Source organism: Mycolicibacterium hodleri (genome assembly GCF_025822245.1).
Classification (GTDB): Bacteria; Actinomycetota; Actinomycetes; order Mycobacteriales; family Mycobacteriaceae; genus Mycobacterium; species Mycobacterium hodleri.
Genome location: NZ_JACKTL010000068.1, coordinates 1 through 90,413, shown reverse-complemented (window position 1 = coordinate 90,413; position 90,413 = coordinate 1). Strand labels below are relative to the sequence as shown.

Here is a 90,413-nt window from a genome sequence, read left to right as displayed (position 1 = left end):
CACCAGGTTGTCGAGGTCGGTCGGCCCGCCGTCCTCCCAATGCCGGATGTGGTGGGCGTGCAATCCGCGGGTCGCCCCGCACCCGGGGACCACACAGCAGCGGTCCCGGTGCTCAAGGGCCCGGCGCAGGCGGGGCTGATGGTGCGGGTGACCCGCCCGGACCCGATGACCTGGCCGTGACGTTCCAGCCACAGCTCGCAGGTGGCGTCACACAGCAGCAGGCGGCGCTCGCCGTCGGACAGTACCGGACCCACATGCCATGCAGCCTGTCGCTTCTCGACGTCCAGGTGCACCACCACGGTGGTGTGCTGACCATGCGGACGGCGCGCCACGTCGGCGTCCCACCCGGCCTCCACCAGGCTGGTGAACGCGTCCACGGTGGTGGGGAACGGCGGTACCCGAACCGAGGCTTCCTCGGCATTCTCGCCGTGCCGGGCACCGCCGTACACGTCGCCGACGTAGTCATCGGCATCAGTCTCGGAGTCGTCGGTACCGGAGTCGGCGGTATCGGAGTCACCGCCGTGGTCGCGTCGCCACTGGGCGATCAACGCGTCACGATGCGAGGCCAACCCCGCCTCGAACTTCGCCGCCTCCACCTTCGGCAACGTGATCCGGTAGGTGGTGGACGTTTCGCCGACGGTCCTGCGGAACGACCGCTCCGGCTCCGGCCTACGGTCGGGTGTGGGACGGGGCTCGAGCGTGATCGCAACACGCAGCTGGGTCACCGTGGCCACCGACGCCAGCTGGGCGTAATGCTCGTCCGAGCCCTCACCGGCCCGCTCGGCGATCACCCCGATCTGATCCAAGGAGAGTTGACCCTCGCGCATCATCGCCGCACACCGCGGGAACTCCTCGAGCCGCCGCGCCACGCTCACCATCGTCTCCGCGTTGTGCGGAGAAATCCCCAGCTTCCAGGCCACCAACGCCGGCACCGACCGCACCCCGGTCGCACCCCAAATCCCGTCACCCTCGATCTCGGCGGCGATCTCCACCAACCGACTGTCGATCGCATTGCGCTGCCCAGCCAACTCCTCCATCTCCCCGAACAACAACTCCATGCGCTCCTGAGAGCTCAAAGACGTTGTCGCCGTGGCCATGCCACCATTCTAGAAGCGGGGTCCGACACGTCCGGTCCATGCGTTGTCGGCCTCCCTACACCCGCGTCACCCGGTTCGCCGTCGCGACGGCGTAGGCATGCATCGGCAACGCGAGCCCCGACGCCAAACCGGCCACGACGAGCGCGGCGACCGCCCCGTCCGAGGCCAGCGCCGTCAGCAGATCGGGTGTCGGCGCGTACGCGAACCTCACCAGCCCACTGAGCATCCGGAACACGTAGACCCCTGGGACCAGGGCGACCACGGACGCGAAGCCGATGGCGGCGAACGGGATTCGCAAGTGATGCGAGATCGGCACCAGGAGGGCGCCCGCGATGAGGGCGGACACGAACGCCGCGGCTGCGAGGTCGACGTGCCACGCCACGAGGGCCCACCAGTGGGCGGCGTGCACCAGCATGCCCACTACCACCGGCCAGACAATCATCCGGTAGGGCATCGAGAAGAAGATCGGATAGGAGCCCGCCGCGACACCCGCCGCCAGGACGTCCACGCCAAAGGGGACGGGAGCGCCCGACTGTCCCACCGCGATGCCCAGGCCGCCCGCGGCCAGCCCAAGAATGAGCCCACCGGCGACCGCCGTCAGGACCAGCGCCGCGTAGCCCAGCCGCGCGACGCCCAGCGACACCCGCAGGGACAGCAGATCCAACGCGCCGTTGAGGATGTGCGGCCCCGGCACCAAGACCATCGCCGGGCAGAGCACCACCAGGCCCGTGGCGTCGTCGACGTGCAGGCGGTCGGCGACGACGCCGACGAGACCCGCGATCAGTGCCGCGACGAACGCCTGGGTGAGGGCCTCGCCGTGCAGCCTTCCGACACCCCGCCGGGCGAGCCCGCCCAGCGCCGCACTGAGAGCGGCGACCAGCACCACGGCCGGATGCTGCGCCCCGAAGATCACCGCGAGGGCACCCGCCCCGGTGGCGCAAGCGCCGCTGAACACCAGCGTGTTCGAGATGGGCAGCGCTCTGGCCGAGGCCAATTCGCCACGCACCTGGTCGGGGTCGAGCGGGCCGTCCTGGGCGCGGTCGACGACCGCCATCGTCGCGGCCACCCGTCTCATGTTGACGCCGGTCGGCGAACCGGCCGCGACGCGGACGGCGCCGGCCGGGCCGACGAGCTGAAGCGACGCCCACGTGGGGACCAGCGTGCCGGTGCTGCCGAGTCCACCGTTCATCCGGTCGACGGCGGCCAGCGTCATGCCGGTGGACTGACCGCTGACGTGCAGCACCGCCGCGGCGTCGAGCACGAGGTCGGGCACCGGATCGGTCGCGTCGGCCCCATCGGTCTGCATCAAGCGCCGCCCACCCCGTCACCGACCATGCTCGCCGGATCCACGACCGAGTCGAACTGTTCGGCGGTCACGTGCCCGGACGCCACCGCGGCCTCGCGCAGGGTGGTGCCCTTGGCCAACGCGTCCTCGGCGATGTGCGCGGCGTTCTGGTATCCGATGACGGGGCTGAGCGCAGTGACCAACATCAGGCTCTCGTCGACGTACTTGCTGATCCGATCGGTGTTGAGAGTCGTTCCCTTGACCGAGAATTCGAGGAACTTGGCGCAGCCGTCGCCCAGGATGCGGGCGGAGTGCAGGAAGTTGTTGATGATCACCGGGCGCATCGCGTTCAGTTCGAAGTTGCCCTGTGAGCCGGCGAGCGCCACCGCGGTGTCGTTGCCGACGACCTGGATGGAGATCATCACCAGGGCCTCGCACTGGGTGGGGTTGATCTTGCCCGGCATGATCGACGACCCGGGTTCGTTGGCGGGGAGTTGCAGTTCGCCGAGTCCGCAGCGGGGGCCGGACGCGAGCCACCGCATGTCATTGGCGATCTTCATCAGTGCGACGGCGAGACCACGCAGCGCGGCGTGTGCCCGGACCATCGCGTCCAACGATCCCAGGGCGACGAACTTGTTTGGCGCCGTGACGTATTCGGCACCCGTCAGGCTGGCCAATTCGGCCGCGACGTCGACGCTGAACCCCACCGGGGCGTTGAGTCCGGTTCCCACGGCCGTGCCGCCGACCGCCAACTCGAGCAGACCCTGCCTGGCGTGGCGCAGTTCGGCGATGCAGGCCTCGAGCTGCGCCGCGTATCCCGACCATTCCTGGCCGACGGTCAGCGGCACCGCGTCCTCGAGATGGGTGCGGCCGATCTTGACCACGTCGGACCATTGCGTTGCCTTGTCGGCGATTTCGCGCTGAAGCGCCTCGACGCTGGGGATCAGCCGGTCGTCCAGTTCGGTGACGGCCGCGACGTGCATCGCGGTGGGGAACGTGTCGTTGCTGCTCTGCCCCATGTTGACGTGGTCGTTTGGCCCGACGGGTTGCTGGCTGCCGAGCGTACCGCCCAGGAGTTGAATTGCCCTGTTGGACAACACTTCGTTGACGTTCATGTTGCTTTGGGTCCCCGAGCCGGTCTGCCAGACGAACAACGGAAACTCGTCGTCGAGCTTGCCGGCGATGGCCTCGTCGGCGGCCTGCACGATGACCTTGGCGCGCCAGTCCTCCAGTCGACCGGCCCGTTCGTTGACCAGAGCGCACGCCTTCTTCACCAGACCGTAGGCGCGGTACACCTCGATCGGCATGTGGTCGTTGCCGATGGAGAAGTGCACCAGGGAACGCTGCGTCTGGGCGCCCCAATAGCGGTCGGCCGGGACGTCGACTGGCCCGAGGCTGTCGAACTCGCTGCGCATGCCGGTGGCATCGATGCCGACCGGTACCTGGGTGTAGGTCGGGACGACCTCTGGGGTGGGGTTCTGCATGACGTTCTCCCTTCGACGGTTCATTGTGAAACGTGGTGGGCGGCGTAGCGGTGACGCCACTCCGCGATGACGACGACGATGACGACGGAGAGCAGGCACCAGACGGGTGCGACGAGCGGTGCGGTCGCGAGGGTCAGCCCACCGCAGGCGGCGCCGGCAACCGCGGCGATCAGCGCCGCCAGCCCCGCGGCGTCGGCTCGCGCCGGCTTCGACAGCGTGCGGTTGGCGATCAACCCGGTCAGGGTTCCGGTGAGGTACGTGGTGGCCAGGGTGACGCCGAGACCGCGCACCGCCGCCCCCTGCAGACCCATGCTCGCTGCCGCCGTGGCCAGCAAGGCCATTTGAACCCCGCCGACGGCAGCACCGCCGGTGAGAGCCCAGCCCACGGCCAGCGCGCACTGTAGGGCCAGTTGGACGGCCAGGGCGGCGGTGACGCGGCGGGGCCACACCGGGTGTTCCGGCTCTCGTGGCCCGGTGACCGCGCTGCCGACGGCGACTCCGACCACGTAGCTGGCCACGGCGACGAGGGTGTGGACGATCGTGGCGACGTCGGCGCGGGCCAGGCCCAGCCCCATCAGCGCCAGGTTTCCCGTCATGACGCTGGCGAACACGCCTCCGAGGCGCGCCAGCACGAGCACGTCGAGCACGCCCGTCCCGAAGGTCAGCACGGCGGCGACGACGACCGCCATGCGCTGGTCCCGATGCATGGTTCGAGTCTGGGTTGCCGAACCGGTGGTGTCGTCCCCGGAGGCGCAACCGTCCGGTGGGGGCTATCCGGTAGTGCGCACCCGCTGGGCGGCCAACCGCACGGGCGCGTTGTCGGTGCCGTAGCCGTCGTAATCGTCGACGCGCTGCACGAATTCGAAGAACACCGACCCGACGGTGCGGGTGTAGAAGTGCACGAAGGCCCCGTCGGCGCTGCGGTCGTAGAGCAGGTCGAGCTCCCGCAGTTCGGCGACCGTGTCCGCGTCGACGCCGAAGCGGCCCGCCACGTAGTCGTAGTAGTTGTCCGGGACGGCCAGGAAGCGCAGGCCCCGCGACCGCGCCGCCCGGGCGACGGCGACGACGTCGGTGCAGGCGAACGCGACGTGCTGCGGCATGTCGGCGGCCTCGAGGACCTGGGGTGCGACGTTGAGCGGCAATCGAATCGAACCGTCGTCGGTGCGCATGACCTGACTGCGCACCAGCCCGCTCGGGCCGGCCACTTCGGTGGGGGCGTCGGCGGCGAGCCCGAAGACACTGGTCAGGAAGAGGACGGCTTCGTCGGAGGTCTGCCACGGCACGGCGAGGTTGACGTGGTCGACATGGCGCAGGGCCGAGCCCAGATCCGGCGGGAGACCGTTCTCGAACTCGGCGACCCATGGCGGCGGCGATCCCGCAGGCGGCGCGGTGACCCAGAAGAACTCGGTGCCGTCGGGGGCGACCGCGCCACCCAACGCCTGCTCGGCGGCGTAGGTCCGGCGGTAGGCCGCGGGCGCCATCAGGTCGGCGGCCCGGCGCGAGGTGGCGCCGGCGTCGGGTACCTGCAGGCCGACGGCGGCCACGTGCGGGGCCTGGTCGCGGGCCTGATGCTCGTTCAGCACGATGCGGACGTCGCCGGAGGTCCACAGTGACACCGGCTTGGTGCGGTGGCGACCGCTCGGCACGAACCCCAGCTGTTCGAGCAGGATCTCGACGTCGCTGGTGTCCTCCGCCTTGAGCTCGACGAAGTCGAAGCCCACGGGCGGCTTGGCGTCGGCCACCGGGGTCAGGCTCGCGCCGCGGCCCACCCCGGGAAGCGCGGCGACCTTGTCCTGCAACCACACCAGCGAGCGAAGGGCGTGCACGGCGGTCCGATCCGGGTCGGTCTGCCGAAACGTGTCATTGAAGACCTCCAGCGACAGAGGCCCGTCGAAACCGGTCTTCAGCACGTGCGCGACGAACGTCGCGAGGTCGAAGGCGCCCTCACCGGGGAACAACCGGTGGTGCCGGCTCCACGACAGCACGTCCATGGAGAGTGCGGGGGCGTCGGCGAGTTGGAGGTAGAAGATCTTCTCGGCGGGGATGTCCTCGATGGCGGCCGGGTCGTGTCCGCGGGAGAGCACGTGGAAGCTGTCCAGGCAGACCCCGACCGCCGGGTGGTCGGCCAGTTCGACGATGCGCCAGGCGCGCCGGTAGTCGTCGACGAAGCGGCCCCAGGCCAGCGCCTCGAACGCGATCCTGACGTCGTATGTGGCGGCGACGTCGCCGAGCCGGCGCAGCTGGTCGGCGGAGTGCTCGATCGAGTCGACGGTCGCGGTGGCCACGTTGCTGCAGACCAGCACGGTGCCGATGCCGAGCCGCTGGGCGGTGGCGAAGGTGGCCCCGGCGCGGCGCAGGTTCTCGGCGAAGGTGGTGTCGTCGACGCCCTCGATGTCGCGCAGCGGTTGATACAGGTCCAGGGACAACCCGAGCCGACGGGCCAGGCCACGGATTTCCTCGGGGCTGTGATCGCTGGCGATCAGGTCAGGCTCGAAGATCTCGACACCGTCGAAACCCGCGTCGGCGCAGGCGTGCAATTTCTCGACCAGGGACCCGCTGATCGACACGGTGGCGATGGACGTCTTCATGGTGTGCCTCCAATCACACTTCAATGTACTAAACGGTTCATACATTCGGAAGGGGCGAGCCGAAGGACGCCACCGCGGGCGCAGTAGGCTGCCGATCGTGGCGCACCCGGAGTCGAGGCCCGAGCCGAAGCGGGAACTGCAGCGCGACGCCGAGCGCACGCGGGCCGAGGTGCTCGCCGTCGCCACCGAGGTCTTCGCCGAATCGGGCTATTCGGGCGCCCGGGTGGACGAGATCGCACAGCGCACCCGGACCACCAAGCGGATGATCTACTACTACTTCGGCGGCAAGGAGGGCCTGTACCTGGCCGTCCTGGAGAACGCCTACCGCGGCATCCGCGAGGCGGAGCAGAAGCTGCAGGTCGACCACGTCGACCCGGTGGTGGCGATGCGCCGGCTGGCCGAGCTGACGTTCGACCATCACCTCGACCACCAGGCCTTCATCAGGCTGGTGTCCATCGAGAACATCCACCGCGGCGAGTTCATCGGCCGGCTCGACTCCCTGCGCACCATCTCCCAGCCGGCCACCTCGCTGCTCGAGGAGATCCTCGCCCGCGGCCGCGAACAGGGCGCCTTCCGCGGTGACGTCGACGCGCTCGACGTCCACATCGTGATCAGCTCCTACTGCGTCTTCCAGGTCGCCAACCGCCACACCTTCGGCTTCCTCTTCGGCGTCGACTTCACCGAGCTCTCGCAACGCGCGCACATGCGCAGGATGATCGGCGACGTCGTCGTCGGCTGGCTCACCACCCACTGACGCGAGACCCCGCTCACGAATCAAGGGTTGACGAGACCCACGCCACACTGTTCTACTTTTCGTGTACGTACCAGTTAGTACATTAGAGAGAGCGGTGTGCCATGACGACCGAACCGTCCGCCAGACCCTTCCTCGTCGGTCTCGTCGGCGTCGGCGTCGGCCCGTCCCTCACCCCGGCACTGCACATGGCCGAGGCCAAGGCGCACGGCCTCGACTACCTCTACCGCACCGTCGACCTACGCGAGATCGGCGTCGCACCCGAGCGCATCGGCGAGGTGCTGACCTGGGCCCGCGCCCTCGGTTTCGACGCGCTCAACGTCACCCATCCGTGCAAGCAACTCGTCATTCCCCACCTCGACGACGTCGACGCCGCGGCCGCCACCCTCGGGGCCGTGAACACGGTCGTCTTCGACGGACCCAGGACCGTCGGCTACAACACCGACGCGCCGGGCTTCGCCACCGGCTTCGCCGAGGGCCTGCCCGGCGCTGCGACCGCCGACGTCGTCATGCTCGGCGCGGGCGGCGCGGGTACGGCCGTCGGCCACGCCCTGCTCGGCCTCGGCGCCGGCCACCTCACCGTCGTCGACGTGGACGTCGACCGGGCCACGGCACTGGCCGGCGAACTGTCCGCCCGGCACCCCGAGGCGCGGGTCGACGCGGCGGACTTCGACAAGCTGGCCGTGCTGCTCTCCCACGCCGACGGCGTGGTGCACTGCACGCCCACCGGGATGGCCGACCACCCCGGCCTGCCGTTCGAGGAGACGCTCCTGCACCCGGGGCTCTGGGTCGCCGACATCGTCTACCGGCCGCTGGACACCGCGCTCCTCATCGCCGCCCGGCGCGCCGGCTGCCGCACGCTCGACGGCGGACACATGGCCGTACATCAGGCCACCACCGCATTCCACCTCATCACCGGATTCGCGCCAGACGCGGCCAGGATGTCGCGGCACTTTCGGGACCTCGTCTCGTGATTCGCCCCCAAAGACCGTCAACTGCAGGGAACCTAGGAGGATTCCAATGACCGCAATCCACCAGAACACACCCGGCGGTACGCCGCCGGGTGGACCGGCGCGCACTCCCAAGCGGGCCGCCCTGGCCAGCTTCATGGGCAGCGCCGTCGAGTACTACGACTTCTTCCTCTTCGGTCAGGCCGCGGCGCTGATCTTCCCCCGGGTGTTCTTCCCCGAGGGTGGCGGACAGGCCGCCCTGCTGATGTCGTTCGCCACCTTCGGCGTGGCCTACTTCGCCCGGCCGGTCGGCGCCTTCGTGCTCGGCCACTTCGGCGACCGCATCGGCCGTCAGAAGGTGCTGATGTTCACCATCGTGCTGATGGGCGTCTCCACGTTCGCGATCGGTTGCCTGCCCACCTACGGCACGGCGGGCTACCTGGGGCTCAGCCTCCTGGTGCTCTGCCGTCTGCTGCAAGGCTTCTCGGCTGCCGGCGAGCAGGCCGGGGCCAGCTCGCTGACCCTCGAGCACGCCCCCGACGACAAGCGTGCGTTCTACACGTCCTGGACGCTGACCGGAACCCAGGGCGGCCTCATCCTCGCCTCGCTGGTGCTGATTCCGTTCGTCTCGCTGTCCGACGAGGACGAGCTGTCCTGGGGCTGGCGCGTCCCGTTCTGGCTGAGCGCGGTCGTGGTCCTGGTCGCCTACTTCATCCGCCGCAAGCTCCACGAGACGCCCGAGTTCGAAGAGGCCAAGGCCGCGGGCAACATCGCCAAGATGCCGCTGAAGCCGCTGGTGAAGGATCACTGGCGCGACGTGCTGCGAGTCTTCTTCTGCGCCTTCATCGCCGCGGTGTCGACGGTCTTCGGCACCCTGGCCATCGCCTACGGCAAGAAGGTCGGGCTGCCGGCTGACATCACCCTGTGGCTGGTGGTCGTGGCCAACGTCGTCGCGCTCGGCACCCAGCCGCTGTTCGGCATGCTGGCCGACAAGATTGGCCGCAAGCCGGTATTCGTCTACGGCGCACTGTCTTCCGCGGCGCTGATGCCCTTCTACATGCTCTCGATGAGCAACGCCGACCACACCCTGACCTTCGTGCTCGCCGTCGCGACGTTCGCGTTCGGCTACGGCGCGGCCAACGCCGTGTGGCCGTCGTTCTACAACGAGATGTTCAGCACCAAGGTGCGCTTCTCCGGCGTGGCGATCGGCACCCAGCTCGGCTTCCTGGTGGCCGGCTTCGCGCCGACCATCGTCACCGCACTCGGCGGCATCCGCGAAGGCGGCTGGATCGTCATCGGTGCCTTCACCGCCGTCGTCTGCGTCATCGCAGCGGCGTCGGCCCTGACCGCCCGCGAGACCAAGTCCGTGCCGACCCCGCTGCTGGGCATCCACCCAGACGCGGAGGCGCGCAGACTGGTCACCCAGTAACCCGGAGGTCGACGCAATGTCAAGTACGACAACGAGTTCGGACCGCGCAGCCACCAGCCAGGCCGAGGTCAGCGCCGAGATCGAGGCGATCGAGTCGGCGTATCAGCGGGCCGGGGTCGAGGAGACCCAACCGCGTCTGGATTACGCACCGTACCGCAGCAGCGTGCTGCGGCACCCGACCAAGGACCTGCACCACGCCGATCCCGAGGGGGTCGAACTGTGGACCCCGTGCTTCGGGCCGCGCGACGTCGGCGCGTTGGAGGCCGACCTGACCGTCGGCCAGCGCGGGGAGCCGATCGGCGAGCGGATGGTGGTCACCGGCCGCATCGTCGACGGCGACGGCCGACCGGTGCGCCGCCAGCTGGTCGAGATCTGGCAGGCCAACGCCGCGGGCCGCTACATCCATCAGCGCGACCAGCACCCCGCGCCGGTCGACCCGAACTTCACCGGGACCGGCCGCTGCCTGACCGACGACGACGGGTACTACCGGTTCACCACCGTCAAACCCGGCCCGTACCCGTGGAAGAACCACCGAAACGCGTGGCGGCCGGCGCACATTCACTTCTCGCTGTTCGGCACCGAGTTCACCCAGCGGATGATCACCCAGATGTACTTTCCCGGCGATCCGCTGTTCGGTCTGGACCCGATCTACCAGGCGATCACCGACCGCAAGGCCCGCGACCGCCTGGTCGCCACCTACGACCACGACGTCACCACCCACGAATGGGCCACCGGATACCGCTGGGACATCGTGCTGACCGGTGCGACGCGCACCCCCGTCGAGACCGCAGAGGACGACCACCGATGACCACCCTGCTGACCGCCACCCCCGGGCAGACCGTCGGCCCGTTCTTCGGCTACGCACTGCCCTTCGACCGCGGAGCCGAATTGGTGCCGCCCGGCTCCCCCGGGTCGATCCGGTTCCACGGGGTGGTCACCGACGGCGAGGGCACCCCGGTGCCCGACGCGCTGCTGGAGATCTGGCAGGCCGACGCCGACGGCAACGTGCCCACCGCGAGCGGCGCCCTTCACCGCGACGGGTGGACGTTCACCGGCTGGGGCCGCGCCGCCACCGACGACGAAGGCCGCTACTGCTTCTCGACGGTGACACCCGGGGTGACGAATCCCGGTGCGGCACCGTTCATCATGGTGACGATCTTCGCCCGCGGCCTGCTCAACCGACTGTTCACGCGGGCGTACCTGCCCGGGGAGCACCTGGCCGAGGACCCGCTGCTGGCCTCGCTGCCCGCCGAGCGGCGCGACACTCTGATCGCCACCCGGGAACCGAGCGGGTTCCGCTTCGACGTGAGCCTGCAGGGGCCCGAGGAAACGGTTTTCCTGCGCTACCCGGGCCACCGGGGGTGACCGACCTGTTCTGGCCGGGAGACCATCTCGCCGCGGACGCGATGAGCGACGCCGCCTTTCTGCACGCCATGATCGCCGTCGAGCAGGCCTGGCTCGACGGCCTCGTCGACGCCGAGATCGCCCCTGAGGCCGCGGCATTCACGGTGGACACGAACGTCGACGTCGAGCTGGTCGCCCGCCGCGCCGACGCCGACGGCAACCCCGTCTCCGCACTGGTGGCCCTGCTGCGCGAACGCACCCCCGAGCCGACGTCACGGTGGCTGCATCGCGGGCTCACCAGCCAGGACGTCGTCGACACCGCGGTGATGCTGTGCCTGCGCGACGTGCTGGACCGCCTCACCGGGGAGGTCGACGCACAGATCCAGGCCCTCGTCACGCTGGCCGACACACACCGCCGCACACCGATGGTGGCGCGGACCCTGACCCAGGCCGCGCTGCCCAGCACCGTCGGTGCGAAGGTCGTCGCCTGGCTCAGCGGCCTGCTCGACGCCGCCGACCCGCTCGCCGCGCTGCGGGCCGGCCTGCCCGCCCAGTTCGGCGGCGCGGTCGGGACCCTGGCCGCGGTCGTCGAGTTGACCGGCTCGGTCGACGGCGCGCTCGACCTGACCGAGCGGGTGGCGGATCGGCTCGGGTTGGCGGCCGCCCCGCCGTGGCACACCACCCGAGCCCCCCTGACCCGCATCGGGGACGCACTCGCCGGGCTCTGCGACGCGTGGGGGCACCTCGCCGCCGACGTCGCCACCGGAAGTCGCACGGAGATAGGCGAATTCGCCGAAGGACACGGCGGCGGCTCCTCGACCATGCCGCACAAGAACAACCCGGTGCGCTCGGTGCTGATCCGCCGCGCCGCCCTGACCGCCGGTCCGCTGGCCGGGACGCTGCACACCGCGGCGGCCGCCAGCGTCGACGAACGCGCCGACGGCGGCTGGCACGCCGAGTGGGCCACCATCGCGACCCTGGCGCGCCGCACCGTGGTCGCCGCGGCGCACACCACCGAGCTGGTCACCGGGCTGCGGGTCCACCCGGACCGGGCCGCCGCCAACCTCGCGGCCGCGGGCGACCTCGGCAGTGAACAGGCTACGATGGCGAAACTCGTTGACCGCCAACCCAACCAGACCTACCTCGGGGCCACCGACAGACTGATCGACGCGGCGCTGGACCGCGCCGCCCACTACCGCAAGGATGCGCCATGACCGTGCCCCGCCTCGTCGGCACCGACGTCGGCGGACCCACCGACGCGCCCGTCCTGCTGCTCGGACCGTCGCTGGGCACCTCCGCCGACACGTTGTGGGCACCGGCCGCCCGTCACCTGCGGGCTCATCTGCGCGTAGTCGCCTGGGATCTCCCGGGCCACGGTCGCAGCCCAGCCGCCGAACCGTTCACGATCGCCGAGCTGGCGGCGGGGGTGAGCGCCCTGGCCGACCGGCTCGGCGCCGACACGTTCCACTACGCGGGCGACTCCGTCGGCGGCGCCGTCGGACTGCAGTTGCTCCTGGACGCGCCGCAGCGGGTCACCTCGGCCACGCTGCTGTGCACGGGCGCGAAGATCGGCACCGCCGACGGTTGGCACGACCGCGCCACGACCGTCCGCGACGGCGGGACCGCCGCGGTGGTGGCCGGCTCCGCCGAACGCTGGTTCGGCCCCGGGTTCGCCGACCGCCAGCCCGACCGGGCCGCCGCCCTGCTCGGTGCCCTGCGCGACACCGATGCCGAGAGCTACGCCCTGACGTGTGAGGCGTTGGCGGCGTTCGACGTCACCGATCGACTCGCCGAGATCGAGACGCCCGTCCTCGCCGTCGCCGGTTCCCACGACGTGCCCACACCCCCGGAGTCGTTGCAGCGCATCGCCTCGGGCGTGCGCGACGGCCGACTGGAGGTACTCGACGGGATCGGGCACCTGGCGCCCGCCGAGTCCCCGGCGACGGTGGCCGACCTGATCGCCGCGCACTGCGGCGTCGACGCCACCCGCGCCGAGACCACCGCCGGGGTGCACGCCGCGGGCATGGCCGTCCGTCGCGCCGTGCTCGGGGACGCCCACGTCGACCGCGCCGTCGCGGCCACCACCGACTTCACCGCGGACTTCCAGCAGATGATCACCGAATACGCCTGGGGCACCATCTGGACCCGCCCCGGTCTGGACCGGCGCAGCCGCTCGATGATCACCCTGACCGCGCTGGTCGCCCGCGGCCACCACGAAGAGCTGGCGATGCACGTGCGCGCCGCCCGCCGCAACGGCCTGACCGAGGACGAGATCAAGGAACTGCTCATGCAGACCGCGATCTACTGCGGGGTGCCCGACGCCAACACCGCATTCCGCATCGCGTCGGCCGTGCTCGCCGAACCCTAGTGCGCGATTTATGGAGTCCGAGGAGCGCTCACCGCTCCTCAGACTCCACAAATTACTCGGTGAAGACGGGGAGGGGGCGCACCGCGCGCAGCATCACCACGGGGATGTGGCGCGTGGTCGCCGTCTGGTAGCCCAGGTACGGCGGATACAGGTGCGTCATGTACGCCCACACCTGGTGGCGTTCCTCGTATTCGGGTTCGCGCCAGGTGGCCTCGAACGCCTGTGTGGCGATCTGCACGCCGATCGTCTCGCTCTCGCGAATGTTGAGGTACCACTCGGGATCGGTGTCGGCGCCGCCCTTGGACGCGACGATCACGATCTCACCGCCGACGTTGCCATAGATGAGCGGCCTGACGTACGGCGTGCCGGACTTGCGCCCGGCCACCTTGATCAGGCAGTGGGTCGTGACGACGTGCCCGCCGACGGAGCTCAGGTCCAGGATGTGGCCCTCTGCGCCGCCCGAGGCGAGGTACGCCTTGAGGTGCTCGTCCATGAAGCTCATGGGTGGTCCCTTCCGACTCGGTCGGTCAACCCGCCTCGGCCGTGCGCGGCAGCGCTCGGATGGCGGTCCGGATGGCCAAGTAGATCAGGGTCGAGGTGACGATCCAGATGGGCCACCCCATCACGACGCGCGCCGCGGCCAGAAGTTCGGCCTGATCGGTGTGGTACAGGTAGTACTGCACGCCGAATCGCGCCCAGGACGCCGCCGCCATCACGACGGTGACCAGGTCGAAGGCGCGGCGGACACGGCGCACCCGCCGCCAGGTGTCGTCCCGGCCGGTGATCCACGCCCAGCCGACGCCGATGAGCGGTCTGCGGACGAGCACCGACACCGTGAACAGGGTGCCGAGCAGGACGTAGGTGACGATGCCCGGAAGATAGAAGTCCTTGGCGCGACCCGTGGCGAAGGCTGCGCCCGCGCCGACGGCGACGGCGGCGAAGCCGAAGAGCGCCGGCCGGACGGATTCCCGTCGCACCAGTTGCCAGAACAGGATCAGCGCGGCGATGCCCAGCGCGATCCCCAGGGCCCACTGCAGCGACACCACGACGTTGGCCGCGCCGAACGCGGTGACCGGAAGCGACGTGTAGATCAGCCCCCGGACGCCGCCCGCCCGCACCAGCAGGGAGCTCAGGGGTGTCGGGGCATCCACTTCCCCGAGGGTACTGACGCCCCGAGCCAGCCCCTAGACTCCTCGGGTGCCCGCCATCCCCGTCATCGCCCTGACCGGGTACCTCGGTGCCGGCAAGACCAGCCTGCTCAACCACGTGCTCCGCGCACCGGGGGCGCGAATCGGCGTCGTCATCAACGACTTCGGCGACGTCAACATCGACGCCGCGCTGGTGACGGGGCAGGTCGACGAGCCCGTCTCGATCGCCGGCGGCTGCGTCTGCTGCCTCGACGACGACAACGGGTTGGACGAGGCGCTGGAGAAGCTGTCGGATCCGCGGCTGGCCCTCGACGCGATCGTGGTGGAGGCCAGCGGTCTGGCCGACCCGGTGGCGGTGTCGCGGCTGATCCGCTTCAGCGGCGTCGAGCGGATCCGGCCGGGCGGGGTCGTCGACGTCATCGACGCCGTCACCCACTTCGACGTCGTCGACCGCGGGGGAGCCCCGCTTGCCAGGTACGGCGCGGCGTCGCTGATCGTGGTGAACAAGCTCGACCAGCTTTCCGAGGACAGCCGCGACGCCGAGGTGGCCCGCATCGAGGCGCGGATCCGCGAGCGCAATCCCGACGCCCACGTCGTCGGTGCGGTCGGCGCGAGGATCGACCCGTCGCTGCTCTACGACACGGGTGACGCCGACGACGGTTCCGGCCAGATGTCGATCCGCGAGCTGCTCATCGATGCCCACGCCGATCAGCCCGATCACGTCCACGCCGCCTCGGTCACCGCGACCAGCGACGGGTGCGTCGACCCCGGTGTCCTGCTCGACCTGCTCGAGGATCCGCCCGCGGGTGTGTACCGGCTCAAGGGCACCGTGGCGGTCCGCGCCCGCGAGCGAGTGCGCAGCTACGTCGTCAACGTGGTCGGCTCGTCTGTCCACGTCGCGACGGCGCCGCCGCGGGCCCGCACCAACTGCCTGGTGGCGATCGGGACCCACTTCGACGTCGACGAGGTGCGCACCCGGGTCGACGCCGCGCTTCGCCCGCACGAGGGCACCGTCTCCGCGGTGGGCATGCGACGGTTGCAGCGGTATCGCCGGCTCAGTGTCTGAAAGCTCAGCGGCGCCAGAAGCGTTGCGGGCGAACGTCTTCGGCGGGCAGGGGCTGGGCGGCCAGGCGGCACGCCACGCCGAAGTGGTCGGAGGGGAAGACCCGCGGCAGCGCGGGTGAGATCGGGTCCGTGCCCAGCAGTTCGATGTCGGTCGCCCGCCACCCGCCACCCTTGAGGAGCACCCTGTCGAACCTCACGTGGCGTTGCTTGTTCTTGCTGTCGAGCCGCATCAGGTTGACCGTCGTGTCCTCGGTGAAGCCGTCGTCGTGCGGTCGCAGGACCGGCCAGAGGTCGCGATACGGCTCGCCGATCCGGTCGTTCTCCGAGTCGCGCATGTTGAAGTCGCCGAGCACGACGGCGTTGTCGGTCCTGCGCAGCGTGCGGAACACCCGGCCCAGTTGGCGGGATCGCAACCCGGCGGCTGCCTTTCCGCTCTCGAGGTGAAGCGCCACCACGGTCAGGGGCTGGCCGCCGGTGTCGAGTTCGGCGGTCAGGAATCCGCGGGCCAGGTTGGTGGGCAGCCGGGTGTAGGTGACGTTGGCGATCGGGAGGCGCGACAGCATCAGCATGCCGTAGTTGCCGAGGTCGCCACCGGTGACCTCGGCCCGCCGGTACCGCACCCGGATCCAGGGTTGGGCCAGGAAGATGGCCAGTGCCGCCGGCGTGACCTCTTGAAAGACCATGACGTCGGGCATCTTTCGCGACAGCACGTCGGCGATCGCCTGGAAGCGTTCCTCGGCGTGGAAGTCGCTGAACCACACATTGAAGGTCGCCACCACCAGCTCGTCGCGGGCCACCGGTGCGGCGCCGACGCCGTCGACCCACCGCTTCGACGCCACGTCGAACGAGCCGACGCGCACCCTGCGTCGCCGCGGCCTCACGCTCGGCGCAGCGTCAGCACCGTGATCTCACTCGGTGCGAAGACGCGGAACGGCGGACCCCAGAACCCGGTGCCCCGACCGGCGTAGAGCTGGGTGCGCTCGCCGTGGCGGCTGAGCCCGTGGACGACCGGCTGGTCGAGCCTGACGAAGAAGTTGAACGGCCAGATCTGGCCGCCGTGGGTGTGCCCGGAGATCTGCAGGTCCACCCCCGCGGCGACGGCGTCGGGGATCTGCTTGGGTTGATGCGCCAGCAGCAGCACCGGGAGGTTCGGGTCCGCGCCCGCCAGCGCGGCCGGCAGGTCCGCCCCGTGGCCGGCCACGCCGGAGCCCCCGGCGGTCGCGTCGTCGACGCCTGCGACCACCAACCGGTCACCCCCGCGCTCGAGCACGACGTGCCGGTTGTGCAGGACGTCCCACCCGATGTCCTCCATGTAGCGGATCCACCCCAGCGCCTCTCCGTAGTACTCGTGGTTGCCGGTGACGTAGACGCGGGCGAGCTTGCCGCGCATCGCCTTCAGAGGGGCGGCTTGCGGCTCCCGCGTGGCGACGGTGCCGTCGGCGATGTCGCCGACGTGGCAGACGAGGTCGGCGTCGAGTTCGTTGACGCGCTCGGTCACCCCGGCCGACCATCGGCTCCGGTCGATCGGACCGTAGTGGGTGTCGGTGATCATGGCGACGCGCAAGCCGTCGAATCCGGCTCCCAGTCGCGGCACGACGACGTCGACCGCCCTGACGCGCGGCACGCGCATGGCCTCGTAGTGCCCCCAGGCGAGGACGACGACGGTCACCACGACCACGGCGCCTGCGACGACGCGCGACCGCGTCGGATCATCGACGCCGGCGACCGCCAGTGCGAGGCGCAGGACCAACCCGAGCAGCGAGATGGTGAACAGCACCCACACCGAGCCGAGCAGCGTGTCGGCGGTGACCGCGGCCCAGTCCGGGCGGCGACCGCCGTGCCCGAGGATCATCAGGGCGGGCAGTGCGACGAAGGCGGCCACGAACACCGTCGTGCCGACGACCACGACGACCGTCGGCCAGTGCGTCTGCGCCGCCAGCAGCGTCCACCACGGCACCCCGACCAGGATCAGGGAGATGACGACGGGGACGAGGCTCAGCCACCACCTACGCCGTCGGCGGGCGCGCGGCGCCGGCTCGGTCTGGGTCGACTGGGGGTCTGACATGGCGGAGCGCCTCGATCCGGGTCGTGGGTTACCGCCGAGGCTACCCAAACCGCCGCGTGTGGACCGCTCAGCGGATGGTGACCTCGTCCGGAGCGTCGGGATCCTTCTCGACCGCGATCACGAAGTCGTCGCCGTGTTCGACGACGCCGGCGATCACCGCGTCGTCGATCGCCTCGGCGGCGTACCGCTGGCGAATCATCATGGGGTCCGTGCGGAGATCCTTCACCAGGGCGACCGCCAGGCCAACCATCACCAACACGAACGGCAGCGCCGCCAAGATGGTGAGCGACTGCAGGCCGGTCAGGGCGTCGTCACCGCCGACGAGCAGCATGACCGCCGCCACGGCTCCCGTTGCGGCGCCCCAGAACACGACCGTGGCGCGCGACGGCTCGATGGTCCCGCGTTCGGACAGCGACCCCATCACGATGGACGCCGCGTCGGCACCCGAGACGAAGAAGATGGCGACCAAGACGATCACCACGATGCTGGCGACGGTGGCGAAGGGGAACTGATCCAGCAGCGTGAACAACTGGCCTTCGGTGGTGCCCTCGCCGGCGAGGTCGACGCCGCCCTGCTGGATGCTGATGGCGGCTCCGCCGAAGATCGCGAACCAGATCAGCGACACCACGCTGGGCACCAGCAGCACACCGGTCACGAACTGCCGGATGGTGCGGCCGCGGGAGATGCGCGCGATGAACATGCCGACGAATGGCGTCCACGACAGCCACCACGCCCAGTAGAAGACCGTCCAACTCTGCAGCCAGGTGTCCACGGCGGGTCCCTCGGCGCCGCTGCGGGCCGACATCATCGCCATGTCCTGCAGGTAGCTGCCCAGCGCCGTCGGAATCACGTTGAGGATGAACACCGTTGGGCCGACGATGAATACGAAAACCGCGAGGCTCAGGGCCAGCACCATGTTGACGTTGGAGAGCCACTGAATGCCCTTGGCGACGCCCGACACGGCGGAGAAGATGAAGGCGACGGTCAGGACGGCGATGATGACGACCAGCACCGCGTTGCCCGTCGCGCTGATGCCCGCCACGATGTTGAGACCACTGCGAATCTGCAACGCGCCCAAGCCAAGTGACGCGGCCGAGCCGAACAGCGTCGCGAAGATGGCGAGCATGTCGATGACCTTGCCCAGTGGCCCGTTGGCCCGGTCGCCGATCAGGGGCGCGAAGGCGGCGCTGATCAACTGCAGGCGCCCCTTGCGGTACACGCCGTAGGCGATCGCCAGACCCACCACGGCGTAGATGGCCCACGGGTGCAGGGTCCAGTGGAACAGCGTGGTGGCCATCGCGGTCTGCATGGCCTCCGGATTGCCCGCCTCGCCGGTGCCCGGCGGGGGCGTGACCAGGTGCGAGAGTGGCTCGGCGACACCGTAGAACATCAGCCCGATGCCCATGCCTGCGCTGAACATCATCGCGATCCACGAGATGGTCTTGAACTCGGGTTCCTCGTCGTCACGGCCGAGGGGGATGGCGCCGAAGCGGCTGACGGCCAGCCACAGCACGAAGAGCACGAACGCCGACGAGGTCACGACGAACAGCCAGCCGGTGTTCTCCATCGTCCAGGTCAACGCCGAACCGGACACGCTCTTCAGCGACGGCGTGCTGAGGAAGCCCCAGACCAGGAAGCCCAGCGCGATGAGCGCGGTCACGCCGAACACCACCCAGTCGACGCCGCGACTGCGCGCCTGATGTTCCTCGTCGACCGGGACGTCCAACGCGGGATGCGGGATCACGCCGCCGGAACCGGTCTGCAGGACCGACACGACGCGGCGGCGTTTGCGGTGTTCGTCGGGCTGGTTGGGGCGTTCGAGGTCGGGTTTCGCGTCAGTCGTCACGTGAGCTGCCTTCGGTTAACGGTCGGCATACTGGCGAGGAACACACAACTCCCTCACAGGTGGCCCGTCAACCTGGGGAACCAGATCGCACCGCGCAGCGGCGACGTCGATCTTGATTCCTGCGAGGTCAGTCCGGCGGCGAGTCCAGCGAGAGGTGTTCGTGAACACCCAGCCAGCGACCGTCGGCGCCGCGCCGCAGCACGATGGTCTCCCGCTCGCGTTGTTCCTCGTCGACCCCCGCCAGTCGGGTGCGCACCGCGTGCGTGAAGACGGCGACGTCGTCGGTGACCAGATCCAGCCGCGGATGCAGCGAGGTGCAGGAGAGCACCCGGAAGCCGTCGCGCTCCCACGCCGCCCAGGCGGCCTCGTAGGCCGCCCGAGAGGGAAGGATCGCCGGCTCGGCGTGGAACAGGAACGTCGCCTCCGGCGCGAAGCCGTCGAAGTACCGCGCGGTGTCGTGGGAGCCGAACGCCGCGATGACGTCGAGGGCCGCCTGCATCGCCGCGGCGGAGAGTTCGTCCTTGGTCGGCATTCCTGGAAGCCTAGGCCGCCCGGGGCAGCCGGGCCTCAGCGGACGACGGTGACGAACTCCATCGTCGGATCGGACGCGCTGATCGGGTTTCCCCGGTCGCGCAGCGCGGTCAACAGCCCCAGCACGTCGGCGTCGAGCCGCTCCCCCGGCATCACCAGCGGGATGCCCGGCGGGTACGGCGTGATCGCCTCGGCGGCGACGCGGCCGGCGGCCTCGGTCAGCCGGACCGATTCCGCACCGGCGAAGTACGCCTCGCGCGGCGTCAGCACCGTCGTCGGCCGCAGTGCCAGCACGTCGGCGACCAACGCGCCGTGCGCACCCGCCGGCCGCGTCCCGGCGTGCCGGGCCACCTCCGCGAAACCGTCGACCAGCCGGTCCACGTCCCTCTCGGTGTTGCCGATCGTGGTGATGCACAAGACGTGCCCGGAGCCGCTCAACTCCGGCTGGACGCCGTGCACCGCGTTGAGCCGGGCGACGACGTCGCGGGCGTCCATGTCCAGGCCCCGCGTCCCGACGAGCAGCTTGGTCTCGTCGAGTTGATGCAGTCCGGTGCCGGGCCCCGCCAGATGCTCGGGCCGCAACACCGTCAGACCGGGGACGGCGGCCAGCCGGGCCGCGGTGCGGCGAGCGCGGTCGAGCGCTTCGGTGAGCAGCTCGCGGCCGTGCTCCGCCATCTGACGGCGGGCCAGGTCGATCGACGCCATGATCGCGAAGTGCGGGCTGGTGGTCTGGATCAGTTGCAGCCCGCGCCGCACCGTCGCCAGGTCGAGCTGCGACGGGTCGACGTGCAGCACGGCGGCCTGGCTCAGGCCGGACAGGATCTTGTGCACCGACTGGACGGTGGCCGCCGCCCCGGCCCGTTCCCCCGGCGTGGGAAGGTCGGGGTGGAAGGCGAAGTGCGGCGAGTGGGCGCCGTCGACGAGGAGTTTCGCGTCGTGCCTGCCGCACAGGTCGGCCAGTGCCACGACGTCGCCGGTGGTGCCGTAGTACGTCGGGTGCAGCACCCACAGCGCCCTGGCCGAGGTCTCGGCGAACGCCCGCTCGACCACCCGGGCGTCGAGACCGTGTGCGACGCCGAACGTCTCGTCCCAGCGCGGTTCCAGCCAGACGGGCCTGGCCCCGACCTGGACCAGGCCGGCGAGCACCGACTTGTGGGCGTTGCGCGCCACCAGCACCGGTTCGCCGGGCCGCAACGCCGACAGCGCCACCGCGACGTTCCCGCTCGTCGACCCCTGCACCAGGATGAAGCTCTTGCCAACGCCCCAGGCGTCGGCGACGAGCGCCTCGGCCTCGGCGATCGGACCCTCGGGGCAGTGCAGGGTGTCGGTGTCGGGCAGGTTGTTCAGGTCGACCTCGGCCAGGTGGGCGCGGAACCACGGGTCCAGGGTGCGGCCGCCCTTGTGGCCGGGACTGTAGAACGGCGCCTGGTCGCGTTCGACGAACCGCTTCAGCGCGTCGAACAGCGGTGCCGCGTGATGGTCACACCCCATAGACCCGTTGGGCGTTGGTGACGCCGATCAGGTCGACGACGTGGATCGCGTCGTCCTCGGTGCAGTCGCCGGCGCGCACCCACTCGCCGAGCACCACGCCCATGGCGCGGCGCCACAGCACCGACCCGAGGACGTGCAGCTCGGGTGGCCCGAACGCGTCCGAGGAGTAGAGCTGCTTGGCGAACGGCGCCGTCTCCATCGCCTCGGCGACCAGACCCGTCGACCGCACCCCCAGGTAGTTGACCGCGAGGCCCACGTCGAAATTGACGTGGTCGAACGCCTGCGCGAGATAGCCGGCCTGACGCTGAAAGGGGTAGCAGTGCAACAGCATCACGGGGACGGGCGTCATCGTGCGCAGCAGCGGCAGCAGCAGCATCGGGTCGCTGCGGTGCAGGTCCATGTCGCGGTCGCCGAAGCCGACGTGTACCTGGATCGGCAGCCCGTGCTCGGCGGCCTCGTGCACGCCGAACGCGATCAGCAGGGCGTCGTCGACGCGCAGCGGGCGGGCGCCGGCCAGGAAGTCCCTGGCGTGGGCGACGACCTCGGCGTCCGACGGGCGGGTCCAGTCGACGTCGAAGCCGACGCGGTAGGCCGCAATGGTCTTGGTGCCGACCACTTCTGGGTCGTCGAGCGCGGCCCGCAGCGCCGCCCGGAAGGCGTCGGGGAAGTCCTCGGCCGACGTCCCGCCCTCGAGCAGGTCCTCGGTCAAGCGCTCCAACCGCAGGATCTCCGAGGACGGCACGCCGCTGAGTGCGGTGAGACGTTCGGGCGTGGTGATCAGGTCACCCTTGAACCCGGTGTCGACGACCCACCGTCCGACGCGCGCCGCGGGCAGCATGATGCGCGACAGGTCGTCTGCGGAGAACTCACTGCGCCGCGCCCAGTAGTCGTCGGCGCTGGCCAGCGGCTCCAGTCCCAGCAGCGGCGCACACCACCGCCGGATGGAAAGGCCCAGCGGAGAGTCGAATTGGGTCATGAAGCTCGGGACGGGGTCGGTCGACCCCTCGTTGATCGACGCCTCGAAGTCGGCCCGGTCCACGGGTTGACTGAAGGTGCCGTGCACGTGGTGGTCGACCAGCTCGACGTGCTGCAGGTGGGCGGCCAGCGGTTCCGGCACGTCGCCCCGGACCCCGGCGAAGACGTCCGGCAATTCACCAGCCTGCATATCGAGCCACCTCCTCGGCGTTCACGCGTCCCGCGGCCGCGTCGGCGATGGCCGCGCCCAGGATCTCGACCGCCCGTCCCGCCTCGGCTTCGGTGAGCACCAGCGGTGGCGTGATCTCCAGGACGTTGCCGCCGACGTAGTAGACGACCGCTCCCAACTCCCACGCACGGTAGACCACCTGCGCCGCCAGCCGGGGGTCACGTTCCCCGGTGCCCGGGTCGACGAGCTCGAGACCGATCGCCAGCCCCCGGCCGCGGACGTCGCCGATGCGGTCGGCGCCCGGTGAGCCGGCCAGCGCGCGCAGCCCGTCGGCGAGCAGCGCGCCGACGGTGGCCGCCCGTTCGGGCAGGTTCTCTCCGACGATGGTGGCCAGCACCGCCCGACCCGCCGCGGTGCACACCGGGTTGCCCGCCGTGGTGAGAAGCGCTGCCGCCGGCGGATTGTCGAGGATGTCGGCCGGACCCACCGCGGCCGAGAGTGGCAGACCACCGCCGAGCACCTTGCCGAAGGTGACGATGTCCGGCTCGACGCCGTCGTGGGTGAAGGCGTGCAGGGTGCCCGGTCTGCCGAGACCCATCTTGACCTCGTCGCAGATCATCGGCACGCGAAAGCGGCGGCACAGCTCGTGTAGCTGGGCGAGGAAGCCGTCGGGCGGCACGACCAGGCCACCGTCGGACAGGATCGGCTCGACGATCAGGCACGCGATGGACCCGCTGCTCAGGTGCTCCTCGGCCAGCGCCAGACAGGCGGTGACGTCGGCGTGGACTCCCTCGGGCCCGGGCCGAAAGGGGTTGGGGTAGGGCAGGAACACCGCATCGGGGTCGGCGGGCGCACCGGCGTCCACGTGCACGCCGGAGACGCCCATCGCGATCCCGACCCCGCCGTGATAGCTGTGCTCGAAGGCGATGACGGTCCGCTTGCCGCTGGCGTGCCGGCAGGCGCGCAGCGCGACGTCGTTGGCGTCGGAGCCGGCGTGCCCCAGGTAGACCCGCCGGTCGCCGCTGCCGGGCACCAACGCCAGCAGGTCCTCGGCCAGCCCCACCGAGTCGGGATGCACCGCCGACAGTCCCCCGGATCCCGGGGCGTCGCGGACCGCGCGGCTGACGGCCTCGACGACGGCCGGGTGCCCGTGTCCGAGCCCGCTCGCCGTCCACGTGGCGGACAGGTCCAGCAGCTCGCGACCCTCGGGGGTCACCAACGTCGAGCCGTGCCCCGACACCACCTCCAGCGGGAAGAAGCGAAGCTTCTCGATGCCGGCGACCGCGGCCTCGTCCCGGGCGTAGAGGGAGGTCATTCCGTCGCGGCCAACTCGGCGCTCAGCGACTCCCCGACCCGTTTGGCGATTCCGGACGCAGCGATGGCGATCACCAAACCGACCACACACCAATACAATCCGAGCATCGGCGCGGCCGCCCAGTCGGTGGCGTCCTTGACGTTGAACCACAGGACCACCGCGATCACGACCGCACCGAGCAGCGGCAGCGCCAGCCCGAGGACCTTGCCCCCGCCACCGTGTACGCGGACGAACTTGGGGGCGCCGACGAACCACGCGGCGGCGAGCTCGACCAGCAGATAGCAGACCATCAGGCACACCGAGCCCGCGACGGCGAACAGGAAGTAGGTGTCGATGGCGGGGTTGCCCGTGCCCATGTCCGGCCACCGGAACGCGCCGCAGAGCAGGTCGACCACCAGCGCCGCGCCGACCACCAACCAGGTGGCGAAGCGGGGACCGCCGGTGCCCTCGTGGATCTGGGCCAGCGCCTTGGGGCCGAAGCCGTCGCGACCGAACGCGTAGAGCATCCGGCCCGACGTCGCCGAGCAGGCCAGGTGGCAGCCGAACGCCGACACGATCGCCGTGAAGATGATCAGCAGGCTGAACCACTGCCCGATGTAGGTGTTGCCCAAGTCGCCCAACGTGTTTCCCGAGCTACCAAACGCCTCGAGTCCCGCGGCGTCGGTACCGAAACCGACGACCTGGGCGAACATCACCACGACGAAGAGCACGCCGGTCAGGATGAGCGTGCCGGCGAGGGCCCTCGGAATGTTGCGGCCGGGGTCGTCGGTCTCCTCGCCCATCGACGCGCACGCCTCGAAGCCGGCCCACGACAGGAACGCCGCGACCACGCCGCTGATCACCGCGGAACTCGACACACCCTCGAAGGTGAAGGCGCTGAAGTCGATTCCGGTCGAGGGCGCGCCGCCGCGGGCGAAGATGACCACCACCAACACGATCATCGACACGATGCCGACACCCTCGATGGCGAGCAGGATCTTGCCGAGCAGCCGAACGTCGCGTCCGGAGAGCAGAAACGAGATCACCGCACCCACCGCGACGACGGCCAGCCAGGGCAGTTGATACGGCGTGTCGTCACCGGGCTGGAGCTTCGCCACGAAGGCGTTGACGAACGCGGCGGTCAACGCCAGGGTGCCGATCGCGAAGCCGGCGTAGGCGCCGAGCATCGCGAAGCCGGAGAAGAATCCCGCCCGCGGTCCGATGGTCCCGCCGACCAACCCGTACGCCGAGCCGGCGTGGTTGAGGTGCCGGGTGAGACGGACGAAGCTGTACCCGACCAGCGACACCCCGACCAGGCCGATGACGAAGACCAGCGGGATGGCCTTGCCCACCGTGGCGATCAGCCCCTGACCGTTGCCGGACATGGCCAGCGTCGGCCCGACCAGGGCGACGGACATGGCCAGCGCCACCCAGAACGGGAGGCGCCGGTGTGGAAGCTGACCGGCTTCCTCCGACGGGCTGGCCGGTGACGTATTGGTGCTCATCGATGTCTCCTCGGGTTCCTCGTGGGTCCTGCGCCGTGGGTCAACAGCTCCACGCGAGGCGCAGGGCCTGCGTGGTCTCGGCGGCTGGTCGACCGCCGAAGGTCGCGATTTCGTACCGCCGCACGGCGACGACGGCTTCGATCACCTCACTGGTGAGCAGCTCCGCCGCGACGTCGGACCGCTCCAGGGCGTCGACGGCGGAGAGTTGGTCGGTGGCCAGCGGCGGCGGCGCGGTGTCCGACTGCGCGGGGTTCTCGGGGACCTCGGCGGGCAGGGCGAGCCCGCGGTCGACGCCTCGCAGGGCGCTGCCCAGGAACGCCGCGGCGGCCAGGTAGGGGTTGGCGCTGGGGTCGATCAGCTTCAGTTCGGCGTTGGCGCCGTGCGGACTGCCGGGGGTGGCCGCGACGAACCGCACGGCAGCTTCGCGGTTCTCCAGACCCCAGCACGCCACGGCGCCCGCCCAGTTGCCCGGCTTGAGGCGCAGCGCCGACAGTGCGGAGCCCGCGTAGACCCCGACGAGGCCGGGAAGCGCGTCGACGACGCCGGCGATCGCGGACCCGCCGGCCGGCCGGATTCCGTACGGCCCGTCGCCGCCGGAGAACAGCGGGCCCTGCTCGTCGGCCAGGGACAGGTGCAGGTGTGCCCCGTTGCCGGCGGCACCCTCGAAGGGCACGGGCGCGAACGAGATTCGCAGCCCGTGCCGCGCCGCGGCCCGGCCGAGGACGATGCGCGTGAGGATGACGGCGTCGGCGGCCGCGACCGGCGTGGTGGGTGCCAGCGACACCTCGAGTTGGTCGTGGCCGTATTCGGTGTGGATCTGTTCGATGCTCAGGCCCGCGCGTTCGGCGGTGGTGGCCAGGTCGACGAGGAACGCCGAATGGTCCAGCGACGTGCGGATCCCGTATGGCGACCAGGGCCCGGTGGACGCCGGCCCGCCGTCGGGGGCGAGCATCGTGGCTTCCAGTTCGGCGCCGACCAGGGCGGTCAGGCCACGGTCGGCGGCGGCGCGTTCGGCGCGTGCCAGGGCGTCGCGCGTGCACAGCGGTGCCGGGTCGCCGGCCTGGTCGGTGAGGTTGCCCGGCGCCCAGGCGATCCCGTCGTCGACGACTCGGACGTCGGCCGGGTCGAGGCGGATGCGCAGGTCGCCGGCGACGCCGATGGTCGGGGTGAAGGCGATGCCGCTGTCGACGCAGAAGACACTCCACGACGGCGACACGCCCATTCCCGAGCGCTGAAAGTCACCGAGCCGGCGCAGTGGAACGTATTTGGCCCTGGTGACGCCGGCCGGATCGGTCACCGAACCCGCCACCAGTTCAACGCCTTTGGCGCGCAATTCGGCGATGCGGTCGTCGGTCGACACTGATTCCTTCTCCCGTCGCTTCGCTCGGTACCGGGCAGCCCCGGTGCCGGGGTGCCCAGTGAGTCTGCGAGAAATCTATGTCATGAATGTTTCAGATTCTTTAATTTCGTCGGTTTATGGTTGATTCGTAAGATCACGGATCGGAGGATGCCTTCATGTGTCGGCTCTTGGGTGTCGTCTCGCCAACCCCGGTGTCCATCGCCGCGGCGGTCGGGGACGCGGTCATGGCGGACTTCGTCGCGCTGACGAAGATCCACGGCGACGGCTGGGGCGTCGCGGGCGTCGACCGCGTCGGGGACGACCCGCACGTCACCGTGTCCGCGGGCAGCGCGCTCGACGATCCCGACTTCGCGGCGGCCACCCACGACCCCCGCCCTGCCGCGTCGCTGCTTCACCTGCGCTGGGCGACCAACGGCCTGGCGGTCGAGCCACGCAACTCCCACCCGTTCCTCACCGACGGACTCGCCATGGCCCACAACGGGTCGATCAAGCCCATGGACACGTTGGACGGTCTCCTCGAACCCGCGGTCGCGGCGTCCGTGCGCGGCACCACCGACAGCGAGCGCTACTTCGGGCTGATCCGCCAACACCGTTCCACCGCACCAACTCTCGCCGAGGCGGTGCGACGGGCCGTCGCCCAGCTCCGGCACAGCCACCCGGACGCCAGCCTCAACGCCCTCGTCCTCGGCGAGGATCAGTTGGTCGTCGTCCACGCGCACGCCCACAGTCGCCTGCTCGCCGAGGACGTCGAGGAGATCAGCGCGACCGACCTGCCCTCGGAACACCTCGAGGACTACTTCGCCCTGCGGATCGCCCGCCTCGGCCGGGACGGCGACGCCGGAATCGTGGTCGGCTCGACCGGGTTCGGTGACCTGCCGTGGGAACCACTGCCGCCCGAGTCCGTCGTCGCCATCTCGATGCATGATCTGTCGGTGACGACGCACCCCCTCGGCGCGCCAGAGGCGACGAGACCGACGTGACCGACGAGACCGTGGCCGCGCGCGCCGGCGCCGCCCTACCGTCGCTGAGCAAGGCCGAGCGCCGGGTCGGCCGGGCGCTGCTCGCGGACTATCCGAGCGCCGGGCTGGCCAGCGCGGCCCGACTGGCCGAACGCGCCGAGGTGAGCCCGCCGACCGTGCTCCGATTCGCGCAAACCCTTGGCTACGAAGGGTTCACCGACCTGCAGGTCGCCCTGCGCGCCGAGCTGACGGCCCTGTCCAACGGACCGATCACCCGGCTGCCCACGACCCCCGCCGGTGCGGACGCCGACGCAGGCCCCCTGGACCGCCTGCTGCACCAGGCCCACGCACAGAACGAACGGGCCGAGGAGACGCTGGCGCAGATGCCGGCGCCCGCGGTCGAGGCGGCGGTCGCACTGCTGGCCGACACCAGCCGGCCGTTACACCTGCACGGCGGGCGGTTCTCGCATCTGCTGGCCATGCATCTCGCCGCACATCTGGAGCAGTTGCGGCCGGGCGTGCGGTTGCTCGCCGACCCCAGCGGACGCGACCTGGGCACCATGATCGAGCTGACCCGCCGCGACGTCGTCATGCTGTTCGACTATCACCGGTATCAGCGCAGCGCCGCCGAGCTGGCCGCTCGGGTGCACCGGGCGGGTGCGACGGTACTGCTCGTCACCGACGATCTGGCCTGCCCGGTCGCCCCCGAGGCCGAGGTCGTGCTGACGGCGTCGAGCACGGTGGGCACCACCTACCAGAGCATGGCGGCGGGCTTCCTGCTCACCGAGCTCCTCATCCCGCTGGTGATGGACGCGGTCGGGGAGCCGGCGCGCACGCGAATGGCGCTGTGGGAGGAGCAACGTCGCAGCGAACTGCTGCCGTGAGCCCGTACCCCGTGCAGCAGTGACCATCGCGGGTGCGCCCGTCGTGAATCCTTTGCGGAAGATCAGCCGCGAAACCGCAGAGGTTTCACGAGCGAGGGACAACGGCCGCTAGTCGGACGTCATGGCCAGCGCCTTGCGTGCGTTGGCCCTACGCTCCTCGATGGCTCGACCGAACTCCTGCAGCAACAACGGGTTTCGCTGCACCATCATCTCCACCGACCCCCGCTCGACCTGGACGACGGTGACCTCGTCGACGGCGTGGGCGCTCCCGATCACGGGCTGTCGGGTCAGCGTGCTCTGACCGAGGAAGCCACCTTCGTCGAGGGTTCCGATCGAGATCTCCGCGCCGTCGTCGGCCTTGCCCGTGAGCCGCACGCGTCCCGAGACGATGAACGACATCCGGTCCGGCACCTCACCGGAGCGCTGGATCACCTCACCGGCGCCGTACCGCTCGAGCGTGGCGTTCGGGATGAGCTCGGTCTGATCGTCCCCGGAGAGCCGGAGCGTGGGGGCCACCACCCGGTGCACGGCGTCGGCGACCCGGCCGGGGGTCGAGTACTCCTCGCCGGCCTCGTCGAGGTGTAGGCCCTCGCGCCGGGCGGCGTACCAGATCCATTCCAGGAACAGCTTCTTCGCGGCACCGTCGTCGGCGGGTGAGACCAGCGGAATGGTGGTGCGGTACTCCAGGCCGCCGGCCGGCGCCGCGGACACCGTTGCGTCGGGGCGCCGCTGCGGCAGATCGGCGGCCACCCGCGCCAGCATGGCGCACACCCGGTTGGGCGGGTCGTCGAGCGAGAAGACCGTCGTCACCGCCAGCTTGTGCTTGCTGGTGGGCCGACTCAGGTTCGTGAACGACGCTCCCGCCAGGACCGAGTTCGGCGTGATCTGCAGACCCGTGCTGGTCTCGAGATGCACTGCGCGCCAGTTGACTTCGACGACGCGCCCACGCGCCGCCGGGGTTTCCAGCCAGTCCCCCAGCTGAAACGGCTGCTCGAAGAGCATCAGCAGACCCGAGATGATCTGACCGACCGAGTTCTGCAGCGTGAGGCCGATGACGATGGACGTGACGCCCAGCGCGGTGAACAGACCCCTGACGTTGGCACCCCAGATGAGGGAGAAGATCATCGCCAGGCCGACGGCGATGACCAGGAACCGCCCGACGTCGATGAAGATCGTCGGAACCCGCTTTCGCCACGTCCCCGCGGGCGCACCCTGGAACAGGGTGGCGTTGACCCCCGACAGCAGCAGGATGAGGACGACGAACGCGAACAGGGTGGCGACCATGCGCACCGGCGTGGTGCCGGCGGGCACCTGCTTGGCCTCGGTGAGCAGGAGCAGCAGCGCGCCAAGCGGAAGCAGGTAGTTGCGCAGCAGCGTGACCGGCCGGACCAGGAAGCTCTCCTTCCTGACCAACGCGTGCTGCCATTCGGTGAGTGCCACCAGCCCGACGGGCAGTCCGATGGCGATCCCCACCGCCCAGTAGAACCACGACGAACCAAAGACGTTGGCCATCAACGATTCTCCAGACGCCAGATGGGTTGTTCCCGCCCGTCGACGACGACGGTCCCGGCGGGGCTGAAGTTGATCGTGTCCCGCACCGCCTCGTAGACGGGGTTGGTGACGTCGATGCCGGGTTGTTTGGAACCGCTCTTGACCTGGTACGCGATGTTGACCGCCGCACCCCACATGTCGTAGACGACGGACATCCGGCCGCTGAGCCCGCTGCTGACCGTGCCGGTGTCGATACCCGCACGCAGGCCGAGGCCGCTACCGGTCTCGCCGTTGAACCGGTCGACGATCCGCTGACACTCCACGGCGAATTCCACCGTGCGACGCACGTTGTCCAGCCGCGGCACGTTCAGACCGCAGCTGCCCAGGTAGCCGTTGCGGATACCGCGAATCCGCTCGATACCGAGACTGTCTGCCGCCGCGTCGAATTGGCGTTCGATCTCGTCGACGATGGCCAGCGACCGTTCCGACGTCAGCTCGGCCTGAAGTCGGTCCAGGCCCATCACGTCGGCGAAGATCACCGAGACGTCCTGATGCTCCTCGGGAGGAATCTCCTCACCCTGGCGGTAGCGCTCGACGACGGGTTCTGGCATCAGCAACGCCAGCAGCTGGTCGTTCTCCTTGCGCTGCGCGTTCAGGAGCTCTTCCTTGACGGTGAGGCTCCTGCTCATCTCGTTGAATGCCTTGGTCAGATCGCCGATCTCGTCTCGAGTCTCCACCGGGATGCTCACGCTGTAGTCACCCCCGCCGATCCGTCTCGCCCCGGTCTCCAGCCGGCGGATCGGCCGCACGAACAGCTGCGCCAGGAACACCGAGGCCACGCAGACCACGAAGATGATCCCGACCGTCGCCAACACCATCGTCTTGGTGAACGTCGCCTCCCTCGCGAACGCCTCGGCGGTGTCGACCTTTGCCACGATGGCCCAGTGAATCTCGGAGTCGGGGATCACCACCGGGGCATAGGCCTGCAGGGTCTCGTTTCCCAGGTAGTCGGTGGTGATCAACGTCCCCGACTCGCCTCGCTCGGCGTCGGTGGTGGCCTCCGACGGGACGGGCTGCACCAGAGTGGTTCCGCCCAGTCGGATGGCTCGGTCGGCCACGTCGGCCGGGGTTCCCGCCGCGACGACCTCGCTGCGGTAGGTCTGCGGATCTTCGACGAAGATTCTGGAGTCCGAGCGCATCAGGTCATCCGGACCGACCAGGAACGTCTCCCCCGTGTCACCGAGACCCGATGCCGCCCAATGCTTGTCGAACGTCATGAGCCGGTTGATCTTGGTGGCGGGGAACTGCAGCGCCAGCACGCCCTGAACACGTCCGTTGGCCACCACCGGGGTGACCATCCACGCGGTCGGAACATTCTCCGCCGGCTGGTAGATCTCGAAGTCGGTGAAGCCGACGTAGTCGAGCGCGTTCGACGACATGGCCTTCTCGTAGGCTCCGCGGAGCTTGGATCCGCTGTAGGGCCCGGTCAAGATGTTGGTGCCGAGGTCGACGTCCTTGTAGGCGGTGTAGACCATGTTCCCCTGCGTGTCGAGCAACATCGCGTCCTCGAACTCGAAGCGGTTGACGATCTCGCGGAAGAAGTCCTGGTACTCGGCATTGGCGGCCGACCAGGCGCTGCCGTCGTGAGCGTCGTCGATCGTGACGGCCACGTCGTCGGACTTGCGTTGCGCCGTGTAGTTGGCCTGAAGGTAGCGCTGCGCGTTGCTCGTCGGGATCAACTGTTCGGCGTTGAGCTTGGTGCCGCTGTACTGCTCGACCTGCTTGATGAAGACGTCGTCGTAGTAGTCGGTGATCGACTGCGATTGCGCCGGGCTGATCGGCTGGTTCTGCAGTTGGTCGAAGCCGGCGGTGAAGGCGGCAAGCGCGTTGCGGGTGGTCGCGCCGCGGGTGTAGACGATCATCGAGTTCTTCAGGTCCGTCAGCTCGTTTTGCAGAGAGCGGGACTGCGACTCGCGTACTTCGGTGAGCCGGTTGAACACCGAGTCCCGCAGCGAGCTTCGACCCGCCTGGAACCCGATGATGCCGACCACGGCCGCCGCCACGATGGTGCACATCACCATCATCACGACGAGTTTGGACTGAATGCTGACCTTGGCCAGCAGACGCCGACGCTGAAATCGCTCGAACCTCTGCGGCTTTGGCTCGTCGGGAACGTCTACCTCGGAAGCATCCGGCTCGGCTAGTTCTAACATGGGCATCCCTTCGCCGGTCGCATTCTCGCGGCGGTCTCGCGGCGGACACTACTACCGCGCCGATTGCCCGGACCGCCGACGTCGGTGGGTTTACCAAATTGACGCCAAAGCAGGCGTCACGCCCGACGGGCCACCCTCGCCGAGGGACGACCGGACGGAATCCTGTGAGTCGCCTGCGATTTCACTGCGAGCGCGCTACGCCACCGCAAGTGGCCGCTCGGCGTCACGGGGAGGCCGCTAGCCGGCGGTCACCTCGGTGGCCGCATCCCGCGGCAACCGGAAGGACTCGACCACGGTGACCGCCATCAGCGCACCGAGGACCAGGAAGGTCCACGCGTAGGCGGTGTGCGGGGTCGCCGCCAGCGGAGTCAACGTGCTCAGCAGCAGTGCCGCGACGGCGATTCCAAGACCTGAGGCAAGTTCCTGCACCGCCGCGTTGAGGGTGTTCGCGTGGGTCAGACGGTCACCGCCGACGTCGGAGAAGGCGAGCGTGACGTAGGCGGTGAAGCCGACCGATCGCAGCATGCCGCTGACGAACAGGACCACCGCGATGACGGCGATCGGCATCGTGGGGCCCAGGCTCGCGAGCAGCCCGTAGCAGCCCACCGAGAGCACGCCGTTGACGATGAGCACCCGACGAATCCCGAAGTGCCGCATCAACGGCGTCGTCGCCGGCTTGATCGCGATGTTCCCGGCGAACAGCACCGCGACCAACAGACCCGAGACGAACGGCGTCCAGCCGAAGACCAGTTGGAACTGCAGCGGCAACAGGAACGGCACCGCGGTGATCACCAGGCGGTACAGCGATCCGGCGGTCACCGTGATGCGCAGGGTCGGCACCCGCAGCACCCGCAGTTCGATCAGTGGATGACGGGTGCGCAGCAGATGCCAGCCCGCGGCGGTCAGCAGCACGGCGGCCGCCCCACCGCCAACGGCAACGACCAGCCAGTCGGTGCCGGCGACCCGGATGCTCTCCAGCGCCATCAGGGCCGCCGCGATGCCCGACCCGAGAACGACGAGCCCCCGCCAGTCCAACGGCCGCGGCACCGCATCCCGCTCGCCACGAATCAGCTTGAGCGACAACAGGAAGCCGACGACGCCGATCGGGATGTTGACGAAGAAGATCCAGCGCCAGGAGCCAAGGGTGGCGATCGCGCCGCCGAGGACCGGGGCGAGCACCGGCGCCGCCAGCGCGGGCCACGTCAACAGTGCGATCGTCCTTACCAGGTTGGCCTTGCCGCTGACGCGTAGCACCGCGAGTCGGCCGACGGGCACCATCATAGCGCCGCCGACGCCCTGCAGGATGCGCATCCCGACGAGCATCGGCAGGCTGACGCTGAGCGCGCACCCGATCGACGCCAGGGTGAAGATCGCGATGGCGGCGGCGAAGACCGGCCGGGCACCGAAGCGGCCGGCGACCCATCCGCAGGCCGGGATGAGCACCGCGAGCGTGACGAGGTAGGCCGAGATCGCGAGGTTCACGTCCACCGGGTCGACCCCGAACGACGACGCGATCAGCGGTATCGCCGGGGTGATGATCGTGGCGTCGACGATCTCCATGAAGAACGCGCCGGCCACCAGCAGCGCCATCCCCCGCGGGAACGGCGCCGGTTCTTCGGACGATTCGGGTGACGACACGGCTGTCACCGTAGTCAGGTGTCACCCGACGCGGTGCACCACCGCGTCCGGATAGTCGGGCAGGCGCAGGTCGTCGGCCGCCACGCGGACCAATCGCTTGCCGGCCAGCTTCATCGCACCCCGACCGACGGGGCCCGCCGCGACCCGCGCACCGGCGTGCAAGGCCCGGATGCCGGCCTCGGTGCGCGGGTTGGCACGCCGGATGGTCTTCATGATCGCCTGTGGTGCAGCGGATTCGACGTGTGGACGCATCAGCTGCTCGTAGCGCGCCAGGGCGGCCCGGTCGTCGTCGCCACGGGAGAGTTCACCGGCGAGCACGTAGGCGCCGATCAACCCCAGGCTGGTGCCGCCCCCGCCGAAGGTCGCGTTGGTGTACGCGGCGTCGCCGAGAAGCGCGACGCGCCCCTTGGTCCACTGCGACGAGCTCACCTGACCGAGGGCGTCGAAGTACAGCGGCGCGTCGTCGAGGGCGGCCAGGACGCGCGGCGCGACGCCGCCGACGTCGGCGAAGGTGCGGCGCAGGATGGCGACCTGGTCGGCGCGGTCGAGGTCCTCGAGGCCCCGCACGTCCGTGATGAACGTCAGTACGGCCCTTGACGTTCCGAGGTTGTCGGGCCGGACGTGCACGGCCAGCGAGCCGGGGGCGTGCTGCCAGTTCCACCACTGGTCGTCGGAGGCCAGGCGCGGGACGGTGACGTAGGCGAAGTACATGCCGAGGTCGTTGACCTGGGTCGGGGTGACGAAGCGTCGCGAGGTCGAGCGCAGCCCCTCGGCGATCACGACGACGTCGGCGTCGACGCTCGTCCCGTCGTCGAGCGCAACCGAGACGTGGTCGCCGCGATCGGTGAGGTCGGCGATCCGCGTGCCGAAGCGGTAGTCGCTGCTCCCGCGGGTGTGCTCGATCAGAATCCGGGACAGCTCGCCCCGCAAGATCTCCAATTCGGCGGTGGGACCGTCGGATTCACCGGGTCCGCTCATCGGGTACGACGCCACCGGTGAGCCGTCGGCATCGACGAAGCGCATGCCGACCTCACCGGTGTTCGCGGCCCGCACGTCGGCCTCGATGCCCATGCGGCGCACCACCTCACGGGCGGTGCCCCGCACGTCGACGTTCTGGCCCTCGCTACGGGCCGCGGCGAAGCGCTCGAGGACGGTGGTCCGCCAACCCCTGGCGGCCAGTTGGTGGGCCAGGGCGGGTCCGGCGATACCCGAACCGGAGATGACGGCGTGGCGAGTCACGAGATGGATGTCCAATCTGAGAGGATTACCTAGAATACCGTAATACACGTTCTGTGAAGTATCTGCCCACGGGAGGGCTGCGTGAAACCGAAGGGCGACGTGAAACACGAGCGCGACGCGACCGGCCACTGGCTGGCCAACCTGAGCGGGCCGACGATCGCCATGCGCGGCTTCCTGGAAGCCCACGACGAACTTCAGCGGCGGCAGGCGCGGCGGATGGGTCTCAACGCGACCGACATGCAAGCCCTGCGACTGCTCGACGTCCACGGCCCGATGGGACCCACCGAGTTGGGCCGACGACTCGACCTGCGGTCGGCCTCGGTGACGGTGCTGCTGGACCGCCTCGAGTCCGACGGGTTGCTCGAACGCGTCCGCGACGTCGACGACCGCCGGCGGGTCACCGTGCGGGTGTTGCCCCACGCGGTCGACCTGCTCTTCGACACGTGGGCACCGATCGTGCGCGCGCTGGACGACGTCGGACACGCGCTGCCCTCCGCGCAGCAGAAGGCCGTCTGCTCCTTCTTCGATCAACTCGTCGGCGTCATGACCGAAGGCGAGCCGGTGCCAGACGCGTGACGTCGAGCCCACGGGCGGCCAGGTCCGCCGGAACCGGTTCACCGAGCACCAGGGCCGCGGCCAGCCGGGCGGTCGCCGGAGCCGTCTGGATCCCGTAGCCGCCCTGCCCCGCGAGCCAGAAGAAGCCCGGGGCGTCGGCGTCCTCGCCGACGACGAAGTCGCGGTCCGGCGCGAACGTGCGCAGACCGGCCCAGGACGCACCGATGCCGCGCACCCCGATCGTCGTCGTGGCGTTGATCGCCTCGATGGCCCTTGCGATTTCGAGCTCGTCTGGTTTGGCGTCACTCGGCGGGCATGGCGTCTCGTCGGCGGGTGAGCACAAGAACTGCGTCCCTGCCGTCTTGACGTAGAAGGACTGGTCGACGTCGCTGCAGTTGGGCAGCTCGCGGCTCCTCTCACCCAGCGGGGAGTGGACCATGAAGATCGTGCGCCGCAGTGGCGCCAACCCGACGGGCCGCACCCCGGCCGCGGCGGCCACCACGTCGGCCCACGCGCCCGCGGCGTCGACCACCACCGGCGCCCGATGACTGCCTCCGTCGGCGGTGGTCGCGGTCCACGTGTCCCCCAGCCGCTGCAGCGACACCACCCGGGCGGTCCGGACGATCTCGGCTCCGTTGCGGCGCGCCCCGCGCACGTAGCCCTGGTGCAGGGCCGACACGTCGAGCGCCATCGCCCGCGGTTCGTACATTCCGCGTTCGACGACCTCGGGTCGCAGCAACGGGAACAGCTCGCGGCACTGGTCGCCGTCGAGCAGTTCGGCGTCGGCCACCTGTCCCAGGACGGCGGCGTGCATCCGCTCGATCACCGCGGCACGCCCCGTGGTCGCGAACTGTAGGGACGGCCGCGGCGTCATCAGCTCGGACTCGAACACCTCGGGCGGGTCGGCGAAGAACGCCCGGCTACCCGTCGTGAGGGCCCGAATCTGTTGGCCGCCATAGGTTTCCAGGAACGTGGCGGCTGACCGGCCCGTCGTGTGATACGCCAGCGTCGGCTCCATCTCGAGCACCGTGACCCGCAGCGTGCGCGAGAGTTCGTAGGCCGCCGACAGCCCGGCGATGCCGCCACCGACGACGAGGACGTCGGCGTGGGTGTCGGTCGAACTCATGACAGCAGCTTCCCAGACTCCACGTATCCTCGGGTGCCATGAGGCACACATCGTGAGCGCCGGACTGTTCGGGCTGCTCGACGACGTCGCCGCCCTGGCCCGGCTCGCCGCGGCCTCGGTCGACGACATCGGTGCCGCGGCGGGTCGCGCCACCGCGAAGGCGGCCGGCGTGGTCATCGACGACACCGCCGTGACCCCTCAGTACGTGCACGGCATCGCCGCCGACCGCGAGTTGCCGATGATCAAGCGAATCGCGCTCGGCTCGCTGCGCAACAAGCTGCTCTTCATCCTGCCCGCCGCGCTGCTGCTCAGCCAGTTCGTGCCGTGGCTGCTGACGCCGATCCTGATGCTGGGCGCCACCTATCTGTGCTTCGAGGGTGCGGAAAAGGTAGTGGGACTGCTCTTCGGAAAGGGCAAGAGCCACGCCGCGCCCACGGCCGCGGTCGGCGAGGACGCCGAGAAGCAGATGACCAGCGGGGCCATCCGCACCGACTTCATCCTGTCGGCCGAGATCATGGTGATCGCCCTCAACGAGGTGGCCGACCAGTCCTTCTGGCCGCGGCTCATCATCCTGATCGTGGTCGCGTTCGTGATCACCGCCGCGGTGTACGGCGTGGTCGCGCTCATCGTGAAGATGGACGACGTCGGCCTGGCGCTGACCCAGCGCGCGTCGGCGTTCGCGCAGAAGGTCGGCCGCGGCCTGGTGGTCGGCATGCCGAAGCTGCTGGCGGCGCTGTCGGTGATCGGCACCGTCGCCATGCTGTGGGTCGGCGGCCACATCCTGCTGGTGGGCACCGACACCCTCGGCTGGCATGCGCCGTACGGGTTCGTCCACCACCTCGAGGAGGGTCTCAACGGTGTGCTGGCCTGGCTGCTGAACACCGCGATCTCGGCGGTGATCGGGCTGGTCGTCGGCTCCGTCGTGGTGGCCGTCGTGCACGTGCTCCCGTTCGGCAAGAAGAAGCACGGGCCGGACTAGGGCCGCGCCAGGACCATCATCGCGACGTGCAGCGACGTCCTGGACTCCGCGTCGTCGAGGTCGACGCCCAGTAGCCGCTCCAGGGCGGCCAGTCGCGCGTAGAGCGTCGGCCGGGAGAGGTGCAACCGCTTGGCCAAGGCCGCCTTGTTGCCGCCCTCGTCGAGGTACGCCGCGAGCAGGTCGAACATCTCGTCGCCGTGCTTGGCCCGCCGCTCGAGCAGCCCGCGGAGCTCCGTCTCGGCGAACGCCTGCACCCGCGCCTCCGAGCGGATGAGGGCGATCAGCCCACGCAACCGCACGTCGGCGGCGCGGAAGAACGGTTTGCCGTCGGGGCGGTCCGCCATCGCCAACGCGACCTCGGCGACGTGCCCGGACTCGGCAAGACCACCGGCGGCGTCGACGAGCCGGCTCGATTCGGGCCCCACCCCGATGACGCACGTCGAGACGCCGTCGACCGCGACCACGGCGCGACGCATTGCGGTGGCCACGTCGACGAGGATGCGTTCGGTGCCGGGGTCGCCCCGGACGGCCATCGCCGTGGGTTGCGGCGCCAGCAGCAGGTCGACCTGGCCGTCGTCGCGGCTGGCGGTCAGCACGCTGTGGCCGGCGGATCGGATGGCGTGGACCAACGCGTCGAGCGTCCGGCTGCGCCGCTGCTGGATCAGCAGCTGATTGGCGCTGGCGGTCTCGGGCACCCGCACGGTCATCGGCACGTAGGTCAGCGCCGGCCGCAGTCCGAGGGCGTGCGCCCGGGCCGTCGCCTCGCCCTCGTCGCGCAGCCGGCCGCGCAGCAGATCGTCGACCAGCCCGCTCTGCGCACGCAGCTCCAGCGACGTGCGGTCCTGCTCGACCATCCGGTGCATTGCCAGCGCCTGGGCCGCCCGTTCGAGGGTGGTGGCGGTACGGTCGTCGGCCTGCCGGCCCAGCGGCGCCACCAGCCGGCCCCACTCCTGGCGGTACGGGCCGACCGGGCACGTCACCCACGCGTCGACCCCGAGCCGCGACCGCCGCTCCCAGTCGTCGAGCAGCTCGGTCAGCGGGAGCCCCCGGCGCACGAAGGCCAGGGCCTGATGGTTGAGGTCTTCCAGGACGATTGGCGTGTCGAGCATCTCGGCCGCGGCCGCGACGATCTCGTCGACCGAGGCGCGGCGCATGCTCAGATTGGTGAACGCCTCGTGCACCCGGCGGGCGTAGTCGACCTCCGCGTACTGCTCGGCCACGATCCGGCGGTGCACCTCCTCGGTGACCTCGACGAAGCGGACCGGCCGCCGCAGCGCGACGACCGGCAGGTCCAGGTGGGCGCCGGCCGCCACCACCGAGGGTGGCACGGCGTCGACGTGCACGCCCAGCTCGACGACGAGCGCGACGGCCCCCGCCCGGGCGAGCTGCGGGAGGTAGTCGTCGCGGTGCCGGACGTCGGTCAGCGCCTGGCCGGTGGTGAGCACCATCTCGCCGCCCTCGAGCAGGTTCGACAGGTCCGGCAGATCGCTGACGTGCACCCAGCGCACCGGGCGGTCCAGCACCTCGGGGCGGTCGGCGCCGCAAACCAGCACGGGGTCACCGGCCCGCAGCACGGGCAGTGCCAGGATCTCCCGCACGGTCGGCTGCATCGACACATCGTAAGTTCTTCTTCGTCATTCGTTACACATCGTCGGGTATCTGGCGCTTCCGCTGCGCCCAGAATCGAGGCATGACACTCAGCACCCGCGTCAAGACGATCGCCCACTGGGCCGACGGCAAGGCCTTCGCCGGATCCGGCGACCGCACCGCCCCGGTCACCAACCCCGCCACCGGTCAGGTCACCGGCGAGCTTGCGCTGGCCGACGTCGCCGACGCCCGCGTCGTGATCGACGCCGCCGCCGCGGCCTACCCGGCCTGGCGCGACACGTCGCTGGCCAAGCGCACCACCATCCTGTTCGCCTTCCGCGAGCTGCTCAACGCCCGCAAGGGCGAGCTGGCCGAGATCATCACCAGCGAGCACGGCAAGGTCGTCTCCGACGCCCTCGGCGAAGTCAGCCGCGGCCAGGAAGTCGTCGAATTCGCTTGCGGCATCGCCCATCTGCTCAAGGGCGGCATGACGGAGAACGCCTCGACCAACGTCGACGTCGCCTCCATCCGCCAGCCGCTGGGCGTCGTCGGCATCATCAGCCCGTTCAACTTCCCGGCCATGGTGCCGATGTGGTTCTTCCCCATCGCCATCGCCGCGGGCAACACCGTCGTGCTCAAGCCCAGCGAGAAGGACCCGTCGGCCGCCCTGTGGCTCGCCGAACTGTGGGCCGAGGCGGGCCTGCCCGCCGGCGTGTTCAACGTGCTGCAGGGCGACAAGGTCGCCGTCGACGAACTACTCACCAACCCGACGGTCAAGGCGATCAGCTTCGTCGGCTCCACCCCGATCGCGCAGTACGTCTACTCCACCGGCACGCTGCACGGCAAGCGGGTCCAGGCGCTCGGCGGCGCCAAGAACCACGCCATCGTGCTGCCCGACGCCGACCTCGACCTGGCCGCCGACGCGATGGTCAACGCCGGCTTCGGATCGGCCGGGGAACGCTGCATGGCCATCAGCGCCTGCGTCGCGGTCGGCCCGATCGCCGACGACCTGGTCGCCAAGATCGCCGACCGCGCAAAGGGACTCAAGACCGGTGACGGCACGCGTGAGTCCGACATGGGTCCCCTGGTCACCAAGGCCCACCGCGACCGGGTGGCGTCCTACGTCGACGCCGGCGAGGCCGACGGCGCGACCATCGTGGTCGACGGCCGCGGCGTGACCGTCGACGGCGAGGAGGACGGCTTCTGGCTGGGCCCGACGCTGATCGACGACGTCACCCCCGAGATGAGCGTCTACACCGACGAGATCTTCGGCCCGGTGCTGTCAGTGGTCCGAGTCAGCTCGTACGACGAGGCGCTGAACCTCATCAACGCCAACCCCTACGGCAACGGCACCGCCATCTTCACCAACGACGGCGGCGCGGCCCGGCGGTTCCAGAACGAGGTCGAGGTCGGCATGATCGGCATCAACGTGCCGATCCCCGTCCCGACCGCCTACTACAGCTTCGGTGGCTGGAAGAGCTCGCTGTTCGGCGACACCCACGCCCACGGGACCGAGGGCGTGCACTTCTTCACCCGCGGCAAGGTCGTCACGACGCGATGGCTCGACCCGAGCCATGGTGGAATCAACCTCGGCTTCCCGCAGAACGACTGAGTCAGGAAGACTGAAATCATGACGACCTTCGATACGGATCTGCTGCCCAGCGGCCAAGACCTGGCCACCGCCAAGGCCGAGGCCGCCCACGCCTACGAGCTCGACCGCAAGCACGTCTTCCACTCCTGGTCGGCGCAGGCGCAGATCACGCCGATGACCATCGTGGCGTCCGACGGCCAGTACGTGTGGGACGGCAACGGCAACAAGCTGCTCGACTTCTCCGGGCAGCTGGTGTTCACCAACATCGGCCATCAGCACCCGACGGTGGTCAAGGCCATCGCGGAGCAGGCGGCCAAGCTGTGCACCGTGGCGCCGCAGCACGTCAACGCCGCCCGGTCCGAAGCGGCCCGGCTGATCGCCGAGCGCACCCCCGGTGACCTGAACCGGGTGTTCTTCACCAACGGCGGCGCCGACGCCGTCGAGCACGCCGTCCGCATGGCGCGGCTGCACACCGGCCGCTACAAGGTGCTTTCGCGCTACCGCTCGTACCACGGCGGCACCGACACCGCGGTCAACCTGACGGGCGACCCGCGCCGCTACCCCAACGACTACGCCAGCAGCGGGGTCGTGCACTTCAACGGCCCGTTCCTCTACCGCTCGTCCTTCTACGCGGAGAACGAGCAGCAGGAGAGCGAACGCGCCCTGGAGTACCTGGAGCGGCTCATCCAGCACGAGGGTGCGACGTCGTTCGCGGCGATCATCCTGGAGTCCGTGCCGGGCACCGCGGGCATCATGGTGCCGCCGCCCGGATACATGGCGGGCGTCCGCGAGATCTGTGACAAGTACGGCATCGTGATGATCGCCGACGAGGTGATGGCCGGCTTCGGGCGGACCGGAAAGTGGTTCGCCATCCAGCACTTCGACGTGGTGCCGGATCTCATCACGTTCGCCAAGGGTGTCACCTCGGGCTACGTGCCACTGGGCGGCGTGGCGATCAACGACGCGATCTACTCGACGTTCGCCGACCGCGCCTACCCGGGCGGGCTGACCTACTCCGGTCACCCGTTGGCGTGCGCCGCCGCCGTCGCGACGCTGAACGTGATGGAGGACGAGGGCATGGTGGCCAACGCCGCCCGCATCGGCTCCGACGTGCTGGGCCCCGGCCTGGCGGACCTCGCGGCGCGGCATCCGTCGGTCGGCGAGGTGCGTGGGCTCGGCGTGTTCCAGGCGATCGAACTGGTCGCCAACCCGCAGACCCGGGAACCGTTGGCTCCCTATGGTGGTTCCAGCCCCGCGATGAACGCGGTCATCGCCGCCTGCAAGTCCGGTGGCCTGCTGCCGTTCGCGAACTTCAACCGCATCCACGCGGTGCCGGCCTGCAACATCTCCGACGCCGAGGTCGCCGAGGGGCTCAAGATCCTCGACGCAGCGCTGACGGTGGCCGACGGCTACGTGAACTGAGGTCAACCGCCGACACTACGGTTGTTGCGCGAATTCGGCCCGTTTCGCGCAACAACCGCAGTGTCGCGGCGGGGAAGGCGGGCTCAGTCGACGAGGCCCAGTTTCGCCGCATGGGCCAGCACGGCCTCGGCGCGGGCGCGGGTGGGGCCGACGCTTCCGTCGTACGGTCCGGACGGCGCGTCCAGGCGGGCGAGCGTGGCACGCGCCTCGGCGATGTCCAACGGTGACGGGCTCAGCAGCGCGTTGACCGTCTCGGCGTGCGCGGAGTCCAGGCACAGCCGCCCGGTCATCCCGGCCGCCTTCGTCACCGCGGTGTCCCTGGCCAAGTCGGCAGCCTGGTCCCGCAGCGTCGGTCCGTCGACGGGTGCGGGCAGTCCCGCCGCGCGACTGGCGATCACCAGCTGCGCGCGTGGGTAGGCCAGCGTCATCGGGTCGGCAGACATGCCGGTGTCGCGTCGAAAGTCGCCAACGCCAAAGGCAATTCGCGCGCAGCCGGGGGCCCGCGCCACGTCCGACACCGACTCGATCCCGACGGCCGACTCCACCAGCGCGACCACCGGGGTGCCCGCGGGCAAGCGGGTGCTCGTCGCGGCGACGTCGTCGGCGGATTCGGTCTTGGCCAGCATGACGCCGAGCAGTCCCGGTGCGCCGGACAGCGCGTTCAGATCGGCCGCCCAGTACGGAGAGGTCGTGGCGTTGATCCGAACCCAGCCCTGCCCACCTGCGTACAGCCACTCGGCCACCGACTGACGGCCCGCGGGCTTGCGCGCATCGGGCAGACCGTCCTCGACGTCGAGCACGACCACGTCCGCGCTGCCGGCTACGGCGGCATCGAAGGCGTCGTGGCCGTCGGGGACGCCCGGCTGCAGCAGCCACGTCCGAGCGAGCGACCAGTGCGGCCTCCGGGTGCGCACCGGCGCGTCGGATGAGAGGGTCATCCGTCCATCATCGGCGCCGGGGACGCGCACGAGAACCTTGCGCACATTTAGTTCACGACCGGTTCACGTCGTGGTGCGGGCCCGAGATATGGGTATGCCCCCTCCCATGGCGAGTGAGACTGAGTACGACCTGATCGTGATCGGCTCTGGCCCCGGTGGGCAGAAGGCGGCCCTGGCCGCGGCCAAGCTCGGCAAGAAGGTGGCCATCGTCGAGCACGGCCACATGGTGGGCGGCGTGTGCACCAACACCGGCACCATCCCGTCGAAGACGCTGCGCGAGGCGGTGTTGCACCTGACCGGGATGAACCAGCGCGAGCTCTACGGCGCCAGTTACCGGGTCAAGGAGCACATCACGCCGGCCGATCTGCACCAGCGCACGTCGCACGTGATCGACCGCGAGGTCGACGTCATCCGCAATCAGCTGATGCGCAACCACGTCGACCTGCACATCGGCAACGGCAGCTTCGTCGACGCCCACACCGTCAAGGTCGAGGGTGCGCACGAGGCCGAACACCGTACGCTCACAGGCGATTTCATCGTCATCGCCACCGGGACCACACCTCGGCGACCCGACGGCGTCGACTTCGACCAGGAACGGGTCCTCGACTCCGACGAGATCGTCAACCTCGACTTCATCCCGACCTCCATGGTCGTCGTCGGCGCGGGGGTCATCGGCATCGAGTACGCGTCGATCTTCGCCGCGCTCGGCAGCCACGTGACGGTCGTCGAGAAGCGCGACACCATGCTCGACTTCTGCGATCCCGAGGTGGTCGAGGCGTTGCGCTTCCACCTGCGCGACTCGGCCGTGACGTTCCGCTTCGGCGAGGAGGTCACCGACGTCGACGTGTCTCCCGGCGGCACCCTGACCACCCTGGCCAGCGGCAAGCAGATCGCCGCGGAGGCGGTGATGTACTCGGCCGGCCGCGTCGGACGCACCGAGGAACTGAACCTGGAGGCGGCCGGGCTGGCCACCGACGACCGCGGACGCATCGAGGTCGACGGCCACTTCCGGACCAAGGTCGACCACATCTACAGCGTCGGCGACGTGATCGGCTTCCCCGCGCTGGCGGCCACGTCGATGGACCAGGGCAGGCTGGCCGCCTACCACGCGTTCGGCGAGCCCGCGCACGACATGACGGCGCTGCAACCGATCGGCGTCTACACGATTCCGGAGTTGTCGTTCGTCGGCGCCACCGAAGTAGAGCTGACCAAGGACGCCATCCCGTACGAGTTCGGGGTCTCCCGATATCGTGAGCTCGCGCGCGGCCAGATCGCCGGTGACTCCTACGGCATGCTCAAGCTGCTGGTGTCCACCGAGGACCGAAAGCTGCTGGGCGTCCACATCTTCGGCACGGCCGCCACCGAACTGGTGCACATCGGTCAGGCGGTCATGGGTTGCGGCGGCACGGTGGACTACCTGGTCGACGCGATCCTCAACTACCCCACGTTCTCCGAGGCGTACAAGGTCGCCGCGCTCGACGTGACGAACAAGATCCGTGCCGTCCGGAAGTTCCACGAGGGACAGGAGGCCGACGCGGGTCCCCCGGAACGGGACGGCCACGACGAGCCCGCCGAGAAGGAGCTCGCCGCGGCCGCGGAGTGACGCGACCGGGTGGCATCGATCTCACTGCGGCCCGATGACGCCGCCTGGCGCCGCGGTCGATGACAAGATCTGCGGGTGGCCGAGCCCGTCAGTTTTCCCAGTAGCACCGGACCGACCCTGCGCGGAGTGGTCGACCTTCCCGACGGCGAGGTCCGCGGGTGGGGCGTCTTCTCCCACGGCTTCACCCTGGGCAAGGACAGTCCCGCGGCGAGCCGGATGTGCAAGCAGCTGGCCGCCGACGGCATCGGCATGTTGCGCTTCGACAACCTGGGCCTCGGCGACTCCGACGGCGACTGGGGCGACGGGTCCTTCTCCCACAAGGTGGCCGACACCGTGCGGGCGGTCGAGTTCATGAACGGCACGGGCCGGGAGGTCCACCTGCTCGTCGGGCATTCGTTCGGCGGCGCCGCCGCGATCGCCGGCGCCCACGAATGCGACACCGTGGCCGCGGTCGCCAGCGTCGGGGCGCCGTACGAACCCGCGCACGTCGAGCACAACTACGACGCGTTGGTCCACCTGATCGAAGCCGACGGCGAGGCGCCGTTCCTCGTCGGCGGCAAGGCCCTGACGCTCAAGCGCCACTTCATCCACGACGTCCGTGCCGCGGACCTCCGCGAGCGCATCCGCACCCTGCGCCGGGCACTGCTGGTGATGCACTCCCCCACCGACAACACCGTCGGCATCGCCAACGCCAGCGACATCTTCCGCACCGCCCGGCATCCGCGCAGCTTCGTCTCCCTCGAGGGCGCCGACCACCTGCTGACCGGGAAGAATCAGGCCGCCAGGGCCGCCCGCATCATCAGCGCGTGGGCCGACCCGTATCTGTAGCCCGGGCGGTCACTAGCGTGGGCACCGTGAAAGTGCTCGTGCCAGACGACCTCGGCCTCGAACTGCCCACCCCCACGGCGGACACGACGATGGCGTTCTATCGACCCGGCGATCCATGGCCGTCGGACCACCTCGACGCCGACGTCGTCGTGGTCGGGTTCGACAACGCCCCGGAGACCGGCGCCCGGTTCGCCGACCTGCCTGGCCTGCGCCTCGTCCAGACGCTCAACGCGGGCTACGAGCAGTGGGTGCCCCACCTCCCCGAGGGCGTGGTCCTGTCCAACGGGCGTGGGGCGCACGGCGGCTCGACGGCCGAGTGGGTGGTGGCCGTGCTGCTGTCCATCTACCGCGACCTGCCGGGGTTTCGGGCCCACCAGGCCGACGGCGTCTGGGGCTTCAAGGACACCGAGACGCTGATCGGCAAGCGTGTCGTGGTGCTCGGCGCCGGCGACCTGGCCGTCAACCTGGCGGCCCGGCTCGTGCCGTTCGAGGTCGAGGTGACGCTCGTCGGACGGCGGGCCCGCGACGGCGTCGTCGCGCTCTCCGACGTCGACGAGCTGCTCCCCGGCGCCGACGCCGTGGTCGCGATGCTGCCGGCGACCGAGGAGACCCACCACCTTCTCGACGCCCGGTTCCTGGGCCGGCTGCGCGACGGCACCGTGGTCGTCAACGCCGGTCGCGGCAGTGCCGTCGACACCGACGCGTTGCTCGCGGAGCTGATTTCGGGCCGGCTTCGCGCCGCGCTGGACGTCACCGATCCCGAGCCGCTGCCGCCGGGGCATCCGCTGTGGTCCGCACCGAACCTCATCCTCACCCCGCACGTCGCCGGGAGCACCGAGGGGGCGTGGGAACGGGCCTGGCGCGTCGCCCAGGACCAGATCGACGTCTTCGCCACGGGCGGTCGGCCGCCGAACGCGGTGGTCGGCCCGGACTAGGTTGGAGCCGTGTCCTCGCGAGTCGCAGTCATCGGTGCCGGCATATCCGGGGCCGTCTGCGCCCACGTCCTGCGCGGGCACGGCATCTCCGCGGAGCTGATCGAACGGGGCCGTGCGCCGGGCGGGCGGATGGCGTCGCCGACGCTGCACGGCCGCCGCGTCGACCTGGGCGCCGCGTACTTCACGGCCAAGGAGCCCGAATTCGTCGCTGCGGTCGAGCGATGGTCGGCCCAGAAGCTGGTGCGGGACTGGACCGACACCCTCGACGTGTACTCCGCCGACGGCCACCGTCAGACCTCCGGCCCGATGCGCTACGCCGCCCCCGACGGGCTGCGGTCGCTGGTGCGGGCGTCGCTGCCCGACGAGGCGCGCTGCGAGGCCGCGGTCGGCTCCCTCGACGAATTGGACCATGACGCAATCGTCTTGGCGATGCCGGACCCGCAGGCCGCCCGCCTGGCCCCCGACGCCGCCGAGTGGGTCGACTACGAACCGGTGATCACCGTCGCGGCGGGCTGGGAGCGGCGCTGCTGGCCTCTTCCCGACGCCGCCTTCGTCAACGACGACCCCGACGTCACCACCATCGCCGACGACGGCTCCCGACGCGGCGACGGCGCGGCCGTCCTCGTCGTCCACACCACCGCCCAACGGGCCGCGGCGCACCTGGACGACCCCGACGGCGCGGTGGCCCCCGTCCTCGACGCGCTCCGGCGACTTCTCGGCGTCACGGCGACCCCGGAGTGGACCCACGCCCACCGCTGGACGTTCGCGAAACCCGTTGCCACGCATGATGAAGACGCATACGGACTCACTACCCACGGCGGTCGTCTACTCGGCTCGTGCGGCGACTCGTGGTGTCCGTCCGGTGCGCCGCGCATCGAGTCGGCGTGGCTGTCCGGGCATCGGCTCGGCGCGGCGCTCGCCGCTCGACTGGCTCGCTGACTACAGGCAGGCCGCCAGGGCGTCGCCGAGGATGTCCAGTCCCGCGTCGAGGTCGGCGTCGGTGATCGTCAGGGGCGGGGCGATGCGGAAGATGCCGCCCATGCCGGGCAGCTGCACGATGTTCATGTGCAGCCCCCGCCGAAGGCACTCGGCGGTCACCCGCGCGCCGAGGTCGTCGGCGGGTGCCTTGCTCACCTTGTCGGTGACCAGCTCGACGCCCTGCAACAACCCCCGGCCACGCACGTCGCCGACCTGTTCGTGCCGTTCGCGAAGGGCGGCCAGCCGGGTCCCCAGGTGTCCGCCGAGGTGGGCGGCCCGCTCGGCCAGACCGTCGCGTTCGACGACGTTAAGCACCGTCAACGCGACCGACGCGGCGAGCGGATCCGACACGTGGGTGGTGAAGAACAGGAAACCCCGGTCGTGGCACACGGATTCGATCTCGTCGGTGGTGACGACCGCGGCCACCGGCAGACCGGCGCCGAGGGTCTTCGACAGCGTCAGCAGATCCGGGACGACGCCGTCGCGTTCGAAGGCATACATCGTTCCGGTGCGGCCGATGCCAGTCTGTGCCTCGTCGGCGATCAGGAGCATGCTGCGTTCGGCGCAGAGTTCGGCGAGGCGGGCCAGGTAACCCGGCGGCGGTTCGATGATGCCGCCCGAGGACAGGATCGGCTCGACCAGGCACGCGGCGAGGCTGCCCGAGGATTGGGCGTCGACTGCCGCGAACCCGTACTCCAGCTCCGTGCGCCAGTCGTAGCTGCCGTCGGGATGCCGGAACGGCGACCGGTAGGCGTTGGGGGTCGGCAGGGTCAGGTTGCCCGGCATCGGTGGGCCGTACCCACGGCGCCCGGCACTGAACGTCGCAGAGGCCGCACCCGAGGTCATGCCGTGCCAGGACCGGTCGAACGACACCACCTCGTACTTGCCGGTGTAGAGCTTCGCCATCTTGATGGCGGCTTCGTTGGACTCGGCGCCGGTGGTCAGCAGCAGCACCTTTTCCAGGGACGCGGGCAGGGTGGCCGCGAGCTTCGTCGACAGTTCGACCACCGGCTCGCTGAGCATTCCACTGTAGAGGTGGTCGAGGGTGGCCACCGCCGTCGAGACCGTGGACACGACGTCGGGATGGGAATGCCCCAGCACCGAACTCATTTGCCCCGAGGTGAAGTCGAGGATCGCCGTCCCGTTCTCGTCGTACACGTGACTTCCGTTGGCCCGCTTGATGACTCGCGGGACGAAGGCTGCCCCGTAGCGCACCACGTGGTGCCCGGCGTCGGTCCAGAACTGCGTGGTGTCCACGACACGAGTATGCCGCCCGCTGCGGGCCCCACGGGCGTGGGTCAGACTTCGTTGGTGACCGGTCCACTCGACACCGCACCCGCCTTCGACGTCGAGGCGGTCCGCGCCTGCTTTCCCGCCCTTGAGGGCGGTACCGCGTTCTTCGACGGGCCGGGTGGCTCGCAGACGCCGACCGCCGTGGCCGACGCCGTGCGCGACGCGATGCTGCGGCCGCTGGCCAACCGCGGACACGTCACGGCGGCCGCGCGCAACGCCGAGGCGATCGTCGTCGACTGTCGCGCCGCACTGGCCGATCTGCTCAACGCCGACCCCGACGAGGTGATCTTCGGCCGCAGCATGACGGCGCTGACCTTCGACCTGTCGCGCACGTTGTCGGCCGGGTGGGGCCCTGGCGACGAGGTCGTCGTGACCCGACTCGACCACGACGCCAACGTGCGGCCGTGGGTGCTCGCCGCCGCCGCGGCGGGCGCGACCGTTCGCTGGGTGGACTTCGACCCCACCAGCTCGGAGCTCCCGGTGGCCGCCGTCGCGGCGCAGCTGACCGATCGCACGCGCCTGGTGGCGGTCACCGCCGCCTCCAACCTGATCGGGACGATGCCCGACGTGCGGGCGATCGCCGACGTCACCCACGCCGCGGGGGCACTGCTCTACGTCGACGGGGTGCACTACACCGCACACGGGATCGTCGACGTCCGCGAGCTCGGCGCCGACTTCTTCGCGTGCTCGCCGTACAAGTTCCTCGGACCGCACTGCGGCGTGGTGGCCGGCACGGCCGACGTGCTCGCCGAGCTGCGCCCCGCCAAGCTGCTGCCGTCGACCGATCGCGTTCCCGAACGCTTCGAATTGGGCACGCTGCCATACGAAGTGATGGCGGGCGCGACGGCCGCCGTCGACTTCCTCGCGGGCATGACGGGTGCCGCCGGCTCGCGCCGCGAGAGGCTGGTCGCCAGCCTGGGCGCCCTCGAAGCCCACGAGGACGGGCTGCGCCAGCGCATCGAAGCGGGGTTGAGAACGCTTGCCGGAGTGCGGATCCACTCGACGGCCGCCCGACGAACCCCGACGCTGCTGGTGACCTTCGAGGGTCGCGACGCCGCCGAGGTCAGCGCGGCGCTCGCGGGACAGGACGTCAACGCACCGGCCGGGTCGTTCTACGCCTACGAGGCGGCCCGGTTACTCGGGCTGGGCGAGGCCGGCGGGCTGCGGATCGGCCTCGCGCCGTACAACACCGCCGCCGACGTCGACCGCTTGCTCGGGGCGCTCGGCGACGCGCTGGCCTGAGGTGGCGTTGGGGGAACGCCGATGCATAGGGGGCGTTATGCAGATTCCGGATGCGGTCATCCGTCGCTCCGCGGAGCCGAGGACGGATCCGAATCGTCGCGAGCGAAACCGCCCATGGCCGTGGACAGTCGGCGGTGACGAGCCCGAAAGGCGGCGGAAGTCCATTTCTGTGAACTAGCTGGTGATCACCTGTGATAGCCGCCAATTCGCCGCTACATAGGACTCATGATATATCTAGCGGGTGCCCGAGGAGCCGAGCGAACGCATCGCCAGTGAATGCGTCGGCGGACTCCTCGACCAGGCCGTGGACCTGACCGCCCGGTTCCTGACCGACAGAACCGACTTGAGCGCGTCCGCCCTGTTCGCGATCAACAGACTCTGCCGCGAAGGCCCGATTCGGCTGACCACCCTGGCCGCCAAGGAAGGCATCAGTCAGCCGTCGATGACCCAGCTGATCACGCGGCTGGAACGGCAGGGATTCGTCTGCCGAATAGCCGACCCCGAGGACGGACGGGCCACGCTCGTCGGCATCACCGAGCACGGTCAGGACGCCGTCGACGACCGCCGACGCTCACGCCGGGAACGCCTCACCGAACTGATGGACACCCTGACCCCCGAAGAGCAGAACGCGTTGCAGCTGTCGGCCCGCGTGGCTCTACCCATCCTGCGCAGGCTCGCCGCCACTGCGGATTGCCCACCCATCGACGATCAGCGGAAGGCGTTGTAGTGAAGGACAATCCGATCGGTCGCGGATTCAAGAAACTGTGGATCCCCCTGGTCCTGATCGTGGTGCTGGCGGTCTCCGGTCTGGTGGTGTTTCGCTTGCACCGCCAGTTCGCCTCCCAGGACCTCAACGCCAACGCCGGCTCGGGCATCGAGATCGTCCAGTTCAACCCGAAGATCATGGTGTACGACGTCTACGGCTCACCGGGCGACACGGCCCTCATCAGCTACTTCGACCCGGATGCCCACGTCCACACGATCACTGCGTCACTGCCGTGGTCGGTCACCCTGTCGACCACCTTGCCGACGGTCAGCGCGAACCTGATGGCGCGGGCCGACGGCGATCAGATTGGATGCCGCGTCACCGTGAATGGAACCGTCCGTGAAGAGCAGTCCGCGAGCGGAATCGAAGCTCAGACCTACTGCTTGGTGAAGTCCGCATGACGCACGCGACGCCCGGACAAGCGCCGGCCGAGAACCCGTCCGAGGACGTGCAACGGCCCAAGCGGCCCTACCTGCCGCACGCGATCCGAATCTTCTCCCTCCCGATCGTCCTGTTCTGGATCGTGGTGGCGGTTCTGGTGAACGTGATGGCGCCCCAGCTGGAGGTCGTCGGCGAGTTGCACTCGGCGCCGATGGCACCCGAGGACGCTCCGTCGATGACGTCGATGAAGTTGATGGGCGGAAACTTCAAGGAGTTCGACTCCAACAGCACCGTGATGGTCGTGATCGAAGGCCAGCAGCCGCTGGGCCCGCCGGCACACGACTACTACAACGCCATCATCAAGAAGCTGCAGACCAATCCCCAGCACATTCAGCACATCCAGGACTTCTGGGGCGACACCTTGACCGCGGCCGGCGCGCAGAGCGCCGACGGCAAGGCGTCCTACGTGATGATCAACCTGGCCGGCGAGCAGGGGCAGACGGAGGCCAACGAGGGCGTCGACTTCGTCCGACAGGTCATCGCGGAGACCAAGGCCCCACCGGGTGTGCAGGCCTACGTCGCCGGTCCGGCCGCCCTCACCGACGACCTGCACGTCATCGGCAACGCGAGCCTGGCCCAGATCACGTTGATCACGCTCGCCGCGATCGCCCTCATGCTCCTGATCGTCTACCGGTCGATTCGGACGACGCTGGTTCAGCTGTTCCTGACGTTCCTCGGGCTGCTGACCGCCCGAGGCGTGGTCTCGGTGCTCGCCACCAACGGGGCGTTCGGCTTGACGACGTTCGCGGGCAACATCTTGACGATGCTGGCGATCGCCGCGGCCACCGACTACGGCATCTTCATCTTCGGTCGCTATCGCGAAGACCGCGCCATGGGGCTGGACCGGGACGACTCCTACTACGCCACCTTCAAGTCCGTCGCTCCCGTCATCGTGGGTTCGGGCCTGACGATCGCCGGGGCCACCTACTGCCTCAGCTTCTGCCGGCTGCCCTACTTCAGCACCATGGGCGCACCCGTGGCGATCGGCATGGTCGTGGTCGTGGTCATCGCGGTGACCCTCGGCCCGGCGGTGCTCTTCCTCGGCAGCAAGGTCGGACTCTACGAATCCAAGCGACCCGCCCAGAGCCGGTTCTGGCGCAAGGTCGGGACGGCAGTAGTCCGTTGGCCCGCACCAATCTTCGTCGTCAGCCTGTTCATCGTGCTGATCGGCCTCGTGGCGATTCCCGGCTACAAGCCCGCCTACAACGACCAGTACTACCTGCCCAAGGACGCGCCCACCAACGTCGGGTTCGCCGCGGCCGACAGGCACTTCTCCCAGGCCCGGATGAACCCCGACATCCTGATGGTCAACTCCGAGCACGACATGCGCAATCCGGCCGACATGCTGGTGCTGAATGCGGTGGCGCGCAACGTCATGCACACCGACGGCATCGCGATGGTGCAGAGCATCACCCGGCCGCTCGGCATCCCGATCCAACACAGCTCGATCCCGTTCCAGACGAGCGTCTCCGGCCAGACGAGCAACATGAACCTGCCGTTCCAACGTGCTCAACTGGCCGACCAGCTGCGGACGATCGACTCGACCAACGCCTCGATCGCCATCCTGGAGCAGCAGTACCAGCTGTCGCTGCAGCAGACCGCGCTCACCCAGGACTCAGCGGAGAAGTCGCGGGAACTCCTCGGGACCACCGAGAAGCTCAGGGACAACATCGCCAACTTCGACGACACGTTCCGGCCGATGCGGGCCTACTTCTACTGGGAGCCGCACTGCTTCGACATTCCGCTGTGCGCCGCCATCCGCTCCCTGTTCGACTCGCTCGACGGCATCGACGAACTGACCGACCGGACGGGAGCGGTCCAGACCAACACCGACCAGTTGTCGGCGCTGGCACCGAAGTTGACCGCACTGCTGCCGCAGACGATCGCCACGATGAAGCAGAGCCGTGACCTGTCGCTGGCGTCGTACAACTCGCAGAAGGCGCTGCTCGACCAGATGGAGGCCTCCAACGACACCGCCCTGGCGATGGGAGCGGCGTTCGACGACGCCAAGAACGACGACCTGTTCTTCCTTCCCCCTGAGGCGTTCACCAACCCGGACTTCAAGCGTGGCCTGGCGATGTTCCTGTCCCCGGACGGCAAGTCGGCGCGCATGTTCATCACCCACGAGGGCGACCCCGCCACCGTCGACGGCATCGCGAGGGTGGACTCCGAACGCAAGGCCGCACAGGACGCGTTGAAGATGTCGTCGCTGTCCGACGCCAAGATCTACCTCGGCGGCGTGGCGGCCACCTACCGGGACATGGCCGACGGCGCCAAGTACGACCTGCTGATCGCCGTGGTGTCGGCGCTGACGCTGATCTTCATGATCATGATCATCCTGACCCGCAGCGCGGTGGCGGCCCTGGTCATCGTGACCACGGCGGGAAGTTCGATCGCCGCGTCGTTCGGCATCTCGGTTCTGTTGTGGCAGGACCTCTTTGGCAAGCCGATCCAGTGGCTGGTCATGCTGATGTCGGTGATCATCCTGTTGGCCGTGGGCTCGGACTACAACCTGCTGCTGGTCTCCCGGTTCAAGGACGAGATCCACGCCGGGCTGAAGACCGGCATCATCCGCTCGATGGCGGGTACCGGCGGGGTGGTGACCTCGGCCGGACTGGTGTTCGCCGCGACCATGGCGGCCATGATGTTCAGCAAGCTGGTGGTGCTGGCGCAGATGGGCTCCACGATCGCCATCGGTCTGCTGGTCGACACCTTCATCGTGCGATCGCTGCTGATGCCGTCGATCGCCACGCTCCTTGGCCGGTGGTTCTGGTGGCCGCTGGTGGTCTATCCGCGGGGCGACAACCACTTCCGCAAGACGCCGCCACCCGCGGCGAGCAACGAGGACGACACCGCGCCGGTCCCCGTGCCGAGCTAGGCGCCGTTCGTCGGCGGGGAGGCCGCCTCCACCACCGCGACGTCGCTGAGCCCGCTGATCGTGAGCACGCGGATCAGGAACGGGTGGACGATTAGGTGGAGCCGGTCCACCTCGTCGGCGTGGTTGAACAGGGCGTTGATGCCGGCGCTGTCGAGGTACTTGACCGCGCTCATGTCGACGGTCATGGGCCGTCGGGTGCCGGCCCGCGCTTCCGTGAGTGCCTCGGTGAACACGGCGATGTTGCTGAGGTCGATCTCCCCCTCGGCGACGACCCGCGGCGCCCCGTCGGCGTCCCGATCGGTGTTCAAGGTCAACGGTGTGGCCATTAGTCAATCCTCGCGTGCATGGAAACCGTGGTGCCGACGTCGTCGGAGTGAATGGTGAAGTCCTCCATCAAGCCTCGCATGAGCGCCATGCCACGGCCACGACTGATGTCGGCGACGGCCCGGGGCCGTTTCCAGGTGCCCGTGTCGGTGACCGTCACCCGAAGCCGGTCGACCAGGGCGGCGGCGCGCAGGGAGACGACGCCGTCGGGGCGATCCCGGTGACCGTGTTCGATGGCGTTCGACACGGCCTCGCCCGTGGCAATGAGGACGTCCTGCATCCGCTCGTCGTCCACTCCCGCCTGAGTCAGCCAGCCGCGCAACGCGTCCCGAATCGGCGCGAGCTGGGCGGAGTCGGCGACGAACGTCACGTTCAAGGGCCCCGGTCGGCGGTACAGCAACAGGGCGACGTCGTCGGGATAGCCGCCGCCGGGCTCCAGTTCGGACATGAGGTGATCGGCGACGGCGTCGAGCTCGTCCATGCGCCCGCCCCTGACGAGGTCGGCGGCGCGGACCATGCCGTCGTCCATCGAGGTGCCGCGGCGTTCCACCAGACCGTCGGTGTAGAGCACCAGCGTGGCCCTGGCGGGCAACGTCATGCGCACTTCGGGCCGGGTCCGGCCGAGCTGCAACGCCAGTGGGAGCCCACGCCCGCCCTCCAGCATGGTCGTGGTCCCGTCGGCCAGTACCAGGATCGGCGGCGGATGCCCCGCACTGGAGAAGACGAGCTCACCGCTGTCGCGGGTGAGCACCGCGCAGAAGGCCGTCGTGCAGCGCGCACCGGGAAGCCGCGCCGCGAAACGATCCATTCCGGCGAGAACGGCACTGGGAGAGGACTGTTCGAGGAACAGGGCACGACAGGCGCTGCGCAGTTGACCCATCACGGTCGCGGCACCCAGGCCGTGGCCGACGCAGTCGCCGACGATGAGCGCCACCCGCCCGTCGTCGAGGTCCACGACGTCGTACCAGTCGCCGCCGACCTGAAGCGGCCGACTGGCCGGGTGGTACCGCACGGTGAAGCCCGTCGGCAGGTTCGCCGGTCCCAGCATGGCGTGCTGCAGCGCCACCGCGGTCTCCCGCTGTTCGTCCAGCTGGTACGCGCGGTGAAGTCCTTGGCCCAGCCGCCCGGCCAGTACGGCGAGCAGGGTGTGATCCCTCGGCCCGAACGGCCGTTGCTCGGACAATTCCACCCAGACCACCAGCACCCCTCGCGGATGCTGCAGCGAGATGCCGCCAGAGCTCGTCGTCGCGGTCGAGGTGGTCAGCAGGCCCGCGTCCCGCACGTTCACGATCGACTCGCGCTGGTCTGCGGTCAGTTCGGCCCATTCGATCGGCTCGCCGACGCACAGGAGCTCGGGGGTGTCCGCGTCGGCGGCGGCACTGGGGAACGTCACGGCCAGGACGCGCCGTGCCCGCCACACGCCCTTGAGCTCGCCGATGGCGCCCAGCAGCGCATCATCGAGCGAATCAGCCTGCGCCAGTTGCTGGTTCAGGGCGGCAAGTGCCGTCTGACGTTGCACGGTGTAGTGCTCCGAGGTGACGTCGCGGAACGTGCCGACCATGACCCGTCGGGCCGTGTCGGGATCCTCGGCGTGGTTGAAGTTGACGGCGACCCACAGGCGGTGACCGTCCCGGTGCGTCACGGGGACGGTGAAGGTGCCGTGCGTTTCGTTGAGCAGACCCGCGAACGCGGCCTGGACCGATCGGTGGGCTTCCGGGTCGGTCTCGGCGTCGGGCCACCACGGATGCACTGGCGCATACGGCAGGCCCGCGGGTCCGTATCCGAGCATGTCGACGAACGCGGCGTTGATCTCGATGACGGCGCCGTGCTCGTCGCAGACGAAGAACGCCTCCTGCAGGGAGTCCACCAGCGCCGTGCGCCACCGGGCGTGGTGGTTGCGCAACCTGGCGAGCTCGACGTTGGCCCGCACGCGGGCCAGGAGTTCAGCGGCCGCAAAGGGTTTCACCAAATAGTCGTCGGCCCCTGCCCGCAGGCCCTCGATCGACGCCTCCTGGCCCGCGCGCGCCGACAACAGGAGAACGGGTAGCGCGACCGTCCGCGGATCGCCACGCAGGGTGGCGAGCAGCTCGAGCCCGTCCAGGCCCGGCATCATCACGTCGCTGACGAGGATGTCGGGTGCCCGCTCGCGGATGGCGGTGAGCGCCTCGAGGCCGTCGGTCACGGCAGTGACCACATAGCCCGAGGTGCGCAGGAGATTGGTGAGGTACTCGCGCATGTCCGCGTTGTCGTCGGCCACCAGGACCCGAACCGGATCCTCACCGCCTGCCAGGGAGGTGACGACGGCCGATGGCGCGTCGGATTCGGGTGACGCCGGATCCGACGGCAGCCAGCGCAGCGCCTCCTGCACGTAGGGCTGCGCGACGGCACCGGTCGTCGCACCGGTCCCCGACGTCGAGACACCTTCGTGGGCAACGTGTCCCGAGCCGTAGGGAACGTGGACGGTGAAGGTGGTCCCCTCGCCCTCCCGACTGTCGGCGCTGATCGTGCCGCCCTGCAGTCCGACCAGTTCGCGGACCAGCGCCAGCCCGATGCCGCTGCCCTCGGTCGACCGCGCCCGGGCGGTCTCGATGCGGTGAAACCGTTCGAACAGCCGGGGCATCTCGGCGGCGGCCACCCCGATACCGGTGTCGGTCACGGTCACCACCGCACCCGAGCCCTCCCCGCGCACCCGAACGGTGACGGATCCGTCGAACGTGAACTTCAGGGCGTTCGACAGGAGGTTCAACACGACTTTTTCCCACATGTCGCGGTCCAGGTAGACGGGTTGGTCGAGCGGCGGGCAGTCGACGACGAAGTCCAACCCCGCCCGGTCGAACGCGGACCGGAACACGCTGGCCAGTTCCGCGGTGACGGCCGAGAGGTCGACGGGCTCGAACTTGGCCTGCATCCGCCCGGCCTGAATGCGGGAGAAGTCGAGCAGGGTGTTGACGAGCTTGGCAAGCCGTAACCCGTTGCGGTGGACCAGGTCCAGCTCGTCGCGAGTGGCCTGGTCCAGACCGCTCGCCGCCGCGCGCAAGTCGTCGACCGGTCCGAGGATCAACGTCAGCGGGGTCCGGAACTCGTGGCTGATGTTGGAGAAGAAGGCCGTCTTCGCACTGTCCAGTTCCGCCAATTCCTCGGCACGCTGCTGCTGGGCCTGATAGCTGCGCGCGCTGCCCACCCCCGCGGCGATGTGTCCCGCGACGAGTTCGACGAAGCCCCGGTAGCCGTCGTCGAGCGATCGGTGGCGGTTCAGTGCCGCGACCAGGAACCCCACCGGTGCGCCGCCCTGCTGCAACAGCGGAACCACGAGCGCCGCCGTCGGCGGGCCCGCCCACGCGCCGGACGGCAGGTCGAGCATCCGACCGTCCAGCTCCACCAGCGCGGTCTCGCCGCGGGCGGCCTCGGCGACCGGCCACACCGCCGGTTCGCGCGCCGAGATGGTCTGCGGGACAGCCCGATGACCGAGGACGATGCCACTGACGCCGGCGAGGTGGGCGTCGCCGCGATCTGGTTCGTCGCCGAACAGGTAGGTCAACGTGAAGGGCAGGTCGTACGCATTGCCGGCGAGTTGACTGGCCGCGAAGTCCAACATCTGCCGCTCCGTGCGGACGACACTCGGATCGGAGCCGAGGTCGCGCAGCGTCGCCATTCGACGCTCGGCGATCACCCGGTCGGTGTCCTCGCTGACGACGCACAACATGCCGACCACGCGGGCGTCCTCGTCGCGCAACGGACTGTAGGAAAACGTGTGATAGGTCTCCTCCGAATAGCCCGACCTCTCGAGAAACAGCAACAGTGCTTCGTCCCACGTCGCCTCACCGGTCGAGAGAACCGATGCGATCCGCGGTCCGATGTCGGGCCAGATCTCCTCCCACACTTCGCTCGCGGGCCGGCCGAGTGCCCAGGGGTACTTGCTGCCGAGGGTGTCGCGGCGATAGGCGGCGTTGCAGAAGAACGTCAGATCGGGCCCCCACGCCATCCACATGGGAAACCGGGACGCCAACAGGATGCTGACCGCCGTGCGGAGGCTCTGCGGCCACAGCTCCGGCGGCCCCAGCGGGGTGGCCGTCCAGTCCACCATGGCCAGGTCACGACCGATCTCGTCGTCATCGCGGAAGACCACGGAATTGCCTCTCGTCACTCGTCATTCGCCGGTTGTCCGGTCCTGGCGCCAGTCACCCGGTACGGCGAAGTGGACGGCCAACATCGTGGCTGCCAACGGGTAGTCACGCATCGCGGCGGTGAAGATGTCCACCAGTTCACCCATCATCTGCGGGTCGGCACCTCGGGTACGCAACAGGTCGTCGATCCACCAGGCCGTCTCGGCCAGCACCCGGTGGTCACCGGTGAGCAGCACCACCTCCACCGCGTGGAGGATCTGGTGCAGCACGTCGTCGGCGACGTCGATGACGCTGTTGAGGCAGTCTGCGTCGGGAGTGGTGGCCGCGGCGACCAGCGACCACCGTTCACGCAGCCGCGCGACGAGCCGACGATGGTCGGACTCCAGCGCCGACTGCTCGGCAGTCCGCTCGGCGGCCAGGGGCTTCGCTGGTGACACCACCGCCGGCAGCCCGTCCATCGCCACGATGGCGCCGTGCGCGTCGCGCGCCCACGCGGTGGCGCCCAGGGCGACCGCCCGCACGTCGTCGCCGCCGAACGCCGGGCCGCCCACCAGGATCGGCGTCCCGCTGGCCGTCGTGGCCTCGATGAATCGTCGACAGGTCGGCAACGAGCCCAGCACCGAACAACTCACCGCGACGGCGTCGGGTCCCAGGTCGTGCAGATATTGGTTGAGCCGCAACGGATTCGTCGACGCGCCGAGCAGGGTGGTGTCCCAGCCGTTGGCGCGCAGCGCGCATTCGATCATCATCGCGGGCAGCGCGTGCCACTCGCGTTCGGCACAGGCGACCAGCACCTTGCCCCGGGTCACCGGCATCTGCCGGACGTGATGGGCGACGACCTTGGTCGCCGAGATGGCCGTCGCGGTGGCCGCGTGCTCCTGCGCCACCGTGAATTCGCCTAGCTGCCAGCGCCGGCCGACTTCCCGCTGAGCGGCGGCCACCACGTCGGTGAGCACCGACACGGGATCCGCACCCTCGCAGAGCATTTCGGCGACGAGCGACGTCACCGTCTCGGTGTCTCCGCTCGCGAGAGCCGCGTCGTACGCCTCCAACGGGTTTCGACGCTCGCCTAGTCGCCGCATGTCACCGCGAGCAACGCGATGTCGTCGTGCTGCCGACCGTCGAGGTATTCGAGGACGTCCTGCTCGATCGCCTCACAGAGCACTTCGGGGCCGGCGCCGGCATAGCGGGGCAGCAAGGCCACGAGCCGGTCGACGCCGTACATGCCGTCGGGACCCGTGGCCTCGTCGACTCCGTCGGTGAACATCAGCATGGTGTCGCCGGACTCGAGGGCGACGGTGGCCGGCCGGTACCGCACCTGGGCGATCATGCCGACCGCGGTGCCACTGACGCCGACCGTTTCGACCCGGCCGTCGCGACGCAGCACGATGGGCGGCGGATGACCTGCCGCGGCCACGTCGACCACGAATCGCCCGTCGCCGTCGCGACGCATCCTGGCGCACACCACGGTGACGAAGTCCTTCGTGTGCTCGTCGAAGAGCACCGTGTTCAGCGCCCCGAGGACGACCTCGGGACGACGATCGAAAAAGCAGGCCGTACGGATGCTTTGGCGGGTTCGACCGGTCAGCGCGGCCGCCTCCACGCCCTTGCCGGAGACGTCGCCGACCGACAGCAGCCAGTCGTCCCCTCGGCCGTGCACGTCGTAGAAGTCGCCTCCGATGTCGAGGTGTTCGGCCGCGGGCCGGTACCTGGCGGCCAACCGCGCCCCGTCGACCTCTGGCAGCGACGGCGGCCGAAGGCTGCTCTGCAGAACCGACGCGATGCGCCCGCGCTCCTCGTAGAGTCGTGCGGAATCCAAGGCCATCGCGGCGCTCGTCGCGACTCTCTCGGCGACCGTCACGTCGCGGGCCTCGAAGCCCCGCCCCTCGCACCGAATCAGCACCAGTGCACCGATGGTCGCGCCCCGCGCGTTGAGACCCACGGTGAGCAGATCCGCCGGGCGCATCGAGGCGGCCTCGGCGACAAGCCGGGGGTGCGGAATCATGCCGGCGAGATCGCCCTCGGCGTCGTCGTCCATCATGACGTGCCGCAGCTCCGTGCCACCGGTCCGCAACAGGCGACTGAGCTCGAGCTCGGCGATGGCGGCCGTGGAGATGACGGCGTGGAAGCCGGCGTCGTCGCCTCCGACCAACGTCAGCGAGCCCGGGCGGTCGCCGGGCAGGACGACCATCCCCCAGTCGGCGAGCCGCGGGCGGATCATCGTCAACAGCCGAAGTGCCGTGCGACGCAGATTCAGCGAACCGGACAGTCCCGTGCCGACGTCGTCGACCAACTGCTCGCCGGCGCGCAGATTGGCGGCGGAGTCCTGAGCCGTCGGGTGCAACGAAGCCGTCGGGTTGACCGCCATAGCCCCACCTCCCAGCGCGTCGTCGCGACGTGTCAGCTGCCATGTCGACGTCGTGAAGAACCCGCACCCAGGCGGCGTTCGACCCGCGATCAGGTGCGACGACCGGATCGACGGGTCGCGACGGCGACCGGCTGGAAGCTCAACCACCGACCAACCTACCGATCTCGTCAGGTTAAGGCGAGCTGCCGACTCCCACGACCGCAAATCTGACGCGGACGTAAGGCTGCGGAAGAACGGGTATGCCGTCCGGCATGACGGTCATCGCCTTCCCCCGCTCCAACGAGCACGTCAGTCCAGCGCAGCTGCGGCACGACGCATGAGGAGCATCGACAGCGGCGACCTGTGGTGGAAGAACGCCGTCTTCTACTGTGCGGACGTCGAGACGTTCTACGACTCCAACGGTGACGGGACCGGCGACATCCGCGGGATGGCCGATCGCGTCGAGTACCTCGCCGATCTGGGCGTGACGTGCCTGTGGTTGATGCCGTTCTATCCGACGGCCCAGAAGGACGACGGGTACGACATCGTCGACTTCTTCGGCGTCGACCCGCGGTTGGGCAACCTCGGCGACTTCGTCGAATTGGTGCGTACCGCCCGGGCGGCGGGCATCCGGGTGATCGTCGACTTCGTCATGAACCACACCTCCGACGCGCATCCCTGGTTCAAGTCCGCTCGCCGAAGCGTCGACGACCCGTACCGCGACTACTACGTGTGGAGTGCGACCGAGCCGAAGTCCGATCCCAAGGACGTGGTCTTCCCCGACCAGGAGGACAGCATCTGGGAGCTCGATCCCAAGACCAACCAGTGGTATCTACACCACTTCTACAAGCACCAGCCCGACCTCAACATCGCCAATCCCAAGGTCCAGGAGGAGATTTCGCGGACGCTGGGGTTCTGGCTCGAACTCGGCGTCTCCGGGTTCCGGATCGACGCGGTCCCCTTCCTGTTCGCCAGGGATTCCGTTCCCGGCGAGCCGGGCTCCTTCGACCCGTTCGAATACCTCGGCGACGTCCGCAACTTCGTCACCCGCCGGGTCGGCGACGCCGTGCTCCTCGGCGAGGTCAACGTCGCCTACGAGGACCAGAAGAAGTTCTTCGGTGGCCCCGACGGCGACGGACTCAACATGCAGTTCGACTTCATCGGAATGCAGAACGTCTACCTCTCACTCGCCCGCGGCGACGCGCGCCCGTTGGCCAAGGCGATGCGTCAGCGCCCCACCCTCGACATCACCAGCCAGTGGGCCAACTTCGTGCGCAATCACGACGAGCTGACCCTGGACAAGCTGAGCGACGCCGAACGCCAGGAGGTCTTCGACGCCTTTGGCCCCGACCCCGACATGCAGCTCTACGACCGCGGTCTCCGGCGACGGTTGCCGACCATGGTCGGCGGTGACGAGCGTCGGATGCGGATGGTGTACTCACTGGCCTTCTCCACGCCGGGCAGTCCCGTGCTGTTCTACGGTGAGGAGATCGGAATGGGCGAAAACCTCGACATCCCAGGGCGATTGGCAGTCCGCAGCCCCATGCAGTGGACGGGTGGCGCCAACGGCGGCTTCTCGACGGCGGCGAAGCGGCGGCTCACCAGACCCCTTCCCGACGGTCTGTTCGGCCCCGATCGCGTCAACGTCGCCGCACAACGCCGCGACCACCACTCGTTTTGGTGGTTCATCCGCGACCTCGTCTACACCTACCGCCAGCAGCCGCAGATCGGCTGGTCGACCGTCGAGGTGCTGGAACAACCCCATCGATCGGTGTTGGCCCACGTGTGCCGCGAGGAGCAGTCGGGCTGGCAGATGGTGGCACTGCACAACTTTGGCGCAGACGGCGCCCTGGTGCCGGTCGAACTCGCGGATGCGCCCTCGGGATCGGTGTTGGTGAGCCTGCTCGACGGGCTCACCGAGCATCCCCTCGACGGCTCGGGCCGTACGGAGCTCAGCCTCGATCCATACGGCTACCGGTGGTTGAGGCTCGTCCGGCCGGACGACGACCCGATCATCTGACGGGCGCGGCCAGCCCCGTTGCCGAGGACGGCTCGACGGCGGCATTCGCCACCAGCTGATACAGCGGTGCGCCCCAGGCATGTGCGCCGCTGCTCGTGGGGGCGTAGGAGGTGTGGATCGCAAGGGCGGCCGGTGACAGCGCATCGTCGGAGTCGGCATCGGGGTCGGCGTCGCAGACCGGGTCGCCGACGTCGCAGACGCTGACCGTGCGCGCACCCATCTCCGGTGGCAGCTCCGAGGTGGGAGCCGACGCCAGGAAGGAATGTTCCTGGGCGACGCCCTTGCCCACGCTGGGCACCACCGCAGTCGAACCCAGGTTGACCGTGGTGTCGGTGGGCAGCCGGTCGCCGTCGGCGATGAGCAGTGCCGCCGCCACGTGCGGGTCGTCGGCGAGGTCGTGCAGGTTGCGGTGGATCACCATGGCGCCCTGCGAGTAGCCGGCGAGCACCACCTTGGTCGTCGGGCACCGCTCGGTGAACGCCTCGAACTGCTTGGCGGCGGCGTCGGTGCCCGCCTTCACGCTGTCCATGAACCCCATCCAGCCGCCGATGCCGCCGTTGAGCGGGACGGGTGCCGCGGGGTACTGGACGGCTTCGGCGGTGATCGTCTGCCCCGAGGCGGCCAACTCGGACTGCAACTGCTGGAACGACTGGTACACCACGGGGCCCATGCCCCCGTTGGCCGTCAAGCCGGCACCGTCGCGCTGACCCGAACCCGCGGCGCCGAGCCAGTGAAAGTCACCGCACCCGGCTGCGGCGCCGGCCGTGCCGGTGGCGACTCCGGCGAACGTGGTTCCTGCGACGAGAACGGCCAATCCCACACGACGAAACATGACGACAACCCCTTAAGACCCTGGCGGCGGCGGAGGTAGCCCCGTAGCCGCGTCAGTCGGTTGATCGCTCTCCCGGCCGCCCGGTGTTACATGCGATGCCGAGAGGAGCTCCCGATCGCGGCGTGGACGCCGACTGCCGAGGCCCGTACTCTGGACCGACAAGTCCTGTTGCCAATGTGCCGCCGCCTGCCGGCTCCATCATCGGACGGTGCCCGTGAACAGAGCGTTTTGCCCGCGCGGCCGCCGCACTGCCGAGTCGGGCATCGCCTTGACGCGACACCGTTCTGGACGATAGAGTTCAGTTCACGTATCGTCAGCGATTTCCAGGTAGCAAAGATAGGATTCCCGCATGAATAGTCGTCTCACCCGTCGCGTGGCCGCGGGCCTCGGCGTTGCTGCCTTCATCTCCATGGGAGCGCTGACCGCTTGCGGCAGCGAGAAGCCCAGCCCGTCGAGCACCACGGAGACCACGACCACCGCACCGTCGGCCACGCCGACCGAGAAGAGCATCAACCCCACCGGTGGCAACCTCTTCACGCCGCCCGTCAAGGCGCCGCCGGCCCCCACGGCCATCCCCGGCACCCACAACTGATCCGTCGATCTTCAGAACCCGGATAGGACTGCCTCATGTCTAGTCGCACCACTCGCCGCGTGGCGGCCGGCCTCGGCATCGCGGCGCTCGTCTCCATGGGGGCGCTGACCGCGCAGCGAGAAGCCCAGCCCGTCGAGCACCACGGAGACCACGACCACCGCACCGTCGGCCACGCCGACCGAGAAGAGCATCAACCCCACCGGTGGCAACTCGTTCAGCCCGCCGGTCAAGGCGCCGCCCGCGCCGACCGGCGTTCCCGGCACCAACCACATCGGATAGGTAGCACGAGTCCCTTCATCAGGACGACGCGAGGCGGGCCAGTCGACGACTGGCCCGCCTCGCTCGTGTTGGACCCGCTGGTCCCAATCGTTAGTCGCGTTCTGCGCCCACGGGTTGGAACGTCCTGATGTAGGCGATCGCCGAGTCCAACGCGGTCTGCATGAGCCGCGGGTCGTGCGCGGTCTGCGACAGCAGGTAACCGCCCTCGACCGCCGCCAACAGTCCGGTGGCAAGGGTGGGCGCGTCGACGTCGGACCGCAGCGCGCCCGTGTCACGCATCCGCTCCAGCGCGGCCGCCAGCAGCCCCTGCCATTCGGCGAAGTGCGCCGCGAGGGATTCGCGTGCCTTGTCGTCGCTGTCGGACAGTTCGGCCGCGAGCGACCCGAGCTCACACCCCCACAGGCCCCGCCGCAGCGCGCAGCGCTGCACCATGGCGTCCCGCCAGTGATTCAGGCCCCGAAACGAGTCGACCTTCTCCAGTCGCAGCCGCTGCCACGACAGGATCTCGTCGGCGCGAACGCTGATGACGTCGTACACCAGATCGGTCTTGTCGTCGAAGTGTTGGTAGAACTGCGACTTGCTCGTCGCGCTGGACGCCAGGACTTCGTCGATCGTGGTCGCCGCCACCCCACGCACGTGCATCAGCTCGGCCGCCGCCTGCACGATGCGATTTCGGGTGGCGACGCCACGGGAGGTGAGCCTGGGCCGCGTCACGTCGTTCGAGGAGGGCGGCATCGTCCAACTGTAGCCCCTTGTTTGGACTCTGAAGTCCAACTCGGCCATCTCGAGAAGGTCGGGGCGACTATTGCTGGGCCGTGCCGAGCGTGACCTGTTTCGTCTGGCTGGAACCGGACGGATCCTCGTACGTCAACGTGACCTGGTCACCGGGAGCCTTCGACCGCACGGCGGCCACGAGCGCCTCGGCGCCGTCGACGACGCGACCGTCCAGCTTGGTGACCACCACGCCGTCCGGTACGCCCGCGGTCGCCGCGGGTCCGCCGTCGACCACCTGCGCGATGGCCGCGCCTGGCGCGTTCGCGTCGTTGCTCAACTGCACGCCCAGCGACGCATGGGTGGCGGTGCCGGTGGAGGCGAGCTCGGTGGCGATGCGCTTGGCCTGGTCGACCGGGATGGCGAAGCCGAGGCCGATCGAGCCGCTCTGCCCACCGGACGAACCCTGACCACCGCCGAGGGAGGCGATCGCGGAGTTCACCCCGATCAGTTCACCATTCATGTTCACCAGCGCGCCGCCCGAGTTGCCGGGGTTGATGGCCGCGTCGGTCTGAATGGCGTCGAGCACGGTGTTCTGGTTCTGTCCCTCGCCCGCGGTGGACACGGGACGGTCGAGCGCGCTGACGATGCCGGTCGTCACGGTGCCCGACAACCCCAACGGCGAACCGACCGCGACGACGTTCTGGCCGACCTTCAGGTCCTTCGACGAGCCGAGGGTGATTGGGGTCAGACCCGAAAGTCCCTGCGCGCGAACAACGGCGATGTCGCTGGACGGATCCGCACCGACCACGCTGAACGGCGCGGTGCGCCCGTCGGACAGCGTGACCGTCGCCTTCAATGCCTGCGGACCCGGAACCTCCTGCCCACTCGGAGTGACCTGGGCACCCGGACCGTCGCCCGCGCCCGCCAAGGCCGCCACCACGTGGTTGTTGGTCAGGATCAGCCCGTTCGGATCGAGGACGACGCCGGATCCCTCTTCGCTCTGCCCGCCCATGTCGATCTGCAGTTGCACGACGCTGGGCAGCACCTTCGCCGCCACCGCCTCGACGGAGCCGGTGGGCAGACCGGCCTGGGGCTGGGCCGCCGGCACCTGCTTGGGCGCGGTGGCCAGTGCCGTCGCGAGACCGCTCTCGGCGGATTCGTCGTGCTGACTGGTCATCACCACCGCACCGACACCCGCCGACACCACGGCGACGGCGGCGACGCCGGTCACCATCGCGCCGACGCGCGAGCGCTTGCGGTGCGACGACACGGCGGCCATCGGCGCCGTGTCGGCGGCGGCCTCCGGGTGGCTGGCGTAGCGCCAGTCATAGGGCTGCCGATGGTCGCCCCGTGGAGGATGGATCGGATGGGGTTGTCTCGCACCGCGTTCGGCGCCCGGTCGACGACCGGATGGCTGCATTGGGTACTGCGGGTAATTCGTCATGGAGGGTCATACCTTCGTGAGTCGGGCAAACGAGTGTTGACTCCACGGTGCCTTCGCCGTCTGAGATGGGACTGAGAGGCAGATCGGCGCAGTCCAAGACTTTCCGGGCGGGAATGTCGAGAATTCCGGTGCGGCACCGTCTCGGGAGTGAGGCGGCCAGAATGGGCCGCAACGCACCGAAGGAGACCGTCATGGCCAAGTACCTGATGCTCAAGCACTACCGCAGTTCCAGCATCCCCACCGACCGCCCCTTCGCCCCGATGGACCAGTGGACGCCCACGGAGATCGACGCCCACGTGCAGTACATGCATGACTTCGCGGACAAGCTTCGACAGTCCGGCGAGTTCGTCGACGCCCAGGGGCTGTCCCCCGAAGGGACGTTCGTCCGCTACGACGGCCCGGGGCGCCCACCCGTCACCGACGGCCCGTTCCCCGAGACCAAGGACCTGATCGCAGGTTGGATGGTGATCGACGTGGACAGCCATCAGCGGGCGCTCGACCTCGCCGGCGAATTGTCGGCCGCGCCGGGCCGCCACGGCGAGCCGCTCCACGAGTGGCTGGAGCTCAGGCCGTTCCTTCCCGCGCCTCCGCCCACGGTCACCGAGTGACCACCGGGGTCGACGACGCCGCACTGCGGGAGCTGGTGCCCGCGGTGCTGGGCATCCTCGTCCGTCGCGGAGCCGACTTCGCGACGGCCGAGGACGCCGTTCAGGAAGCGCTCGTCGCGGCGCTGGGCAGGTGGCCGTCTCATCCCCCGTCGGATCCCACGGCGTGGCTGGTCACCGTGGCGTGGCGGAAGTTCCTCGACCTCGTCCGCTCCGACGTCGCCCGCCGGAACCGGGAACACCGACTGCTCGCCGAGCCGGCGCCGGGCGCCACGGAGACCACCGACGACACCTTGGCCCTGTACTTCCTGTGTGCGCACCCGTCGTTGACCTCCGCCTCGGCGGTCGCGCTGACCCTGCGCGCGGTCGGCGGCCTGACCACCCGGCAGATCGCGGCGGCCTACCTGGTTCCGGAGGCCACGATGGCGCAGCGCATCAGCCGGGCCAAGCGCACCGTCGCCGACCTCCGCCTCAACCAGCCCGGCGACCTCCGGACGGTTCTGCTCACGCTGTACCTCGTCTTCAACGAGGGCCACTCCGGCGACGTCGACCTGGCGGCCGAGGCCATCCGACTCACCAGGCAGCTGGCCCGGGTGACCGACGACCCCGAGATCAGCGGCCTGCTGGCGCTGATGCTGCTGCACCACGCCCGGCGCGACGCCCGCCTAGGGGCCGACGGCAGCCTCATCCCGCTGGCCGCCCAGGACCGCACCCGGTGGCGGACGGATCTGATCGCCGAGGGCGTCGACCTGCTCCAGGCCGCATTGGTCCGCGACACGCTCGGGCCCTATCAGGCACAGGCGGCAATCGCGGCGTTGCACGCCGACGCCCGCACCGTCTCCGAGACCGACTGGGTGCAGATCGTCGAGTGGTACGACGAGTTGCTGGCGCTCACCGACAGCCCCGTCGTCCGGCTGAACCGTGCCGTCGCGATCGGGCAGGCGGACGGCCCGCGCGCGGGACTCGCCGCCCTCGCCGACGTCGAGGAGACCGTGCCGCGTCACGCCGCGGCGGCCGCCTTCCTGCACGAACACGACGGCGACCTCGAGACGGCGGCGCGGCTCTACGTCCAGGCCGCGGCGAACGCGCCGAACCTCGCCGAGCGCAACCACCTCACGCGCGAGGCTGCCCGGCTGCACCACCTACTACGCCGCTAGCGGCGGGCCTACTTCCACGCGAACACCGGTTGCTCCAGTTGGTCGACCGGATCGTCGCGCCCCTCCAGACACAGCCAGCGAAACTGCAGCAGCACCGCGCCGGTGGGGGCGTGGATCAGATCGTTGCCCAACGGCATCTGCACCACCGGCCGTGGGCTCTCCGGAATGTCGACGAAGCGCGGGGAGTCGGTGCGCTGCAGCTGATGCAGCCCCACCCGGTAGACGGCCACCACCTCGTCGGGCGAGGGGCGCAGGTCGCCCCGTCCGCCAGCCCAGAGGACCACCGGGGTGATCACGTAGCCCGACCGGGTCGGATAGTCGTCGAGCAGACCGAGCACCGACGCCGCCGGCAACTCGACGCCGACCTCCTCCTCCAGTTCCCGCAGGGCGGCGTCGACGACGGTCTCCCCCTCGTCGAGGCGGCCGCCGGGCAGCGCCCATTGCGCGGCGTGCGCGCGCAGCCGAGACGCCCTGCGACACAACAGAAATGCAGCGCCGCCGGACACGTCGACCATGCGGCCGTCGAGGCCGGGGTCCATCGGTCGCCCGTCGATCCAGTCGTCGACGGGCGCCGGGTCCACCCTGTCCTCGCCGAGCTCGGAATCGACGAGCACCACCGCCACGGCCGCGTGCCGCTTCGAGGGGTCGACCACCTCTCGACGGCGGTGACTCGCCAGATTGCCCCGAACTCGCTCGCGCAGCGCCTCGTCGTAGGTGATCGTCACCGTTCGACCATAGGTGCCGCTCCCGGGTCAGGCCGTGGGCACCATCCCGTGTGGGTCCAGGACGAACTTCTCGGCGACGCCGGAGTCGAATTCGGCGTACCCACGCGGCGCGTCGTCGAGGGTGATCACGGTGGCGTTCACCGCGTCGGCGATGTGCGCCTTGTCGTGCAGGATGCTCATCATCAGTCCGCGGTTGTACTTCAGCACCGGACACTGCCCGGTGGCCAGGCTGTGGCTCTTGGCCCAGCCCAGGCCGAGCCGGACCTTGAGGGTGCCCTCCTTGGCGTCGGCGTCGGCGGCGCCGGGGTCGCCGGTGACGTACAGGCCGGGGATCCCGAGCGAGCCGCCGGCCCGGGTCAGACCCATGATCGAGTTGAGGACTGCGGCGGGTTGCTCACCCGCGCCCTGCCCGTGCCCGCTGGCCTCGAATCCGACGGCGTCCACGGCGCAGTCGACCTCATTGGTGCCGAGAATCTCGGCGACCTGGTCCTCCAGCGAGGCGTCTGCGCTGACGTCAACCGTTGCGCACCCGAATGATTCGGCCTGCCTGAGCCGGTCTGCGTTCAGGTCGCCGACGATGACCACGGCAGCGCCGAGCAGTTGCGCCGAGTACGCGGCCGCCAAGCCCACGGGCCCGGCACCGGCGACGTACACCGTCGAACCGGTGGTGACGCCCGCCGTCTTCGCGCCGTGGTACCCGGTCGGGAAGATGTCCGACAGCATGGTGAGATCGCGAATCTTCGCCAACGCCGCGTCGCGGTCGGGGAACTTCAGCAGGTTGAAGTCGGCGAACGGAACCATGACGTAGTCGGCCTGGCCACCCAGCCAGCCACCCATGTCGACGTAGCCGTAGGCCGACCCGGCGCGCGCGGGGTTGACGTTGAGGCACACCCCGGTTTGCCCCTCGCGGCAGTTCCGGCACCGGCCGCAGGCGATGTTGAACGGCACCGAGCAGATGTCGCCAATCTCGAGAAACTGTACGTCGGAACCCTTTTCGACGATTTCGCCGGTGATCTCGTGGCCCAGGGTCTGGCCCACCGGGGCGGTGGTGCGGCCCCGGACCATGTGCTGATCAGAGCCGCAGATGTTGGTCGACACGCATTTGAGGATGACGGCGTGGTCGGCCTTGCGGCTCATCCCCATCGCGCTGGCTACTTCTTCGGGGACTTCGAGCTTGGGGTAGTCGATCGTCTCGACGGCCACCTGGCCGGGGCCCTTGTACACGACAATTCGGTTGCCACTCATGGCTTTCCCTACCAGAGCCGCGGTGTTGGCAGCAGGCTCTCCGTTGCGCCCGCGGTCCTCCACCCGAGCCTAGGCACCGCCGTCGACGCCGTGGGCGGTGTGGCCGAAAACCTCGCCTTTCGACTAGCCGCGGTAGTCGGCCACCTTGGCGGCGTACTCGTCGAGCAGGCGAAGCGTTTCGTCGCGCGGTACCGACGGCAGCATCAGCGCCACCTGTCCGAAGCCGAGGTCGTCCACGGCCCGCCAGTAGTCCGCGTCGACCGGCGTGCCAAACATCGCCAGCGGGACGTCGCGACCGGAGCCGTCGCGCATCTGCTGGACACGCGACGAGAGCACGTCGACCGGAAACGGATTGGAGATCCAGCCCGCGTCGTGGCGGATGACGCGCTTGACGGTGGCGTCGGAGTTGCCGCCGATGAAGATCGGCGGGTGCGGCTTCTGGACGGGCTTGGGCCGACTGAATGAGGCGTCGAAGTCGACGAACCTGCCGTGGTATTCGGCTGGCTCGTCGGTCCACAGCGCCTTGATGGCCTCGATGCGTTCGTCGAGCAAGGCGCCGCGGGTCTTCGGATCGGTGCCGTGGTCGCGAAGTTCCTCGATGTTCCAACCGGCGCCGACGCCGAACACGAAGCGGCCGCCCGAGATCAGGTCGATGCTGGCGGCTTCCTTCGCGGTGGTGATCGGATCGCGCTGGATCAGCAGGGCGATTCCGGTGAAGAGCTCGATCCGCGAGGTCACCGCCGCGGCGGCCGCGAGGGTGACGAAGGGGTCCAGCGTCTTGTAGTAGACGTCGGGCAGCTCGCCGCCGGACGGATACGCCGACTCCCGGCTGGCTGGGATGTGGGTGTGCTCGGCCACGACCAGCGCGTCGAAGCCCCTGTCCTCGATGGCCGTGGCCAGCGAGACCGGGTCGATGCCGTCGTCTGTGACGAACGTGGCAATGCCAAATTTCACGAGTTCCCTCATCTGTCGGTGTCAGGTCCCAGAACACCACCCGTGCGACGTGCTATTCCCCCCGACCCCCTCGACGAATGGCCCTCGAGCGCGAACGTTAGATAGGGTCACTATCAGGTTGAGCCGGGATCGATGGTGCTTCGGGTGCGAACAGCCGGTCGCGAGAACACCGTTGCGGCGGGAAGAAACCCCGCCGGAAAGAACTTGGAGAAGTACGTGCCTGCCTCGATTCCGTCCGATCACCGCGGACCGCGCTGATGCGCCAAGGTCCCCTCGCCGGGCGCTATCCCGCCGTGGCCGCCATGGTCATCCTCGCCCTGATCCCGTACTTGGCGCTCTCCGCCGCGATCGACCCCCTGGTGCCGATCATCACCGAGCAACTCCACATGAGCGTTCAGACGATGAGCCTGAGCTCTGGGCTGGGCAACGCCGCGTACGCCGTGGGCACGGTGCTGGCCGTGCAGTTCGCCCAGCACCTTCCGCAGCGCCGGATGCTGCTCGCCTACGCGGTGGTGCTGGCGGTCGGTTCGGTGGTGGCCGCCGCGGCGGTCAACCCCGGCATGTTCATCGGCGGGCACGTCCTGCAGGGGCTGGCCACCAGCATGCTGCTCATCGCCGCGGCGCCGCCTCTGACGATCGGCTTCCCGAAGGAGAAGCTCCGGAACACCGCCGTCATCATGAACATGTGCGTGTTCGGTGCCGTCGCGCTCGGCCCGTTCATCGGCGGCGCGCAGGCCGAGTCCCACGCGTGGCGACCGCTCTTCTGGATCATCGCCGGAATCGCGATGCTGGCCCTGGTCATGGCCGCGCTGACGTTCGAGGACGCCCCGCCGGCCGACCTCGACGCGCCGCGTGACCTTCGCGCCATCGGGCTCGCGGCCGTCGGTTGCGCCGCAGCGTTCGTCGGCGCCTCGCAGCTGACCAGCCACGGCTTCGGGGACGCCGCGGTGACCGTGCCGATGTTCGGCGGCCTCGCCCTGATCGTCGTGCTGGTGGTCTACCAATTCCGTTCGCGCCGGCCACTTCTCACCGTCCGCACCATGCTCACCAGCTCGATTCCCGTCGCCGGCGTCGGCGTCGCACTGTTCGCGGCGGCAGCCTCGGTGGCGGCGACGGCCCTGACGGCCAACGTGCTGCTGCAGACCTACAGCCCCGTCCACGTCGGATTGCTGTACCTGCCCGAACTCGGTGGCGCCGTGGTGATGGCCGTGGTCTTCGGGATCGTGATCACTCGACGCGCGATGCACTACCTGCCGCTCGTCGGGATGGTGCTCCTCGCGGCGGGCATCCTCGTCTTCCAGTTCGCCCTGCCCGCCAACCAGCCCCTGGTGCTGGTCGCCGCGGGATTGACGGGGCTGGCCCTCGGTGCCACCGTCGCGCCTGCACTGTTCGTCGCCGGCTTCTCGCTGCAGTCGAACAGCCTGCAGCGCGTCTTCGCGATCATCGAACTGTTCCGCGCGGTGGCCGCGTTCATGGTGGCCCCGATCCTGGCCCACTTCGCGCTGACGGTGTCGACCGATCTCGGAATCGGTACCCGCTACGCGCTGTGGATCGGCTTCGGCCTCGCGGTCGGCGGCGCCGTCTTCGGCGTGGCCGTCTACGCGTTGAGCGGCGCGCGACCGCAGAAACCCGACCTCGACGAGTTCCTCGACGGCGACGACCCCGCCTGGTACTCACCACCCCTGCTGGCACGCATCCGATCCGTGGAGACGATCGCGCCTCAGCGGGCCGCCACCGTCACCGCCGCGGAGCCCGACGAGGCCGCGGCCGTGGATCCGCACGGCATGGTGCTGATCGCCTACGACGGCACCGATCTGGCCGACTTCGCCATCACGCAGGCCGCGGCCCGGCTGGGAACCGGGCGGGAGGCGTTGGTCGTCTGCGTCTGGCAGCCGGTCGACGTCGGCTTCACCCCCTCCGATTCGCAGCACTTCGACGCCGACCGGGCCACCGAGGTGCGACGCGCCGCCGAGCGGACGGCCGCCCACGGTGCAGAGCTGGCACGCGAGGCCGGCTTCGCGGCGCAGAGCGTGGCGGTGGAGGCCTCCCCGACGTGGAAGGGCATCGTCGCCGCCGCCGACGATCACGACGCCAGCGTCATCGTGCTCGGGCCGCACCGCCGCAGCGGTCTTCTCGGACATCTGCAGGGCAGCGTCGCGTCCGCCGTCGTCGCCCACACCGAGCGACCGGTTCTGATCGTCCCGCAGTACCAGGACGTCAGCTAGGTGTGACGTCCAGGGAAGTCGTCCCTGGACATCAGAGCTAGGCGGCGTTGGGTTCTGGGCCGGCGGGCCGGTCCTCGGCCTCGCCGCCCGGGTCGTCCAGCTCGTCATCCGGTGGCCGGTACAGCCTTTCGGGGCGGTGGTAGTCGTTGACGCGGACTTGACCGGTGTCCAGGGCCGGGGGCGGGATCCACTCGACGTCGTGGTCGCCGTTGACCCGCGTGGTCCACCCGCCAGGCCCGACCGCCCGGTTGTCGGGCCCGCACGCGAGGGCCAGGTCGTCGACGTTGGTCTGGCCGCCGTCGGCCCAGTCGCGGGCGGCGTGGTGGACCTGGCTGCCGTAGGCCGGCACCGTGCACCCGGGCTTGGTGCACCCACCGTCGCGGGCGATCAGCATCAGCCGCTGCGCCGGCGAGGCGGTGCGGCGGGCCCGAAACAGGTTCAGCGCCGACCCCGTGGCCCCGTCGAACACCGCCAGAAAGAGGTTCGCCCGCGCGGCCAGCCCGATCACGTCCCGGATCGGCATCACCGTGCCACCACCGGTGACACCGACCCCGGCTCGACTCTCCAGATCCTGCAGGGTGGTTCGGATGATGATCGTGGCCGGCAACCCGTTGTGCTGACCCAGCTCACCGCTCTTCAGCACGCGGCGTCCCGCCGTCATCAGTGCGTCGTGCTGGCGCTGCGCCAGGGTGCGGTGGTCCTCGTCGATCTGCTCCTGCGACGGGGTGCCCGACACGCACGGCTGGTCGTCGTCGGGGTTGCACATCCCCGGCGCGGCCAGCGTGGCAAAGACGGCCTCGACGACGGCCCAGGCCTCCGGCGTCAGGTTGGCCGTCAGGCGCACCATGCCGTCGGGCTGCTGGGGCGCCTTCGTCACACCTCGGCGGCGCGCGCGTTCGGTGTAGTCGGGCTCCGGGCCGTCCTGGTCGAGCAGGAAGAGGGTGCGGTCGGCGTTGTCCTTGAGTTCCTTGGGACCGACGCTCATCGCGGTCCTGACCAGGTCGGCTTCGATCTGGCCGCGGGTGGTCGCGTCGACCGCCGCCGGGATGCGGCCCATCGCATTAGCCAGGACCTGCACGTGTTCGCGGGTGATCAACCCATGCGACTGCGCGATCGCGGTGCACGGCAACACCGGGTCCAACGGTGCACCGATCAACGTGCGGCGCGCGGCGAGCAGCGCGGCCTCCTCGAGCCGGCGACCCGCTTCGCTCGGCGAGATCCGCCACCGGACGGCCATTACGTCGCGCCACGACTTCGCACCCAACGCCTTCGGTGTCGTCTCGGCCTGCAACCGGGTCAGCAACCGGTGCCCCTGGACCGGTAGTTGGCACGTCAGCGTCTCGAGATCGTCGAGCACGCCGAGCAATTCGGCAGCGGTCAGCTGCTCGACCGACAGCGCCGCCAACGCGTCATGGGCGGCCCGCAGCGCAGCTACCGCCGCTTGCACCTCGCCCACGTCGACCATGATTAGAACATACGTTCGAAGTTTAAAGACTTCTTGACGTATTTCTTGAGACATCCCTAAGTGCGTCGGTGAAGGCGTTCATGAAGGTGGCGCGGCGAACGTCCGTCTCTCGACCCTTGGTGGCAAGGACGACGTTGTCCCGTCGGCCCTTGAGGGGCCTTTCCGACCACCGTCTCGGAGTTTCCCTGCGAGGAATCGAATACCCTCGCCGCCTACTTGGCGCGCACCAGGGGCGTCAACCGCCGGATCGCGCGGATCTCGTCGTCCCGGTAGGGACGCCCGTCCGGGCCCAGGAGATCGCTGAACCACACCTTCGGAGCCGGATCCGGGCGATCCCACGAGTCCCACGGCAGATACGTCTGCGTCTTGCCCGCCACCAGGCCCCAGTTGATCGCGCCGACGTCCAGCCGTTGCGCGATCGGCAGGATCCCCTCCACGCTGCTGCCCAGTGACCGAGCCAGGTATTCGGTGCACACGATGGGCCGTTGCAGCGGCACCAGTTCGGCGACCCGCGCCTCGAAGCCCGCCGGCTCGGCATAGGAGTGGAAGGTGATGACGTCGGAGTTGTCCAGTTGGATGCCGGCGATGATGCTGCGCTTGCCGGGGTCGGCCCAGGCGCCCTGCCACACACCGCTGGTCAGGGGTTGTGTCGGGTCGACGTCCCGCGCCCACTGGAAGACCTGCGGAAGCAGCGCCGCGACCAGGTCGTCCTTGTCGGTCCTCTCCACATTGCGGTACACGGTCGCGGGGTTGTCGGGTTCGTTCCAGAGGTCCCACCCCAGCACGCGGTCGTCGTTGCGGAACTGGCTCAACACCCCGGTGACGTACTCCTTGAGGACCCCGACGTACTGCCGGTCACCGAGGCGTTGCGCGCCAGGACTCTGCACCCACCCGGAGTTGTGCACACCCGGCACCGGCGCGCGCTGCGGGCCCAATGTGGGCCGTGGGTCCCAGCAGGAGTCGAAGAAGACGAACAGCGGTTTGATGGCATGCCGCGCCGCAATCGTCACGAATTGCATCAGCCGCCGGAGGAAGCCACGGCGATCCTGCGTCCAGAGCAGATCGTGGAGGAACACCCGCATGGTGTTGAACCCGATTCGCCGGGCCATGCCCAGCTCGGCGTCGATGCGCCGGATGTCGTAGGTCTGCGGCTGGAACATCTCCAGCTGGTTGATCGCGTTGGACGGAATGTAGTTTGCGCCGACGAGTCCGCGGTGCGTCCGGTACCACCCCTGGGCCCGCTCGATCGGCCACCGTCCCCCGCCCGCGGCGGACGCCCTCGGCGATGCGCTCAACGCCGTGCCACCAGCCAGAACCAGCGGAACCTTGAGTGCCGCGCGGCGGTGAATCACACGTGGAGGGGGTCGTCCGGGATCACCAACCAAGCTGCAGTCCTTTGATCGAAAACGCGAAAGGCATTGTCGGACAACACCTTCAGAAAGCGATCAAAGTTGCCAGCCCGTCGCCACGCACCACCGTACGTGAAGCGCGGCAACGCGGCATCCGCGCCGCTCAGCGGCGGGTCGGTACCGCCCAGGCGCTGCCCTGCTCGTGATCGAGCACCGTCATCCCCTTGTTCTTCAGCCCGAAGACGTAGACCACGAGGCTGATGCCGATCACCACGGTGACGTAGACGATGAAGGAGCCGACGCGATCGGAGGACTTTGCCGCCTGGAACAACAACGGCGCGGTACCGCCGAAGACGGAGTTCGCCAGCGCGTAGCCCAATCCCACGCCGAGCGCACGCACCTCGGCGGGGAACAGTTCGGCCTTCACGATGGCGTTCACCGAGGTGTACCCCGTCAGGATGACGTAGCCGACCACCGTCAACGCGAACGCGACCATCGGCGAGGTGGTCTGCGGCAGGTAGGTCAACAGCACGTAGGTGTAGAGCACCCCCCCGACGCCGAAGAACACCAGCAACACCTTGCGCCCCACCCGGTCGCTGAGCAGACCGCCGAGCGGCTGCAGGAGCATCAGCAGAATCAGGCTCGCGAGGTTGATCCACGTCGCGGTCAGGGCCCGGTCGGCACCGAAGGTGGACTTGACGATCGCCGGTGCGTTGATCGTGTACGTGTAGAAGGCCACCGTGCCGCCCGCGGTGATGAGGAAGACCAGCACCAGCGGGCGCCAATGCGTGGTGAACAGCGCCTTCAACGACCCCGCGGCCTTGTCGGTGCCGGCGCGCACCGCCTCGAGGTAGGAGTCGCTGAGCGACTCGTCCATCGAGCGGCGCATCCACAGCACCACCAGCGCCGCGATGCCACCGATGAAGAAGCCGACCCGCCATCCCCACGCCGTCACGGTCTCGACGTCGAACATGCTGAGCAGGATCAGCAGGGTGAACTGCGCGAGGACGTGACCCCCGATGAGGGTGACGTACTGGAACGACGACAGGAAGCCACGCCGGTGGGGGGTGGCCGCCTCGGACATGTACGTCGCCGAAGTCCCGTACTCCCCGCCGGTGGCGAAGCCCTGCACGAGCCGCGCGAGGATCAGGATCACCGCTGCCCAGTAGCCGATGATCTCGCGCGTGGGCATCACGGCCACCACGAACGCGCACGCCGACATCACCGTGATGCTGAGCATCAGCGCCGACTTTCGCCCGCGGCGGTCGGCGTACCGTCCGAAGAACCACGACCCCACCGGCCGCATGACGAAGGTGACCGCGAAGATGCCGTAGATGTACAGGGTCGAGTTCTTGTCGGCCTTGTCGAAGAACTGGGCCTCGAAGTACGTGGCGAACACCGTGTAGACGTAGACGTCGTACCACTCGACGAGGTTTCCCGCCGAACCCTTGATGGTGTTGAGCACCGCCCGCCTGGTGCTCGTCGGCGCCAGGGTGGCGCCGCCGCGGCCGGACGGCGTGCTCGATGACGGGGCCGCTTCGCTCATCCGGCGACGATAACGGAACGACTCCCCCGCCCGCGGCCGGTTGCACGGCCGAACGTGCCCCCTACTCGGGCGGGGCAGCGCCGCGTCGGGTAGTACAGGGACCATGCGGAACGACTTCCACGGCGAGCTCGACTCACTCATCGAGGCGTTGAGTCAGATGTGCGGCCTGGCCGGTCTGGCGATGGAACGCGCCACCCAGGCCCTGTTGCAAGCCGACCTGCCGCTCGCCGAACAGGTCATCACCGACCACGACCACCTGACGCAGATGCAGGCCCAGGCCGAGGAGGCCGCCCTGCTCCTGTTGGCCCTGCAGGCGCCCGTCGCCGGGGACCTACGGGTGGTGGTCAGCTCGATGCAGAACGTGGCCGACGCCGAGCGGATGGGCGGCCTGGCGTTGCACGTCGCGAAGATCGCCCGCCGCCGGCACCCGGACTATGCGGTGCCCGAGGAGGTCAACGGGTACTTCGCCGAAATGGGACGCATTGCCGTGGATCTCGGCAACAGCGCGAAGGACGTCGTGCTGTCCCGTGATCCCGAGCAGGCGGCCCAGATCAGTCGGGACGACGACGCGATGGATCAACTCCACCGGCACCTGTTCACGATGATGATGGACGACCGGTGGAACCACGGGGTGGCGGCGGCGGTCGACATCACCTTGCTCGGCCGCTTCTACGAGCGCTTCGCCGATCACGCCGCACAGATCGGTCGACGCATCGTCTTCCAGGTCACCGGCGAGACCAGCGAGGCCTAGCACCGTCGAGGGGTTTGCTGGCGAAAATTTGACGCCTTCGCGGTGGGCCCGGTCACACCCGGTGGATTCGGGTACGACGGTGGCCCCCGCCACTCACCTGCTGTGATGCTCATCGCCCTGACGCCGTAAAACTTGGCACCGCGCGGCCCCGGTGTCACCATGGATGAGGTGTTGACGAGAACTGCCGAACTTCGACTTGGACCGCGCCGATGAGCGTTCAATCGTTTGCTCTGCACTTCCGCTGGAACGTCCGGGCGCTACAGCGCAATCCCCTGACCCGCACCAGCGACCGACTCGAAGCGTTGACATTCGTGGTGCTCTTCCTGATGACGCTTCTGGCCATCCCCGTGGCGACGCACGTGGCCGACCGGGCCTACGACTCGACGATGCAGTTCGTCCAAGAAGAAACGCAGACCCGGCACTCCGTGCAGGCTCAGGCGGTGACCGGAACCGAAACCCCGACCGACTTCGGCACGCCCCTCTACGTCGACGCCAAGTGGACCGAGAACGGCCGGGAACGCACCGAGCGCATCGCCAGTGCCGGGGCAGTCGCCGCGGGCGCGAAGATGACGGTGTGGCTCGACGAGGCGGGCAAGGTCGTCACCGCACCCCTTCGACCGGCCGACGCGTCGGTCAACGCGACCAGCGCGGGTTGGTCGGTCTGGCTGCTCGCCGTGGTCTTCTGCGGGCTCGTCGGCCTGGCCGTTCGCAAGGCGCTGGACCGTTCCCGGGCCCGGTCATGGGACCGGGCGCTGCAACTCTTCGCCTACGGCGACGACGGCTGGGCCAACCGCCACAGCTGAGACCTAGACTCGGCCCGGTGAACGAACCGTCGACCACCGAGGACGGTCACTACGTGGTGATCAACGGACGCCGCTGGCGCGCCACCGATCCCGCAATCCCCGAAGAACGCCGGGCGGAGCTCACCCACATCCTGATGTCATGGCGCCGGGAAGTGCGCCGTACCAAGGGAACTGACGAGGAACGGGCCGCCCGCGCGGGCGTGCAGGCCGCCAAGGTTGCGCTCGGGGAACGGGGCACGCCGCCGTGGTGGGAGCAGACCGACGAGCAGCGGCGCGCACGGTGGCAGGCAGCCGTGGCCACTCCCGCGTGACCGACACCAGCGTCGCGGTCCGCACGCGCTCCGGAATCCTCCCGCCGCACTGAGACGGCAGCGGTTCGGACGGCCGCTCGCGGTCGACCACCCCGAAACGGCCAGGTAGGGCGCGTCGCCATCCACCGTGGGGATAGGGTGAGGGTGACGTAATTGTCATGTACGTCAAAAGGGGGGGGCCTGCCCGATGGACAAGCGCACGTACGGCATGAGCGGGGTGGTGGCGGCAGCTGGCATCGGGCTGGCGCTCGTGGCCGGCCCCGGCATCAGCGCTGCGGAGCCGTCGGCATCGGATGGGCCCGGGCCCAGCGCGTCGTCGCCCTCAGCCGATGGTCCGTCGTCGCACACCGCGTCGTCCACCACCGCGTCGTCCACCACTGCTTCGTCGAATTCGGCCTCGTCCACCACCACCTCGTCCACTGCCTCGTCGAATTCGGCGTCGTCGCACGGCGCTTCGGCCGCGAGCTCCGCGGGCGGCAGCGACCCGTCCGACACCTCCACCACACCCGGCCCGACGACCGGCCCGGCGAAGGACCGCCCCGAGTCCGCCGATCCCGCCGGGTCGACGGTCGAAGATCCGTCGGATCCGGATGCCACGGGTGAAGCTCCCGCCAAGCCCGCCGAACCCACCGAACCCGCCGTAACCGAGCCGGCGGTACCGACGCCCACGGGCGGCGCGGGAGGTGCGGTCGACCATGGATCGGACACTGCCGAGTCGACACCCAGACCGGTGCAGCACCAGCCCACCGCTGCCGGCGACGCCGACGTCGCAACCCATTCCACCGTCGGCACCAGCGTCGAGCAGCCGACGAAGTCACCGACCCCCTCGGCAGGCGTGGTGGTGGCCGGCGAGCCGGTCGTCTCCAGCCCGGCGCTGACGACGACCACTCCGGAAGCCGCCGCAATCGCCACACCCGTTGTCTCGCAAAAGCTTCCGGTGCCGGCCGTCGGTATCGTCGCGACCTTGCTGGGCGCATTCGACGCCACCGGCGCGCCCGGACCGGTGGAATCCCCGTCCCTGTGGGCCGTCCTGGCATGGGTGCGCCGACAACTCGGCGACTCGACGATCGTCCCCACCGGCAATCAGTCGACCACGTCTGCGGCGGCCTCCACCACCGCGCCCGTCACCACCATCAACGTCAAGGACTACGGTGCGGTGGGCGACGGGATCACCGACGACTCGGCCGCCATCAAGGCCGCACAGGCAGCGCTGTCGTCGGGTGAGCGGCTGTACTTCCCGGAGGGCGACTACCGGTTTGCCCAACAGCAGCCCGCGGGCAACGCAGCGATCCTGATCAAGGGTTTGTCGAACGTGACGGTCGAGTTCGCCCCCGGAGCGCGGCTGTTGATGGACAACCTGGACGCCGCCGGACACGGCACCAGCCACGGCATCCGAGTCGAGGGGTCGGCCTCCCATGTGGCGATCATCAATCCCACCGTCGAATGGGTCACCAGGCCGTCTGAACGGAGCTTCGGCGACGGCATCTCGGTGCTCGGCTGGCCATCCGATTCCCCGCCCCCTGCGGGATGGACCGGCTCGACCGGCACCGTGCAGTTCGTGTCGATCGTCAACGGTCGCGTGGTCAACGCACCGCAGGCCGGGGCGGTCGTCATGGGAGCGTCCGACGTGACCGTCACGAACTTCACCGCCATCGGCACGCTGGCCGACGGACTGCACTTCAACGCCAACCGCCGGGTGACGGTCGACGGGCTGGTCGCGCAGAACACCGGCGACGACGGTCTGGCCTTCGTGACGTACTACGACCCGAGTCAGCCGTGGACCTACGGCCCTGGAGACGGTCCGTTCAATCAGGCCGGCGTCGGGGAATGGAACAACGGCGGTTCGGTCGCCTCCCACATCACGGTGACCGGCGGCCGCGCCAGCGGCGTCCGGGTCCAGGGCGGCTACGACATCGCCATCGACGACGTCACGGTAACCGGCAAGGACTACGGCATCCAGCTCAACTCGGCCATCGCGGCCGGCCCCGGCGACTGGACCAGTCTCGCCTCGCGCGACATTCACTTTTCGAACGTCACGATCGACGATACCCAGACCGGAATCGTGTTGGCCACCAACAACATCGACGGCACCCAGAACTCCATGTGGTGGGACTTCGCTGGCTCGTCGATCACCGACGTCGTCATCCGCGGTTCGAAGAACTGGTCGCTCGCCGTCGAGACCCCCGCGGTGACGACGAGCAAGTTCGCCGGCATCACGCTGCGCAACATCGACGCCGAAAGCCTGGCCGCCAGCATGCCGACCGGCGGCGGCAACGGCGGAATACTGTTGGCATCGCTCCGCGATTCGGTGGTCGACGGCCTACGACTCGTCGCCGATCACCCCAGTGACGTCGTCATCACCGGCGCGGGTGCGATCCGCGGAGCGCTCGACGTCGCCGACCTGCCGTCTTCGAATCTGACGATCGACGACCTGGTGCTCGACGGTCCCGGACGGATCCTCGTCCAGGACATCGCCGGGGTGACGTTCGGGAGCGTGACGTCCAGCGGCGCGGACGGCGCCGCGATCGTCCTCTACCGCGTCAAGGACGGCTCCTTCGAGGACATCACCGCGTATCTGCCAGGACGGGGCGCCGGGTCCGGCGTCGGCGTGCAAATCCTGCAGGTCTACGATCTCGACATCGCGAACATCACGGTGACCATGGACGATCACGTCGGATCGTCTTGGTGGGCAGTGGAACTCGGAGGCGGTAACCCGGACCAGGACGTCGCCGGCCAAGGCGTTCGCATCGAGAACGTCACGTATGTCAGCGGCCGCGACGACGTGAATTCCGACATCGTGGTCCAGGGCGGCCCATACGGGCCCGTCGACTGGTACATCCGCGCTCATTGGCTTCACGAGGGCGAGGCCACGCCGCAGTGGCGGTCTGCGACGTACGGCGACACCACTCCGCTCTAAAGACCGGTGCTCACTCCCGCGTGACCGACACCAACGTGAAGATCCGCACGCGCCCGGGAATCCTTGCGCTGCACTGAGACAGCAGCGGTTCGGACAGTTGCTCACCGACGACCACCTCGACGGTGCCCCCGTCGACGGCCAACGTCACGCGGGCCGTACGGTCGCCGGGCTCCAGCCGCACCGGCGCCCAGGCCCCAACGCGGTCGTCACCGTACGCCTCGCGGGCGAAGTACTGCGCCGCCTGCACCACGTGTGGCAACGAGGTGCGGCCGCGCAGGAGGCCGTTGACCAGCCGCCCCTCGGCGTACGCGCTCACCAGGTGCGCGGCGTCGGCCGACTCGACCCGTCCGTAGCACAGCCCCTCGGGCAGGATGAGCATCGTCGCAGCGAACCTGTCCCCACCCAGATGTGAGCATTCCCAGGTGAATTCGGGATACTTCGCCGCAATCGCCGCCGCCGCGCCACGACCCCGGACCGCGCAGCACTGGTCGTGCCGGCCGTGCGCGCAGACGGCGACCAGCGGCCCGTCGGTTGGGTTCCCGTCGGAGCCGTCCAGCGCCAGCTCCAGGTACTCGTCGGGACCGGAGACCTCGCCGTGGTGAAGAGCCTCCGCGCCGAGGTGGGACTCGGCGACGAACCACCGCCAGCGCCGCGCCCCCGTGCGGCGTCCCGGCCGGCGGATGGCCGCGATCCGCATCCCTGCCGCCTCGGCCCGGCGGACGATCGCCCGGCCCAGCCCGGGGTCGATCACCGACGGCGAGTCCATGAACGCCGAAGGCCCCCAGGCGCCGCACAATTCGAGCATCAGCCAGGCCGAGCCGGCGGACGCGGTGCCGTACATGGGATCGTCGCGCTCCCGCGACACGTCGCTGCAGGGCCGCCAACCGTCGGGCGGCGTCATCCTGCGGCCGGTACGACGACCGCCTCCCGCAGCAATCGGCGGATGACGACCTCTCCGTCGGCCGCGTCCAGTCCGGGCAGGGCGCCCGCGTCGGCGACCAGACCCGCGTGCAACGCGGCGATCGCGTCGGCGCATGCATCGGGCAGGCTGATGGTGCGATCGGTCAGCTGCAGGACCACCCGGCCGTCGTGCCGTCGAACGGTGGCGACGAGGCCGTGCCGCCATCGCACGGCGGTGGTGGCCGCCTGCTCCGCGGCCGCGAGGGAGGCCAGCGGCCGGACGGCGACGGGCCGGGTTCGGTCGGCGAAGCGCCGCCTCGTGCCGTTGGCGGCCTGTTCGCCGAGTTCGGCGGCGTGGTCGCGCAGCCGCTCGGCCAGCTCGGCGACGAGCTTGGTGGTGGTCGCCACCATCTCGCTCTGGTCGGTCATGTCGACCCCCATCGGCAGGGAGCGCCGGAAGTCGGCCACGCCCTCCAATTGGTCGACGACGGCGCGGATCACGTCCATCCCGGTGACGGCGGAGACGCCGATCGTCAGGTGAACCGACGTCTGGCCAAGTGCACGAGCCGAGTGGATCCAGCCCCGGGGAAGATAGAGCGCGTCACCGGGATTGAGCACCGCGTCGACGACCGGCTCGTCGTCCTTGACGCGCCGCGCGATCGCGTCGCGATGGTCGGTCCACGGCTGTGACGGGAGGGGGTCGACGTGCACCGGTTCGTGCACCGTCCAGTGCTTGGTCCCGGAGGTCTGCAACACGAAGACGTCGTGGACGTCGTAGTGCGGATCGAATCCACGATTCTGCGGCGGCGTCACGTAGGCGTTGGCCTGAACGGGATGCCCCAGGTCGTCGACCATCCCCCGGACGAAGTCGATCACAGGAGGCCACAGCCGGTGCAGCCCCTGAAGCACTATCGTTGCGCCGGAAGCAAATTGGGCGAGGACCTTCGCCGAGTCGACCTGGTCGGGCATCTCGGCCCCGAAGCCGGCCGGACCCAGATAGGCGTCGCGGGTCACCAACCCGCCCTCCTTGGCCACCCGGATGAACGGGGCCCGCACCCCTCGCTCGGAGAGCAGCTCGTCGACGTGGCTGGTCGACAGGAGGTCGTCGAAGTCGCGAGGCAGTTCCGCTGCCCGGGTCAGCAACGGCAACCGCCCCCAGTGTTCGCGGGCGAACGTCTGGGGGTCGGCGCCGATGCAACGGTTCAGCATGATGCTGGATCAGGCGGTGCCGTCCGCGCCGCCGTCGTGACCCTCGGGGTTGGAGCCACCGTCGGCCGGACCCTCGCCACCGGCGCTACCGTCCGCGCCGCCGTCATGACCACCGGGGTTGGAGCCACCGTCGGCCGGACCCTCGCCACCGGCACTGCCGTCCGCGCCGCCGTCATGACCACCGGGGTTGGAGCCACCGTCGGCCGGACCCTCGCCACCGGCGCCGGTCGTCGTGATGTCGTCGTCGTTGATCGCCATGGAACCATCTCCTTCATCGAACCGCATCGGGGCTTGAGCAGGTAGGCCCTGCTACGTCGCGGTGACTGCGGGTTGCCCACCGACGAGCTTCGTAAACCGAAGGTACGGCTGGCCTAACGACGACGGGGCTACTGAGGTGTCCCGTCCGGCGACCGCCCCGCGAGGAGCGCGTCGATCGTGCTGGGGTCGACGTCGGCCGCGAACATTCCGACCCGGCCGATGGGGAACGAGTCGAGCATCTTCTGGAGGTCGACACCCTCGGGCAGGATGCTCGCGGCATCCGGTGCGCCGCCCATCATCTCGGCGACCGCGGCCTGCAGAACCGGACCGGCGACGGGATCGGCCATCACCTCGCCGATCGACGACGAGCGTGACAGCGGCAAGGCCACGGGGTCCCCGACGACGTCGACCCGCACCGTCGAACGGACGTCGCGGCTCGAGGCGGCGACCTCGAGGGTGTAGGTGCCGCCCTCGACGATCCACGAGTCGACGCGAACGTCCCAGTACGCCAGGTCCCTTCGCCGCACCCGCAGGGTCACCTCGCGCGTCTCGCCCGCCTCCAGTGCGACGGACGCGAACGCCTTCAGCTCTCGCGGCGGGCGCTGCGTGACGGCCGCGGGCAACGACGAGTACAGCTGCACCACCTCGCGGCCGGCCACCGAACCGGTGTTGGTCACGGCCAACCGGACGTCGACGTCACCGTCCGCGACGGTCGACGCGGACGCCGGCCCGTACTCGAACGTGGTGTAGGACAACCCATGACCGAACGGGTAGGCGACGTCGAGGTCGCGGGCGTCATACCAGCGATATCCCACGAACAGGCCCTCGCCGTAGCGCACGTGGGAGAACTCGCCGGGAAAGTCGAGGTAAGCCGGGCTGTCGGCGAACCGCAGCGGAACCGTCTCCGTCAGCTTCGCCGACGGGTTGACCACACCGAAGAGGACGTCGGCGGTGGCCCCGCCGCCCGCCTGGCCCAGCAGCCACCCCTCGAGGATCGCCGGCACGCTGGCGGCGAAGGGCAGGACGACGACCCCGCCGTTGGACAGCACGACGACGGTGTCGGGGTTCGCCTCGACGACGGCCTGGAGAAGGGCCAGCTGGTCGGCGGGCAGGTCGACGTCGTCACGGTCGTAGCCCTCGGACTCCAGGCGGGCGGGCAGGCCCAGGAAGACGACGGCGACGTCGGCGCCGGAGGCGGCGGCCACCGCCTCGTCGCGCAGGCGCGCCGACTCCGCCTCCGAGACCTCGACCGCGGTGCTGAAACCGGCCGCGAAGGTTACCGATCCCGTTGCCAGCGAACGTATTTCGTCCAGCGCATGGTCCAGCCGGGTCGGGGTGATCATCGACGAGCCGGCACCCTGGTATCGCGGTTCGGCGGCAAAGGCACCGATCACGGCGATGCCGGCGTCCTTCGCCAACGGCAGCAGGCCGCCGTCGTTCTTCAACAGGACGATCGAACGCGCCGCCGCCTCCCGTGCCAGGGCGTGGTGGGCGTCGACGTCCAACGGAGCCGACTCCCCGCCCGCCCGCGTCCGGTCGACCAGCGCCAGCACGCGACCGGCGGCGACGTCGACCACACCCGCGTCCAGCGAACCGTCGTCGACCGCCGCCACCAGCTGCGCGTTGGTCGCGCCGCGGGAGCCCGGCATCTCCAGATCCAGGCCCGCGGCCAGCGCCCGGACGCGGTCGTCGACGGCACCCCAGTCCGAGACCACCACGCCGTCGAACCCCCACTCGTCGCGCAGCACCGTGGTCAGCAACCAGCGGTCCTCCGAGGCATACACGCCGTTGACGCGGTTGTAGGAACACATCACCGTCCACGGCTGGGCGTCCTCGACGACGCGTTGAAAGGCGCGCAGATAGATCTCGCGCAACGGCCGCGGGTCGACGTCGGCGCTGACCCGCATCCGGTCCGTCTCCTGGTTGTTGGCCGCGAAGTGCTTGAGCGACGCGCCGACGCCGCGACTCTGGATGCCGCCGACCATGGCCGCGCCGAGCACCCCGGCGACGACGGGATCCTCCGAGAAGTACTCGAAGTTGCGCCCGCACAACGGCGATCGCTTGATGTTGACGCCCGGCCCGAGCACCACGGCCACGTTCTCGACGGCCGCCTCGGTGCCGATCGCCTCGCCGACGCGTCGGACGAGGTCCGCGTCCCACGACGAGCCCATGGCGACGGCGGGCGGGAAGCAGGTGGCCGGCACGCTGTCGCCGAGCCCCAGGTGGTCGCCCGACCCACGCTGCTTGCGCAGGCCGTGCGGGCCGTCGGTGAGCATGATCGAGGGGACGCCGTGGCCCTCGAGCGCCGCGGTGTGCCAGAAGTCGGCACCACTGAGCAGTGCGGCCTTCTCCTCAAGGGACAGCTGGGAGGGGGGTGGGGTCGTCATGGCGTCCATGGTGCCCGCCGGCTCGGAGTCCCCGTCAGTCGACGAACCCACCGAGCCACCGCGCGACGCTCCTGGCGAACGACTCGGGCACCCGGTCGGGGTCCATCAGGTCGTTCTCGGCCCACAGGCTGCGTTCGCCGACCACCGTCTCGGGGGTGAACCGCAGCAGGGTGCGGCCCGAGCCACGCAGCGCCTCGACGGCGGCGAGGAAGGACCCCCGTTCGGCGTGTTCCCGCTCGAACTCCTCGACCTCCACGCCGAGGTGTTCGCAGACGAGCGCGTTGCGCAGCCCCACGATCGTCCTGGCGACGTCCGCGTGGTCCTTGGCGGCTGCCGAGGCTTCGATGGCCACGTCGCATTCGCTGTCGAAACCGAGCGAGCGATTGTTGAGGTTCGACGAACCGACCCGGAAGAGCCGGTCGTCGACCGCCATGACCTTCGCGTGCACGTAGACGGGCGTGCCGCCGGCGGTCACCGGCCAGTACACCCCGAGCCGGTCGTGCAGGTCGGCCGCCCACAACCGCTTCAGCATGCGGTATCGCGCGCTGTCCATCGACCGCTCCTCCAGCGGGCTCTCCGACTTGCGCGGGATCACGATCACGATCTCCGGGCCGGCCGGCTCACGCAGCCGCGCCGCGAGGGCGTCGACCAGCGTGCGCGAGGCGAGGTACTGGTTCTCCAGGTAGATGGTCTCGCGCGCGGCCGCCATTCCGGCGAGGTTCAGCGCCTCCACCTCGCGTACCTCGGCGCCGTCGCCGAGCCGGGGCATGGTGCGCGCCACCGCGACGTCGACGTCACGCAAGGTCGGCACCAACATGCCGGGCCACACGTCGCGGGTGGCCTCGATCGGTTCCAGGGGCTGACCGGTAGCCACCGACCAGCGGTCGCGGGCCACCTCGCCGAGTGCTCGGGCCGCGGCGCCGCTCACCGCGGCCGCCACCTCGTGTCGGGGTCCGTGGGGCTCGCCGAGCGCACGACGCAGTCGGTTCTCGTCGAGGTGCTCGGGGGTGTCCCACCGGTCGACGGTGAAGTCGATGCCACCACAGAACGCCACCGCGTCGTCGACCACGACGATCTTCTGGTGGTGCACCGCGCCGGTGGGATGCGCCCCGTCGATGGCGAAGTGCATGCGTTCACTGCTGAACCGGTTCATCACCGAGACCGGGGTGACGCCCTCCCACAACCCTTCGAACGCGGACAACAAGCGCAGGTTCGATCGCAGGACGTACACCTCGAGGGCAGGCCGCTTGCGGACCAGCGAGCGCAGGAAGGGACCCAGCTCGTTGTACCCGGCCAGCGTCTTGCCGCCCGGCTCGAAGACCGTCCTGGTGTCGAAGTCCCACCCGATGAGCACGATGCGGTGCTTCGCGCGCAGCATCGCCGCCTTGGTGTGGCGAAAGTAGTCGGCCGCGTCGACGATGAAGGAGAACCGCTCGGCGCGCTCGAGGCGCCAGCACGTCTTCCCGGGGACCAGTAGGCGATCGCCGGTCGCGTGCGGCGCTGACATAGCGCCGTGTCTATCACATCGGGACGACCCGACTTGCGGATGCAGCCGGCGCGGTCAGAGACCCGTCATCTGGTTGGCGCTAGAGCGGCGCGACGCGATCCGCCCACGGCATCGCCTGCTCGAGTTGGGCGGCCAGCCGGATCAGCAGCGACTCCCCCGCCAAGGGCGCAACGAACTGGACGCCCAGCGGCAGCCCGTCCGCCGTCTGGTGCAGCGGCAACGAAATGGCCGGCCGCCCAGTGAGATTCGCCAGCTGTGTGTACGGCACCCAGCCCAGGTTCTGGTCCACCATGTCGTCGACGATCTTGGTGTACCGCAGCAGGCGGGCAGTGCGCGTCCTGAGCAGGACGTCGGCACTACGCTGTAGCGCCACGGGCAGGTCGAACTGACCGATCCTCGGCGGCGGAGTCGCCAGCGTGGGCGTCAGCAGCAGGTCGTAGGACTCGAAGAAGTCGGTCAGCCGGCGGGTGTGCTCGTGCCGTCGTTCGACGGCGTTCACGTAGTCGACGCCGCCGGTCGCGCGGCCCAGGGCGGCCATGATGAGCGTGTCGCGCTCGAAGGACTCGTCCCCGGCGCCCGTCAGCCGCTTCGCGTCGGCGACCTCGTACGCGACGTGGACGAACCAGGTGAGCAGGAAGTCCTTCGCCAGCACCGCGTCGTCGTACGGCGCCTGCGTCAACTCCTCGACGTGATGGCCAAGGTCGGTCAGCACGCGCACCGTGGCCTCGACGGCCGCGACGGCTTCGGGGTCCGGCGTCGCGTTGATCGCCGACGGCACCTGGACGCCGATCCGCAGCCGGCCCGGGTCCTCGCCGACGCACCGCGCGAAGGGCGACGGCGGCAGCCCGGGCACGTAGGGCCCGGACGGCTCCCCGCCGCTGAGGACGTCGAGCATCCCCGCGGTGTCGCGCACCGTGCGGGACACCACGCCCTGCACGGCTGCACCGTGCATCGGCTCGCTCTTCTCCGGACCCGACGGGGTCAGTCCGCGGCCGGGCTTGAGGCCGACGAGCCCGCAGCAGGCCGCCGGGATGCGGATCGATCCGCCGCCGTCGTTGGCGCCCGCGCACGGCACGACACCCGCCGCGACCG

At 69.6% G+C, this 90,413-nt stretch carries 74 protein-coding genes and 2 pseudogenes; 31 read left to right on the top strand and 45 right to left on the bottom strand.

Features of this window, described 5'->3' with window-relative positions:
- From H7J06_RS28205 to H7J06_RS28185, 5 genes and pseudogenes are all read right to left on the bottom strand, one after another.
- Positions 1–1,097 (bottom strand): annotated as a pseudogene (locus H7J06_RS28205) (HNH endonuclease signature motif containing protein); the annotation flags it as partial.
- A gap of 55 nt (positions 1,098–1,152) precedes the next feature.
- A complete protein-coding gene (locus H7J06_RS28200) occupies positions 1,153–2,403 on the bottom strand; it encodes a threonine/serine exporter family protein (RefSeq protein WP_264042741.1) in 1,251 nt (416 codons plus the stop codon).
- Positions 2,403–3,866, bottom strand: a complete 1,464-nt coding sequence (gene fumC / locus H7J06_RS28195; RefSeq protein ID WP_264042739.1) for a class II fumarate hydratase — start codon at positions 3,864–3,866, stop codon at positions 2,403–2,405. Before fumC ends, H7J06_RS28200 begins: the two co-directional genes overlap by 1 nt.
- A 20-nt stretch (positions 3,867–3,886) precedes the next feature.
- Positions 3,887–4,573 carry a YoaK family protein gene (locus tag H7J06_RS28190; protein WP_264042738.1) on the bottom strand — a complete coding sequence of 229 codons (687 nt, stop codon included), beginning with the start codon at positions 4,571–4,573 and terminating at the stop codon, positions 3,887–3,889.
- A gap of 63 nt (positions 4,574–4,636) precedes the next feature.
- A complete protein-coding gene (locus tag H7J06_RS28185; protein ID WP_264042737.1) occupies positions 4,637–6,454 on the bottom strand; it encodes a bifunctional sugar phosphate isomerase/epimerase/4-hydroxyphenylpyruvate dioxygenase family protein in 1,818 nt (605 codons plus the stop codon).
- Between the two features lie 97 nt (positions 6,455–6,551).
- On the opposite strand from H7J06_RS28185, the gene H7J06_RS28180 reads away from it, so the two are divergent.
- The 7 genes from H7J06_RS28180 to pcaDC all read left to right on the top strand — a co-directional run bounded on the left by H7J06_RS28180 (position 6,552) and on the right by pcaDC (position 13,296).
- The gene (locus tag H7J06_RS28180; RefSeq protein ID WP_264042736.1) at positions 6,552–7,208 is read left to right on the top strand and encodes a TetR/AcrR family transcriptional regulator; all 657 of its coding nucleotides are present in this window, start codon (positions 6,552–6,554) and stop codon (positions 7,206–7,208) included.
- 101 nt (positions 7,209–7,309) lie between these two features.
- Positions 7,310–8,179: a shikimate dehydrogenase gene (locus tag H7J06_RS28175; RefSeq protein ID WP_264042735.1), complete on the top strand. Its 870-nt coding sequence runs from the start codon at positions 7,310–7,312 to the stop codon at positions 8,177–8,179.
- A 46-nt stretch (positions 8,180–8,225) separates the two neighbouring features.
- The gene (locus tag H7J06_RS28170; protein ID WP_264042733.1) at positions 8,226–9,584 is read left to right on the top strand and encodes an MFS transporter; all 1,359 of its coding nucleotides are present in this window, start codon (positions 8,226–8,228) and stop codon (positions 9,582–9,584) included.
- Between the two features lie 16 nt (positions 9,585–9,600).
- Complete coding sequence (gene pcaH, locus H7J06_RS28165; RefSeq protein ID WP_264042732.1) at positions 9,601–10,392, top strand: protocatechuate 3,4-dioxygenase subunit beta; 792 nt, start codon at positions 9,601–9,603, stop codon at positions 10,390–10,392.
- A complete protein-coding gene (pcaG, locus tag H7J06_RS28160) occupies positions 10,389–10,949 on the top strand; it encodes a protocatechuate 3,4-dioxygenase subunit alpha (protein ID WP_264042731.1) in 561 nt (186 codons plus the stop codon). Before pcaH ends, pcaG begins: the two co-directional genes overlap by 4 nt.
- Entirely contained in the window at positions 10,946–12,142 is a 1,197-nt protein-coding gene (locus H7J06_RS28155; RefSeq protein WP_264042730.1) for a lyase family protein, read from the top strand. Before pcaG ends, H7J06_RS28155 begins: the two co-directional genes overlap by 4 nt.
- Positions 12,139–13,296: a bifunctional 3-oxoadipate enol-lactonase/4-carboxymuconolactone decarboxylase PcaDC gene (pcaDC, locus tag H7J06_RS28150; protein WP_264042729.1), complete on the top strand. Its 1,158-nt coding sequence runs from the start codon at positions 12,139–12,141 to the stop codon at positions 13,294–13,296. The genes H7J06_RS28155 and pcaDC overlap by 4 nt, the downstream gene beginning before the upstream one ends.
- Before the next feature lie 52 nt (positions 13,297–13,348).
- Here pcaDC and H7J06_RS28145 read toward each other — a convergent pair whose 3' ends face one another.
- Together H7J06_RS28145 and H7J06_RS28140 are read right to left on the bottom strand one after the other, a co-directional pair.
- Positions 13,349–13,798 (bottom strand): nitroreductase/quinone reductase family protein, encoded by a 450-nt coding sequence (locus tag H7J06_RS28145; protein ID WP_264042728.1) that lies wholly within the window; start codon positions 13,796–13,798, stop codon positions 13,349–13,351.
- Between the two features lie 25 nt (positions 13,799–13,823).
- The gene (locus tag H7J06_RS28140) at positions 13,824–14,447 is read right to left on the bottom strand and encodes a DUF3159 domain-containing protein (RefSeq protein ID WP_264042726.1); all 624 of its coding nucleotides are present in this window, start codon (positions 14,445–14,447) and stop codon (positions 13,824–13,826) included.
- 46 nt (positions 14,448–14,493) lie between these two features.
- Between H7J06_RS28140 and H7J06_RS28135 the strand changes: the two genes are divergently transcribed.
- On the top strand, positions 14,494–15,510 hold the full coding sequence (locus H7J06_RS28135) for a CobW family GTP-binding protein (protein ID WP_264042725.1): 1,017 nt from the start codon (positions 14,494–14,496) through the stop codon (positions 15,508–15,510).
- Positions 15,511–15,514: 4 nt separating this feature from the next.
- Here the strand turns inward: H7J06_RS28135 and H7J06_RS28130 are convergent, their stop codons facing one another.
- The 9 genes from H7J06_RS28130 to H7J06_RS28090 all read right to left on the bottom strand — a co-directional run bounded on the left by H7J06_RS28130 (position 15,515) and on the right by H7J06_RS28090 (position 26,745).
- Positions 15,515–16,390 (bottom strand): endonuclease/exonuclease/phosphatase family protein, encoded by an 876-nt coding sequence (locus H7J06_RS28130; protein WP_264042724.1) that lies wholly within the window; start codon positions 16,388–16,390, stop codon positions 15,515–15,517.
- Positions 16,387–17,574 carry a metallophosphoesterase gene (locus tag H7J06_RS28125; protein ID WP_264042723.1) on the bottom strand — a complete coding sequence of 396 codons (1,188 nt, stop codon included), beginning with the start codon at positions 17,572–17,574 and terminating at the stop codon, positions 16,387–16,389. The genes H7J06_RS28130 and H7J06_RS28125 overlap by 4 nt, the downstream gene beginning before the upstream one ends.
- A 67-nt stretch (positions 17,575–17,641) precedes the next feature.
- Positions 17,642–19,348 carry a BCCT family transporter gene (locus H7J06_RS28120; protein WP_264042746.1) on the bottom strand — a complete coding sequence of 569 codons (1,707 nt, stop codon included), beginning with the start codon at positions 19,346–19,348 and terminating at the stop codon, positions 17,642–17,644.
- A 199-nt stretch (positions 19,349–19,547) separates the two neighbouring features.
- Positions 19,548–19,952 (bottom strand): YybH family protein, encoded by a 405-nt coding sequence (locus H7J06_RS28115; RefSeq protein WP_264042722.1) that lies wholly within the window; start codon positions 19,950–19,952, stop codon positions 19,548–19,550.
- 35 nt (positions 19,953–19,987) lie between these two features.
- A complete protein-coding gene (locus H7J06_RS28110) occupies positions 19,988–21,442 on the bottom strand; it encodes an aminotransferase class I/II-fold pyridoxal phosphate-dependent enzyme (protein WP_264042721.1) in 1,455 nt (484 codons plus the stop codon).
- Positions 21,432–22,607, bottom strand: a complete 1,176-nt coding sequence (locus tag H7J06_RS28105; protein WP_264042719.1) for an amidohydrolase family protein — start codon at positions 22,605–22,607, stop codon at positions 21,432–21,434. The genes H7J06_RS28110 and H7J06_RS28105 overlap by 11 nt, the downstream gene beginning before the upstream one ends.
- Entirely contained in the window at positions 22,594–23,901 is a 1,308-nt protein-coding gene (locus tag H7J06_RS28100; protein WP_264042718.1) for an aspartate aminotransferase family protein, read from the bottom strand. The genes H7J06_RS28105 and H7J06_RS28100 overlap by 14 nt, the downstream gene beginning before the upstream one ends.
- Complete coding sequence (locus tag H7J06_RS28095) at positions 23,898–25,385, bottom strand: APC family permease (RefSeq protein ID WP_264042717.1); 1,488 nt, start codon at positions 25,383–25,385, stop codon at positions 23,898–23,900. Before H7J06_RS28095 ends, H7J06_RS28100 begins: the two co-directional genes overlap by 4 nt.
- A 40-nt stretch (positions 25,386–25,425) precedes the next feature.
- Complete coding sequence (locus H7J06_RS28090) at positions 25,426–26,745, bottom strand: type I glutamate--ammonia ligase (RefSeq protein WP_264042716.1); 1,320 nt, start codon at positions 26,743–26,745, stop codon at positions 25,426–25,428.
- Positions 26,746–26,900: 155 nt separating this feature from the next.
- Between H7J06_RS28090 and H7J06_RS28085 the strand changes: the two genes are divergently transcribed.
- Both H7J06_RS28085 and H7J06_RS28080 read left to right on the top strand, forming a co-directional pair.
- Positions 26,901–27,725 carry a class II glutamine amidotransferase gene (locus tag H7J06_RS28085; protein ID WP_264042715.1) on the top strand — a complete coding sequence of 275 codons (825 nt, stop codon included), beginning with the start codon at positions 26,901–26,903 and terminating at the stop codon, positions 27,723–27,725.
- Positions 27,722–28,588 carry a MurR/RpiR family transcriptional regulator gene (locus H7J06_RS28080; RefSeq protein WP_264042714.1) on the top strand — a complete coding sequence of 289 codons (867 nt, stop codon included), beginning with the start codon at positions 27,722–27,724 and terminating at the stop codon, positions 28,586–28,588. Before H7J06_RS28085 ends, H7J06_RS28080 begins: the two co-directional genes overlap by 4 nt.
- Before the next feature lie 108 nt (positions 28,589–28,696).
- Here the strand turns inward: H7J06_RS28080 and H7J06_RS28075 are convergent, their stop codons facing one another.
- The 4 genes from H7J06_RS28075 to H7J06_RS28060 all read right to left on the bottom strand — a co-directional run bounded on the left by H7J06_RS28075 (position 28,697) and on the right by H7J06_RS28060 (position 35,169).
- Positions 28,697–30,100: a mechanosensitive ion channel domain-containing protein gene (locus H7J06_RS28075; RefSeq protein ID WP_264042713.1), complete on the bottom strand. Its 1,404-nt coding sequence runs from the start codon at positions 30,098–30,100 to the stop codon at positions 28,697–28,699.
- Positions 30,100–32,292, bottom strand: coding sequence for an adenylate/guanylate cyclase domain-containing protein (locus H7J06_RS28070; RefSeq protein ID WP_264042711.1), 2,193 nt, complete (start codon positions 32,290–32,292; stop codon positions 30,100–30,102). The genes H7J06_RS28075 and H7J06_RS28070 overlap by 1 nt, the downstream gene beginning before the upstream one ends.
- 237 nt (positions 32,293–32,529) lie before the next feature.
- Positions 32,530–33,882, bottom strand: a complete 1,353-nt coding sequence (locus tag H7J06_RS28065; RefSeq protein WP_264042745.1) for an MFS transporter — start codon at positions 33,880–33,882, stop codon at positions 32,530–32,532.
- A gap of 69 nt (positions 33,883–33,951) precedes the next feature.
- Positions 33,952–35,169, bottom strand: coding sequence for an FAD-dependent monooxygenase (locus tag H7J06_RS28060; RefSeq protein WP_264042710.1), 1,218 nt, complete (start codon positions 35,167–35,169; stop codon positions 33,952–33,954).
- Positions 35,170–35,250: 81 nt separating this feature from the next.
- Between H7J06_RS28060 and H7J06_RS28055 the strand changes: the two genes are divergently transcribed.
- Entirely contained in the window at positions 35,251–35,745 is a 495-nt protein-coding gene (locus tag H7J06_RS28055) for a MarR family winged helix-turn-helix transcriptional regulator (protein ID WP_264042709.1), read from the top strand.
- Here H7J06_RS28055 and H7J06_RS28050 read toward each other — a convergent pair.
- A complete protein-coding gene (locus H7J06_RS28050) occupies positions 35,711–36,850 on the bottom strand; it encodes an NAD(P)/FAD-dependent oxidoreductase (protein ID WP_264042708.1) in 1,140 nt (379 codons plus the stop codon). The two genes, H7J06_RS28055 and H7J06_RS28050, sit on opposite strands and share 35 nt — an antisense overlap.
- 52 nt (positions 36,851–36,902) lie before the next feature.
- On the opposite strand from H7J06_RS28050, the gene H7J06_RS28045 reads away from it, so the two are divergent.
- Positions 36,903–37,829 (top strand): DUF808 domain-containing protein, encoded by a 927-nt coding sequence (locus H7J06_RS28045; RefSeq protein ID WP_264042707.1) that lies wholly within the window; start codon positions 36,903–36,905, stop codon positions 37,827–37,829.
- Here the strand turns inward: H7J06_RS28045 and H7J06_RS28040 are convergent.
- Positions 37,826–39,439, bottom strand: coding sequence for a PucR family transcriptional regulator (locus H7J06_RS28040; RefSeq protein WP_264042706.1), 1,614 nt, complete (start codon positions 39,437–39,439; stop codon positions 37,826–37,828). The genes H7J06_RS28045 and H7J06_RS28040 overlap by 4 nt on opposite strands.
- An 80-nt stretch (positions 39,440–39,519) precedes the next feature.
- Here H7J06_RS28040 and H7J06_RS28035 point away from each other — a divergent pair, with 80 nt between their 5' ends.
- Positions 39,520–41,028: a CoA-acylating methylmalonate-semialdehyde dehydrogenase gene (locus H7J06_RS28035; protein WP_264042705.1), complete on the top strand. Its 1,509-nt coding sequence runs from the start codon at positions 39,520–39,522 to the stop codon at positions 41,026–41,028.
- 18 nt (positions 41,029–41,046) lie between these two features.
- On the top strand, positions 41,047–42,429 hold the full coding sequence (locus tag H7J06_RS28030; RefSeq protein WP_264042703.1) for an aspartate aminotransferase family protein: 1,383 nt from the start codon (positions 41,047–41,049) through the stop codon (positions 42,427–42,429).
- An 83-nt stretch (positions 42,430–42,512) separates the two neighbouring features.
- Here the strand turns inward: H7J06_RS28030 and H7J06_RS28025 are convergent, their stop codons facing one another.
- The gene (locus H7J06_RS28025) at positions 42,513–43,367 is read right to left on the bottom strand and encodes an HpcH/HpaI aldolase/citrate lyase family protein (RefSeq protein ID WP_264042702.1); all 855 of its coding nucleotides are present in this window, start codon (positions 43,365–43,367) and stop codon (positions 42,513–42,515) included.
- 106 nt (positions 43,368–43,473) lie between these two features.
- Here H7J06_RS28025 and sthA point away from each other — a divergent pair.
- From sthA to H7J06_RS32500, 4 genes and pseudogenes are all read left to right on the top strand, one after another.
- Positions 43,474–44,880: pseudogene (gene sthA, locus H7J06_RS28020) on the top strand (Si-specific NAD(P)(+) transhydrogenase); the annotation flags it as partial.
- Between the two features lie 165 nt (positions 44,881–45,045).
- The gene (locus H7J06_RS28015; RefSeq protein ID WP_264042701.1) at positions 45,046–45,798 is read left to right on the top strand and encodes an alpha/beta hydrolase family protein; all 753 of its coding nucleotides are present in this window, start codon (positions 45,046–45,048) and stop codon (positions 45,796–45,798) included.
- Between the two features lie 26 nt (positions 45,799–45,824).
- Positions 45,825–46,733, top strand: coding sequence for a 2-hydroxyacid dehydrogenase (locus H7J06_RS28010; RefSeq protein WP_264042700.1), 909 nt, complete (start codon positions 45,825–45,827; stop codon positions 46,731–46,733).
- A gap of 9 nt (positions 46,734–46,742) precedes the next feature.
- Positions 46,743–47,672, top strand: a complete 930-nt coding sequence (locus tag H7J06_RS32500) for an NAD(P)/FAD-dependent oxidoreductase (protein WP_264042699.1) — start codon at positions 46,743–46,745, stop codon at positions 47,670–47,672.
- Here H7J06_RS32500 and H7J06_RS28000 read toward each other — a convergent pair whose 3' ends face one another.
- The gene (locus tag H7J06_RS28000; RefSeq protein ID WP_264042698.1) at positions 47,673–48,968 is read right to left on the bottom strand and encodes an aspartate aminotransferase family protein; all 1,296 of its coding nucleotides are present in this window, start codon (positions 48,966–48,968) and stop codon (positions 47,673–47,675) included.
- 54 nt (positions 48,969–49,022) lie between these two features.
- On the opposite strand from H7J06_RS28000, the gene H7J06_RS27995 reads away from it, so the two are divergent.
- The 4 genes from H7J06_RS27995 to H7J06_RS27980 all read left to right on the top strand — a co-directional run bounded on the left by H7J06_RS27995 (position 49,023) and on the right by H7J06_RS27980 (position 54,331).
- Positions 49,023–50,246 (top strand): cysteine desulfurase-like protein, encoded by a 1,224-nt coding sequence (locus H7J06_RS27995; RefSeq protein ID WP_264042696.1) that lies wholly within the window; start codon positions 49,023–49,025, stop codon positions 50,244–50,246.
- A 241-nt stretch (positions 50,247–50,487) separates the two neighbouring features.
- Complete coding sequence (locus H7J06_RS27990) at positions 50,488–50,973, top strand: MarR family winged helix-turn-helix transcriptional regulator (RefSeq protein ID WP_264042695.1); 486 nt, start codon at positions 50,488–50,490, stop codon at positions 50,971–50,973.
- Positions 50,973–51,413, top strand: coding sequence for an MmpS family transport accessory protein (locus H7J06_RS27985; protein ID WP_264042694.1), 441 nt, complete (start codon positions 50,973–50,975; stop codon positions 51,411–51,413). The genes H7J06_RS27990 and H7J06_RS27985 overlap by 1 nt, the downstream gene beginning before the upstream one ends.
- Positions 51,410–54,331 carry an MMPL/RND family transporter gene (locus H7J06_RS27980; protein WP_264042693.1) on the top strand — a complete coding sequence of 974 codons (2,922 nt, stop codon included), beginning with the start codon at positions 51,410–51,412 and terminating at the stop codon, positions 54,329–54,331. Before H7J06_RS27985 ends, H7J06_RS27980 begins: the two co-directional genes overlap by 4 nt.
- Here the strand turns inward: H7J06_RS27980 and H7J06_RS27975 are convergent.
- The 4 genes from H7J06_RS27975 to H7J06_RS27960 all read right to left on the bottom strand — a co-directional run bounded on the left by H7J06_RS27975 (position 54,328) and on the right by H7J06_RS27960 (position 61,147).
- The gene (locus tag H7J06_RS27975; protein WP_264042692.1) at positions 54,328–54,657 is read right to left on the bottom strand and encodes an STAS domain-containing protein; all 330 of its coding nucleotides are present in this window, start codon (positions 54,655–54,657) and stop codon (positions 54,328–54,330) included. The genes H7J06_RS27980 and H7J06_RS27975 overlap by 4 nt on opposite strands.
- On the bottom strand, positions 54,657–58,739 hold the full coding sequence (locus tag H7J06_RS27970; protein ID WP_264042744.1) for a SpoIIE family protein phosphatase: 4,083 nt from the start codon (positions 58,737–58,739) through the stop codon (positions 54,657–54,659). Before H7J06_RS27970 ends, H7J06_RS27975 begins: the two co-directional genes overlap by 1 nt.
- 63 nt (positions 58,740–58,802) lie before the next feature.
- On the bottom strand, positions 58,803–59,861 hold the full coding sequence (locus tag H7J06_RS27965; RefSeq protein ID WP_264042691.1) for a cobalamin B12-binding domain-containing protein: 1,059 nt from the start codon (positions 59,859–59,861) through the stop codon (positions 58,803–58,805).
- A complete protein-coding gene (locus H7J06_RS27960) occupies positions 59,849–61,147 on the bottom strand; it encodes a PP2C family protein-serine/threonine phosphatase (protein ID WP_264042690.1) in 1,299 nt (432 codons plus the stop codon). Before H7J06_RS27960 ends, H7J06_RS27965 begins: the two co-directional genes overlap by 13 nt.
- A 316-nt stretch (positions 61,148–61,463) precedes the next feature.
- On the opposite strand from H7J06_RS27960, the gene H7J06_RS27955 reads away from it, so the two are divergent.
- The gene (locus H7J06_RS27955) at positions 61,464–63,146 is read left to right on the top strand and encodes an alpha-amylase family protein (protein WP_264042688.1); all 1,683 of its coding nucleotides are present in this window, start codon (positions 61,464–61,466) and stop codon (positions 63,144–63,146) included.
- Here the strand turns inward: H7J06_RS27955 and H7J06_RS27950 are convergent.
- A complete protein-coding gene (locus H7J06_RS27950; RefSeq protein WP_264042687.1) occupies positions 63,139–63,978 on the bottom strand; it encodes a cutinase family protein in 840 nt (279 codons plus the stop codon). The genes H7J06_RS27955 and H7J06_RS27950 overlap by 8 nt on opposite strands.
- A 349-nt stretch (positions 63,979–64,327) precedes the next feature.
- Between H7J06_RS27950 and H7J06_RS27945 the strand changes: the two genes are divergently transcribed.
- On the top strand, positions 64,328–64,570 hold the full coding sequence (locus H7J06_RS27945; RefSeq protein WP_264042686.1) for a hypothetical protein: 243 nt from the start codon (positions 64,328–64,330) through the stop codon (positions 64,568–64,570).
- Between the two features lie 11 nt (positions 64,571–64,581).
- On the opposite strand, the gene H7J06_RS32495 is transcribed toward H7J06_RS27945, so the two are convergent.
- The 3 genes from H7J06_RS32495 to H7J06_RS27930 form a co-directional block, all read right to left on the bottom strand.
- Complete coding sequence (locus tag H7J06_RS32495; RefSeq protein ID WP_308205842.1) at positions 64,582–64,833, bottom strand: hypothetical protein; 252 nt, start codon at positions 64,831–64,833, stop codon at positions 64,582–64,584.
- Positions 64,834–64,939: 106 nt separating this feature from the next.
- Positions 64,940–65,584, bottom strand: a complete 645-nt coding sequence (locus H7J06_RS27935; RefSeq protein ID WP_264042685.1) for a TetR/AcrR family transcriptional regulator — start codon at positions 65,582–65,584, stop codon at positions 64,940–64,942.
- Between the two features lie 67 nt (positions 65,585–65,651).
- Positions 65,652–67,007: a S1C family serine protease gene (locus H7J06_RS27930; RefSeq protein WP_264042684.1), complete on the bottom strand. Its 1,356-nt coding sequence runs from the start codon at positions 67,005–67,007 to the stop codon at positions 65,652–65,654.
- Positions 67,008–67,198: 191 nt separating this feature from the next.
- Here H7J06_RS27930 and H7J06_RS27925 point away from each other — a divergent pair, with 191 nt between their 5' ends.
- On the top strand, positions 67,199–67,615 hold the full coding sequence (locus H7J06_RS27925) for a YciI family protein (protein ID WP_264042683.1): 417 nt from the start codon (positions 67,199–67,201) through the stop codon (positions 67,613–67,615).
- Positions 67,612–68,769 (top strand): RNA polymerase sigma factor, encoded by a 1,158-nt coding sequence (locus tag H7J06_RS27920; RefSeq protein ID WP_264042682.1) that lies wholly within the window; start codon positions 67,612–67,614, stop codon positions 68,767–68,769. Before H7J06_RS27925 ends, H7J06_RS27920 begins: the two co-directional genes overlap by 4 nt.
- Before the next feature lie 8 nt (positions 68,770–68,777).
- Here the strand turns inward: H7J06_RS27920 and H7J06_RS27915 are convergent, their stop codons facing one another.
- From H7J06_RS27915 to H7J06_RS27905, 3 genes are all read right to left on the bottom strand, one after another.
- Positions 68,778–69,494, bottom strand: a complete 717-nt coding sequence (locus H7J06_RS27915; protein WP_264042681.1) for an NUDIX hydrolase — start codon at positions 69,492–69,494, stop codon at positions 68,778–68,780.
- A 27-nt stretch (positions 69,495–69,521) separates the two neighbouring features.
- Positions 69,522–70,739 (bottom strand): formaldehyde dehydrogenase, glutathione-independent, encoded by a 1,218-nt coding sequence (gene fdhA, locus H7J06_RS27910; protein ID WP_264042679.1) that lies wholly within the window; start codon positions 70,737–70,739, stop codon positions 69,522–69,524.
- Positions 70,740–70,862: 123 nt separating this feature from the next.
- Complete coding sequence (locus tag H7J06_RS27905) at positions 70,863–71,693, bottom strand: LLM class F420-dependent oxidoreductase (RefSeq protein ID WP_264042678.1); 831 nt, start codon at positions 71,691–71,693, stop codon at positions 70,863–70,865.
- Positions 71,694–71,950: 257 nt separating this feature from the next.
- On the opposite strand from H7J06_RS27905, the gene H7J06_RS27900 reads away from it, so the two are divergent.
- Positions 71,951–73,918, top strand: a complete 1,968-nt coding sequence (locus tag H7J06_RS27900; protein ID WP_264042677.1) for an MFS transporter — start codon at positions 71,951–71,953, stop codon at positions 73,916–73,918.
- A gap of 37 nt (positions 73,919–73,955) precedes the next feature.
- Here the strand turns inward: H7J06_RS27900 and H7J06_RS27895 are convergent, their stop codons facing one another.
- From H7J06_RS27895 to H7J06_RS27885, 3 genes are all read right to left on the bottom strand, one after another.
- Positions 73,956–75,383, bottom strand: coding sequence for an HNH endonuclease signature motif containing protein (locus H7J06_RS27895; protein WP_264042676.1), 1,428 nt, complete (start codon positions 75,381–75,383; stop codon positions 73,956–73,958).
- Positions 75,384–75,595: 212 nt separating this feature from the next.
- A complete protein-coding gene (locus tag H7J06_RS27890) occupies positions 75,596–76,732 on the bottom strand; it encodes a glycoside hydrolase 5 family protein (RefSeq protein WP_264042743.1) in 1,137 nt (378 codons plus the stop codon).
- Between the two features lie 163 nt (positions 76,733–76,895).
- Positions 76,896–78,278, bottom strand: coding sequence for an MFS transporter (locus tag H7J06_RS27885; protein WP_264042675.1), 1,383 nt, complete (start codon positions 78,276–78,278; stop codon positions 76,896–76,898).
- 103 nt (positions 78,279–78,381) lie between these two features.
- On the opposite strand from H7J06_RS27885, the gene phoU reads away from it, so the two are divergent.
- From phoU to H7J06_RS27870, 3 genes are all read left to right on the top strand, one after another.
- Positions 78,382–79,029: a phosphate signaling complex protein PhoU gene (gene phoU, locus H7J06_RS27880; RefSeq protein ID WP_264042674.1), complete on the top strand. Its 648-nt coding sequence runs from the start codon at positions 78,382–78,384 to the stop codon at positions 79,027–79,029.
- A 209-nt stretch (positions 79,030–79,238) separates the two neighbouring features.
- Positions 79,239–79,832: an Rv1733c family protein gene (locus H7J06_RS27875; RefSeq protein WP_264042673.1), complete on the top strand. Its 594-nt coding sequence runs from the start codon at positions 79,239–79,241 to the stop codon at positions 79,830–79,832.
- 17 nt (positions 79,833–79,849) lie between these two features.
- Complete coding sequence (locus tag H7J06_RS27870) at positions 79,850–80,143, top strand: hypothetical protein (RefSeq protein ID WP_264042672.1); 294 nt, start codon at positions 79,850–79,852, stop codon at positions 80,141–80,143.
- A 165-nt stretch (positions 80,144–80,308) separates the two neighbouring features.
- On the opposite strand, the gene H7J06_RS32490 is transcribed toward H7J06_RS27870, so the two are convergent.
- Positions 80,309–80,740, bottom strand: a complete 432-nt coding sequence (locus H7J06_RS32490) for a hypothetical protein (protein ID WP_264042671.1) — start codon at positions 80,738–80,740, stop codon at positions 80,309–80,311.
- Positions 80,741–80,873: 133 nt separating this feature from the next.
- On the opposite strand from H7J06_RS32490, the gene H7J06_RS27860 reads away from it, so the two are divergent.
- Positions 80,874–83,060, top strand: coding sequence for a glycosyl hydrolase family 28-related protein (locus tag H7J06_RS27860; protein WP_264042670.1), 2,187 nt, complete (start codon positions 80,874–80,876; stop codon positions 83,058–83,060).
- A 10-nt stretch (positions 83,061–83,070) separates the two neighbouring features.
- On the opposite strand, the gene H7J06_RS27855 is transcribed toward H7J06_RS27860, so the two are convergent.
- The 6 genes from H7J06_RS27855 to H7J06_RS27830 form a co-directional block, all read right to left on the bottom strand.
- Complete coding sequence (locus H7J06_RS27855) at positions 83,071–83,961, bottom strand: ferredoxin family protein (protein ID WP_264042669.1); 891 nt, start codon at positions 83,959–83,961, stop codon at positions 83,071–83,073.
- The gene (locus tag H7J06_RS27850; RefSeq protein ID WP_264042668.1) at positions 83,958–85,169 is read right to left on the bottom strand and encodes a cupin domain-containing protein; all 1,212 of its coding nucleotides are present in this window, start codon (positions 85,167–85,169) and stop codon (positions 83,958–83,960) included. The genes H7J06_RS27855 and H7J06_RS27850 overlap by 4 nt, the downstream gene beginning before the upstream one ends.
- Positions 85,170–85,178: 9 nt before the next feature.
- Positions 85,179–85,427: a BatC protein gene (locus H7J06_RS27845; RefSeq protein WP_264042667.1), complete on the bottom strand. Its 249-nt coding sequence runs from the start codon at positions 85,425–85,427 to the stop codon at positions 85,179–85,181.
- Positions 85,428–85,555: 128 nt separating this feature from the next.
- Positions 85,556–87,814, bottom strand: a complete 2,259-nt coding sequence (locus tag H7J06_RS27840; RefSeq protein WP_372515423.1) for a glycoside hydrolase family 3 C-terminal domain-containing protein — start codon at positions 87,812–87,814, stop codon at positions 85,556–85,558.
- A gap of 34 nt (positions 87,815–87,848) precedes the next feature.
- On the bottom strand, positions 87,849–89,321 hold the full coding sequence (locus tag H7J06_RS27835) for a phospholipase D-like domain-containing protein (RefSeq protein ID WP_264042666.1): 1,473 nt from the start codon (positions 89,319–89,321) through the stop codon (positions 87,849–87,851).
- 79 nt (positions 89,322–89,400) lie between these two features.
- On the bottom strand, positions 89,401–90,413 hold a 1,013-nt coding region (locus H7J06_RS27830; RefSeq protein ID WP_264042665.1), incomplete at its 5' end, for an amidase.

What these genes read in the sequence shown, in the direction of transcription:
- H7J06_RS28125 (WP_264042723.1), bottom strand. Translation starts at nt 17,574, where the DNA reads ATGTCAGACCCCCAGTCGACCCAGACCGAGCCGGCGCCGCGCGCCCGC.
- H7J06_RS27835 (WP_264042666.1), bottom strand. Translation starts at nt 89,321, where the DNA reads ATGTCAGCGCCGCACGCGACCGGCGATCGCCTACTGGTCCCCGGGAAG.
- H7J06_RS27875 (WP_264042673.1), top strand. Translation starts at nt 79,239, where the DNA reads ATGAGCGTTCAATCGTTTGCTCTGCACTTCCGCTGGAACGTCCGGGCG.
- H7J06_RS27925 (WP_264042683.1), top strand. Translation starts at nt 67,199, where the DNA reads ATGGCCAAGTACCTGATGCTCAAGCACTACCGCAGTTCCAGCATCCCC.
- H7J06_RS28190 (WP_264042738.1), bottom strand. Translation starts at nt 4,573, where the DNA reads ATGCATCGGGACCAGCGCATGGCGGTCGTCGTCGCCGCCGTGCTGACC.
- H7J06_RS28145 (WP_264042728.1), bottom strand. Translation starts at nt 13,798, where the DNA reads ATGAGCTTCATGGACGAGCACCTCAAGGCGTACCTCGCCTCGGGCGGC.
- H7J06_RS28025 (WP_264042702.1), bottom strand. Translation starts at nt 43,367, where the DNA reads ATGACCCTCTCATCCGACGCGCCGGTGCGCACCCGGAGGCCGCACTGG.
- H7J06_RS27845 (WP_264042667.1), bottom strand. Translation starts at nt 85,427, where the DNA reads ATGGCGATCAACGACGACGACATCACGACGACCGGCGCCGGTGGCGAG.
- H7J06_RS28050 (WP_264042708.1), bottom strand. Translation starts at nt 36,850, where the DNA reads ATGAGTTCGACCGACACCCACGCCGACGTCCTCGTCGTCGGTGGCGGC.
- H7J06_RS27965 (WP_264042691.1), bottom strand. Translation starts at nt 59,861, where the DNA reads ATGCGGCGACTAGGCGAGCGTCGAAACCCGTTGGAGGCGTACGACGCG.
- H7J06_RS28095 (WP_264042717.1), bottom strand. Translation starts at nt 25,385, where the DNA reads ATGAGCACCAATACGTCACCGGCCAGCCCGTCGGAGGAAGCCGGTCAG.
- H7J06_RS28065 (WP_264042745.1), bottom strand. Translation starts at nt 33,882, where the DNA reads ATGGCGCTGCTGGTGGCCGGCGCGTTCTTCATGGAGATCGTCGACGCC.
- H7J06_RS28170 (WP_264042733.1), top strand. Translation starts at nt 8,226, where the DNA reads ATGACCGCAATCCACCAGAACACACCCGGCGGTACGCCGCCGGGTGGA.
- pcaDC (WP_264042729.1), top strand. Translation starts at nt 12,139, where the DNA reads ATGACCGTGCCCCGCCTCGTCGGCACCGACGTCGGCGGACCCACCGAC.
- fdhA (WP_264042679.1), bottom strand. Translation starts at nt 70,739, where the DNA reads ATGAGTGGCAACCGAATTGTCGTGTACAAGGGCCCCGGCCAGGTGGCC.
- H7J06_RS28105 (WP_264042719.1), bottom strand. Translation starts at nt 22,607, where the DNA reads ATGCAGGCTGGTGAATTGCCGGACGTCTTCGCCGGGGTCCGGGGCGAC.
- H7J06_RS28100 (WP_264042718.1), bottom strand. Translation starts at nt 23,901, where the DNA reads ATGACCTCCCTCTACGCCCGGGACGAGGCCGCGGTCGCCGGCATCGAG.
- H7J06_RS28185 (WP_264042737.1), bottom strand. Translation starts at nt 6,454, where the DNA reads ATGAAGACGTCCATCGCCACCGTGTCGATCAGCGGGTCCCTGGTCGAG.
- H7J06_RS27960 (WP_264042690.1), bottom strand. Translation starts at nt 61,147, where the DNA reads ATGGCGGTCAACCCGACGGCTTCGTTGCACCCGACGGCTCAGGACTCC.
- H7J06_RS27885 (WP_264042675.1), bottom strand. Translation starts at nt 78,278, where the DNA reads ATGAGCGAAGCGGCCCCGTCATCGAGCACGCCGTCCGGCCGCGGCGGC.
- fumC (WP_264042739.1), bottom strand. Translation starts at nt 3,866, where the DNA reads ATGCAGAACCCCACCCCAGAGGTCGTCCCGACCTACACCCAGGTACCG.
- H7J06_RS27895 (WP_264042676.1), bottom strand. Translation starts at nt 75,383, where the DNA reads ATGGTCGACGTGGGCGAGGTGCAAGCGGCGGTAGCTGCGCTGCGGGCC.
- H7J06_RS27935 (WP_264042685.1), bottom strand. Translation starts at nt 65,584, where the DNA reads ATGCCGCCCTCCTCGAACGACGTGACGCGGCCCAGGCTCACCTCCCGT.
- H7J06_RS27975 (WP_264042692.1), bottom strand. Translation starts at nt 54,657, where the DNA reads ATGGCCACACCGTTGACCTTGAACACCGATCGGGACGCCGACGGGGCG.
- H7J06_RS28030 (WP_264042703.1), top strand. Translation starts at nt 41,047, where the DNA reads ATGACGACCTTCGATACGGATCTGCTGCCCAGCGGCCAAGACCTGGCC.
- H7J06_RS27970 (WP_264042744.1), bottom strand. Translation starts at nt 58,739, where the DNA reads ATGGTGGACTGGACGGCCACCCCGCTGGGGCCGCCGGAGCTGTGGCCG.
- phoU (WP_264042674.1), top strand. Translation starts at nt 78,382, where the DNA reads ATGCGGAACGACTTCCACGGCGAGCTCGACTCACTCATCGAGGCGTTG.
- H7J06_RS27950 (WP_264042687.1), bottom strand. Translation starts at nt 63,978, where the DNA reads ATGTTTCGTCGTGTGGGATTGGCCGTTCTCGTCGCAGGAACCACGTTC.
- H7J06_RS27955 (WP_264042688.1), top strand. Translation starts at nt 61,464, where the DNA reads ATGAGGAGCATCGACAGCGGCGACCTGTGGTGGAAGAACGCCGTCTTC.
- H7J06_RS27980 (WP_264042693.1), top strand. Translation starts at nt 51,410, where the DNA reads ATGACGCACGCGACGCCCGGACAAGCGCCGGCCGAGAACCCGTCCGAG.
- H7J06_RS27945 (WP_264042686.1), top strand. Translation starts at nt 64,328, where the DNA reads ATGAATAGTCGTCTCACCCGTCGCGTGGCCGCGGGCCTCGGCGTTGCT.
- H7J06_RS28115 (WP_264042722.1), bottom strand. Translation starts at nt 19,952, where the DNA reads ATGCCGACCAAGGACGAACTCTCCGCCGCGGCGATGCAGGCGGCCCTC.
- pcaH (WP_264042732.1), top strand. Translation starts at nt 9,601, where the DNA reads ATGTCAAGTACGACAACGAGTTCGGACCGCGCAGCCACCAGCCAGGCC.
- H7J06_RS28110 (WP_264042721.1), bottom strand. Translation starts at nt 21,442, where the DNA reads ATGGGGTGTGACCATCACGCGGCACCGCTGTTCGACGCGCTGAAGCGG.
- H7J06_RS28070 (WP_264042711.1), bottom strand. Translation starts at nt 32,292, where the DNA reads ATGTTAGAACTAGCCGAGCCGGATGCTTCCGAGGTAGACGTTCCCGAC.
- H7J06_RS28035 (WP_264042705.1), top strand. Translation starts at nt 39,520, where the DNA reads ATGACACTCAGCACCCGCGTCAAGACGATCGCCCACTGGGCCGACGGC.
- pcaG (WP_264042731.1), top strand. Translation starts at nt 10,389, where the DNA reads ATGACCACCCTGCTGACCGCCACCCCCGGGCAGACCGTCGGCCCGTTC.
- H7J06_RS28075 (WP_264042713.1), bottom strand. Translation starts at nt 30,100, where the DNA reads ATGGCCAACGTCTTTGGTTCGTCGTGGTTCTACTGGGCGGTGGGGATC.
- H7J06_RS27855 (WP_264042669.1), bottom strand. Translation starts at nt 83,961, where the DNA reads ATGACGCCGCCCGACGGTTGGCGGCCCTGCAGCGACGTGTCGCGGGAG.
- H7J06_RS28040 (WP_264042706.1), bottom strand. Translation starts at nt 39,439, where the DNA reads ATGCAGCCGACCGTGCGGGAGATCCTGGCACTGCCCGTGCTGCGGGCC.
- H7J06_RS27840 (WP_372515423.1), bottom strand. Translation starts at nt 87,814, where the DNA reads ATGACGACCCCACCCCCCTCCCAGCTGTCCCTTGAGGAGAAGGCCGCA.
- H7J06_RS28200 (WP_264042741.1), bottom strand. Translation starts at nt 2,403, where the DNA reads ATGCAGACCGATGGGGCCGACGCGACCGATCCGGTGCCCGACCTCGTG.
- H7J06_RS28175 (WP_264042735.1), top strand. Translation starts at nt 7,310, where the DNA reads ATGACGACCGAACCGTCCGCCAGACCCTTCCTCGTCGGTCTCGTCGGC.
- H7J06_RS27900 (WP_264042677.1), top strand. Translation starts at nt 71,951, where the DNA reads ATGCGCCAAGGTCCCCTCGCCGGGCGCTATCCCGCCGTGGCCGCCATG.
- H7J06_RS27850 (WP_264042668.1), bottom strand. Translation starts at nt 85,169, where the DNA reads ATGCTGAACCGTTGCATCGGCGCCGACCCCCAGACGTTCGCCCGCGAA.
- H7J06_RS28085 (WP_264042715.1), top strand. Translation starts at nt 26,901, where the DNA reads ATGTGTCGGCTCTTGGGTGTCGTCTCGCCAACCCCGGTGTCCATCGCC.
- H7J06_RS27930 (WP_264042684.1), bottom strand. Translation starts at nt 67,007, where the DNA reads ATGACGAATTACCCGCAGTACCCAATGCAGCCATCCGGTCGTCGACCG.